Source organism: Kitasatospora sp. NPDC058184 (genome assembly GCF_042883725.1).
Taxonomy (GTDB): domain Bacteria; phylum Actinomycetota; class Actinomycetes; order Streptomycetales; family Streptomycetaceae; genus Kitasatospora.
Map to the genome: position 1 here is coordinate 1 of NZ_JBHVVE010000001.1, position 115,343 is coordinate 115,343.

Annotated in this window: 90 protein-coding genes and 1 tRNA gene (1 of these 91 running past the window's edge); 46 read left to right on the top strand and 45 right to left on the bottom strand. The window is 73.8% G+C overall.

Translation table 11 applies throughout. The features are described 5' to 3' along the window. Positions 1-155: 155 nt before the first annotated feature. The 6 genes from mshC to ACFVXH_RS00030 form a co-directional block, all read right to left on the bottom strand. Positions 156-1,385, bottom strand: a complete 1,230-nt coding sequence (gene mshC, locus ACFVXH_RS00005; protein ID WP_387819194.1) for a cysteine--1-D-myo-inosityl 2-amino-2-deoxy-alpha-D-glucopyranoside ligase — start codon at positions 1,383-1,385, stop codon at positions 156-158. Between the two features lie 229 nt (positions 1,386-1,614). Continuing rightward, the gene (locus ACFVXH_RS00010) at positions 1,615-2,451 is read right to left on the bottom strand and encodes a carbohydrate-binding protein (protein ID WP_049650986.1); all 837 of its coding nucleotides are present in this window, start codon (positions 2,449-2,451) and stop codon (positions 1,615-1,617) included. Between the two features lie 124 nt (positions 2,452-2,575). Further along, positions 2,576-3,454 carry an AraC family transcriptional regulator gene (locus ACFVXH_RS00015; protein WP_049650987.1) on the bottom strand — a complete coding sequence of 293 codons (879 nt, stop codon included), beginning with the start codon at positions 3,452-3,454 and terminating at the stop codon, positions 2,576-2,578. Between the two features lie 178 nt (positions 3,455-3,632). Beyond that, the gene (locus tag ACFVXH_RS00020; RefSeq protein WP_074002602.1) at positions 3,633-4,430 is read right to left on the bottom strand and encodes an SCO1664 family protein; all 798 of its coding nucleotides are present in this window, start codon (positions 4,428-4,430) and stop codon (positions 3,633-3,635) included. 44 nt (positions 4,431-4,474) lie between these two features. Then, positions 4,475-5,044, bottom strand: coding sequence for a DUF3090 family protein (locus tag ACFVXH_RS00025; RefSeq protein ID WP_049650988.1), 570 nt, complete (start codon positions 5,042-5,044; stop codon positions 4,475-4,477). A 197-nt stretch (positions 5,045-5,241) separates the two neighbouring features. Then, a complete protein-coding gene (locus ACFVXH_RS00030) occupies positions 5,242-5,934 on the bottom strand; it encodes a histidine phosphatase family protein (RefSeq protein WP_387819197.1) in 693 nt (230 codons plus the stop codon). Between the two features lie 161 nt (positions 5,935-6,095). Here ACFVXH_RS00030 and ACFVXH_RS00035 point away from each other — a divergent pair, with 161 nt between their 5' ends. Further along, a complete protein-coding gene (locus ACFVXH_RS00035) occupies positions 6,096-7,076 on the top strand; it encodes a magnesium and cobalt transport protein CorA (RefSeq protein WP_049650995.1) in 981 nt (326 codons plus the stop codon). Between the two features lie 51 nt (positions 7,077-7,127). Here ACFVXH_RS00035 and ACFVXH_RS00040 read toward each other — a convergent pair whose 3' ends face one another. Beyond that, entirely contained in the window at positions 7,128-8,174 is a 1,047-nt protein-coding gene (locus ACFVXH_RS00040) for an LLM class F420-dependent oxidoreductase (protein WP_117487218.1), read from the bottom strand. A 240-nt stretch (positions 8,175-8,414) separates the two neighbouring features. Between ACFVXH_RS00040 and ACFVXH_RS00045 the strand changes: the two genes are divergently transcribed. Together ACFVXH_RS00045 and ACFVXH_RS00050 are read left to right on the top strand one after the other, a co-directional pair. Beyond that, positions 8,415-9,395: an aldo/keto reductase gene (locus ACFVXH_RS00045; RefSeq protein WP_074002315.1), complete on the top strand. Its 981-nt coding sequence runs from the start codon at positions 8,415-8,417 to the stop codon at positions 9,393-9,395. A 59-nt stretch (positions 9,396-9,454) separates the two neighbouring features. Next, on the top strand, positions 9,455-11,647 hold the full coding sequence (locus ACFVXH_RS00050) for a helix-hairpin-helix domain-containing protein (protein ID WP_387819200.1): 2,193 nt from the start codon (positions 9,455-9,457) through the stop codon (positions 11,645-11,647). A gap of 101 nt (positions 11,648-11,748) precedes the next feature. Here the strand turns inward: ACFVXH_RS00050 and ACFVXH_RS00055 are convergent, their stop codons facing one another. Beyond that, positions 11,749-12,354 (bottom strand): hypothetical protein, encoded by a 606-nt coding sequence (locus ACFVXH_RS00055; protein ID WP_049660402.1) that lies wholly within the window; start codon positions 12,352-12,354, stop codon positions 11,749-11,751. A 363-nt stretch (positions 12,355-12,717) separates the two neighbouring features. Here ACFVXH_RS00055 and ACFVXH_RS00060 point away from each other — a divergent pair, with 363 nt between their 5' ends. Next, positions 12,718-12,927 carry a DUF5703 family protein gene (locus tag ACFVXH_RS00060; protein WP_037901221.1) on the top strand — a complete coding sequence of 70 codons (210 nt, stop codon included), beginning with the start codon at positions 12,718-12,720 and terminating at the stop codon, positions 12,925-12,927. A gap of 157 nt (positions 12,928-13,084) precedes the next feature. Here the strand turns inward: ACFVXH_RS00060 and ACFVXH_RS00065 are convergent, their stop codons facing one another. The 3 genes from ACFVXH_RS00065 to ACFVXH_RS00075 form a co-directional block, all read right to left on the bottom strand. Continuing rightward, positions 13,085-13,966: a chaplin gene (locus ACFVXH_RS00065; RefSeq protein WP_387819202.1), complete on the bottom strand. Its 882-nt coding sequence runs from the start codon at positions 13,964-13,966 to the stop codon at positions 13,085-13,087. A 327-nt stretch (positions 13,967-14,293) separates the two neighbouring features. Continuing rightward, a complete protein-coding gene (locus ACFVXH_RS00070) occupies positions 14,294-14,536 on the bottom strand; it encodes a chaplin (RefSeq protein ID WP_049659730.1) in 243 nt (80 codons plus the stop codon). Between the two features lie 279 nt (positions 14,537-14,815). Continuing rightward, positions 14,816-16,147 (bottom strand): M20/M25/M40 family metallo-hydrolase, encoded by a 1,332-nt coding sequence (locus ACFVXH_RS00075; protein WP_049659731.1) that lies wholly within the window; start codon positions 16,145-16,147, stop codon positions 14,816-14,818. 304 nt (positions 16,148-16,451) lie between these two features. Between ACFVXH_RS00075 and ACFVXH_RS00080 the strand changes: the two genes are divergently transcribed. Further along, positions 16,452-16,536, top strand: a tRNA-Leu gene (locus ACFVXH_RS00080). A gap of 188 nt (positions 16,537-16,724) precedes the next feature. Here the strand turns inward: ACFVXH_RS00080 and ACFVXH_RS00085 are convergent. Beyond that, positions 16,725-17,147: a hypothetical protein gene (locus tag ACFVXH_RS00085; RefSeq protein ID WP_387819205.1), complete on the bottom strand. Its 423-nt coding sequence runs from the start codon at positions 17,145-17,147 to the stop codon at positions 16,725-16,727. A gap of 456 nt (positions 17,148-17,603) precedes the next feature. Here ACFVXH_RS00085 and ACFVXH_RS00090 point away from each other — a divergent pair, with 456 nt between their 5' ends. Further along, the gene (locus ACFVXH_RS00090; RefSeq protein ID WP_387819207.1) at positions 17,604-18,227 is read left to right on the top strand and encodes a MarR family winged helix-turn-helix transcriptional regulator; all 624 of its coding nucleotides are present in this window, start codon (positions 17,604-17,606) and stop codon (positions 18,225-18,227) included. On the opposite strand, the gene ACFVXH_RS00095 is transcribed toward ACFVXH_RS00090, so the two are convergent. From ACFVXH_RS00095 to ACFVXH_RS00105, 3 genes are all read right to left on the bottom strand, one after another. Next, positions 18,220-19,581: a chloride channel protein gene (locus ACFVXH_RS00095; RefSeq protein ID WP_387819209.1), complete on the bottom strand. Its 1,362-nt coding sequence runs from the start codon at positions 19,579-19,581 to the stop codon at positions 18,220-18,222. The two genes, ACFVXH_RS00090 and ACFVXH_RS00095, sit on opposite strands and share 8 nt — an antisense overlap. Before the next feature lie 200 nt (positions 19,582-19,781). After that, positions 19,782-20,516: a TetR family transcriptional regulator gene (locus tag ACFVXH_RS00100; protein ID WP_234348735.1), complete on the bottom strand. Its 735-nt coding sequence runs from the start codon at positions 20,514-20,516 to the stop codon at positions 19,782-19,784. A gap of 86 nt (positions 20,517-20,602) precedes the next feature. Then, positions 20,603-21,754 (bottom strand): acyl-CoA dehydrogenase family protein, encoded by a 1,152-nt coding sequence (locus ACFVXH_RS00105; protein WP_117487221.1) that lies wholly within the window; start codon positions 21,752-21,754, stop codon positions 20,603-20,605. A gap of 195 nt (positions 21,755-21,949) precedes the next feature. Between ACFVXH_RS00105 and ACFVXH_RS00110 the strand changes: the two genes are divergently transcribed. Further along, positions 21,950-22,387, top strand: coding sequence for a hypothetical protein (locus ACFVXH_RS00110; RefSeq protein WP_074002309.1), 438 nt, complete (start codon positions 21,950-21,952; stop codon positions 22,385-22,387). A gap of 140 nt (positions 22,388-22,527) precedes the next feature. Here the strand turns inward: ACFVXH_RS00110 and ACFVXH_RS00115 are convergent, their stop codons facing one another. Then, complete coding sequence (locus ACFVXH_RS00115; protein ID WP_387819212.1) at positions 22,528-23,490, bottom strand: electron transfer flavoprotein subunit alpha/FixB family protein; 963 nt, start codon at positions 23,488-23,490, stop codon at positions 22,528-22,530. 46 nt (positions 23,491-23,536) lie between these two features. Continuing rightward, on the bottom strand, positions 23,537-24,322 hold the full coding sequence (locus ACFVXH_RS00120) for an electron transfer flavoprotein subunit beta/FixA family protein (RefSeq protein WP_117487224.1): 786 nt from the start codon (positions 24,320-24,322) through the stop codon (positions 23,537-23,539). Between the two features lie 369 nt (positions 24,323-24,691). Between ACFVXH_RS00120 and ACFVXH_RS00125 the strand changes: the two genes are divergently transcribed. Next, positions 24,692-25,960 carry a hypothetical protein gene (locus tag ACFVXH_RS00125; RefSeq protein ID WP_241852862.1) on the top strand — a complete coding sequence of 423 codons (1,269 nt, stop codon included), beginning with the start codon at positions 24,692-24,694 and terminating at the stop codon, positions 25,958-25,960. A 110-nt stretch (positions 25,961-26,070) separates the two neighbouring features. Then, positions 26,071-26,595, top strand: coding sequence for a hypothetical protein (locus tag ACFVXH_RS00130; protein WP_387819215.1), 525 nt, complete (start codon positions 26,071-26,073; stop codon positions 26,593-26,595). Here the strand turns inward: ACFVXH_RS00130 and ACFVXH_RS00135 are convergent. Continuing rightward, the gene (locus ACFVXH_RS00135) at positions 26,561-28,735 is read right to left on the bottom strand and encodes an ATP-binding protein (RefSeq protein WP_387819217.1); all 2,175 of its coding nucleotides are present in this window, start codon (positions 28,733-28,735) and stop codon (positions 26,561-26,563) included. The genes ACFVXH_RS00130 and ACFVXH_RS00135 overlap by 35 nt on opposite strands. A gap of 213 nt (positions 28,736-28,948) precedes the next feature. On the opposite strand from ACFVXH_RS00135, the gene ACFVXH_RS00140 reads away from it, so the two are divergent. Beyond that, a complete protein-coding gene (locus tag ACFVXH_RS00140) occupies positions 28,949-32,014 on the top strand; it encodes a BTAD domain-containing putative transcriptional regulator (RefSeq protein WP_387819219.1) in 3,066 nt (1,021 codons plus the stop codon). A gap of 176 nt (positions 32,015-32,190) precedes the next feature. On the opposite strand, the gene ACFVXH_RS00145 is transcribed toward ACFVXH_RS00140, so the two are convergent. The 6 genes from ACFVXH_RS00145 to ACFVXH_RS00170 all read right to left on the bottom strand — a co-directional run bounded on the left by ACFVXH_RS00145 (position 32,191) and on the right by ACFVXH_RS00170 (position 39,475). After that, complete coding sequence (locus tag ACFVXH_RS00145; protein ID WP_387819221.1) at positions 32,191-32,988, bottom strand: family 1 encapsulin nanocompartment shell protein; 798 nt, start codon at positions 32,986-32,988, stop codon at positions 32,191-32,193. 14 nt (positions 32,989-33,002) lie between these two features. After that, positions 33,003-34,013, bottom strand: a complete 1,011-nt coding sequence (locus ACFVXH_RS00150; protein WP_387819223.1) for a Dyp-type peroxidase — start codon at positions 34,011-34,013, stop codon at positions 33,003-33,005. 32 nt (positions 34,014-34,045) lie between these two features. Then, positions 34,046-35,701: a bifunctional aspartate transaminase/aspartate 4-decarboxylase gene (locus ACFVXH_RS00155; RefSeq protein WP_387819225.1), complete on the bottom strand. Its 1,656-nt coding sequence runs from the start codon at positions 35,699-35,701 to the stop codon at positions 34,046-34,048. Between the two features lie 132 nt (positions 35,702-35,833). Further along, positions 35,834-37,507 (bottom strand): aspartate-alanine antiporter, encoded by a 1,674-nt coding sequence (gene aspT, locus ACFVXH_RS00160; protein ID WP_387819227.1) that lies wholly within the window; start codon positions 37,505-37,507, stop codon positions 35,834-35,836. A gap of 241 nt (positions 37,508-37,748) precedes the next feature. Beyond that, on the bottom strand, positions 37,749-38,372 hold the full coding sequence (locus ACFVXH_RS00165) for an FMN reductase (RefSeq protein WP_074002300.1): 624 nt from the start codon (positions 38,370-38,372) through the stop codon (positions 37,749-37,751). Next, positions 38,369-39,475: an LLM class flavin-dependent oxidoreductase gene (locus tag ACFVXH_RS00170; RefSeq protein WP_074002597.1), complete on the bottom strand. Its 1,107-nt coding sequence runs from the start codon at positions 39,473-39,475 to the stop codon at positions 38,369-38,371. The genes ACFVXH_RS00165 and ACFVXH_RS00170 overlap by 4 nt, the downstream gene beginning before the upstream one ends. A 166-nt stretch (positions 39,476-39,641) precedes the next feature. Here ACFVXH_RS00170 and ACFVXH_RS00175 point away from each other — a divergent pair, with 166 nt between their 5' ends. After that, positions 39,642-40,403 carry a PP2C family protein-serine/threonine phosphatase gene (locus ACFVXH_RS00175; protein WP_380739782.1) on the top strand — a complete coding sequence of 254 codons (762 nt, stop codon included), beginning with the start codon at positions 39,642-39,644 and terminating at the stop codon, positions 40,401-40,403. An 86-nt stretch (positions 40,404-40,489) separates the two neighbouring features. Here ACFVXH_RS00175 and ACFVXH_RS00180 read toward each other — a convergent pair whose 3' ends face one another. The 3 genes from ACFVXH_RS00180 to ACFVXH_RS00190 all read right to left on the bottom strand — a co-directional run bounded on the left by ACFVXH_RS00180 (position 40,490) and on the right by ACFVXH_RS00190 (position 46,272). Then, a complete protein-coding gene (locus ACFVXH_RS00180) occupies positions 40,490-42,796 on the bottom strand; it encodes a collagenase (RefSeq protein WP_387819230.1) in 2,307 nt (768 codons plus the stop codon). A gap of 291 nt (positions 42,797-43,087) precedes the next feature. Continuing rightward, positions 43,088-45,406 carry a M9 family metallopeptidase gene (locus ACFVXH_RS00185; RefSeq protein WP_387819232.1) on the bottom strand — a complete coding sequence of 773 codons (2,319 nt, stop codon included), beginning with the start codon at positions 45,404-45,406 and terminating at the stop codon, positions 43,088-43,090. Between the two features lie 296 nt (positions 45,407-45,702). Further along, on the bottom strand, positions 45,703-46,272 hold the full coding sequence (locus ACFVXH_RS00190) for a DoxX family protein (protein ID WP_049651490.1): 570 nt from the start codon (positions 46,270-46,272) through the stop codon (positions 45,703-45,705). A 211-nt stretch (positions 46,273-46,483) separates the two neighbouring features. Between ACFVXH_RS00190 and ACFVXH_RS00195 the strand changes: the two genes are divergently transcribed. After that, a complete protein-coding gene (locus tag ACFVXH_RS00195; protein WP_387819235.1) occupies positions 46,484-47,080 on the top strand; it encodes a TIGR03086 family metal-binding protein in 597 nt (198 codons plus the stop codon). 125 nt (positions 47,081-47,205) lie between these two features. Further along, positions 47,206-47,664, top strand: a complete 459-nt coding sequence (locus ACFVXH_RS00200; protein ID WP_074002297.1) for a hemerythrin domain-containing protein — start codon at positions 47,206-47,208, stop codon at positions 47,662-47,664. Positions 47,665-47,735: 71 nt separating this feature from the next. Here the strand turns inward: ACFVXH_RS00200 and ACFVXH_RS00205 are convergent, their stop codons facing one another. Together ACFVXH_RS00205 and ACFVXH_RS00210 are read right to left on the bottom strand one after the other, a co-directional pair. Further along, complete coding sequence (locus ACFVXH_RS00205) at positions 47,736-48,524, bottom strand: VOC family protein (RefSeq protein ID WP_387819237.1); 789 nt, start codon at positions 48,522-48,524, stop codon at positions 47,736-47,738. A gap of 122 nt (positions 48,525-48,646) precedes the next feature. Continuing rightward, positions 48,647-49,228 carry a Uma2 family endonuclease gene (locus ACFVXH_RS00210; protein ID WP_380739792.1) on the bottom strand — a complete coding sequence of 194 codons (582 nt, stop codon included), beginning with the start codon at positions 49,226-49,228 and terminating at the stop codon, positions 48,647-48,649. Positions 49,229-49,447: 219 nt separating this feature from the next. Between ACFVXH_RS00210 and ACFVXH_RS00215 the strand changes: the two genes are divergently transcribed. From ACFVXH_RS00215 to ACFVXH_RS00245, 7 genes are all read left to right on the top strand, one after another. Continuing rightward, positions 49,448-50,125, top strand: coding sequence for a TetR/AcrR family transcriptional regulator (locus ACFVXH_RS00215; protein ID WP_049651485.1), 678 nt, complete (start codon positions 49,448-49,450; stop codon positions 50,123-50,125). Positions 50,126-50,307: 182 nt separating this feature from the next. Continuing rightward, complete coding sequence (locus ACFVXH_RS00220) at positions 50,308-51,840, top strand: MFS transporter (RefSeq protein ID WP_049651484.1); 1,533 nt, start codon at positions 50,308-50,310, stop codon at positions 51,838-51,840. Positions 51,841-52,439: 599 nt separating this feature from the next. Further along, positions 52,440-53,354: a LysR family transcriptional regulator gene (locus ACFVXH_RS00225; RefSeq protein WP_387819240.1), complete on the top strand. Its 915-nt coding sequence runs from the start codon at positions 52,440-52,442 to the stop codon at positions 53,352-53,354. A 74-nt stretch (positions 53,355-53,428) separates the two neighbouring features. After that, positions 53,429-54,265, top strand: coding sequence for an ACP S-malonyltransferase (locus ACFVXH_RS00230; RefSeq protein ID WP_387819861.1), 837 nt, complete (start codon positions 53,429-53,431; stop codon positions 54,263-54,265). 3 nt (positions 54,266-54,268) lie between these two features. Further along, positions 54,269-54,520: an acyl carrier protein gene (locus ACFVXH_RS00235; protein ID WP_049651481.1), complete on the top strand. Its 252-nt coding sequence runs from the start codon at positions 54,269-54,271 to the stop codon at positions 54,518-54,520. A 10-nt stretch (positions 54,521-54,530) separates the two neighbouring features. Further along, entirely contained in the window at positions 54,531-56,525 is a 1,995-nt protein-coding gene (asnB, locus tag ACFVXH_RS00240; RefSeq protein WP_387819243.1) for an asparagine synthase (glutamine-hydrolyzing), read from the top strand. Next, positions 56,522-75,949 carry an SDR family NAD(P)-dependent oxidoreductase gene (locus ACFVXH_RS00245; protein ID WP_387819245.1) on the top strand — a complete coding sequence of 6,476 codons (19,428 nt, stop codon included), beginning with the start codon at positions 56,522-56,524 and terminating at the stop codon, positions 75,947-75,949. Before asnB ends, ACFVXH_RS00245 begins: the two co-directional genes overlap by 4 nt. Positions 75,950-76,055: 106 nt before the next feature. Here ACFVXH_RS00245 and ACFVXH_RS00250 read toward each other — a convergent pair whose 3' ends face one another. Beyond that, on the bottom strand, positions 76,056-77,144 hold the full coding sequence (locus ACFVXH_RS00250) for an NADH:flavin oxidoreductase (RefSeq protein WP_387819247.1): 1,089 nt from the start codon (positions 77,142-77,144) through the stop codon (positions 76,056-76,058). Positions 77,145-77,526: 382 nt separating this feature from the next. Here ACFVXH_RS00250 and ACFVXH_RS00255 point away from each other — a divergent pair, with 382 nt between their 5' ends. From ACFVXH_RS00255 to ACFVXH_RS00285, 7 genes are all read left to right on the top strand, one after another. After that, positions 77,527-78,279 (top strand): oxidoreductase, encoded by a 753-nt coding sequence (locus ACFVXH_RS00255; RefSeq protein WP_074002290.1) that lies wholly within the window; start codon positions 77,527-77,529, stop codon positions 78,277-78,279. Positions 78,280-78,308: 29 nt separating this feature from the next. Then, entirely contained in the window at positions 78,309-79,505 is a 1,197-nt protein-coding gene (locus tag ACFVXH_RS00260; protein WP_049658615.1) for a cytochrome P450, read from the top strand. After that, on the top strand, positions 79,502-82,987 hold the full coding sequence (car, locus tag ACFVXH_RS00265) for a carboxylic acid reductase (RefSeq protein ID WP_387819250.1): 3,486 nt from the start codon (positions 79,502-79,504) through the stop codon (positions 82,985-82,987). Before ACFVXH_RS00260 ends, car begins: the two co-directional genes overlap by 4 nt. A 12-nt stretch (positions 82,988-82,999) precedes the next feature. Next, positions 83,000-83,347 carry a nuclear transport factor 2 family protein gene (locus ACFVXH_RS00270; protein WP_049658964.1) on the top strand — a complete coding sequence of 116 codons (348 nt, stop codon included), beginning with the start codon at positions 83,000-83,002 and terminating at the stop codon, positions 83,345-83,347. Between the two features lie 104 nt (positions 83,348-83,451). After that, entirely contained in the window at positions 83,452-84,495 is a 1,044-nt protein-coding gene (locus ACFVXH_RS00275) for a glycosyltransferase (RefSeq protein ID WP_074002289.1), read from the top strand. 123 nt (positions 84,496-84,618) lie between these two features. Further along, a complete protein-coding gene (locus ACFVXH_RS00280; protein WP_387819252.1) occupies positions 84,619-86,229 on the top strand; it encodes a cytochrome bc complex cytochrome b subunit in 1,611 nt (536 codons plus the stop codon). A gap of 31 nt (positions 86,230-86,260) precedes the next feature. Beyond that, complete coding sequence (locus ACFVXH_RS00285; protein WP_387819254.1) at positions 86,261-86,737, top strand: PPOX class F420-dependent oxidoreductase; 477 nt, start codon at positions 86,261-86,263, stop codon at positions 86,735-86,737. Positions 86,738-86,896: 159 nt separating this feature from the next. On the opposite strand, the gene ACFVXH_RS00290 is transcribed toward ACFVXH_RS00285, so the two are convergent. Continuing rightward, positions 86,897-87,166 (bottom strand): DUF1876 domain-containing protein, encoded by a 270-nt coding sequence (locus ACFVXH_RS00290; protein ID WP_049655118.1) that lies wholly within the window; start codon positions 87,164-87,166, stop codon positions 86,897-86,899. Positions 87,167-87,343: 177 nt separating this feature from the next. On the opposite strand from ACFVXH_RS00290, the gene ACFVXH_RS00295 reads away from it, so the two are divergent. From ACFVXH_RS00295 to ACFVXH_RS00310, 4 genes are all read left to right on the top strand, one after another. After that, positions 87,344-88,264 carry a YndJ family protein gene (locus ACFVXH_RS00295; protein ID WP_387819256.1) on the top strand — a complete coding sequence of 307 codons (921 nt, stop codon included), beginning with the start codon at positions 87,344-87,346 and terminating at the stop codon, positions 88,262-88,264. Then, complete coding sequence (locus ACFVXH_RS00300; protein WP_387819258.1) at positions 88,261-88,773, top strand: DUF1990 family protein; 513 nt, start codon at positions 88,261-88,263, stop codon at positions 88,771-88,773. The genes ACFVXH_RS00295 and ACFVXH_RS00300 overlap by 4 nt, the downstream gene beginning before the upstream one ends. A 241-nt stretch (positions 88,774-89,014) precedes the next feature. Continuing rightward, on the top strand, positions 89,015-89,668 hold the full coding sequence (locus ACFVXH_RS00305) for a hypothetical protein (protein ID WP_387819260.1): 654 nt from the start codon (positions 89,015-89,017) through the stop codon (positions 89,666-89,668). Continuing rightward, the gene (locus tag ACFVXH_RS00310; protein ID WP_387819262.1) at positions 89,665-90,426 is read left to right on the top strand and encodes a hypothetical protein; all 762 of its coding nucleotides are present in this window, start codon (positions 89,665-89,667) and stop codon (positions 90,424-90,426) included. The genes ACFVXH_RS00305 and ACFVXH_RS00310 overlap by 4 nt, the downstream gene beginning before the upstream one ends. Here the strand turns inward: ACFVXH_RS00310 and ACFVXH_RS00315 are convergent. From ACFVXH_RS00315 to ACFVXH_RS00325, 3 genes are read right to left on the bottom strand one after another with little or no spacing between them, the layout of a single operon-like run. Next, on the bottom strand, positions 90,394-91,155 hold the full coding sequence (locus ACFVXH_RS00315; protein ID WP_387819264.1) for a zf-HC2 domain-containing protein: 762 nt from the start codon (positions 91,153-91,155) through the stop codon (positions 90,394-90,396). The two genes, ACFVXH_RS00310 and ACFVXH_RS00315, sit on opposite strands and share 33 nt — an antisense overlap. Beyond that, the gene (locus ACFVXH_RS00320) at positions 91,152-91,724 is read right to left on the bottom strand and encodes a sigma-70 family RNA polymerase sigma factor (protein ID WP_375875208.1); all 573 of its coding nucleotides are present in this window, start codon (positions 91,722-91,724) and stop codon (positions 91,152-91,154) included. Before ACFVXH_RS00320 ends, ACFVXH_RS00315 begins: the two co-directional genes overlap by 4 nt. A gap of 59 nt (positions 91,725-91,783) precedes the next feature. Further along, positions 91,784-92,362 carry a hypothetical protein gene (locus tag ACFVXH_RS00325; protein ID WP_387819266.1) on the bottom strand — a complete coding sequence of 193 codons (579 nt, stop codon included), beginning with the start codon at positions 92,360-92,362 and terminating at the stop codon, positions 91,784-91,786. A gap of 188 nt (positions 92,363-92,550) precedes the next feature. On the opposite strand from ACFVXH_RS00325, the gene ACFVXH_RS00330 reads away from it, so the two are divergent. Beyond that, complete coding sequence (locus tag ACFVXH_RS00330; protein WP_049655132.1) at positions 92,551-92,940, top strand: co-chaperone YbbN; 390 nt, start codon at positions 92,551-92,553, stop codon at positions 92,938-92,940. A 106-nt stretch (positions 92,941-93,046) separates the two neighbouring features. Here the strand turns inward: ACFVXH_RS00330 and ACFVXH_RS00335 are convergent, their stop codons facing one another. After that, the gene (locus tag ACFVXH_RS00335) at positions 93,047-94,009 is read right to left on the bottom strand and encodes a YafY family protein (protein WP_049655133.1); all 963 of its coding nucleotides are present in this window, start codon (positions 94,007-94,009) and stop codon (positions 93,047-93,049) included. 174 nt (positions 94,010-94,183) lie between these two features. On the opposite strand from ACFVXH_RS00335, the gene ACFVXH_RS00340 reads away from it, so the two are divergent. The 5 genes from ACFVXH_RS00340 (at position 94,184) to ACFVXH_RS00360 (ending at position 99,016) form a co-directional block, all read left to right on the top strand. Next, positions 94,184-94,918 (top strand): alpha/beta fold hydrolase, encoded by a 735-nt coding sequence (locus ACFVXH_RS00340; RefSeq protein ID WP_387819269.1) that lies wholly within the window; start codon positions 94,184-94,186, stop codon positions 94,916-94,918. Between the two features lie 156 nt (positions 94,919-95,074). Next, the gene (locus ACFVXH_RS00345) at positions 95,075-95,413 is read left to right on the top strand and encodes a hypothetical protein (protein ID WP_375875212.1); all 339 of its coding nucleotides are present in this window, start codon (positions 95,075-95,077) and stop codon (positions 95,411-95,413) included. Further along, positions 95,410-96,918 carry a dihydrolipoyl dehydrogenase family protein gene (locus ACFVXH_RS00350; RefSeq protein WP_387819271.1) on the top strand — a complete coding sequence of 503 codons (1,509 nt, stop codon included), beginning with the start codon at positions 95,410-95,412 and terminating at the stop codon, positions 96,916-96,918. The genes ACFVXH_RS00345 and ACFVXH_RS00350 overlap by 4 nt, the downstream gene beginning before the upstream one ends. 129 nt (positions 96,919-97,047) lie before the next feature. After that, positions 97,048-98,142 (top strand): glycosyl hydrolase, encoded by a 1,095-nt coding sequence (locus tag ACFVXH_RS00355; protein WP_074002277.1) that lies wholly within the window; start codon positions 97,048-97,050, stop codon positions 98,140-98,142. A 124-nt stretch (positions 98,143-98,266) separates the two neighbouring features. Then, a complete protein-coding gene (locus tag ACFVXH_RS00360) occupies positions 98,267-99,016 on the top strand; it encodes a GNAT family N-acetyltransferase (protein ID WP_387819273.1) in 750 nt (249 codons plus the stop codon). 60 nt (positions 99,017-99,076) lie between these two features. Here the strand turns inward: ACFVXH_RS00360 and ACFVXH_RS00365 are convergent, their stop codons facing one another. Further along, a complete protein-coding gene (locus tag ACFVXH_RS00365; protein ID WP_387819275.1) occupies positions 99,077-100,039 on the bottom strand; it encodes a DUF4436 family protein in 963 nt (320 codons plus the stop codon). Positions 100,040-100,195: 156 nt separating this feature from the next. Between ACFVXH_RS00365 and ACFVXH_RS00370 the strand changes: the two genes are divergently transcribed. Then, a complete protein-coding gene (locus ACFVXH_RS00370) occupies positions 100,196-101,224 on the top strand; it encodes a LacI family DNA-binding transcriptional regulator (RefSeq protein WP_375875215.1) in 1,029 nt (342 codons plus the stop codon). Positions 101,225-101,292: 68 nt separating this feature from the next. On the opposite strand, the gene ACFVXH_RS00375 is transcribed toward ACFVXH_RS00370, so the two are convergent. The 3 genes from ACFVXH_RS00375 to ACFVXH_RS00385 form a co-directional block, all read right to left on the bottom strand. Continuing rightward, a complete protein-coding gene (locus ACFVXH_RS00375) occupies positions 101,293-101,811 on the bottom strand; it encodes a GNAT family N-acetyltransferase (protein WP_049654760.1) in 519 nt (172 codons plus the stop codon). 119 nt (positions 101,812-101,930) lie between these two features. Then, positions 101,931-102,392 carry a molybdopterin-dependent oxidoreductase gene (locus ACFVXH_RS00380; RefSeq protein WP_387819278.1) on the bottom strand — a complete coding sequence of 154 codons (462 nt, stop codon included), beginning with the start codon at positions 102,390-102,392 and terminating at the stop codon, positions 101,931-101,933. Between the two features lie 153 nt (positions 102,393-102,545). Further along, positions 102,546-103,013, bottom strand: a complete 468-nt coding sequence (locus ACFVXH_RS00385) for a MarR family winged helix-turn-helix transcriptional regulator (protein ID WP_074002590.1) — start codon at positions 103,011-103,013, stop codon at positions 102,546-102,548. Between the two features lie 130 nt (positions 103,014-103,143). Here ACFVXH_RS00385 and ACFVXH_RS00390 point away from each other — a divergent pair, with 130 nt between their 5' ends. Next, a complete protein-coding gene (locus ACFVXH_RS00390; protein ID WP_387819280.1) occupies positions 103,144-103,926 on the top strand; it encodes a dioxygenase in 783 nt (260 codons plus the stop codon). A 45-nt stretch (positions 103,927-103,971) separates the two neighbouring features. Here ACFVXH_RS00390 and ACFVXH_RS00395 read toward each other — a convergent pair whose 3' ends face one another. Beyond that, entirely contained in the window at positions 103,972-104,619 is a 648-nt protein-coding gene (locus tag ACFVXH_RS00395) for an NAD(P)-dependent oxidoreductase (RefSeq protein WP_387819282.1), read from the bottom strand. A gap of 186 nt (positions 104,620-104,805) precedes the next feature. Here ACFVXH_RS00395 and ACFVXH_RS00400 point away from each other — a divergent pair, with 186 nt between their 5' ends. Beyond that, positions 104,806-105,423, top strand: coding sequence for a maleylpyruvate isomerase N-terminal domain-containing protein (locus ACFVXH_RS00400; protein ID WP_387819284.1), 618 nt, complete (start codon positions 104,806-104,808; stop codon positions 105,421-105,423). A gap of 9 nt (positions 105,424-105,432) precedes the next feature. On the opposite strand, the gene ACFVXH_RS00405 is transcribed toward ACFVXH_RS00400, so the two are convergent. The 3 genes from ACFVXH_RS00405 to ACFVXH_RS00415 are packed head-to-tail and all read right to left on the bottom strand — an operon-like array spanning position 105,433 to position 106,824. Beyond that, positions 105,433-105,819, bottom strand: coding sequence for a VOC family protein (locus tag ACFVXH_RS00405; RefSeq protein ID WP_049654752.1), 387 nt, complete (start codon positions 105,817-105,819; stop codon positions 105,433-105,435). A gap of 4 nt (positions 105,820-105,823) precedes the next feature. Then, entirely contained in the window at positions 105,824-106,369 is a 546-nt protein-coding gene (locus ACFVXH_RS00410) for a GNAT family N-acetyltransferase (RefSeq protein WP_387819286.1), read from the bottom strand. Beyond that, complete coding sequence (locus ACFVXH_RS00415; RefSeq protein WP_387819288.1) at positions 106,366-106,824, bottom strand: group II truncated hemoglobin; 459 nt, start codon at positions 106,822-106,824, stop codon at positions 106,366-106,368. Before ACFVXH_RS00415 ends, ACFVXH_RS00410 begins: the two co-directional genes overlap by 4 nt. A 242-nt stretch (positions 106,825-107,066) precedes the next feature. Between ACFVXH_RS00415 and ACFVXH_RS00420 the strand changes: the two genes are divergently transcribed. From ACFVXH_RS00420 to ACFVXH_RS00430, 3 genes are read left to right on the top strand one after another with little or no spacing between them, the layout of a single operon-like run. Continuing rightward, a complete protein-coding gene (locus ACFVXH_RS00420; protein ID WP_387819289.1) occupies positions 107,067-107,831 on the top strand; it encodes an SDR family NAD(P)-dependent oxidoreductase in 765 nt (254 codons plus the stop codon). A gap of 20 nt (positions 107,832-107,851) precedes the next feature. Next, the gene (locus ACFVXH_RS00425; protein WP_387819863.1) at positions 107,852-108,289 is read left to right on the top strand and encodes a MerR family transcriptional regulator; all 438 of its coding nucleotides are present in this window, start codon (positions 107,852-107,854) and stop codon (positions 108,287-108,289) included. A gap of 51 nt (positions 108,290-108,340) precedes the next feature. Then, positions 108,341-109,876 (top strand): AMP-binding protein, encoded by a 1,536-nt coding sequence (locus ACFVXH_RS00430; protein ID WP_074002268.1) that lies wholly within the window; start codon positions 108,341-108,343, stop codon positions 109,874-109,876. A gap of 18 nt (positions 109,877-109,894) precedes the next feature. Here ACFVXH_RS00430 and ACFVXH_RS00435 read toward each other — a convergent pair whose 3' ends face one another. Beyond that, positions 109,895-110,731 carry a LuxR C-terminal-related transcriptional regulator gene (locus ACFVXH_RS00435; RefSeq protein ID WP_375875219.1) on the bottom strand — a complete coding sequence of 279 codons (837 nt, stop codon included), beginning with the start codon at positions 110,729-110,731 and terminating at the stop codon, positions 109,895-109,897. Between the two features lie 147 nt (positions 110,732-110,878). Here ACFVXH_RS00435 and ACFVXH_RS00440 point away from each other — a divergent pair, with 147 nt between their 5' ends. The 3 genes from ACFVXH_RS00440 (at position 110,879) to ACFVXH_RS00450 (ending at position 112,950) form a co-directional block, all read left to right on the top strand. Beyond that, positions 110,879-111,697: a TIGR03084 family metal-binding protein gene (locus ACFVXH_RS00440; protein WP_387819292.1), complete on the top strand. Its 819-nt coding sequence runs from the start codon at positions 110,879-110,881 to the stop codon at positions 111,695-111,697. A gap of 70 nt (positions 111,698-111,767) precedes the next feature. Next, complete coding sequence (locus tag ACFVXH_RS00445) at positions 111,768-112,382, top strand: hypothetical protein (protein ID WP_387819294.1); 615 nt, start codon at positions 111,768-111,770, stop codon at positions 112,380-112,382. Between the two features lie 85 nt (positions 112,383-112,467). Further along, positions 112,468-112,950, top strand: a complete 483-nt coding sequence (locus tag ACFVXH_RS00450; RefSeq protein ID WP_387819296.1) for a hypothetical protein — start codon at positions 112,468-112,470, stop codon at positions 112,948-112,950. Positions 112,951-113,007: 57 nt separating this feature from the next. Here ACFVXH_RS00450 and ACFVXH_RS00455 read toward each other — a convergent pair whose 3' ends face one another. Further along, on the bottom strand, positions 113,008-115,343 hold the 3' portion of the coding sequence (locus ACFVXH_RS00455) for an error-prone DNA polymerase (protein ID WP_387819298.1). It continues 931 nt past the right edge of the window; 2,336 of the gene's 3,267 nt are visible here — the last part of the coding sequence; its start codon lies off the right edge, out of view — the gene reads right to left on this strand; its stop codon occupies positions 113,008-113,010.

Genomic DNA, 115,343 nt, shown 5'->3' on the forward strand with positions numbered 1-115,343 from the left:
CTCGGGCCCTGAGGCGTCCGGTCCTCACGGATCTCGAAGTCCAATGCATCCCCTGAACTGGGGTGTTGCAACGACTCCTAGAACCCAAGGCGTGGTCCCGACGCCCCTTCGGCGTGTGGTGCGGTGGCCCCGGCGCCGGGGCTACCGCACCCGGGTCACAGCGCGACGCCGAGCAGGGCGTCCACGGTGCGGGTCACCAGGCCGGGAGCGCCGATGTCGGTGCCGCCCCCGGTCTCCTGCCGGTCCGCCCAGCGGTCGACCGCGGCCAGCGCGGCGGGCGCGTCCAGGTCGTTCGCTAGCGCCTCGCGCACCTCGGCGAGCAGCTGCTCGGCCGAGGGGCCGTCCGGGCGGGAGACCGCGGCGCGCCAGCGGGCGAGGCGCTCGACGGCCTCGTCCAGGGTGCTCTTGGTCCACTCCCAGTCGGCCCGGTAGTGGTGCGAGAGCAGCGCCAGGCGGATCGCCGCCGGGTCGACGCCCTCGCGGCGCAGCGCCGAGACGAAGACCAGGTTGCCACGGGACTTGGACATCTTGTGGCCGTCCAGGGCGACCATGCCGGCGTGCACGTACGCCTGGGCGTACGGGTGGGCGCCGGTGGCGACCTGGGCGTGCGCGGCGCCCATCTCATGGTGCGGGAAGGAGAGGTCGCTGCCGCCGCCCTGGATGTCGAAGGACATCCCGAGGTACCGGAGGGCGATGGCGACGCACTCGATGTGCCAGCCGGGGCGGCCGTGGCCGAGCTCGGTGTCCCAGGCGGGCTCGCCCGGGCGGGCGGCCAGCCAGAGCAGGGCGTCCAGCGGGTTGCGCTTGCCGGGGCGGTCCGGGTCGCCGCCGCGCTCGGCGAAGACCGGGCGCATGGCCTCGCGGGTGAGGCCGGAGACCTCGCCGAAGCGCGGGTCGGCGTCGACCGAGAAGTAGATGTCGCCGTCGACGTGGTAGGCGGCGCCGGAGGCCAGCAGCTTCTGCACGATCGGGACGATCCACGGGATCGACTCGACGGCGCCGATGTAGTGGGCCGGCGGGAGCATCCGCAGCGCGGTCATGTCCTCGCGGAACAGGGCCGTCTCGCGCTCGGCGAGGGCGGTCCAGTCCTGGCCGGTCTCGACCGCGCGGGCGAGCAGCGGGTCGTCGACGTCGGTGACGTTCTGGATGTACAGGACGTCGTGACCGGCGTCCCGCCAGACGCGCTGCACCAGGTCGAACGCGTTGTAGGTGGCGGCGTGGCCCATGTGGGTCGCGTCGTAGGGCGTGATGCCGCAGACGTAGATCCGGGCGGTGCCGTCCTGCGGCACGACCTCCCGGACTGTGCCCGCTGCGGTGTCGTGGATACGGAGGGGGAGCCCCTGACCAGGCAGGGCGGGAACCTCGGAGGCGGGCCAGGCATGCATGGAAACAACTTTAACCTTGCGAACATTTGAAAGCCTAACCAGTACGAAAGATCGACTGGATTCGTTTCCTACCGTTGCCCGACAGTTTCCCGACTGGTATTGCACGGATCCGGCGCTGTCGGAACGCGTGGTGTACGCCCCCCGCACCCGGCTCCGGGCATGGGTGAGCGCCCGGTCGGCCCTGCCGCCGACCGGGCGCCCGGCTCCTCGGGTGGAGCGGCCGGAGCCGCTACGACCGCTGCCAGAGGGCCGGCACGTTCGGCGGCTCCCAGCCGGCCATGGCGGTGTGCGCCTGGAGGCAGGTGTAGGAGACGCCGGAGTAGGTCACGCGGTCGCCCGCGTTGTACGAGGTGCCCGCGGCCCAGCTGCCGCCGGGCGGCGTGGTCGGGCCACCGGTGGAGGTGGAGGTCGGGGTGGGCGTGGGGCTCGGCGTGCCCGGGGTCTGCGCCACGTTCAGCACGAAGTCGTAGCTGCCCTCGCGGGTCGACCCGTTCTGCCGGACGTTCATCAGCAGCCGGGCGTCGTAGATGGTGTCCGTGTTGTTGCGCGGCTCGCCCGGGAAGTACAGCTGGGTGGTGACGATCGAGCGGCCGGGGGCCTGGAGCTTGACGTGGATGTGCCGGGTGCGGCCCGGGTAGAGGCCGGGCACGATGGTGTCCAGCTTGTAGGCGCCGTTGGCGTCGGTGAACTGGTGGCCGCGGAAGGTGTATCCGCTGTTGTCGTAGTTGCCGCCGTCATCGGCCTGCCAGAAGTCCAGCAGCACACCGGAGATGGGCCGGCACGCGCGGCCGAAGACGTAGCCGCTGACGACCAGGCGGGTGCCGGGGCCGTCGTTGACCATCGAGCTGCGCAGCGGGGAGTTGGGCTTGAAGTACGGGCCCTCGGTCTGCTCGATGGTGGGGGCGTCGCCGTCGTGGCACTCGGGGGTGAGGGCGAGCGGCTCGCCGGTGCCGATCTGGTCCCGGGCCAGTGCGACCCCGCCGCCGACGAGCAGCGGGGCGGCCCCGAGCGCGGCGGCGGCCTTGAGGACGGTCTTGCGGCTGATCATGCCGTCGGGCGTGGGCATGCGCCGTCTCCTTATCGTGAGGCGGGGGGTGGGGGCGGCCCTTGCCATGGTGGGGGCATGACAAGGGCCGGACCGGCCGCCCGTCCGTGCGCGCCGGACCGGCCACCGGTGGCCACCAGCAAAGTTACGGGCCGTCCGGTGCGACCGCGATGGACATGATCCGGGGATCGTGGTGATTTCCGTCGACCCTGGACCGGAACTCCCCCGGGGTCATCCCGGTCTCCCGGCGGAAGAACCGGCAGAAGTACGCCGGGTCGACGAAGCCCGCCTCCTTGGCGACCTGACGGATCGTCAAATCCGTGCAGGCGAGCAGCCGTTTGGCCTCCAAGGTCTGCTGGCGGCGGATCAGACCGCCGGGCGTCCGGCCGGTGGCCTGCTTCACCAGGGTCTGCAAGTGCCCCGGGGAGACGCCGAGTTCCTGCGCGGTGGAGGCCACCGAGTGCCGCACCCCGCCCGGCCGGGCGATCAACCGGGTGAAGGCGGCGGCCACTTCGGCCGGGCGGCCGGGCACCGACGGGCGGTCGGCCGGGGCGCAGGCGCGCAGCGCCCGGACGATCAGGATGTGCAGGCTGGCCCGCAGCACGCCCTGGTAGCCGGGCCCCCTGGTCCGGTACTCGTACTCCATGTCGGCGAGCAGCGCGGCGACCGCGTCGGCCTGGTCGCCGAGCGCGAGGGCCGGGCGGGTGGCCAGCGCCCGCAGGGCGGCGAGGTCCTGGGGGTGGCCGAGCAGGAAGTCCTCGTTGAACAGGACGACCCGGCCGACCAGCTCCTCGGCGTCGGCCCAGTAGTGCACCTGGCCGGGCGTGATCACGCACAACTGCGGTGGCGCCAGCGGCCGGTGGACGAGGTCCAGGACGTGGGCGCCGTGGCCGCCGGTGACGTGGACGATCTCGTAGAACGAGTGCCGGTGGGGGAAGCCGGCCCGGGAGAGCGGGCCGATCGCGTCGAAACTGCCGATGGCGAAGGGGAGCAGCTGGGGCAGCGGGACCTGTAACCGGTGCAACGGCAGGTCCGGCGTGGTTCGGGGGGTGGGGGTCGTCCGTCGCACATCCATCGGAGCAGTGTGCGACCTGTTCCGGGGACAGGTCCAGACCATCTGCCGCCGTTTTCGACGAGCGGTCCGGACCACCGGCGCTCCGGGGCACCGGTTCGGGCACCGGTTCGGACCCGTCGGACCCGGCCTAGACCGGCGGCCAGGGGATCGCGGGCCAGTCCTCGGGCGGCAGCGGGTGCCGGCCGGAGCCGCGCAGCGCGGCCACCCGGGCCCGGGTGGCGTCCAGTTCGGCCGCCGTCAGGTGCGGGGCGAGGCGCTCGGCGAGCTCGCCGTCCAGCTGTTCGGCCAGCCGGGCCAGCACCTCCAGCGCCTCGGCGGGCAGCGGGTCGCCGGCCCAGCCCCAGAGCAGGGTGCGCAGCTTGTCCTCGGTGTTGAAGGTGACGCCGTGGTCGATGCCGTACACCCGGCCGTCGGCGGCCGGGATCAGGTGGCCGCCCTTGCGGTCGGCGTTGTTGAGCACCGCGTCCAGGACGGCGAGCCGGCGCAACCGCCGGTCGTCGTGGTGCACCAGCAGGGCCGTCCGCCCGCCCTCGACCTCGGCCCGGACGATCGGCAGCCAGCCCGCCTCCGGGCCGCGCGGGTCCTGGAGCGCGAGCAGCGGCTCGGCCGTCGGGTCCGGCTCGACCCACAGCTGCAGCATGCCGGGCCCGTGCGGGCCGTCGCGCAGCACGGTCGGCGGGATCAGCGCCCAGCCGGTCGCGGCGGACAGCTCGTACGCGGCGACCTCGCGGCCGGCCAGCGTGCCGTCCGGGAAGTCCCACAGCGGGCGCTCCCCGGCGACCGGCTTGTAGACGGCCTGCGCGCTCAGCGAGCCGTGCGCCACCGTGCAGTACAGCGCGGCGTTGGAGGCGTCGGTGAGCCGCCCGTGCACCGTCAGCCCGCCCTGGCGCAGCAGCGCGAGGGCGGTGGGCACGTCGGCGGCCAGCGCGGCGGCGGCCGTCGGGTCGGCCTGTGGCGGGGTGTCGGTGTTCAGCGCCGGTAGCCGTTCGCGCGCGGGCACAGGTGGCCCTCCGGGTCGAGCGGCAGGTTGCAGAACGGGCAGGGCTTGCGGCCGGCCGCGACCAGGTCCAGCGCGCGCTTGGCGAAGACCCGGGCCATCGCGCCGGACAGCCGCACCCGCAGCATGTCCGGGCCGTTCTCGTCGTCGGTGAAGGCCGCCTCGGCGGCGTCCTCCTCCTCTTCCTCCTCGACCAGCGCCTGCGCCTCGACCACCAGGCAGGCGTCCACGCTGTCCCAGGCCAGGGCCATGGTGCCGACCCGGAACTCCTGCTCCAGCGGGAGGTCCAGCGGCGCGGTGTCGAGCAGGTCGTTCGGGGCGGCGGCCGGGATGGACGTGTCGCCGCCGCTGCGCCGCAGCGCCTCGTCCAGGACCTCCTCGATGCGCTCGGCGAGCGCCGCGACCTGGGTCTTCTCCAGCAGCACGCTGGTGATCCGGCCCCGGGCGCTGGCCTGAAGGTAGAACGCCCGGGCGCCGGGCTGGCCGACGGTGCCGGCCACGAACCGTTCGGGCTGGTCGTAGAAGAAGACCTGACGGGGCACGCTCTCGCTCCGGATCGTGTCGGTCGGCGCGGTTCCGCCGGGGGCGGGCCGCGGCCGGATGGACTCGCTAGTCACCCTACGACCTTCGGGCTCCGGCCGGGGAGCCGAGCCGACGGCCGCGGGCGGGGTGGCACCCGGGGAAGCGAACGGTGCCGCCGCGGACGGCGCCTCCCCGGACGGCCCGTCGGCGGCGCGGCCTAGACGGTGCCGCCGATCACCGCGTCGCCGGCCGGGGTGGCCGCCGCCGGGCCGGGCCTGGGGGCGAGCGAGGCGAGGTCGCCGGTGTCGCCCATCCGCAAGACGAAGGGCCGCTGCGGGGTGTAGCGGATCGCGGTGACCGAACAGGGCTCGACGCTGATCCGCTGGAAGTGGTCCAGGTGCAGCCCGAGCGCGTCGGCCACCACGGCCTTGATCACGTCCCCGTGCGAGCAGGCGATCCAGACCGCGTCCTCGCCGTGCTCGTCCGCGATCCTCCGGTTCCACTCGCGCACCGCGTCCACCGTGCGGTGGCTCAGCTCGCGCAGCGACTCCCCGCCGGGGAAGGCGGCCCCGGCGGCGTGGTCCTGCACGGTGCGCCAGAGCGGCTCCTTGGCCAGCTCGGCCAGCGGACGGCCGGTCCACTCGCCGTAGTGGCACTCCCCCAGCCGCTCGTCCTCGGCCGGCGGCCCGAGCTCGGGCCGGACCGCCAGCAGCGGCTCCAGCGTCTGCCGGCAGCGCTCCAGCGGGCTGCTGACCGCCCGCACCAGCGGGATGCCGGCCAGTCGGCCGGCCAGCGCGGCGGCCTGGTCCCGGCCGGTGTCGTCGAGGTCCACGCCGGGGGTCCAACCGGCCAGGATTCCGGCGGTGTTCGCGGTGGAGCGGCCGTGACGGACGAGCAGCAGGGTGGGCATGGGGTCAGCCTACGGCCTCCGGGCCCGGCCGTGGAGACCGGATTTCCCGCCCGTCCGGCCCGCGGCGGCCGGGTCCGCCACCGCCCCGGCCGCCGGGGGCCGGTGGACCGGAATCCCCCGGATCCGTGCCGGACGGCCCCGCTCGGGTGACAATGGCCCGCATGATCGTCCACTGCGCCGCCTACCACGACGGCCGCCGCATCGAGGCCCCCGAGGACCTGGCCGGCGCGCTCGCCGCCGCCCGCGCGGCCGGTCCGGACGGCTTCGTCTGGATAGGCCTGTTCGAGCCCACCGCCGAGGAACTCGACCGCGTCGGCCAGGAGTTCGCGCTGCACCCGCTGGCCGTCGAGGACGCCGTCAGCGCCCACCAGCGCCCCAAGGTGGAGGCGTACAAGGGCTCGCTGTTCGTCGCGCTGAAGACCCTCGGCTACCACCCCGGCGGGCACGTCGTCACGGTCGGCGAGGTGATGGTCTTCCTCGGCCCGGACTTCGTGATGACCGTCCGGCACGGCGAGGACAGCCCGCTCGGCGGACTGCGGGCCGCCCTGGAGCAGGACCCCGAACAGCTGCGGTACGGGCCCAGCTCGGTGCTGCACTCGGTCTGCGACACGATCGTCGACGGCTACATGGACGTGGCCGCCGGGCTCCAGACCGACCTGGACGAACTGGAGGCGGACATCTTCTCCCCCTCCCGGGTCGACCGCGACACCGCCGGACGGATCTACGGCTACAAGCGCCAGGTGATGTCCGTGCGCCGGGCCACCGGCCCGCTGCTGGAGCCGATGCTGGCCCTGGAGCGCGGCGCCCGCTTCGTCCGTCCCGAGGCCGCGCCCTACCTGCGGGACGTCGCCGACCACGTGGCCCGGGTGAACGACCAGGTGGACGGCATGGACCGGCTGCTGTCCGACATCCTGAACGCCAACCTGGCGCAGGTCAGCGTCCAGCAGAACAACGACATGCGGAAGATCTCGGCCTGGGCGGCGCTGGCCGCCGTACCGACCATGATCGCGGGCATCTACGGGATGAACTTCGAGCACATGCCGGAGCTGCACCAGATCTGGGGGTACCCGGCGGTGCTGGTGCTGATGACGGTGGTCTGCCTGGTGCTGCACCGGGTGTTCAAGCGGCACGACTGGCTGTAGCTCCGCCGGTCGGACCACAGGCGGTCGGGCCGCTCGGACACCCGGCCCCGGTCAGGCCAGTCCGGCGCGCTCCAGCGCCTCGACACCGGTGCGCAGCGCCAGGATCCGCTCGTCCAGGGTGAACCCGGCCGGGGCCAGGGTGAGCGTGGTGACGCCCGCCTCGGCGTAGGCCTGCATCCGGTCGGCGATCCGGGCGGTGTCGCCGATCAGCGAGGTGGCGTCGATCAGGTCGTGCGGGACGGCGGCCGCGGCGCCCGCGTGGTCCCGGGCGAGGTACTTCTCCTGGACCTCGTCGGCGGCCTGCTCGTAGCCCATCCGCCGGGCGAGCTGGTTGTAGAAGTTCTTCTCCTTGCTGCCCATGCCGCCGATGTAGAGCGCGGCGTACGAGCGCAGGGCGTCGACCCCGGCCTTGATGTCCTCGCCGACCGCGAGGTTCACGGTCGGGCAGAGGTCGAAGCCCTCCAGCGTCCTCCCGGCCTTGGCCCGGCCGGCCGTCAGCGGGTCGAGGGAGAGCGCGGCGTGCTCGGGCGAGAAGAAGATGCCGAGCCAGCCGTCGGCGATCTCGCCGGTCAGCTCCAGGTTCCTGGGCCCGATCGCGGCGATGTACAGCGGGATGTGCTCGCGCACCGGGTGCACGGTGAGCTTGATCGGCTTGCCGGGGCCGCCGGGCAGCGGGAGCGTCCAGTGCTCGCCCTCGTGCACCAGGCGCTCGCGGGACATCGCCTTGCGGATGATCTCCACGTACTCGCGGGTGCGGGCGAGCGGCTTGTCGAACTTCACCCCGTACCAGCCCTCGGACACCTGCGGGCCGGAGACGCCGAGGCCGAGCCGGAACCGGCCGCCGGACAGGGTGTCCAGGGTCGCGGCGGTCATCGCGGTCATCGCCGGGGTGCGCGCCGGGATCTGGAAGATGGCCGAGCCGACGTCGATCCGCTCGGTCTTCGCGGCGACGAAGCTGAGCACCGTCGCGGCGTCCGAGCCGTACGCCTCCGCCGCCCAGCAGACGGAGTAGCCGAGGCGGTCCGCCTCCTGGGCCACGGCGATGTTGTCGGCGTCCATGCCGAGTCCCCAGTAGCCGAGGTTGATCCCGAGTCGCATCTGCCGCACCTTCCAGTGGGTTGGGGTTGGTCGCGAGGGTAACCGTGCCCGCACCGAACACGCTACTGACGGGTAGGGGTGGATCCGGTCACACCGGTGCTGTTGATCGTTCTGCGGGTCTGCACCTCTCTCCGCGCACCGGCCGCTACGCTCAGCCGACGTGGGGAGCGCTCTCCCCACCTGCGCGTTCACAGGGCCGCCGGGGCTCCCGGGGCCACCGGCCAGTGGAAGGCCCGTCCGATGGAAAAGCGTCACCTCGGCCGTACCGGCCTCCAGGTCTCCCGACTCGGCCTCGGCACCATGACCTGGGGCCGCGACACCGACGAGCAGGAGGCCGCCGAGCAGCTCAAGGAGTTCGTCGACGCCGGCGGCAACCTGGTCGACACCGCCGACGTGTACGCGGACGGCGGCGCCGAGTACCTGATCTCCCGGCTCACCGACAGCCTGGTCCCCCGCTCCGAACTCGTCATCGCCACCAAGGCCGGCAGCGTCCCCGAGTCCGCCCGCCGCTTCGACGGCTCCCGCGGCCACCTGCTCGCCGCCCTGGACGCCTCGCTGCGCCGGCTCGGCACCGACTACGTCGACCTGTGGCAGGTGCACTCCTTCGATCCGGTGACCCCGGTCGAGGAGACGCTCAGCGCCCTCGACATCGCCGTCTCCTCCGGGCGCGCCCGCTACGTCGGGGTCTGCGACTTCAGCGGCTGGCAGCTCGCCAAGTCCGCCGCCTGGCAGCACGCCCACCACGGGCGGGTGCCGCTGGCCGGGGCGCAGCTGGAGTACTCGCTGCTCCAGCGCGGCATCGAGCGGGAGGCGCTGCCCGCCGCACTGGACGCCGGGGTCGGGGTGCTGGCCGGCTCGCCGCTCGGGCGCGGGGTGCTCACCGGCAAGTACCGGCACGGCGTCCCGCAGGACTCGCGCGGCGCCTCGCCGTACCTGTCCGGATTCGTCCAGCCGTACCTCGGGGAGCGCTCGCGACGGATCGTGGACGCCCTCGCCACCGCCGCCGACGGGCTCGCCAGCACCCCGCTGGCCGTCGCGCTGGCCTGGGTCCGGGACCGGCCCGGGGTGGCGAGCGCCCTGGTCGGAGCCCGGACGGTGGCCCAGCTGCAGTCGGCACTGTCGGTGGAGGCGCTTACGCTTCCGGATGAGATCCGTGGTGCGCTGGACGACATCTCGTCGCCGGTGCACCACTACCCGGACCAGGGGTGGACGGAGCTGTGACCACCGGCCCGGGTCGTCGAGCAGAACCTGCAGTGGAGTGACCTTTGGAGCGGACGACGATGACTGACACGGGGAACGGCGCTCCGGAGGTGACCGCCGGGGCCAAGCTGACCCCGGAGGCGAAGGCCGCGAAGTTCGCGGAGCTGGCCCAGCGGATCCGCGGCATGCAGCCGGAGGACGCCGCGGACCGTGCCGCACGGGCGGGTGCCGCCCGTGCGGAGGCCTCGATGGCGGAAGCCCCGGCCGAGGAGGATCCGACGGAGGAGGCCCCGGAGCCCGGCGGGTCGGAGCCCGGGGAGCCGGAGCCGGCCGCCGCGGCCCCGGCCCCGGCCGCCCCCGTTCCGGCCACCCCGGTCGCGGCCGCCCCCGCTCCGGCCCGGGTCCCCGCCCCGGCCGCCCCCGCCCCGGTGGTGTCCGACCGGCAGCGCGAAGAGGTGCTCCGCGCCACCGTCGAGGTGCTGACCGCCGGCGGCGCCCCGGCCGACCTGGCGGCCGCCGCCGTGGCCGCGCTCGGCGAGGAGGCGCCCGCACGGCTGCGCGAGGACCCGTGGGCGGTGCTGGGCCTGCCCGGCGTCCGGCCCGAGCACGCGGACGGCTTCGCCCGGGAGCTGCTCGGCGCCGGTGCCGGCCCGGGCGACGAGCGCCGCGCCCGGGCGCTGGTGCCGTGGCTGCTGGAGCAGGCGGCGCTGCGCGGGCACTCCGCCCTGGAGCTGGCCGAGGTGGCGGTCGGGCTCGACCGGCTCCGGATGCCCGAGCCGGCCACCGCGATCCAGGCCGCCGTCGAGGACGGGCGGGTGCTCTCCTTCCAGGAGGAGCTGGCCGGCCCCGAGGCGCACGCGGCGGGGGGCGACGAGGAGGACGAGGCGCCGACCCGGACGCTGCTCGCCCTGGCCGGGCTGGCGATGGCCGAGGACAGCCTCGCCGAGAAGCTGCTCCAGCTGATGGCCACCTTCGTGCCGGGCGAGGACGCCGAGCAGCCCGGGGAGGCCGCCGATTCCGAGGACGCGGAGGCCGGGGCGGAGGCCGCCGAGGGCTCCGCCCAGCAGCCCCCCGCCGCCCCCGGCCCGGCCGCCTGGGCGGCCGCCGCCGAGGCCGCGTCGTCCTCCTCCGCGACCGCCCTGATCAAGGCCGTCGCCGAGCACGCCCTGGTGCTGCACACCGGCGGCGAGGCGGCCCGCGCCGAGCCGGCCGCGCTGGTCGCCGCCGCCCGCGGGCTCGGGCTGCGGGCCTGGGCCGCCACCTGGACGGACCAGGGGCGGGACTCCCTCGCCGCGCTCGCCGAGGCGGGCGCCGGGGCCCCCGTGGTCACCCTCGCCGAGCTGTTCTCCGGCGCCGCCGGCCCCGGCCGCGCCCCGGACGGCACGCTCGCCCTGGACCTGCTGGTCGTGCTGGACGCCCCGCTGCTGGACGTCGACCTGGCCGCCGTCGTCCTGGAGTCGCTGGCCGACGGCACCCGGCTGGTGCTCAGCGGGGACCCGGGGCAGCTCTGGTCGGCCGGCCCCGGGCGGGTCTTCGCCGACCTGCTGGCCGCCAAGGCCTGCCCGGCGGTCGCCTCCCGCACCCCGGACTTCGGCCCGATCGGCGAGCTGGTCTCCGGTGTCGGCATCGGCGAGCTCCAGCCCGTCGAGGCGCCGGACAAGGAGGTGGTCATCCTGACCGCCAAGGACGCCGGCGAGGCCGTCCACCGCGCCGTCCAGCTGCTCACCGACTCCATCCCGCGCGCGCTGGGCATCCCGGCCGAGCAGGTGGTGCTGCTCACCCCGGGCCACGGCGGCCCGGCCGGCACCCGCGCGCTGAACGCCGCCGCCAAGGCCCGGCTCAACCCCGGCCCCGGCCGGTTCGGCGGCTTCGACCCGGGCGACCGGGTGGTCGACTCCCCCACCCCCGGCGTCACCCGCCCGGCCCGGGTGCTGGACGGCGACGCCACCGGTCTGCACCTGGAGTACGCGGACGGCTCGCACCGGACCGTCCCGCCGGCCGAGGCCGCCCGGCTGCGGCACGGCTGGGCGCTGACCGTCCACCAGGCGGTCGGCCGGCGCTGGCCGGGCGCGGTCGTGGTCGTCCCGGAGGACGCCGCCCAGGCGCTCACCCGGCAGTGGGTCTACACCGCCTTCGGCCGCGGCGAGCGGCACCTGTCCGTGGTGCACGCGGCGGGCCCGGCGCTCGTCCAGGCCGTCGCCGAGCGCCAGGCGCAGTCGCGCACCACCCGGCTGCGGGCGGTCCTCGCCGAGAACGCCGCCTCGGCGTACTGACCGGCGTTCCGGCCGGCCCCGCTCCGGCGGGCCGCCGGCCGGAACGCACGACGGGCGGGCCCCGGTGTTCCCGGGCCCGCCCGTCGGTCGTCCTGTCCGCGTCAGTCGTCCGGGTCCTCGTCGTCGTAGACCTCGCTCACGTCGAACCGGCAGATCAGCAGCTGCGGGTCGGCGTGCTCGAAGGGCTCGGGCAGCCACTCGCCCGGCTCGGTCGGCTCGGTGGCCGCGACCCAGAGCGTCGAGTCGGCCTCCTCCAGGCCGAACTCCTCGCTGCGGGCGGCGATCTCGTCGGGCTCGTACTCGCCGAACAGCACGCCGATCGCGGCGTTCACCCCGCCCGCGCCGGCGCCGCCCGGGGTCAGCGACTCGTCCAGCCGCTCGGCCTGGGCACGCAGCCGCTCGGGGTCGACGACGTGGTAGTCACGGCGGATCAACACGCTGATCGCCTCGGGCTGTTCGGGGCCGTGGTACCCGCCGGGGCCCTCGTCCCCGGGGATCTCGAAGGGCGTGACCTCGTCGTAGGCCTCGTACAGGAGCTGGTCGTAGGCGATGGCCGCCGTCGCGAGCTGCTCGTAGGCGGCGGTGACGGCGGGATCATCGGCTGCGTTGGGGCTTGACACCGCTTCCAGATGACGGTCGATGGCGGCCTTGACCGCCTCAGCGGCGGCGCGTACCTCGGCAATGGTGGGCTGCGCGGCATCAGACATGGTGCAGACGCTATCTCCCCGCGGTGTCGCCACGCACAGCGGTTGTCACCTACACCCGCGATTTCACCGCAACTTCCCCCCTGATGTCCGATCCGTCCCGCTTCGTCCCCACGCGCCACCGGCGCGAAGCGGGCGCGGAGGGCGCACGCCGGGCCCGCCGAGGCCGTCCGGCTGCCGCTTCGCGCGCCGGGATCGGGGTATCCCCTCCACAGTGGCAACAGGACTGATGCACTGTCAGTCGGCGGCCGGGGCCGCACCCGTTCCGACCGTCGCCCGCGCACGGGAGGACGGCCGGAAATACCCGGGCCGACTGTCCGGGGCAGGCCGTAGGCTTGCCTGAAGGTGATCCCCAGGAGGAGCGTTTTGACCCCACGGAAGCCGGTCCGGCAGCCGGAGTACGAGTACCAGTCCCTGCGCATGCCGCGCGGCACCACGCGCAACGCGGCGCGCCAACTGCTCACCGAGCACGCCGAGTACGGGCACTGGGAGCTCGACCGGCTGCGGTTGTTCCCCGACGGCAGCCGGACGGTCCGGCTGAAGCGGCGGATCATCCGGCAGGTCCGGAACTGGTGACGGGCGGGGCACCGCGGCCCCGGGCGGCAGCGAGCCCTCACGCGTCCGCGGCCGCCCGTTCGCTCGGCGGCCGCGGATGCGTCGTTCCTCAGGTACGCCCGGGGGCGGGCGCGCACCGGTCCCGTTCAGCGCGCGCCCTGGTTCCCCTCCCGCCGTGTCAGCGGGCGCCGGCCCGGGCCCGGCGGTAGAGCACGCCGCCGCCGAGCAGCATCGCGAGGCCGGCGGCCCCGAGCAGCTCGACGTTGCCGGCACCGGTGGTGGCCAGCTGGGCGGACGGCGCCGGCTTGGCGGCGGGCGCCACGGCCGCGGACGCGGAGGTGGCCGGAGCCACGCCGGTGCGCGCGACGCTCGTCACCTCCTCGGAGGAGGTCTGCGGCGGGGTCGGGCAGGTCTCCACGCAGCCCTCGGCCGGCGGCGTCGGGGTGACCTTCTCGACCTTCTCCACATTGGCGCAGTCGTTGCCGAAGGCCGGGTTGCCGACGCCGGCCACGTTCACCGAGTTGCCGCAGGCGTTGACCGGAACGTCCACCGGCGCCTGGACGCTGTTGCCCGAGAGCACGCCCGCCGAGTTGGCGGCGACACCGGAGGCGCCGGCACCCGGGACGTCGACACCCGTGCCATCGGCACCCGGAACCTTGGTGGCCGGACCCGCGGCGTCCGGGACGGCACTCGCCGGGAGGGTACTGGCCGGCAGAGTGCTGGCCGGGAGGGTACTGGCCGGAGCCGTGGCACCCTGGCTCCCGCTGGCACTGGAGCTGTCGGTACGGTCGGCGCCGGTGGCGCCGGACTGGCCGCCATGGGCGGGCTTGGACGCCTGATGGCCGCCGCCGTTGACGTTGGCACAGCGGTTGCCGAAGGACGGGTTCAGCAAGCCGATCACATCGATCGTGTTGCCGCAGGCATTGATCGGCACCTCGATCGGCACCTGAACCGAGTTGCCCGAGACGACACCGGGTGAACCGGTGGCCACCCCCTGCGCGTCGGCGCCCCCCGCGTAGGCGTAGCCGGCGGTCGAGGCCAGCACACTGCCGGTGGCCACGGCCGTGAGGATCCCCTTCTTGGCTACTTTCCTCATGTTTTCCCCTGACATTTCGAGACGACGTGTCGACCTTGGCATGAACCTTGCAAAAAAGTCGGAATTTCCGTATATCCGTAAATCACGCAAGGGCTTCGGCTGCACACGGGTTAACGAGAGGCCAACGGGGAGGTTGAGCAACGAAACCCCGCTTCACTCGATCGAGTGATCGTGTCGGATCCCGTGTATCCGGTATCCCAGCGGGGACGCGAACGCCCCCGGCGCGGCGCGTCCGCCGCCCGGGGGCTCGCGTGAGTCGGCTCAACAGGCCCCGACGGCCCGGAGGTCGACTCAGAAGTTGGCGCAGTGGTTGGCGAACGCCGGGTTCAGCACGCCCACGACGCTCACGGTGTTGCCGCAGAAGTTGACCGGGATGTGCACCGGAACCTGGATCTGGTTGCCCGAGACGACACCCGGGGAACCGGCGGCCACACCCTCGGCGGCGGCGCCGCCCTGAGCGGACGCGACACCGGCGGCGGCGAGCACCAGGCCACCGGTGGCGGCGGCGACAGCGGCGATCTTCTTGACCTTCATCATTCCTCCTGTATGGACAACGCAACCCGTTCGGCGGGCTGCACAGGGATGAACGACGCTGCGGCAAACGGGGTACGGAGTGGATCTCCCATTCACCCGCAACGGTGAGATCTCGCACACATGATCGGCCTGGAATTCCGAGCAGAATCGCTTCTGTCGATCTCTTTCTTCCTGTCCCACAATCATCAGCTCGGACAATGCGGTCGGCCCGCCCCCGGAACCCCGGGAGCGGGCCGACCCAGTCACCTGATCAGCGCGGGCACCGCCGCGCGGAACGGCTCAGCAGGCGTCGATGAAGCGGTCCAGCACCCGGGCGCCGAACTTCAGCCCGTCCACCGGCACCCGCTCGTCCACGCCGTGGAACATCCCGGCGAAGTCCAGCTCCGGCGGCAGCTGGAGCGGCGCGAAGCCGAAGCAGCGGATGCCCAGGTCCTGGAAGGACTTGGCGTCCGTCCCGCCCGACAGGCAGTACGGCACCGCGCGGGCGATCGGGTCCTCGGCCCGCAGCGCGGTCTGCATCGCCTCGACCAGGGCCCCGTCGAAGCCGGTCTCGATCGCCTTGTCCGAGTGCAGGCTCTCGCGCTTCACGCGCGGGCCGAGCACGCTGTCCAGCTCGGCCAGGAACTCCTCCTCGTAGCCGGGCAGGAAGCGGCCGTCCACGTGCGCGGTGGCCTGACCGGGGATCACGTTGACCTTGTAGCCGGCGCCGAGCATCGTCGGCTGGGCGGTGTTCCGCAGCGTGGTGCCGATCATCTTGGCGATGCCGCCGAGCACGCGCAGCGTCTCGTCCATGTTCTCCGGGTCCAGCTCGACCCCGAGCGCGTCCGACAGCTCGTCCAGGAAGGCCCGGACGGTCTTGGTGATCCGCAGCGGGAACTGGTGCCGGCCGAGCCGGGCGACCGCCTCGCACAGCTCGGTGATCGCGTTGTCGTCGTTCTCCATCGAGCCGTGGCCGGCCCGGCCCTCGACCGTCAGGCGCATCCAGTGCATGCCCTTCTCGGCCGTCTCCACCAGGTAGAGGCGGACCTGGTCGTTGACCGTGAAGGAGAAGCCGCCGACCTCGCCGATCGCCTCGGTCACGCCCTCGAACAGCCCCGGGTGCTTGTCCACCAGGAAGCGCGCCCCGTAGGTGCCGCCGGCCTCCTCGTCGGCGAGGAAGGCCAGCACGATGTCGCGCGGGGGCTTGCGCCCGGTGCGCAGCCGGTCGCGGATGACCGCCAGGGTCATCGCGTCCATGTCCTTCATGTCCACCGCACCGCGCCCCCAGACGCAGCCGTCCGCGATCTCACCGCCGAACGGGTCGTGGGTCCAGTCCGCCGCGTTGGCCGGCACCACGTCGGTGTGGCCGTGGATCAGCAGGCCCGGACGGGAACGGTCCTCGCCCTCGATCCGGACCACGGTCGAGGCCCGCCCCTTGGCCGACTCGAAGATCTTCGGCTCCAGCCCGAACTCGGCGAGCTGCTCGGCCACGTACTCGGCCGCCTTCCGCTCCCCCGGGCCGGATCCGTCCCCGTAGTTGCTGGTGTCGATCCGGATCAGATCGCGACAGATCTCGGCGACCTCCGACTCAGCCGTCACCTTCGGCGCCGCCGACTCGCTCCGCTCGCTCACGGTCACTCCTCGCGTCTTGGGCCCGCACCGACGCACCAGCGCGCCACCCCCAGGACCTGCACCCGGGCCGTACGAGCACGTCCGCCCATCCTCCCCCAGCCCCCGATCCCGATCCAGCCCCCGCACGTTCCCGAAACCCGCTGGTCACGCCCCCGCCACACGCCGCCCCTTGCCCCCGCCACCCGTCGGACCCGCCCGCCGGGAGCCCGCCGGAAACCGTTTTGGGACCCCAAGCCGATCTTTGCTACAGTTACATCTGTCAGCGCGACGGACGAGAGATCGGAAGCCGCGAGGACGACACCTAGTCCGGGTGGCGGAATGGCAGACGCGCTAGCTTGAGGTGCTAGTGCCCTTTATCGGGCGTGGGGGTTCAAGTCCCCCCTCGGACACCGAAAGAAAGGCCCCAGTTGATCTGGGGCCTTTCTGCTTTTCCGGTGCGGATCGCCCCTGTGGCGCGGGTCACCGCTGTGGTGCGACCGCCACGGGCGGATGCCCGGCCGGTGGGAACCGGCCGGGCATCCGGGTGGGCCTGGCCCGACGGGACGGTGCGGGTCACGCCCGAGGTGGCAGGGCTCGGTCAGCCCTCGTTGGCAGCGGCCGGAGCGGCGGCCTCGGCCGGGGCCGCAGCGGGGGCGGCAGCCTCGACCGGAGCGGCGGCAGGAGCCGCAGCCGGGGCGGCGGCGGCGGGCGCGGCGACCGCGGCGGCCGGGGCGTCGGCGGGGGCCGCGGCCGGGTCGACGAAGGTGGCACCCGAACCCGTGAAGGAACCGGTGACGCCGCTGTCGTCCGCCCAGATCCAGAAGTCCTCGTGCGAGACGCCATCGGGGCCGACGTGGGATTCGAGGGCCGCGAGACCGGCGCCGTTCTCGTTGGCGGTGAAGTAGCCCTTGCCGTAGTTCGCGTCGATGCCTCCAGTGCCGGCCGAGGCGAGGCCGGCGCAGCCGAGGACCAGCGGAACGGTGAGGGCGCCGACAGCCACGACTCGCTTGAGAGCACGCATGAAAATCTCCTCCACGGAGTTTCTGGATCGAGTGGCGGCGCCGGTCGGCCCCGCCGCGATTCAGACAGCCACGGCCCGCACCCCGCCGCAACCGGCGCCGCGACCCGTCCGGCCTCACGCCCCGTCAGAATCGCCGATCCCACCAGCGGAAATACAGTTCGTATGCCTATCTCGCAGGATCAGTCGGCTGGAGCACTCCCCCGTCACCCCTCGTCCCGATCGGCCCCCCGCCACGGACCGCCGCCGCACCGCCCGTCCCGCCCCGTCCCTCGGCAGCGTCATTCGAACGGGCCGATACGCGGCTCCGGCGTACGGGAACGGTTGGCTGGCGGCTCGGGCGCCCGACGCACTCTCGCGGATCGCACGTCCGGCTCCCATCGAAGTCCCGCCCTCGGCGGGCGGGTTGACGGACCACCCCCTTGACAGGCGCGCCGCACAATGCAGAATGACTTCATTATGAAGCAGGTACATACATCGGAGGAAGCGGCGGCCGGCCCGTTGGGGCGGGATGCCGAGGGCCGGCTGTACGACAGCAGGGTGCGGACGGCCATGGGCGTGTTCACCAAGGGCGGGGACACCCTGGCGCTGGAGGCGGCGGCCGCCGCACGCTCGGCGTTCCACGCGGTGGAGAAGCTGCGGGCGCACGGATCACGAGGACGGGGGCTGAGCGCGGGGGCGCTGGACGTGCTGGTGCGGCTCGGTGCCGCGAGCAGGGCGGGTGGAGCGGACGGTGGGGGTGAACCGGGCCTGACGGTGGGCGAGTTGGCCCGGGCCGGCGGGGTGAGCCCGCGCAATGCGACCGGCCTGGTGGACACCCTGGAGCGGGAGGGTCTGGCCCGCCGCTCCCCCGACCCGAACGACCGCCGGGCGGTGCTGGTCACCGCGACGGACGAGGGGCTGGCCTGGCTGGAGGAGTTCCGGGCGCCCACCGAGCGCGCGATGGCCGCCGTCTTCCGCGGCTTCAGCCCCGAGGAGCTGGCCCAACTGCGGCACCTGTGCCTGCGGTTGGTGGAGAACCAGCAGCAGATCGAGCAGTACCTGACCGCGGTCCCGGACGGCCCGGGTGCGGAGGTCAGCTGACCCCGGATTCCTCCGTGCGGCCGGCCGGGGCGGCCTCCCGCTTCGGCCGGCCGCGCAGCGCCTCCGCGGTGATGAAGGCCGCCACCGTGGACACGATCAGCAGCGGCATCGAGTTCGCCGCCTCGCCGCCGAGCAGGGCCGCCGCGAGGACGGTACTGGTGACGGGCAGGCCGGTGACGGCGGCACCGGAGGCCGCGAGGCCGACGGCCAGGGCGGGCGCGGCACCGAAGCCCGGCAGCGGCGCGCAGGCCGTACCGAGCGCCGCGCCGAGCAGGATCGCCGGGAAGATCGGGCCGCCGCGCAGGCTGCCGAGGGCGATCGACCAGCCCAGCCCCTTGCAGAGCACCAGGGCGAGCAGCGCGCCGACCGGCCAGGCGGCCGGGTCGGCGGCGAGCGTGCCCAGGGTGGCCTGCCCGGAGAGCGCGGCCTCCTCCGGGGAGCGGCCGGTGAGCAGGGCGTACGCGGCGAGGCAGCCCCCGACGGCGACCGCGCACAGCACGGTGCGCAGGGCCGTCTGCCGGGCGGTGCCGGTCGTGGTGAGGGTTTTCACCCGGCGGCCGACGGTCTGCCCGGCCACGCAGACCACGGCGATCGCGACGGCCAGCGGGACGCCCCAGAGGAAGTCACCCGCGTCCGGGACCCCGCTCTTCGGCACCTGCGGCAGCGAGAGCGCGCCGATCGCCAGGCCGGTCCAGTGGCCGAAGCCGGTGAAGACCAGCGCGCCGACCCCGCCGGCCAGCAGGCTGGGCAGGATCAGCGCGATCAGCTGCGGGCCGCCCAGCCCGGCCGCCTCGATCAGCATCACGGCGGCCACCAGCGGGCTGCCGAAGATGGTGGAGATCGCGGCCGCCGCCCCCGCCGTCCCCAACACCGCCACCAGCTGCGGCTGTTCGGCCCGCCGGGCGGACCGGACGGCGAGCAGGGCGAGGCCGCCGCCGAGCGCCATCAGCGGTGCCTCCGGGCCGAGCACCACGCCCAGCGGCAGACCGGCGAGCGCGGCCAGCACCACGCCGGGGACGGCGACCGGCGGCGTGGGCGGGCCGCCGAGCCCGTCCACCGGGACGTGGCCGCCGCGCCCGGGCAGCCGGGTCACGACCGGGGCGAGCAGCAGGCCGGCCAGCAGCAGCGCGGGCAGCGGCCACCACCAGGGGGCGCGCCCGTAGCCGGCCGCGGCCGGCAGGCTCTCCCAGACCCAGTGCTGGAGTTCGTGCTCCAGGCCGACGAAGCCGAAGGCCGCCAGCGAGACCGGGATGCCGACCAGTGCCGAGATCAGCAGCAGGCGCGGGTAGCCCTTGTGCAGCAGCACCTCGTGCAGGGTCGGGCCGCTGCCCGGCTGCCGGGACGTCGTCGGCATCGCCGCTCCCTCGCGCTCCCGGGCCGCCCGCCGCCCGGGAGGCCCCGTCCTGCGACCGAGTCTCGCCCGGCGCCGGGAGCCGTGCACGGCGCACGGGCCGTCAACCGGGGCCGCGGCGGGCGCGGCTGCGCCGTCCGGGTGACGGTCGGGGGCGGCGCGTACCGGGGCGGGGGCTCCTTGCCGGGCCCGTACGACGGGCCTCAGCGGGCGTCGGTGCCCAGCGCGCTCTCGATGCTCTGGACCATCCGCCACAGCGGCGCCCGGCGGCTGGCGACCAGCACCACGACGTCGTCGGACTCGCCCTCGGCGGCGGCCTCGGCCGGGCGGTCGCCCCAGGTGCCGGTGACGAAGGCCATCGCCGCGTCCACCTCGGCCACCCAGTCGCTCTTCCCGCCCGAGCGCAGCCAGGTGCGCAGGGCGTGGTTGTGCGCGGAGACGACGGCGGCGGCGATCACGTCCGCGCGCAGGGGGCCGTCCGGGCGGTCGGCGAAGCGGCCGCGCAGGTAGGCGGCGAGGGTGTGCTCGTAGCGCCAGACCACGGACAGCTCGTACGCCCGCAGGCCGGGCACCTTGCGGGTCAGCCGGTAGCGCTGGACGGAGAAGGAGGGCTGCTCGGCGTACATCCGCAGGACCAGGCGGGCGGCGTCGCAGGCGTGCTTGACCGGGTCCTCCTCGCCGGTGCCGGACTCCAGGAACTCCGTCATCTCCGCGAGGCTGCGCTCGTGGTCGGGGAAGACCACGTCCTCCTTGGCCGGGAAGTAGCGGAAGAAGGAGCGCCGGCCGACGCCGGCCAGCGAGACGATGTCGTCGACGGTGGTCTGTTCGAAGCCGCGCTCCAGGAAGAGCTCGAAGGCCGCGGCCACCAGCGCCTCGCGCATCGCCGGCTTCGAGGGCCCGTCATTCATGGGCTGGTCCTGCTCTTCCTTCTCGCTCATCCACCGGAACCTAACATCCGTGCGCGGGGTCGGCGCCGACGGCCGGGCCGCTCCCGGGACCGGCCGTCGGTGCCTGTGCGTGCGCGTTACGGGAGGTTGCGGGCCATCACGATCCGCTGGACCTGGTTGGTCCCCTCGTAGATCTGCGTGATCTTCGCGTCCCGCATCATCCGCTCCACCGGGTAGTCCCGCGTGTACCCGTACCCGCCCAGCAACTGCACCGCGTCCGTCGTGATCTCCATCGCCGCGTCCGACGCGAAGCACTTCGCCGCCGCACCGAAGAACGTCAGATCCGCGTCCCCCCGCTGCGACTTCGCCGCCGCCGCGTACGTCAACTGCCGCGCCGCCTCCAGCTTCATCGCCATGTCCGCCAGCATGAACTGCACACCCTGGAACTCCGCGATCGCCTTCCCGAACTGCCGGCGCTCCCGCACATACCCGTTCGCGTAGTCCAGCGCACCCTGCGCGATCCCGATCGCCTGCGCCGCGATCGTCACCCGGGTGTGGTCCAGGGTCCTCATCGCCGTCGCGAAACCCGTCCCCTCCGCACCGATCATCCGGTCCGCCGGGATCCGCACGTTGTCGAAGTACACCTCACGCGTCGGCGACCCCTTGATGCCCAGCTTCTTCTCCGGCGCACCGAAGGACACCCCCTCGTCGCCCTTCTCCACCACGAACGCCGAGATGCCCTTCGACCGCTTCTCCGGATCCGTCACCGCCATCACCGTGTAGAACTCGGACACCCCCGCGTTGGTGATCCAGCGCTTCACACCGTTCAGCACCCAGAAGTCCCCGTCCCGCACCGCCCGGGTCTTCATCCCCGCCGCGTCCGAACCCGCCTCCGGCTCCGACAGGCAGTACGAGAACATCCCCTCGCCCCGCGCCAGCGCCCCCAGGTACCTCGCCTTCAACTCCTCCGAACCCGACAGCTGCACCGGCAGCGACCCCAGCTTGTTCACCGCCGGGATCAACGAGGACGACGCGCACACCCGCGCCACCTCCTCGATCACGATCACCGTCGCCAGCGCGTCCGCCCCCGCACCGCCGTACTCCTCCGGCACGTGCACCGCGTGCAGGTCGTTCCCCCGCAACGCGTCCAACGCCTCCTGCGGGAACCGCCCCTGCTCGTCCACCTCCGCCGCGAACGGAGCGATCTTCGCCTCGGCCAGCGAACGCACCGCCTCACGGAGCATCCCGTGCTCCTCGGAGATCCGGAAGAGATCGAAGTCCTGGCTCATGATCGCCACTCCTGTTTCACGACGGTACTCAGTACCCTTCATTATGCATGCGCGCGGCAAAAAGGGAACTCAGTGCCTTCCCTTGACGGCACTGAGTTCCCTATCCTTTTCGTGCCGAACTTCTGGCGTACACCCGCCGCGGTTCCGCCACGGTTCCACCGCACGAAGCCGGTCCGAGCGCAGGGAGATGACAGCGTGGTCCACTCAGCCATCGATGCCGACACCCGCAGCACGACGCTGTACTTCCAGCGCTGCGCGTGGTGCAACAACCCCACCTTCCAACGGCTGCTCTGCCCCACCTGCGGCTCCACCGAGCTGCGGCTGGAGCCCAGCGAGGGCACCGGCGTGGTGCGGCGCTGCGCGGTCGAACAGGCCCGGACGCCGCTGGTCCGTCAGAAGTCGCTGATCCGCATGGCGGAGGGCTTCGACGTCTGGTGCATCGTGGACGGGATGCGCAGCACCGTCCCGGTCGGCACCCGGGTGCGGCTGCTCTCCTCCCCCGACTCCGACCAGCCGGAGCTGCGGCTGCTGCCGGTCGAGGAGCCGCCGCCGGTGCAGGACACCGAGCCGCGCCCGCTGCCGCCCACCCAGGGCGGCTTCACCCAGCACCTCGCGGCCTTCGTCGCGGAGTGACCGGCGACGCGGAGAAGATCACGGCCCGGACGGAGGCGTGACCGGGACGGGCGGCGCGCGAAGGCGCCGCCGGGAGACGACGGAGGGCGTGGCACCGAGTGGTACTCGGTGCCACGCCCTCACTGTCAGGCGGACCGGGCTCAGGCCTTGCGGGCCTTCACCTCGGCGGTGAGCTGCGGCAGCACCTCGAAGAGGTCGCCGACCACGCCGTAGTCGGCGAGCTCGAAGATCGGGGCCTCGGGGTCCTTGTTGACGGCCACGATGGTCTTCGAGGTCTGCATGCCGGCCCGGTGCTGGATGGCGCCCGAGATGCCGTTGGCCACGTACAGCTGCGGGGAGACCTGCTTGCCGGTCTGGCCGACCTGGCTGCTGTGCGGGTACCAGCCGGCGTCCACGGCGGCACGCGAGGCGCCGACGGCCGCGCCCAGCGCGTCCGCGAGCTCCTCGACCACGCCGAAGCCCTCGGCGGCACCGACGCCACGGCCACCGGAGACCACGATCGCGGCCTCGGTCAGCTCGGGGCGGCCGGAGGACACCCGCGGGGTGCGCGAGACGACCTTGGCGGCGTTGCCGGTGAACGCCACGGCGACGTCCTCGACCGCGCCGGCCGCCGGGGCGGCCTCCGGGGCGACGGCGTTCGGCTTGACGGTGATGACCGGCGCGCCGTTGCTCACCCGGGAGTCGACGGTGTACGAGGCCGCGAACACCGACTGGGTGGCGATCGGGCCCTCGTCGCCGGCGCGCAGGTCGACGGCGTCGGTGATGATGCCGGAGCCGATCCGCAGCGCGACGCGCGCGGCCACCTCCTTGCCCTCGCCGGAGGACGTCACCAGCACCGCGGCGACGTCGTTCGCCTTGGCGATCTGGGCCAGCGCGTCCACCTTCGGGACGACCAGCTGGTCGGCGAACTCCGCGCCGTCGGCGACGTACACCTTCGCCGCGCCGTACTCGCCGGCCTTCGCCGCGATGCCGGCCGCGGCCGCACCGGCGCCCAGGACGACGGCGGACGGCTCACCGATACGGCGGGCCAGGGTCAGCAGCTCCAGGGCCGGCTTGCGCACCGCGCCGTCGGCGTGGTCCACCAGGACGAGAATCTCAGCCATTGCTCAATGTCTCCGTGTATTCGCTGGGTCGGGGGGTGGGGGCGGCTCAGATGAACTTCTGGTCGGCGAGGAAGGTCGCGAGCGACTTGCCGCCCTCGCCCTCGTCCTTGACGACCGTGCCCGCGGTCCGCGCCGGACGCGCCGCCACCGACTCCACCGCCGTCCACGAACCCGCCAGACCGACCTCGTCCGCCTCGATGCCCAGGTCGTCCAGGTCCCACGACTGCACCGGCTTCTTCTTCGCCGCCATGATCCCCTTGAACGACGGGTACCGGGCCTCACCCGACTGGTCCGTCACCGAGACCACCGCCGGCAGCGCCGCCTCCACCAGCTCCGTCGCCGCGTCACCGTCCCGACGGCCCTTCACCACGCCGCCCTCGACCGACACCTCCGACAGCAGCGTCACCTGCGGCACACCCAGCCGCTCCGCCAGCAGCGCCGGCAGCACACCCATCGAACCGTCCGTCGACGCCATGCCACCGATCACCAGGTCGAACCCGGCCTTCTCCAGCGCCTTCGCCAGCACCGCCGACGTCCCGACCACATCCGTACCGTGGATGTCCTCGTCGTTCACGTGCACGGCCTTGTCCGCACCCATCGACAGCGCCTTGCGCAGCGCGTCCTTCGCGTCGTCCGGCCCCACCGTCAGCACCGTCACCTCGGCGCCCTCGTTCGCCTCCGCGATCCGCAGCGCCTGCTCCACGCCGTACTCGTCCAGCTCCGACAGGAGGCCGTCCACACCCTCCCGGTCGGTGGTGTGGTCGTCCGCGAAACGACGGTCACCCGTCGCGTCCGGGACGTGCTTCACACAGACGACGATCCTCAAGCTCATGAGCGGTTCTCCTGTCACGGGTGCACGGGTGCACTGATCCATGGCCTCAGGCATGCCGAGGGTACTGAGTGCCAAGTCCGGCCCGGGCACGACCCGCGCACCGCAAGCGCCACCTGGACCGGCAGACCGTGTCGACTCCCGTCGACTGGCGTCAGAGGCTCCACGGAGAGAATACGGCACTCAGTACCCCTCGTAAAGGAACTCAGTACCCTTCCCGCTCCCGGGGCCGGACGAACGGGCGCGGAAAGCGGACACAAGGTTTCCGCAAGCACCCGCCAGATCCCCTCATGGATTCCGCCAGGGCGTCCGGGGACCATCGGCCACGAGGCCCGTCGAGGGCCGGACCTGGGATCAAGGAGGGGGAGAAGGATGACCTTGGTACACGGGGAACAGGACACCACGCCACCCCGCGGGAAGCGCGGCAGCACGGCCTGGAGCAACAACGGGCCGTGGGAGACGCTGCAGGACCGCAAGGAGGTGCTGGTGGTCGCCCAGACCATGGTGTACGCGAAACGGCTCCACGACTTCTACTCGCTGCTCGCCTCGGACCTGCGGGTCCACGTGCAGTTCACGGTGGCACCGCACGTGTTCAACAGGGGCGCCACGGAGGTCCTCCGGGCACTGGGCGGCACGGTCCTGCCGTGGGAGCAGGCCGTCCGGCAGGAGTTCGACCTGATCCTGGCCGCCGGCTCCCAGGGGATGGAGCAGTTGCACGGCCCGGTCGTCCGGCTGCCTCACGGCGCCGGCAACATCAAACTGTCCCGGCGCAGCACGCCGGACGGCGAGCGGGCGGCCATCGGCCTCGGCCCGGACTACCTGTGCTGGGAGGGGCGGCTCGTCCCCGCCTCCTTCGCGCTCGCCCACGAGGAGGAACTGCTCGAACTCCGGCGCACCTGCCCGGAGGCCGTCCCGATCGCCGAAGTGGTGGGCGACCCCTGCTACGACCGGATCGCCGCCGCGGTGCCGCACCGGGAGCGCTACCGGGCGGCGCTGGGACTGCGGCCGGAGGAGAAGCTGGTGCTGGTCTCCTCCACGTGGGGCAACGGCTCGCTCTTCACCCGGCTCGACGCCGTGCTGCCCCGGCTGACCTCCGAGTTGCCCCAGCACGGCTACCGGACCGTCCTGCTGACGCACCCCAACATCGCCGCCGCGCACGGCTCCTACGCCGTGCACTCCTGGGCGAGGGCCACCGCACGCGGGGCCGTCACGGTCATCCCGCCCGAGACGGACTGGCGGCCGCTGCTCGTCGCCGCCGACTTCATCATCGGGGACCACGGCTCGGTCACCCTGTACGGAGCGATGACCGGCGCTCCCGTCCTGCTCGCCGAGTACCCCCACCGCCACGTCAACCCGCGGTCGCCGGCCGCCCAGCTGGCCGCCACCGCTCCGGCACTCGCCCCCGGACACCCCCTCGTCGACCAGCTCGGCTACGCCGCCGAGCAGTACCGCCCGGAGGAGTACGCCGCCATCGCCGCCCGGATCAGTTCCGAGCCCGGCCGCTTCGACCGCAACGCCCGTCGGTTGCTGTACCGCGTCCTCAGGCTGGGCCAGCCCGCCCACGTCCCGGGCCCGGAGCCGCTGCACCTGCCCGACCCGCTGGACGCGATCGCGGCGGCCGGGTCGCGGCGGGACGGATGAGCGCGGCGGTGCACAGGGTGCGGCTGGCGTCGGTCGCGGGGGCGACCGGGCCCACCGGGGTGGAACGGCCCGCTCGGGCGGAGACCGGGGCCGCTCCGGAGGCCGGGCCGATGGACGTCCGACGGACCGCGGTGCTGTTCGAGGCACAGGTGAGTTCGGCCGTCGGCACCGTGCACGGGCTGCTGGCGGCGGAGCTGCCCGCCGGAGCCGGGCCCGCAGCGGCCGGTCCCGGATACGTGGACGAGCACCTCGCGCTCGACCTCACCCGGACTTCGGCGGCACGCTGGCGCCACCAGGCGGACGTGCTGCACGCCGGACGGCTGACGACAGACGGCGTCCTCGCCCGGCTCAGGGCGGTCCTGGCCACCTACCCGGGCTGTGCGCTGGCCACCGCCGAGCACCGCGCCGGAGCACTGCTGCTCCTGGCCCGGGACGGGGCGCCGCTGGTCCTGCAGCCGGCCCGGGCGGCCGGCGAACCTGTCCCGCCGCTGGCCGTCGGCTCGATGGCCCACGCCTGGCTCACGCTCGGCCGCCGGCTGGCCGAACTGGCCCGGGTCGACGTGCTCGGGTGGCATTCCCCCGTGTTCCCGCGGTCCTGTTTCAGGGCCGTGGACCGGCCGGGCGGCCGGGTGTAGCCGGGGGGCCGGAGTCCGTGTCGTAGGCGGCGAGGCGGTCGGCCAGTCTGGCCGCCTCCGCCGTCGCGGCGAGTTCCCGGTAGCGGGCCAGCGACTCCTCGAACCGGGCGCGCGCGGCGGCGGGGCTGCCGCGCCGCTCCTCCAGTTCTCCGGCGAACTCCAGCGTCCGGGCCTCCCAATGCCCCGACAGTCGGGCCCGGAAGCCGGCCAGCGCCTCCTGGAGGCAGCGGTCGGCACGGTCGTACCCGCCCAGCGTCGTATGGGCCACCCCGAGGAAGGCGATCGCCCGGGCCGCCTCGTAGTCGTCCCCGATCGAGGCCAACTCGCGGTGCGCCCGCTCGATGGAGGTGACGGCCTCCGCCGCCCGGTCCGCGAGCAACAGCACCTCCCCGTGCGCCAGCCGGGCCAGGGCCGAGCCCCGCAGGTAGTCCTGGGCCTCCCGGATCCGGACCACCTCGCGCAGACAGTCGGCGGCCTCGTCCAGACGCCCGGTCATCCGGTGAGTCTGGCTGAGCCCGTACAGCGCGTCGGCCTGTGCCAGCGGCTGCGCCAACTCCCCTGCGAGGTCGAGTGCTTCATTGAACCAACGAGCCGCCTCGGCCGCCTCGCCGGCGTTCCGCAGACCGTTCCCGCCGGAGGTGAGCATGCGCAGCTCGCCACGGCGGTCGCCGTCCGCCCGGGCCGCACGCAGGCCGATCCGGTGGGCCTCGACCCAGAGCCGGGCCGGACGCAGCCGGAGGAACAACGGCCACATGGCGTCGGCGAGTTGCCAGGTGGCGGCGTTCCGGCCGCAGCCGGGCGCCCAGCGCAGCAGGTCGGCGAGACGGTCGCGCTCCTCGTCGAGCCAGCCGAGCGCCTGCGTGTCGTCGGCGAACTCCCGGGCCGGGTGCACCGGCAGGGTCCGGTACTCGCGCGGCAGCGTGCGGTGGCTCGGGGAGACGACCGCCTCGGCGGCGGTCGTCGAGGCGAGGTACCAGTCGACGATCCTGTCGGTGGCGGCGCGGCCGACCTGGGCGTCTCGAAGTCCGGCTCCGTGCCCTTGGGCGTGCAGCCGGACCAGGTCGTGGAAGCGGAACCGGCCGGGCAGCACCTCCTCCAGCAGGTGGACGTCCATCAGTTCGTCCACCAGCCGGTCCGCCGCCACCCGGTCCACGTCCGCCACCACGGCGGCCGCCTCCACGGTGAACTCGGCGAACGGCAGCAGTCCGAGCAGTCCGTACAACCGGGCCGCGTCCGGCTGCAGCACGTCGTAGGAGGCGTCCAGCAGGTCCCGCACCGCCTCGCCGTCCGCGTGCAACGCCCCGAGGCGGTCGGCGCCGCGCCCCAGGATCTCGGCCGTCGCGGCGAGCGACTGCACCGGGCGGGCCGCGATCCGCGCGGCCGCCAGGCAGATCGCCAACGGCAGCCCGCCACAGGCGTCCACCACCTCGGCGGCGGCATCGCTCTCGTCCACCACCCGGCTCCTGCCCACCCGCTCGGCAAGGATCTCGGCGGAGGCCTCCGTGGCGAGCGGGCCCAGGGACCGGAACACCGCGCCGTCGATACCGAGCCCGGTGAGCCGGCGGCGGCTGGTCACCACGACCACCGTGTGGTCCGAACCGGGCAGCAGCGGCCGCACCTGGGCGGCCGTCGAGGCGTTGTCCAACAGCACCGCGATCCGGCGCCCCGCCGCCAGCGAGCGCCAGAGCGCGGCACCCTCCGCCATGCTCCCGGGCACCGGGGAGACCCCGAAGGCCCGCAGGAAGCCGCCCAAGGCCTCGGCGGGGTCGGCGGGGCCTCCGGGTGCGTAACCGCGCAGGTCCGCGTAGAGCTGGCCGTCCGGGAAACGGCCGGCCAGGCCGCGAAGCCACTGCGCGGCCAGCGCCGTCTTCCCGACCCCGGCCGGACCGGTCACCACCACGGTGACGTCGGCCGACGCCGCCTCGGCGGCCAAGGAATCGTCCAGCGCCTCCAGATCGGCTTCCCGCCCCACCAACCTGCGAGGGCAGGGCGGGAGTTGCCGCGGCGTCGGCAACGCCGACGACCCGTGCAGGTGCAACCCGCCGTGGATCGCGCCGGCCTGCACCACCGGGCCGGAGACCGTCGCGGCACCGGCCAGCGAGTTCCGTACCACTCCGTACGGCAGGTTGACGTCGTTCACGGGCACCCGCCGAGCACGGTCGATCCTGTCACTGGCCCCCCAGCCTCGGACGAATTATCGGTGCGGCGCTATCACATGACGTATCGTCAAGTCGAGATTATTCCCAAAAGTACGGCCCCGGAACCCCACAGTGGTATAGCCGGTTGCCCCGGACGCATGCGATGCTCACCCGCGACACAGCAAGCTGGTAGCCAACCGGCGGGGGACGTCACGATGAAGGTTCATCTCCTCGGTTCAGTTGAACTGTCGGTGAACGGAGAGCCATTGGCGATTCCGTCCGACAAGCGACGGCAACTGCTGGCCGCCCTGGCCCTGGAGGTCGGAAGGCCGCTCTCCCACGACTCGCTCGCATACCGACTGTGGGGCGAGGAACCTCCGCCCAGCGCACTGACCAGCCTCTACAGCCACGTCTCCCACCTGCGCGCACTACTGCGGCGGGCGGCGCAGGCCTCGGGGGCGAATGCCACCGGGGACGTGCCCACGATCGACACCCAATCGCACACGTACATTCTGCGGGCGGACCCACTGCTGATTGACTGGCACCGATATCTGGACCTCTCCGACCAAGCCGGACTACTCGCCGAGAACGGACAGGACCACCAGGCCAGAACCGTGCTCAGCCGCGCCACCAACCTGTGGTGCGGCGAACCCCTGGCCGGCCTGCCCGGCACCTGGGCCCAGAACACCCGCGCCGCCATGGCCGACCAGCACTTCACCACCACGCTGCGCCGGATCGAGATCGACCTGCGCATCGGCCACTTCGCCGAACTGATCCCCGAACTCACCGCCCTGCGCGAGCACCGCCCCACCGACGAACGCCTCGCCGGCCACCTGATGACCGCGCTCTACGCCGTCGGCCGACAGACCGACGCGCTGGCCGTCTACCCCGCCGTCGCCCGTCTGCTCCGCGCCCACTTCGCCACCGAGCCCGGCGAACCGCTCACCCGCCTCCACCAGCTCATCCTGCACGGCGACCCGCTCCCCGGGCCGCCGGTACGGAACGAGACCGTACTGACCCCCGCCCCCCAGGCCGTACCGCCCGCCGACATCCCCGGGCGGCACCGGCTGATCGGCCGGGAGGACGACCTCCGCCGCGTCCTGCCCGGCCCTGACACCCGGCTCGCCCGCGGCGGCGTCGTCACCGTCTCGGCGATCCTCGGCATGCCCGGGGTCGGCAAGACCACCCTCGCCCTGCACGCCGCCGACCTGATGCGCGAGCACTTCCCGGACGGCTACGTCTACCTCAACCTGCGCGCCCACGTCGGCAACCAGCCGCCGCTCACCCCGGAGGCCGCAGGCGCCCTGCTGCTCAGACGCCTGGGAGTACCCGCCAGCACCATTCCGCTCGACGCCGACGAGGTCTTCGCGCTGTGCGCCGAGGCGCTGTCCTCGCGCCGCGCCGTCGTCATCCTCGACGACGCCTCGAACGCCGCTCAGGTCCGCCCGCTGCTGCCGCCCGCCCCGTCCGCCCTGGTACTCGTCACCAGTCGCCAGCGGCTGACGGAGCTCCCGGACGCTCGGCCGGTGTTCCTGGACGTGCTGACAGTGGACGACGCCGTGGCCCTGTTCACCAACGTGGTCGGCCCCGAGCGCTCGACGGACCCGCAGAGCATCATCGAGATCGTCGAGCGCTGCGGCCACCTGCCCCTCGCCATCGAGATCGCCGCCAGCCGCTTCAAGGGCCGCCCGTCCTGGACCCTCGCCCACTTCGCCCGGCGCCTCTCCCGGAAGAACGGCAGGCTCGCCGAGATCCGCAGCGGCACCTCCAGCATCGCCCGGGTCTTCGAGGTCTCCTACCAGTACCTTTCCGCCAGCCAGCGGTCGGCATTCCGGCTGCTCGGCCTCTACCCCGGACCGGATTTCGGCGTCCATGCGGCAGCGGCCCTGCTCGGGCGGAGTGTCGATGAGACTGATGAGGTTCTGGAGGCATTGTTGAACTGCCACCTGATCCAGGAGATCGCACCTGAGCGGTACCAACTCCATGATCTATTGCGGGAGTTCGCAATGGCGCTGGGCGTCGATCGGAAACAGCGCGAATCGGCCGACCGCCGCCTGCTCCGTTTCTCCCTGCACGCCGCCGACCGTGCGGACCATCTGCTCTACCCGCACAGATCGAGATCACACCTACCAGACGATCACCAACTCGGCCCTCTTTCAGATACATTGGGCGACATCGCCATGAACTCACCGGAATCGGCACGCACTTGGCTTGAGGTCGAGCACGCCGGCCTGATCACCCTGACGGCATACGCTCACGTCAGCGGCCTCGCGGAAGCCGGAGCCTGGCTCGCCCACGTCCTGGCCGGCCACCTGAACGCCGAGGCCTACTGGAGCGAGGCACAGGACATGCACCGAGCGGCCGCGACCCACTGGCGGTCGCAGACGAACGACCGACAGGAGGCGTGGGCGCTGATCGACCTGGGCGCGACCCTCGCCCACGCGTCCCACTACGAGCCCGCCGCCGAGGCCCTCGAACGCGGCCTCGCTCTCGCCCGCACGGAAGGCGACCTGGACGCGGCGGCGAACGCCCTCAATCTCCTCGGACAGCTGCGGTGGCATCAGAGCCGGCTTCACGAAGCCCTGGCCCTCCAAAAGGAGGTGCTCGCCATTCGACTGGAGCAGGACGACCAGTGGAATGCCGCCCGCTGCCTCGCCAACATCGGCATCCTGCATCGCTCGACCGGAGATTCGAAATCGGCATTCGCCGACTATGAAAGCGCCCTTCCATTCGCCAGAAAATTCAACGACAGAGTTCTTGAGTTTCGAATACTCAACAATCTCGGAGAACTCCACCTCGGAGCCGGGCGGAGTTCCATGGCACGCGAAACATTCGAACACATTCTGGAGATCGGGGACGGCCTCATGCCACAACTGGAGCTGTCCGTCGTACGCACAAACCTGGCGGCGACACTCACGATCCCCGATGAGCTCGAACATGCCCTTTCGCTTTACCGGTCGGCTTTGACAACCTTCCGCGAGGTCGGCAGCGTCCGTTACGAAGCCGACGGTCTCAACGGCCTCGGCAAGACCCTGTCGGCAGCGGGTCGGCACGACCAGGCACGCGACCAGCACGCGGCCGCCCTGCAGTTGGCCAGATCCATCGGCGCGGCCCGGGAGGAGGCCGGGGCTCTGCGCGGCCTGGGCCACTGCGAGGCCGCACTCGGGAATACGACCGCCGCCGCCGCACATCTGACCGTAGCCGTACGCCTGGCCGAGCAGGTGAATATCGCCGACGAAGCCGCGCTGGCCCGCTCGGCGCTCGCCAAGCTTGTCATATAATCACTACCGGAACTCTGTTCTCTTCCAGATCGCCAGCTCGACGTTCGGGACACTTTCTGTCTAGGATCTGCCCACATCGGTGATCATGCCGACCGCAACTGAGGCAGAAAGTCACTACGTTCCATGAACATGCTCATGCACATATTCCTGTTCGCTGCTTCCATGCCTCTCTGGTGCTAGCCGCGTAGGACGACGGCCGCCTCTCCCGTGTACACGCGGAACGTCAGCGTCTCCTGAAGGTAGAGCTGAATCGTTTCGGCATCGTGGGAGAGGTAGCCCACGGAGGCGTCCTGGCCGAGGTGGAGTTCGAAGTCGCCGCCTCGGGTGGAGAGCAGGTAGGCGCCTTCGATGGCCGGGGCCCAGATGATCTCGCCGTCCAGGAGGCGGGTGAGGTGGTTGTGGACCGGATAGCCGCTATCGCTGGTCTCGTTGACGGCGGTGAAGGCAGCGGCGCCGAGCAGGAGTGAGTAGGGGCCGCCGACGCCGGCCAGGCGGAGGGCGGTGAGGCCGCGGCTGACGGCCTCCGGGTATTCGCGGACGTCCTCGGGAAGTTGGACCGGCGGGTTGGTGGAGGCGGCGCGGATGCCGTCGATGGAGGCCGCGCGGTAGCCCTCGAAGACGGCGCGGTCCTCGGCCAGGGCGAGCTTGCGGCCCGCGTCCTTCACGGGTTGCCAGTCGGAGTCCCGGGAGCCGCGTTCGACGTCGTCCACGGCGTCGCGGCGGACGGTGAAGGGGACGCGTAGCTCGACCACCGGCTGGGCGGTGCGGGCGCGGGCCTGGATGCCGTCCGTCGGGGGGTCGATGGCGGTCAGGTGGCCGGTGCCGACGGCGGCGAGGGTGGCGCCCTCGGGGCCGTTGAGGTCGACGACGCGGCGGCCGGCGATGTGGAGCTTGAAGGTCTGGCGGGCCTCCTCCTCGATCTCCTCCCAGGCGGCGGCGGAGATCGGGGCGAGGTCGCGGTGGAGGTTGTCCATGGGCGGGGTCCTGTTCAGGGGGTCTGCTTGAGGCTGCCGATGCCGAGCGAGCCGTCCCCGGAGCGGGAGGCGGGGGCCGCCGAGGGCGCCGGGGACGGGGAGTCGAGGAAGTCGGCGGTCGGGACGAAGAACAGCCCGCCGGTGACGGCGGTGGAGAAGTCGAGCAGCCGGTCGGTGGTGCCGGGCGGGTTGCCGACGACCATGTTGCGCAGCATCTGCTCGGTCACCCCGGGGTCGGCCGCGTAGCCGATGAAGTAGGTGCCGGACTCGCCGCCGCGGTCCGCGGAGCCGAAGGTGCCGTACGGCATGTTGAAGCGGACGATCTTCCGCTCCTCGCCGTCCGGGCCGGTGATGACGGTGAGTGCCACGTGCGAGTCGGCGGGTTTGGCGTCGTCGGACAGTTCGATGTCGTCGAGTTTGGTGCGGCCGACCGCCCCCTCCTGTTGCTCGACGCTCAGCGCGTTCCACTTGTCCATGGCGTGCACGTACCGCTGGACGAGGACGTAGCTGCCGCCGGTGAACCCCGGGTCCTCGGCGCCGACCAGGGCCGCGCGTTCGGCGGCCCGGCCCTCCGGGTTCTCGGTGCCGTCGACGAAGCCGAGCAGGTCGCGGTCCTCGAAGTACTTGAAGCCCTGGACGGAGTCGACGACGGTGGCGGCCCCGGCGAGCCGGCCGGTGAGCTGCGCGGCCAGTTCGAAGCAGAGGTCCATCCGCTCCGCCCGCAGGTGCAGCAGCAGGTCGCCGGGGGTGGCCGGGGCGCGGTGGCGGGGGCCGGCGACCTCCTGGAAGGGGTGCAGGGAGGCCGGGCGGGGGCCGGTGAAGAGGCGGTCCCAGAGCTCGGAGCCGATGCCGGTGACGCAGGTGAGGCCGCCCTCGGGGGCCCGGAAGCCGACCGCGCGGCGCAGTCCGGCGAGTTCGGGCAGCAGGTCGCGGACGGCGGCCTCGCGGCCGGGTTCGACGGTGAGGACCAGGAAGACGGCCGCGCTGGTCAGCGGGGAGAGGACGGCTTGCGATTCGGCCTGCATGGTGGTGGATCTCCTCGTCGTCGTGGCTTTTCTCAGGACGCCCGGGAGGCGTCCCACTCGGCGCGGTAGTCCGCGAAGATCTGCTTGAGGTGGTGCCCGATCTTCAGGTAGTCGAGGTCGTCGAGGTTCGCCAGCGAGACCCGGACGGACCATTCGGGCCCGTCGAAGCCGCCGCCGTTGAGCAGCACCACGCCGGTCTGCTCGGCGAGCCGGAACAGCGGTTCGGTGGGCTCGTAGTTCTTCTCCAGGAAGGTCGCGAAGTCCTTGCCCGCGACCCGTTCGGCCTCGGCCAGCAGGTCGAGCTCGACGTAGTAGCCGGCCCGCCCGGGGTCGTCCGCGATCTTCATTCCGGAGCCCTCCATCAGCAGGTCGAGCCGCCGGCGGACGATGCCCTGCACCCGCGCCTTGTACGCCTTGCCCTCGGGCAGCAGCGCGAACAGCGAGAAGAGCACCATCTGGGCCTGCTGCGGCAGGCTGAGGCCGGCGGTGTGGTTGAGCGCGACCTGCCGGGAGTCGGCGACCAGCCGGTCGATGAAGCGGAGCTTCCCGGGTTCCAGGCTCAGCGTGCCGTACCGCCGCGCGAGGCGCTCCTTCCACTCCGCGGGGAGGGTGGCGATCAGGTCGTCGATCACGTTGTCCCGGTCCAGGCCGATCACCCCGAGGCGGTGGCCGGTGGCGCCGTAGTGCTTGGAGTACGAGTAGACGAGCAGGGTGTTGCGGGGCAGTTCGGCGGCCAGGGTACGGAAGCCGTCCACGAAGGTGCCGTACACGTCGTCGGTGACGATCATCAGGTCGGGGTTGGTGGTGGCCACGATCTGCTTGATCTGGTCGGTGACCTGCCGGGACAGCGCCAGGGAGGGCGGGTTGCTCGGGTTGACCAGGCAGACCAGCCTGATCCCGGGGTCGGCCAGCTTGGCGACCTCGTCCGCCGGGTAGCGCCACTCCCGCACCCCGGTCTCGACCAGCTTGTCGGCCTGGATCCGGACCACCTCGAAGCCGTAGGTGTCCAGTTCGGGGATCTCGATGTACGGGGTGAACACCGGCACCATCAGGGCGATCCGGTCGCCCTTGTGCAGCAGGCCGTTCTTCGTCAGCGAGTCGAAGACGTAGCACATCGCGGCGGTGCCGCCCTCGGTGGCGAACAGCTCGGGCTGCTGCGGCGACGGGGGCCGCCGGTCCATCAGCTCCTCCTGGAGGTAGCCGCGGACGATCCGCTCGGCGTGCACCAGCATCCGGTCGGGGACGGGGTAGTTGTCGCCGATGCTCGCGTCGGCGAGCTCGTGGAGGAAGGCCTCGCGCTCGAACCCGAAGCGGTCGACGGCGAGTTCGACGCTGCGCCGGAGCAGCTCGATGCCGGGAAGCCCGGGGTGGCCGCGGACGAAGGCGTCGAAGCGGCCGGCGATGCCGGACCGCTCCGGCATGCCGCCGAGGTCGTCGGCGGTCCAGACCCGGCGGCTCTCCGCCAGCGCGAAGTGGCCGAGCGCGAGGCAGGCCTCGCGGGGGCCGGTGCAGACCCAGTTCGGGTTGCCGCGACCGGCGTTGAGCATGTGGGCGGTGGACTTGCCCTTCTGCCCGGGCTCGTCGCGCTGGTAGGCCTCGGCGAGCCGGACGAACTCGGCCTTGAGCTCGAAGGGGCTGAGCCGGGCCAGTCGGCGGATCTCCTCGCGGCCGGTCGTGGGCTTCGTCATGGCGTTCTCGACTCTCCTCGGGAAGACGGGCGTTCGGCCCGGCAGGGCGACGGCGGCGGCGCCCCGGACGGCCCTCCTCGCCGCACGGCGGCGGCGCCGGTGCTCGACGCGATGATGTGACGGTCCGTCATGTCAGCTCCCCAGCATGCCGACCAGGATCGGTCCGGTGAGCGGGAGCAGGAAGTTGGAGATGGTGTAGGTGATCGTGTAGCCCAGCATCGGGATGCTGCTCTGCGCGACGTTGGTGACGGCGGTGATCGCCGGGGTGCTGCACTGCTGGCCGGCGATGGCGCCGACCAGGATCGGCGGCTCGATCCTCAGCAGCTTGCGGCCGACGAACAGCGAGAGCACGGCCGGGACGGTGACCATGAGGATGCCGGACAGCGGCAGCAGCACCGGGTGGTCCTTGAGCAGCGCCGCCGCGTCCGGGCCCGCGGCCAGGCCGGTGACCGCGATGAAGACGGAGAGCCCGAGGTCCTTGGCGGTCTGCGCGGCGACCGGCGGATAGGCCCCGAAGGTGGGCCGCTGGGCCCTGAGCCAGCCGAAGACCAGACCGGAGACCAGGCAGCCGCCGCCGGTGCCGAGCGAGAGCGCGGCGTTCCCGGCGTGCACGGTGACCAGGCCGATCAGCACGCCGACGCAGATGCCGAGGCTGATGTAGATGTAGTCGATGGCGTCCTTGCGGATGCCGACGCCGGCCTTGGCGGCGAACCGGTCGACGGCCGAACGGGCGCCGGTGACGGTCACGGTGTCGCCGCGGTGCAGCTCGGTGTCGGCGATCGCGGGCAGGTGCTGGTCGACCCGCTGGATGTCGGTCAGGTAGATCCCGGAGGTCGTGGACGGCTGCTCCTCGGCCAGCTCCCCCGCCGTCCGGCCGACGAAGTCCCGGTTGGTGAGGACGATGTCGCGGACCACCAGCGGGCTGTCCAGGCCGGGCACGCCGGAGGTCTCCGGGCCCAGTTCGTGGCCGGTGTCGATGACCGCCTCGCGGCGGCCGACCAGCAGCACGAGGTCGCCGCGGCGCAGCCGGAAGTCCCGGTCGGGGTGGAGGGTGCGGCCGTCCCGCCGGACGCCCTCGACGGTGACCAGGCCGGGCTGGACCTCCTCGACCCGGGCGATGGCCGAGCCCTCGCCCTGGGAGACCAGGTAGGTACGGCCGACCAGCGGGGGCAGTGCGGGCTGCTCGTCGGCGGCCGGCGCGCCCTTGCCGCCGCGCAGCCCCTCCCACAGTTCCCGGGAGGCTTCGGGCAGCTTGATCCGCATGACCAGCGGGAAGATCTGGCTGGTCAGCAGCACGATGGAGACCAGTCCGAAGAGGTAGCAGACCGAGTAGGCGGCGGCCACGTGGTTCTGCAGCTGGGCGGACTGGTCGGCGCTGATGCCGGAGAGGTTGGCGATCGCCTCCTGGGCGGTGCCGACCACGGCCGACTCGGTGGCCGCCCCGGCCAGGATGCCGGCCGCGGTGCCGACGTCCAGGTCGAAGGCCTTGCCGATGCCGTAGGCCATTCCGACGACCAGCACTGCCTCCATGATGCAGAGCACCGCGAAGCGCAGGCCCTTGGCGTTGAGGTTGGCGAAGAACTGGGGGCCCGCGATGTAGCCGAGCGAGAAGATGAACAGGGCGAAGGCGACGTTCTTGACATCGGCGTTGACGCTGACGTGCCGGCTGCCGATCAGCATGGCGACGATCAACGTGCCGCAGATTCCGCCGAGTTGGATCGGCCCGACGCGCAGTTTGCCGAGCAGGTAGCCGAGCGCCAGGCAGACGAACAGCGCGAGGACGGGGTTCTCCCGCAGCAGGCTCACGGCAGCCGCCCCCGCCGCGGTGCGGGGACGCCGAACGGGGGACGGACCAGCACTAATCTGATCATGGGAATGATTACACCGCAAAGCGGACAATCCGGCACGGCCGACGCGCATCCGAACGGCATCGGCGGACGACCCCGCCGGACGGGCTCACCGGACGGGCCCGCCGAGCGGACGCGCCGAGCGGACGCGCCGGGAGGCTGTCCCGACGGGGCCGTTCGGACCGGGGGCCGAGGCCGGCTCAGACCCGCAGGGCCGCCAGCTGCTCGGCGAACGGCACCACCTGGTCGGGCAGCGCCGGCGCCGCCGGGGCCCGCCCGGCCAGCAGGGCCGCCAGCTCGCCGGCCGCCCGGTCGATCCGGCGCGGCAGGCCGTCGGTGAGCCCGTCCCCCGCCGCACCCCAGTCGTCGGTGGCCGCGTAGACGGCCGTCGGCAGCACCACCGCGCGCAGGTAGCTGAACAGCGGGCGAACGGCGTGCTCCAGGGCGAGCGAGTGCCGGGGCGTGCCGCCGGTGGCGGCGATCAGCACCGGCTTGCCGGTGAGCGCGTCGTTGTCGACCACGTCGAAGAAGGACTTGAACAGGCCGCTGTACGAGGCCGTGAAGATCGGCGTCACCGCGATCAGGGCGTCCGCCTCCGTGACCGCCTCGATCGCCGCGCGCAGCCCGGCGCCGGGGAAGCCGGTGACGAGGTTGTTGGCGATCTCCACCGCCAGGTCCCGCAGTTCGACCACGGTGACCTCCGCCTCCCGCCCCTCCAGGGCGAGTCGGCGCACCGTCGAGTCGGCGAGCCGGTCGGCCAGCAGCCGGGTCGAGGACGGCTTGCTCAGCCCGGCACTCACCACCACCAGCTTGAACGCGGTCACTTGGCCACCTCCACGGTGTTCTCGTCCTTCTCGTCCTTGGCCGCGACCAGCGCGGCGTGGGTCGGCCCGTCCGGCACCCCAGCCGGGCGGCCCTTGGCGAACTCCTCGCGCAGCACCGGCACGACCTCCTCGCCGAGCAGGTCCAGCTGCTCCAGCACCGTCTTCAGCGGCAGGCCGGCGTGGTCCATCAGGAACAGCTGGCGCTGGTAGTCGCCGAAGGACTCGCGGAAGGTCAGGGTCTTCTCGATGACCTCCTGCGGGCTGCCCACGGTCAGCGGGGTCTGCTCGGTGAACTCCTCCAGCGAGGGCCCGTGCCCGTACACCGGCGCGTTGTCGAAGTACGGACGGAACTCGCGCACCGCGTCCTGGGAGTTCTTCCGCATGAACGCCTGTCCGCCGAGGCCGACGACCGCCTGCTCGGGCGTGCCGTGGCCGTAGTGGGCGAAGCGCTCGCGGTAGAGGTTGATCAGCTTCTTGAAGTGCTCCTTGGGCCAGAAGATGTTGTTCGCGAAGAAGCCGTCACCGTAGTAGGCGGCCTGCTCGGCGATCTCGGGGCTGCGGATCGAGCCGTGCCAGACGAACGGCGGGACGTCGTCCAGCGGGCGCGGGGTGGAGGTGAAGCCCTGGAGCGGGGTGCGGAAGCGGCCCTGCCAGTCGACGACCTCCTCGCGCCACAGCTGGTGCAGCAGCGCGTAGTTCTCGATCGCGAGCGGGATGCCCTGGCGGATGTCCTGGCCGAACCAGGGGTAGACCGGGCCGGTGTTGCCGCGGCCCATCATGACGTCCACCCGGCCCTCGGCCAGGTGCTGGAGCATCGCGAAGTCCTCGGCGATCTTCACCGGGTCGTTGGTGGTGATCAGCGTGGTCGAGGTGGAGAGGATGATGCGGTCGGTCTGCGCGGCGATGTAGCCGAGCATGGTCGTCGGCGAGGACGGGACGAACGGCGGGTTGTGGTGCTCGCCGGTCGCGAAGACGTCCAGGCCGACCTCCTCGGCCTTGCGGGCGATGGCGACCATCGCCTTGATCCGCTCGTGTTCGGTCGGGGTGCGGCCGGTGGTCGGGTCGGTCGTCACGTCGCCGACGGAGAAGATTCCGAACTGCATGCTGATCACCACATCCCAGGTAGTCCAACTTTCAACCACCTTAGCATCCGGATGGGGCCCGTTATTCCCCCTCGTCGCCTCCCGTTCCCTGCGACGACAATGGAAGGCGCGGGTGGGCAAGGGACGGCGCGGGCGGCCAGGAAAGGCTCCGGAAGGGCGGCGGACGATGGGCCCGTACATCGCGGTGAGCGCGCTGAGCCACGAGGGCCTGGTGCGGGAGCACAACGAGGACAGCCTCACGGTCGGGCCGTGGACGCTCTGCGCCACCGTGACCACCAACCCGCAGACCCTGCTCTTCCCGCTCGGCCCACCCTGCGTGATCGCGGTCGCCGACGGCCTGGGCGGCCACCCCGGCGGCGAGGTGGCCAGTGCCCTGGTCGCCCGCCGGCTCGCCGCCGACGGGGGCGCGCTGGACGGCGAGGAGGCCGTCCGCGAGGAGCTCCTGGCCTGCAACCGGGCCGTCTACGCGGCCGCCGCCGAGGAGCCGGAGCTCGCCGCGATGGGCACCACCGTCGCCGGGCTGGTGCTGCTGCCCGAGTGGGCGCTGGCCTTCAACGTCGGCGACAGCCGGGTCTACCGGATCACCGGGGACGGGCTGCGCCGGGTGAGCGTGGACGACAGCCCGCCGCTGCCGCCCGGACGGCGCACCACCTCGGTGGTCACCCAGACCCTGGGCGGCTCGCTCGGACTCACCTTCGTCGAGCCGCACGTCCGGGCCGTGCCGCTGGCCGCCGGGGACCGGTACCTGGTGTGCAGCGACGGCCTGACCGACCCGGTGCCCGAGGAGGAGCTGGCCGGGCTGCTGGAGCGGTCGTTCGAGGGGGCGGACCGCTCGGACGGCAGGGCGGCGTTCGAGCTGTGGAAGGCGGCGATCGAGGCCGGCGGGCCGGACAACATCACCCTGGCGCTGGTGCGGGTCGGCGCGTAGGGCGCCCGTACGGAACGGACCCGCCCCGGGCGGGGCGCCGTAGCGCTCCGCCCGGGGCGGTCACCTGTCCGTTCGCCGTACTCGGCTCACATTTCGCTCGTGACGCTCACCCCGCTGAAGCCCTGCTGGGCGTAGAGACTGAAGAAGATGTAGCCGCCGGCCGGCGGGTCCGTGACGGTCAGCGTCTCGGAGTTGTCCGGGCCGGTCGACCGCGCGGTGTTCGTGTCGGTGTAGGCCCAGCTCGTCGGGTTGTAGTAGAGGTCGCCGTTGCCGGTGCCGCCGCTGGTGGTGATCTTCACCTGCTTGGTGCCGGCCGGCACCAGGAGGTAGAAGTGCGCGTAGTTGCCCGTGGTGGCCGCGACGTTGCTGCGGGTGCAGTTGGCCGCCAGCAGCCGGGTGTCGGTGCCGGTGCACTCGGGCAGCGGGGTGCCCGGCGTGGTGGGCGGGTTGCCGCTGCCGTCGGTGGCGCAGCCGCCGGACGCGCACTTGGTCAGCCAGCTGTCGAAGTCGGCGTCATAGCGGGTGCCGATGGTGGTCTTCAGGATGGTGCGGGCACCGTCCCAGTCACCGGTGCGGTACTTGGCGAGGACCGCGTCCAGGTCGGAGCGGTGCTGCTCCAGCATGTAGCGCACGGCCAGGTAGCCCCAGCGGTAGACCCGGTCCTGGTCGCCGTAGCCGGTGTCGAAGAGGTCGCTCAGCTTGTAGGTGTGGCGGGCGGCCGCCGCGATGGCGCCGTCGTTGTTCACCTTGCGGTACGAGTAGGAGACGTACTCCGCGAAGCCCTCGACCCACCAGACGGTCGGGGTCTTCATGCCGGCCTCGAAGTCGCCGTACATGTCGAACCGGCCGTCGAGGTAGTGGGTGTACTCGTGGTTGAGGTTCCAGATCTCGAAGGACGGACGGGCCCACTCGGCCTCGTAGCAGAGGAAGCGCGGCTGGTTGTCGGCCTTGGTCGGGTCGCCCTCCAGGTACATGCCGCCGTTGTTGGTGTCGATGCCGTAGATCGCGGCGGCGAGCACCTGGTAGTCGAGCGAGGAGTGGAAGGCCACGACCTCGATCGTCTTGTTGTTGTCGTCCTTGACCGGGCCGCTGTCCTTGGCCACCGAGTGGAAGTACTCGTCCTGGCCGTTGAGGCTGGTGCAGGCGGTGTTCAGCTGGGTGGCGTCCAGCGCCTGGGCGAGCAGCGTGATGCTCGGGCTGCAGGTGTGCTTCACGGTCAGCACGCCGGCCTTGAGCTGGGCGGACTTGTCACAGGTGCCGTAGAAGGAGCAGTTGCCCTGGTCGTAGTAGTCGACCGCCTCCGCGACCGCGGCCCACTGGAAGACGGTGCGGCCCTTCGGCTCCGACTTCTCGACCAGCGTCTTGGCCAGCGGACGGACCTTGGCCTGGAGGGCGGTGTCCTTCAGGAAGCGGGTCAGCTCCTTGGTCGCGTTGTAGACCAGCACGCCGAAGCTGTCGCCGAGCAGGGCGTTGTTGCGGGTCGCGAAGTCGGACAGCGCGTCCAGCACGCTCGGGTCCGCCTCGACGGCCGCGTCGAAGCCGGGCACCTGGTGGCCGCGGAACAGCACGGTGAACACCGGGTTGACCGCCCAGGCCATGCCGGCCGGGTTCCAGGTGTCGGCCTTGTAGTCGCCGAGCAGCCGCTTGACCACCGGCAGGAAGCGGACGTTCTCCTGCGCGCTGTCGATCAGGGTGACGGCCTCGCCCAGGATGGGCGCGTTGCCCGAGGCGACGTCGCGCGAGTGGGCGCTGTTGAAGAAGGCGTCCAGCCCGGACTGGATCGCGGTCTTGAGGCCGGCGCCGTACTCGCCGACGTCCTCCTTGTGGTACCACTGCACGAAGTAGCCGGCGCGCAGGTAGAGCACCAGCTGCTCGACCGAAGTGCTGTTGTCACCGGGGTAGTTGGCCGAAGCGTCGCGCAGCGCGTAGGCCACCGTGTTCATCTGCTCCTCGCGGAACGCGCCGCGCGCGTCGCCGCCGGTGAGCTGGAACAGGCTGTTGATGCAGTTGATGTCCGCGCTCTTGATGTGCTGGACCAGGTCGCTGCCGGTCCGGCCGCTGAAGTCGCCGACGGTACAGGCCTGTTCGGCCGCCGCGCCGAGGCTGAGGGCCTTGGCGGTCGGCCGGACCTCGGCCGGCCGGGTGTCGACCGAGAGCGGGGCGCGCTGGTCGACCGAGGCCAACTGCTGCCCGCTGTCGGCTCGTTCGGCTGCGCCGGTGGCGGGCTGCGGGGCCGGCCCGGTGGGGACGGGCGCGGGCGAGCCGCCGGGGGTGGGGGTGGCGGGGGCGGCCTGGGACTGCGGGGCGAACAGGCCGACCGCCAGGAACAGGGACAGGACGAGCGTCAGCAATCGTGCCAGCTGCGGGAGTCGCAGCAGACGTGAAGGACTCACGTGGGGGCCTCCGGGCCGTCGTCGGCCGCGATTTGGGGCGCGGCCGGTGGGGGGTGTCGAGGACCGTTGGTGACGGCGCCGCGTGGGGAGCGGTTCCGTCGGGCACGGTGGGGGGTGTGACATGTACCATGGCACATCTCACATGGCCTTGGGAACCCGGGGCGTTGTGCGCAGTTTGCGGGGAATTCACGGAGGGATCGTGGTGGCGGTCCGTCAACAGACCCGCCCCGGACGGGGCGCCGTAGCGCTCCGCCCGGGGCGGTCACCTGTCTGGGGTCAGCCGGGGTCGGCTCACATCTCGCTCGTGACACTCACCCCGCTGAAGCCCTGCTGGGCGTAGAGGCTGAAGAAGACGTAGCCACCGACCGGCGGGTTGGTGACGGTCAGCGTCTCCGCGTTGTCCGGACCCGCCGAGCGCGTGACGTACGCGTTGGTGTAGGCCCAGCTCGTCGGGTTGTAGTAGAGGTCGCCGTTGCCGGTGCCGCCCTTGCTGGTGACCTTGATCTGCTTGGTGCCGGCCGGCACCAGGAGGTAGAAGTGCGCGTAGTTGCCGGTGGTCGCCGCGACGTTGCCGCGCACGCAGTTGGCCGCCAGCAGCCGGACGTCGTTGCCCGCGCACTCCGGCAGCTGCGGCTGGCCCGGCGTGTCGGTGGCGCAGGCGCCGGCGGCGCACTTGGTCAGCCAGCTGTCGAAGTCGGCGTCGTAGCGGGTGCCGATGGTGGTCTTCAGGATGGCGCGGGCGCCGTTCCAGTCACCGGCGCGGTACTTGGCGAGGACCGCGTCCAGGTCCGAGCGGTGCTGCTCCAGCATGTAGCGCACGGCGAGGTAGCCCCAGCGGTAGACCCGGTCCTGGCTGCTGGTGGCGTAGACGGTGTCGAACAGCTCGCTCAGCCGGTAGGCGTGCTGCGAAGCGACCGCGATGGCACCGTCGTTGACGACCTTGCGGTACGAGTAGGAGACGTACTCCGCGAAGCCCTCGACCCACCAGTCGATCGGCTGGACCTGGCCGGCGTCGTAGTCGCCGTACACGTTGAACCGGCCGTCGAGGTAGTGGGTGTACTCGTGGTTGAGGTTCCAGATCTCGAAGGACGGGCGGGCCCACTCGGCCTCGTAGCAGAGGAAGCGCGGCTGGTTGCCGACCGCCGCCGGGTCGCCCTCCAGGTACATGCCGCCGTTGTTGGTGTTGATGTCGTAGATGACCGCGGCGAGCACCTGGTAGTCGAGCGAGGAGTGGAAGGCCACGACCTCGATCGTCTTGTTGTTGTCGTCCTTCACCGGGCCGTTGTCCTTGGCCACCGCGTGGAAGAACGCGTCCTGGCCGTTCAGGCTGGTGCAGGCGGTGTTCAGCTGGGCGGCGTCCAGCGCCTGGGCCAGGATGACGATGCTCGGGCTGCAGCTGTGCTTCACCGTCAGGTTGGCGGCCTTGAACTTCGCCGGGTCGTCACAGGTGCCGTAGTACGAGCAGTTGCCCTTGTCCCACCAGTTCACCGCGAGCGTCACCGAGCCGCGCTGGTACATCGTGGGGCCGGTCGGGGCGGACTGCTGGGCCAGGGCCCGCGCGTAGGGGCGCAGCCGGGGCAGCAGGTCCGGGTACTGCATGAAGCGGGTCAGCTCGTTGGTCGCCTCGTAGACCGTCCGCCCGTAGGTGCCGCCGTGCAGGCCCTGGTTGCGGGAGATGAAGGTGAACAGGGCGTCCAGCACGCTCGGGTCGGCCTTGACGGCGGGGAGGAAGTCGGCCTCCCAGTGGCCGGCGAACAGCGCGGTGAGCGCCGGGGTCACCGCGTAGACCATGCCGTTCGGGTTCCAGGTGGCGCTGTCGTAGTCGGACAGCAGGCGCTTGACGACGGGCAGGTAGCGGGCGCTGTCCTTGATGCTGTCGATCAGCGTGGCCGCCCGGGCCAGCGGGCTCGCGTTGTCCGCGGTGACGTCCCGCGAACGGGGGTTGGCGAAGAACGCGTCCAGCGCGGCGCGGGAGGCGTCCTTCAGGCCGCTGCCGTAGGGGCCCACCACGTCGGGGTTGTAGAACTGCGTGAAGTAGCCGGCCTGCAGGTAGAGCATCAGCTCCGCGATCGAGCCGCTGTCGTTGCCCTGGTAGCCGTTGGCGGCGTCGCGCACCGCGTTCGCCACGGTGACCATCTGCGACTCGCGGAAGGCGTTGGCGGCGTCGCCGCGGCCGATCTTGAACAGCGAGTTGACGCACTGGAGGTCGACGGACTTGATCTGCTGGACCAGCGCGCTGCCGGTCCGGCTGGTGAAGTCGCCGACGTTGCAGGGCCGGGCGGCGGCCGCGTCCAGGCCGAAGGCCTTGGCCTGCGACTGCCCGGCCGTCGGCAGGCCGGTGAGCGGGGCCGTCGGCGACTGGGGCACCAGGTCCTCGGGGCTGAGGCGCTTGCGGCCGTCCGGCTTCGCCGGGGTGGTGTCGGCGCGGCTCTCGCCGATCGCGGGCGGCGGCGCCAGGTGGGCGGGCGCCGTGCCGGCGGGCGTACCGGCGGGGGTGCCGCCGGGGGTGGTTCCGCCGGGGGTGGGGCCGGCGGGGGCGGCCTGGCTGAGCGGGGCGAACAGGCCGACCGCCAGGAACAGGGACAGGACGAGCGTCAACAGTCGTGCCAACCGCGGGACTCGCAGTAAGCGTTGGCCATTCACGTGGGGGCCTCCGGGCCGTCATCGGCCGCGATTTGGGGCGCGGCCTACGGGGGAGCGAGGACCGTCCGCGACGGGACCCGTGGGGCGGGTCCGTCGTGGAAACAGTGGGGATGTGCCATGTAATATTGCACACATCACACATCATTGTGAAGGCCTTTACCCAAGCCCTACCCATCCGGAAAAGCGGAAGGGCATGGCGACGTCGTCGTCACCATGCCCTTCGGGCCCGCGGATCGGTGGAACCGACTACCGCCGGATTCCGGCTACTTGCGGAGCAGCAGGATCACGCCCGCCGTCACCAGGCCGACCACGACGGCGGCCGCGCCGTACGCCAGGCGGTGCGCCCGCAGCACCGGCAGGAAGCGGTCCACGGCATAGCGGCCGGGGCCGGTCAGGGCGAGCGCGGCGGCACCGGCGGTCAGCAGCAGCTCGTACTCGCTGCCCTTCGGGGCGAAGAAGCCGCCGCCCCAGGTGACGGCTATCGCGTTGACCATCGTGCCGACGATCGCGGCGCCCGCCAGCGGGGTCAGCAGGCCGACGGCGAGGGCGAGTCCGCCCAGCGTCTCGGTGAGGCCGGCCACCACGGCCATGGCGTTGCCGGCCGGGTAGCCGCTCATGGTGAAGAACTGACCGGTGCCGTCGATCCCGCCGCCGCCGAACCAGCCGAACAGCTTCTGGCTGCCGTGCGCGGCCATGGTCAGGCCGAGGGCCAGGCGCAGGAGCAGGAGTCCGGCGTCGTAGGCGTGCGGGGAGGTCGTCGCGGACCCGGCGGTGTCCCGGGTCGGGCTGACGGTGGTGGTGGCGGCGGTCGTGCTCGGGCTGCTGCTCGGCATGCGCGTCTCCATCGATCGGGGTTCGGTCGTCGTCCGGCGCGGCCGGACACGGTCAAGGGTTGTGGTGGTGCGGCAGGCAGGGATCGTCACCCGGCGCCATTGTTCAAATTTGAACCGCCGCTTCACCGACCGTACCCCGAAGTTCGAATTTGAACAACTGACGGGCCGTCGGCGACTCGCGGGCCCCGCCCCGGCCGGAGAGGGTGGAGACATGGCCCACCACAGGCAACACCGACGGGAGACCCGGACCGGCACCCCGTACCCCGAGGCGCTGGACGCCTTCGGCGAGCGCGTCCGACTGATCACTCCCAAACAGTGGGACTCCCCCACCCCGTGCAGCGACTGGTCCGTCCGCGACCTCGTCAACCACCTCACCGGCGAACAGCTCTGGGTGCCCGAACTGCTGATGGGCGCCACCGTCGGCGAGGTCGGCGAGCGCTTCGACGGCGACGTGCTCGGCGACGACCCCGTCACCGCCTGGACCGACGCCGCCGCGGCCGCCCGGGAGGCCTGGGCCGTCCCCGGCGCCACCGAGCTGACCGTCCACCTCTCCTTCGGGGACACCTCGGGGCAGTACTACCTGGACCAGCTCACCACCGACCTGGTGATCCACTCCTGGGACCTCGCCGAGGGCATCGGACGGCACACCCGGCTCCCCGACGGGCTCGTCGGGTTCGCGCTCGGCGAGTTCGCCGGGTACGGGGACCTCTCCGGCAGCGGGCTCTTCGACCCGCCGCTGCCGGTGCCCGAGGACGCCGACCCGCAGACCCGGCTGCTCGCCCTCACCGGGCGGCGGGACGGGGGGTGACCGGGACCCACGGAGGGTGAGCGGGCACTACGGGGGGTCGGCGGAGCGCGCCTCCGGGCGGGCGGCCCGGCGCCGGATACTGGAAGACAGCGGGGGAAGTCTTCCGTGCGAGAGGCGGGCGGGCCATGAGCCGCAGGCCTGACATCCTCGGCGAGTTCACCGCCGACCACCGGGCGGTCACCGAACTGCTCGACCGGATCGAGGCCGCACCGGCCGGCGACCCCGGACGCGGCGAGCTGGTGGCCCGGCTGACCGACCTCCTCTTCACCCACTGCGCCGCCGAGGAGGAACACCTCTTCCCGGTGGTCCAGCACGACGTGCCCGACGGCGGGGCCCTGGTCTTCCGCAGCATCCACGACCACCTGGCGATCGGGCAGTACCTCGCCGACCTCCAGGGGCTCGGACCGGCCGAACCGGCCTTCGACACCCTGCTCCGCGGCCTCGCCGAAACCCTGCGGCGGCACCTGCGGGGGGAAGAGGAGCAGCTGTTCCCGGCCGCCCGCAAGGCCCTGCCCGCGGCCGCCCGCACCGCGCTGGGCGACCGGCTGCGGGCGGAGCGGGCCGAACTGGACGCCCCGGACTGATCAGCCGAGCCGCCGGCCCGTCCCTCCGGGCCCGCTCATTCCTTCAGGCCGGATCATTCCTCCGGGCCGGATCAATGCTTCGGGCTGATCACCGCGAACCGGGCGCCCTCGCGGTCCCGCAGCCGGGCCACCCGCCCGTACGGGGAGTCGAAGGCCGGCCCGAGCGCCCCGCCGCCCAGCTCCGCGGCCCGGGCGACCGCCCGGTCCGTGTCCGGGACGGCGAAGGACACCTCCCAGTGCGGCGGCATCCCGGCCGGGCCGCCGGCCTGCTCCTTGGCCAGCGCCGCGACACTGTGGCCCTCGGCGCGCAGCACCACCCGGTCGTGCTCCCAGCGGACGTCGAAGCGCTCCGGGTCGCGGCCGTCCCAGCGGAACACCTCACCGTAGAACAACGCCGCCGCGAACGGGTCCGGGGTGCGCAGCTCGATCCAGACCGGCGCCCCGGGCAGGTCCAGCTTCCGGGCCCGGCCCAGCGGGCCCTCCCAGATGCCGAACACCGCGCCCGCCGGGTCCGCCGCGAAGGCCACCCGTCCGGCGTCGAAGGCCAGCGGGCCGACCGCCAGGGTCGCGCCGCGCTCCCGCACCGCGTCGGCGGCGGCGTCGGCGCTCTCCGTCCCGAAGTAACTGGTCCACGCGAGCGGAACCGCCCCGACACCGGCGACGCCCAGCCCGGCCACCGCCTCCCCGCCGGTCACCGCGTGCACGTACGGGCCGAGGCGGTCCGGCCCGGGCTCGAACTCCCAGCCGAGCAGCGGGCCGTAGAACGTCTTCGCGTCCTCCAGGTCCGGGGCCATCAGGCTCACCCAGCACGGCACGGCCGCCACACAGCGCACCCGGGCGACCGTCTCACCGCTGCCCATCGCGAACCTCCTCCGCCCACCCGGCCGCCGGGCCCCTCCCGACTCCCACGGCCCACCGGCCGCCCGGGACGCCCACAGCCTAGGGCGCCACCCTCACCGCCCCGGGGAAGCCATGCCCGGGATCAGCGCACCCAGTTCTTGAGGGGCTCGGTGTCCAGGGAGATGCCCACCGGGTCGGGGAGGCGGACGGCCTTGCCGAACGGCAGGGTGTGAACGGTCTCGTAGCGGACGCCGTCGGGCTGACTGTGGACGATGATCTCCGCGGAGTCCCGGTCGATCAGCAGGTAGACGGGGATGCCGGCCTCGGCGTAGGCGCGGGGCTTCTCGACCCGGTCGCGACGGTCGGTGTCGGAGTCGTAGGAAGTGACCTCCGCAACCATCAGGACCTCGCTGGTCGGCGCCCAGTCTCCGTACCCCACGAAGGCGTCGGCATCCGCGAGTGTGCCGTCGGGACGGGCGCGCCCGTCCCGGTAGCCCTCAAGCCTCAGCCCTTGGTCATGAAGGAAGAGCTCCGGCCGAGCCTGGATGCAGATCCGAAGGAGCCACTGGACGATGCGGCCGTGGTCGCCGTCTGGCACGGGCTTGATCCCCAACTTCCCGTTGATGAACTCCAGCCGGATGCCTTCGACGGTTCGGCCCAGATGCCGGGCGAACTCCTCGAACTGCTCGGGCAGCATCTGCGGGCGCTCGGAGATCGCAGTCACGGGCCTTCCTCCTTCGCCTGGACACCCTCCGGGTCAACGAGGTCCCCGGCGAGTGGTTACGGGCCGTCCTGGCTTGACGATAGCCGAGCCCGCCAACCCCCTGCTCATGTGACGCAGGTCACATGACCAGGGGAAATTCCGGGGACGGATTCCCCGTTTCCGAGTACGTTGGAAGAAGCGGGGAGATTTTCCCCGGTATCCTGATGAGGAGCAGTCGTCGTGACCACCACCGCCGAGTCGGTCCGTCCCGCGGGGAGCGCACGTACGCCGAAGTTGCGTGCGGACGCGAGCCGGAACCGGGAGCGGATCGTGCTGGCGGCCCGGGAGGCGTTCGTCGAGTACGGTGCGGACGCGCCGCTGGACGAGATCGCGAAGCGGGCGGGGGTCGGCAATGCCACGCTGTACCGGAACTTCCCGGACCGGGTGGCGCTGATCCGCGAGGTGGCGGTGCTCGTCAAGAACCGCATCCTGGCCCTCGCCGAGACGGCGACGGCGGAGGCGGACGCCCCTGACGGCAGTGGGCCGTTCGACGCCCTCCAGCGGTTCGCGCACGCGTCCGTCGGGGAGAAGGTCGGCGGTCTGTGCACCCTGTTCAGCAACCATGTCGACCTGTACGACCCGGAGTTGACCGAGATCCGGGAGCGCCTGCAGGCCGCCGTGGGCGGGCTGATGGAGCGCGCCCGGGCCGCGGGCGAGCTGCGGTCGGACGTCGACCACGGTGACCTGTTCATCGCGATGAGCCAGCTGACCCGGCCACTGCCGAACACCGCCTGCCGACTGCTCGACGACTTCGTCCACCGGCACCTGCAGATCTTCCTGGACGGCCTGCGCGCACCGGCTCCTTCGGTGCTGCCCGGCCGGGCCGCGACCTTCGAGGACTTCCAGCCCCAGAACTGACCGACCCACCAGTACCGACCCCCTGCCAGTAGGGGCCCGACCAGTACCAGCCGTCCGGGCGCGCGCCGCCGTGCCCCGGCGCGCCCTGCCACCGCACCCTCCCGGTGCGGCGACCCGCCGTGCCCGCCGCACGGCACCCGACCGTTCACGCACACCACACGCACCGTGAAGTGAGTACCCCCATGTCTCGAACCGACGCCGCCCGACCGGCGACGCTGCCCGATCCCCGGCGCTGGAAGGCGCTGATATTCATCGGCCTCGCCCAGCTGATGGTCGTCCTCGACGCGACCATCGTGAACATCGCCCTGCCGTCCGCACAGCGGGACCTGGGCATCTCCGACGGCAACCGCCAGTGGGTGATCACCGCCTACGCGCTGGCCTTCGGCGGGCTGCTGCTGTTCGGCGGCCGGATCGCGGACCTCTGGGGCCGCAAGCGGACCTTCATCGTCGGCCTGACCGGCTTCGCGCTGGCCTCCGCGCTCGGCGGCGCCGCGGCCAACACCGCGATGCTGCTGGGCGCCCGCGCACTCCAGGGCGTGTTCGGCGCGCTGCTCGCGCCGGCCGCGCTGTCGCTGCTCGCGGTGACCTTCACCGAGGCCAAGGAGCGCGCCAAGGCCTTCGGCATCTACGGTGCGATCGCCGGTGGCGGTGGCGCCATCGGTCTGATCCTCGGCGGCCTGCTCACCGAGTACATGAACTGGCGCTGGACCTTCTTCGTCAACATCCCGTTCGCCATCGTGGCCGCCGTCGGCGCCGTGATGGTGATCCGCGAGCCCGCCGAGGGCCGCAACCGCAACCGGCTGGACGTCCCCGGCGTTCTGCTGGTGACCACCGGCCTGGTCTCGCTGGTCTACGGCTTCACCCGCGCCGAGTCGGACGGCTGGTCGTCCGGCACCACCATCGGCCTGTTCGTCGCGGCCGCCGTGCTGCTGGCCGCCTTCGTGCTGGTGGAGCTCCGGGTCAAGGCCCCGCTGCTGCCCCTGCGCGTGGTGCTCGACCGCAACCGCGGCGGGGTGTACCTGTCGCTGGGCATGGCCGTGATCGGCATGTTCGGTCTGTTCCTCTTCCTGACCTACTACCTGCAGATCGTGCTCGGCTACAGCCCGGTGCTGACCGGCGTGGCCTTCCTGCCGATGGTGGCGGGCATGATCACCGGCTCGACCCAGATCGGCGCCCGGCTGATGACCCGGGTCCCGGCCCGCTACCTGATGGCGCCCGGCTTCCTGGTCGCCTCGGCCGGCATGTTCCTGCTGACCCACATCAGCCTGGACACCTCCTACCCGGCGCTGATCCTGCCGGGCCTGGTCCTGATGGGCCTCGGCATGGGCACCGCGTTCATGCCGGCCATGAGCCTCGCCACGCACGGCGTCCAGCCGCGCGACGCGGGTGTGGCCTCGGCGATGGTCAACACCTCGCAGCAGGTCGGCGGCGCCATCGGCACCGCGCTGCTGAACACCATCGCGGCCAGTGCGACCACCGGCTGGCTGGCCTCGCACGCCACCGCCGCGGCCGCCGCCTCGCCGGAGGCCGCCAAGGTGCTGCAGTTCCAGGGCATGGTGCACGGCTTCTCGACCGCGATCTGGGTGTCCTTCGGGATCCTGGTGGCGGCCGGCGTCGTCGCCTTCACCTTCATCAACGCCGGCCGGCCGGGTGCCTCGACGGGCTCGGACGCGGGCTCGGCGGCCGAGAACGACGTGCCGGTGCTGGTGCACTGACGCGCAGGGGTTGCTCGGGTGCGTACGCGGCCCGTCCGGTGTCCTCCACGACACCGGGCGGGCCGCACGCCGTTTCCGCCCGGGACACCCCGGGACGATCCGACCCCGGACGGTCCCGGACGGTCCGGCCTCGGACGTCCCCGTACGGTCCGGCCCGCGGAATCCGGCCCACCGGATACGCCCGCGAGTTCCTCACATCCCGGCCCCAGGGCGACCTTGTTCCACGGTCAACCTGTCGCCTAAGGTGAGCGAAGCGCTTCGTTCCGTGTGCACCCTTGAACCTTCCTGCACACTCCTGGCCACGACCCTCCGGCCTGCGCTTTTTACTTTCTTGACACGCGCATGACACACAGCGTTTCGCGATACCCGCTCGACAGTGTTCTCCTCGCTCCCGAAGCCAGAGAAGAGCCCCGCCATGTCGCCATCGCACACGTACGACCGGTACCGCCTGCCACGGTTCCACTGTCCCGGCGCCGGAACCGCGCCGCGTACGCCCAGACGATCGCCCCGGAACGCGCACCGGACCTGAAGCGGCCGGAACGCGCGCGAACGGCGCCCACACGATCCGACCGACCGAGAAATCACTCCGGACGTGAAGAATGACCGACCGCCTGGACTTCAGCCTCACGCAGTTGCGCTATTTCGTGGAATCGGCCGAACTCGGAAACATCTCGGAAGCGGCCGAGAAGCTCAGAGCCTCGCAATCGACCGTCTCCTCGGCCATCATGCGGCTGGAACGCCAACTCGGCGTGCAGCTGCTGCTGCGCCACCACGCCCGCGGGGTCACCCTCACCCCGAACGGGCGGGACCTGCTCCTCGGCGCCCGCGCGCTGCTGGGACAGGCCAGGAGCCTCCAGGAGCGGGGGGACGCGCTGGCCGGCGGCATCGAAGGCCGGCTCGGCGTCGGGTTCCTCACCCCGGTCGCCCCGTTCCTGCTCCCCCAGACCCACCGGATCACCGCGGAACGCCACGCGGGCCTGCGGCTGACCACCCGGGAGGAACCGGCCGACCGGCTGCTGGCCCTGCTCCGGGACGGGCAGTGCGAACTGGCCGTCACCTACGACTTCCTGAGCGGCGGCTCCCGGTTCGTCCCGCTGGCCGAGCTGCCCATGCGGGCGCTCGTCGCGGACGACGACCCGTGCGGCCGGGCCGACCCCGTCCGCCTGGCCGAGCTCGCCGAGCGGCCGTTCGTCGCCCTCGACGACCCGCCGCTGCTGCTCCACTTCGAGAAGTTCTTCGCCGACGTCGGCGTCCCGCTGCCACCGGTGGTCACCGCCACCGGGCCGGAGACCGTCCGCGGCCTGGTGGCCGCCGGGTGCGGGTTCGCCCTCGTCCACCAGCGCGCCCACCGGGCCACGACGCTGGACGGCGGCCGGATCCGCTCGGTCGAACTCGCCGGGGACGCGCCGACCGCGTCGCTCGGCGTGGCCGCCGCCCCCGGCCTCGCCCTCGACCGGCGCGGCCGCGCGGTCCTGAACGTGCTCAGGTCGGTCGTCCCGACCTGCCGTCTGTGAGACCGGGCGCGCGCCCCCTTCTCGCCACACCCCCTCATCCCCGCGACACCCGTCGGAGGAATGCCGTGTTCGCCATGCTCTTCGCCGGCCAGGGCAGCCAGCACAAGGGAATGGGCGCCGAGGTCCTCGAACGCTACCCAGGACTGGTCGGATTCGCCTCCGACCTGCTGGGGTACGACCTCGCCGCCCTGTGCACCAAGGACCCGGACGGCCTGCTCGGCCGGACCGAGTACACCCAGCCGGCGATCTTCGTCGTCAACGCCCTGCACGGTTTCGAGCGCACCCACCGGGAGGACCGCCCGGCGGACGTCTACCTGGGGCACAGCCTCGGCGAGTACAACGCCCTGCTGGCCGCCGGGGTGTTCGACTTCGAGACCGGGCTCCGGCTGGTCGCCAAGCGCGGCGAGCTCATGGCCGCGGCCTCCGACGGGGGCATGGCCGCCGTCCTGGACACCCCCGAGGAACGGCTGCTGGAGCTCCTCGCCGAGCACGGGATCGACGGCGTCGACATCGCCGGCCTGAACACCCCGTCACAACTCGTCATCGCGGCCACTCCCCCCGTGCTGGCCGCCGCGGTCGCATGCCTGGAGGAGAACGGGATCCGGGTCGCCCGCCTGAGGGTGAGCGCGCCCTTCCACTCCCGCTACATGGAGCCCGCCCGCGTGCGCTTCGCGGAATTCCTCACCGGCTTCGCATTCGCCGCACCCCGCACCCCGGTCGTCTCCAATGTCACCGCCCGGCCGCACCGGCCGGAGGAGACCGCCCGGCTGCTGGCCGAACAGCTCGTCGCCCCGGTGCGCTGGACCGACTGCGTACGAAGTCTCCTCGACCGGGACGACGACGTGGAGTTCACCGAGATCGGGGGCACCTCCCTCACCCGCATGGTCGACAAAATCACGTCTGGAGCCTGAACGATGGAATCGACGACGGACACGATCCGGACGTACCTGGAGGAGCGCTTCCTCTTCGAGTTCGACGATGAGACCACCCCGGACACCGACCTGTTCAAGGCCGGGGTCATCGACTCCTTCGGCTACGTCAGGATGATGCGCTTCCTGGAGTCCGAGTTCTCGCTGGCCCTCGACGGCGACGAGATCCTCATGAACGTCCTCGTATCGCTCAACGCGATCGATGAATTCGTCCAGAAGAAGCTCGCCGGGGAATAGGGGGACTGCCATGTGCGGAATCGCCGGGTTCCTCGCGGACCCACCACTGACCGGAGCACCGGACGAGGTCATCACCTCGATGCTCTCGACCATCCGCCACCGCGGACCGGACCAGGCCGGCTACTACCTGGACGACGGGCTCGCGATGGGCACCGTACGGCTGGCGATCGTCGATCCCGCCGACGGCGCCCAGCCGATGTCGGACCCGACGGAGCGCTACTGGATCTGCTTCAACGGCGAGATCTACAACCACGTCGAACTGCGCGCGGAACTGGAGGGCCTGGGCCGCCCGTTCCGCACCGACCACTCCGACACCGAAGTCGCCCTCCAGGCCTGGATCCAATGGGGCCCGGCCTGCTTCGCCCGCTTCAACGGCCCGTTCGCGCTCGCGATCAGGGACACCGCCACCGGCGGGCTCGTCCTGGCCCGCGACCGCTACGGCAAGCGCCCGCTGTACTACGCCGAGCACGGCGGCGCCCTCCTGTTCGCCTCCGAGGCGAAGGCCTTCGGCGCGTTCCCCGGCTTCCGCTTCGAGCTCTCCCCACCGGACCTCGCGTCGATCTACGCGGTGTGGACGCCGCTGCCCGACCGCACGCCGTTCGCCGGCGTCCGCCAACTGCCCATGGGCTGCTACCTGGAGGCCGGCGGCGACCGGCGCTCGCCGCGCGCGTACGAGGAACTCTCCTTCGACGTACCGGGCTTCGACGGCACCGAGCCGGAGGCGGTCGCGTTCGTCCGGGAGAGCCTGCGCACCGCGGTGGAGCTGCGCCTGCGCTCCGACGTGGAGGTCGGCGTCTACCTGAGCGGCGGCCTCGACTCCTCCGTGGTCACCAGCCTCGCCACGCAGCTGTCCCGGCACCAGGTCCGCACCTTCTCGGTGGCCTTCCGGGACAAGAACTTCGACGAGTCCGACAGCCAGCTGCTGGTCGCCGAGCACCTGGGCACCCTGCACTCCGCCCTCCCGGTCACCGGCGCGGACATCGCCGACAACCTCCCGTCGGCGGTGTACCACGCCGAGGTACCCGCCTTCCGGACCTCCTTCGTCCCGATGTTCCTGCTCTCCCGCCACGTCCGCGACGCGGGCATCAAGACCGTGCTCAGCGGCGAGGGCTCCGACGAGGCCTTCCTCGGCTACTCCCTGTTCCGCGAGACCATGCTGCGCGAACGCTGGCACGGGCTCACCGACGCCGAGCGGCGCGCCGGACTCGCCACCCTGCACCCGGAGCTGGCGCACTTCGGCCCGGCCCACCAGGGCCACCTGCTCGGCCTGTACCAGCAGTTCGCCACCGAGCGGCTGCCCGGCCTGTTCTCCCACGAACTGCGGTACCAGAACGGCAGGTTCGCGGCCCGGCTGCTCGCCTCCCGCAAGGACCCGTTCGCCGACCTGCTCGACCTGGTCGCCCGGGCGCCGGGCTACCAGGCCATGTCCGCGGTGCAGAAGGCCCAGTGGCTGGAGTACAAGACCCTGCTGCCCGGCTTCCTGCTCTCGACCCAGGGCGAGCGCGTCGCCCTGGCGCACAGCGTGGAGAACCGCTGCCCGTTCCTCGACCCGGCGGTGGTCCGGGCCGCCTCCGCGGTCAACCTCCGCTTCGACGACGGGTGGAACGAGAAGGCCGTCCTGAAGAAGGCGTTCCGCGCCGAGCTGCCGCAGTGGACCACGGACCGCCCCAAGCAGCCCTACCGCGCCCCGGGCAGTGAGGTGTTCAAGGAGCACCGCCCGGACTACCTGGAACTCCTCCTGTCCGACACCGAGTTGGGCAAGCTCGACTTCCTGGACCAGCGGTTCGCCCGCCGCCTGACGGACCGCGTCATGGCCTCGCCCGCCGAGGACGTGAGCACCAAGGAGGACCAGGCCTTCGTCTACCTGCTCACCACCGCCGTGCTCCACCGGCAGTTCGTGCTCGACGGCGCCGGCCGGAACGGCGGATCGGCCGCCCCGGCGCTCGACCTGAAAGTGACCGTGGACCGGCGCCACGCCGTCCGGACCGGAAAGGAGGCCCGGTGACCACCGACGGCATCGCCATCATCGGACTCGCCCTGCGCTTCCCCGGGGCCGACACCCTCGCCACGCTCTTCGACCACCTCGCCGCCGGACGCTCCCTGATCACCGAGGTCCCGGCCGAACGGTGGTCCAAGGAACGCTACTTCGGGGACCCGCGCAACGGCGGCGAACGGACCAACAGCATCTGGGCCGGGTTCATCGAGGACGCGGACCGCTTCGACGCCGCCTTCTTCGCCATCTCCCCGCGCGAGGCCGAGACGATGGACCCGCAGCAGCGGTTCGCCCTCGAACTCGCCTGGAAGGCCGTCGAGGACGCGGGCTACCGCGCGAGCGAGCTCGCGGGCAGCCGCACCGGGGTCTTCATGGGCGTCTGCCACGCCGACTACGCCGAACTCATCGAACGCGACGACGTGGCGACCGACGCCTACTTCCCGACCGGAACGGCGTACTCGATCGTCGCCAACCGGCTCTCCTACCACTTCGACCTCCACGGCCCGAGCATCACCAACGACACCGCCTGCTCCAGCTCCCTGGTGTCCGTCTACGAGGCCGTGACCGCGCTCAACAACGGGGACTGCGACCTGGCGCTGGCCGGCGGCGTCAACCTGTGCTGGTCCCCGAAGCACTTCGTGGCCTTCAGCAAGGCCGGCATGCTCTCGCCCACCGGCCGGGCGCAGGCCTTCGACGAGGGCGCCGACGGGTTCGTCCGGGGCGAGGGCGGGGCGGTCCTGCTGCTCAAACCGCTCGCCCGGGCGATCGCGGACGGCGACCCGGTCCACGGGGTGATCAAGGGCGTCGGCACCAACCACGGCGGCCGGACCAACTCGCTGACCGTGACCAGCCCGACCGCCCAGGCCGCGCTGATCGAGGACGTCTACACCCGGGCGGGCGTCGCGCCCGGCACCGTCGGCTACATCGAGGCGCACGGGCCGGGCACCCCGGTCGGGGACCCGATCGAGATCGTCGGCCTCAAGCGCGCCTTCCGCAACCTGCACGAGGCCGCCGGGACCGAACCCGACCCGGACACCACCGGCATCGGCTCGGTCAAGACCAACATCGGGCACCTGGAATCCGCCGCCGGGGTGGCGGGCATGGTGAAGGTCGTCGCCGCCATGACGGCCGGGGTGCTGCCCGCGACCGTCAACTTCCGGAGCCTGAACCCGCTGATCAACCTGGCCGGCAGCCCCTTCTACATCGTCGACGGGACCCGGCCCTGGCCGGCCGCGGACGGCGCGCCCCGCCGGGCCGGCGTCAGCTCCTTCGGCTTCGGCGGGACCAACGCCCACGTGCTGATGGAGGAACCGCACCGCCGCACCTCCTCGGCCGGCGCGCCGGGCCCGTACGTCGTCCCGCTGTCGGCGCGCAGCCCCGAGCGGCTGCGGGTGCTCGCCGGGCTGCTGCGCGAGCACCTGCTCGCGCCGGAGTCCGCGCTGCTGCCGCAGCAGTCGCCGGCCGACATCGCCCACACCCTGCGGGTGGGCCGCGAACCGCTGGCCGTCCGGGCCGCGCTCGTCGTCGCCGACCGGGACCAGCTCGTGGCCGCGCTGGGGACGCTGGTGTCCGGCGAGCTCCCGGCGGGCGAGGCCGCCAACCCCGCCGGCGCCGGCCCCGAGCTCATGACGGCGGTCGCCGACTGGCTGGCGGGCGGCGACGCGAGCTGGCCGCACCACCCCGGCGCCCACCGGGTGCGGCTGCCCACCTACCCGTTCGCGCGGGACCGGCACTGGTACCGCGTGCCGGAGCCCGTCGCCCCCGCCGCCACCGGGCAGCTGCACCCCCTCGTCCACCGCAACACCTCCGACCTGGCGCAGCAGCGCTACACCTCGACGTTCACCGGCGCCGAACCCTTCCTCGACGACCACCGGGTCGGCGGCCGCCGGGTGCTGCCCGCCGCCGCCTACGTCGAGATGGCCCGGGCCGCCGTGGCGCTCTCGGCCACCGGCACGGGGACCGTCCGGCTGCACGACCTGGCCTGGGTGCGGCCGATCACCGTCGACGAGGAACCCGTCGACGTCCAGGTCGAACTGACGCCCGGGGACCACGGCATCGCCGTCGCGTTCGTACGCGACGGCACGGAGCACGGCACCGGCCGCGCCGCACTCGTCCCGCCCGCGCCGCCGGCCCCGCTCGACCTGGCCGCGCTGCGCGCCTCCTGCCCCGACCCGGCCGAGCCCGACGCCGTCCACCGGCGGCTGCGCGCCCAGGGCCTGGAGTACGGCCCGGCCATGCGCGCGCTGCGGGAGCTGCGCACCGGCCCGGACGGGGCGCTCGCCCGCATCCGGCCGACCGAGCCCGAGGACGGCGGACACCTGCTGCCGCCGAGCCTGCTGGACGCGGCCTTCCAGGTCTCCGTCACGCTGATGCCGGACACCGCCGGGCCGACCCTGCCGCTGGCCCTGGACGAGGTCCTGGTCCACGGGCCGTGCCCGGCCGAGAGCTGGGCCTGGATCCGGCGCACCGGCGGTTCCGGGGGCTCCGGCGGCTCCGGCGCGGTGGCCACCTTCGACATCGACCTGTGCGACCACGAGGGCACCATCCACGCCACGGTCCGGGGGCTCGCCCAGCGCGCCACCGGCACCGGCCCGCGCGTCGTCACCGCCACCACCCGGTGGACGGACCGGCCTGCCGTCCCGGGCGGCCCGGCCCGCACCCCGCACACCCCGGAGCTGCCGGGCATCGCCCCCTCGGCCCCGGCCGACGGCGTCGAGGCCGTGACGGACACGGTGTTCGCCGCCGTCCGGGAGCTGCTGCTCACCCGGCCCACCACCGAGCACCGGTTCGTGGTGCTGGTCGACGGGCGGGTCCCCGCACACTTCCACCGGCCGCTGGCGGGCCTGTTCCGCACGGTGGCCCTGGAGAACCCGCTGGTCACCGGCCGGGTGGTGCGCGTCGACGGCCTGGAGGGCGCGGACCCGGCGACGATCGAGCGGATCGTCGCCGAGGAGTGCGCGGACGAGGGCGCCGACAGCGAGGTCCGCCGCCGGGCCGACGGGGTCCGGCAGGTGCTGGAACCCGTCGACGCCCCGCTCGCGGCCGGCCCGGCCGTACCGGAGCTGCGGACCGGCGGGGTGTACTGGATCACCGGCGGCCTGGGCGGCCTCGGTCCGCACCTGGCCCGCTACTTCGGCCGCGCCGGGGCCACGGTGGTGCTCAGCGGACGGTCCGCCACCGGCCCGCTCGCCGAGCTGCGCGCCGACGGCGTCGACGCCCACCACCTGCCGGTGGACGTGGCCGACGCCGAGGAGGTCCGGGCCGCGGTCGAGACGATCCTGCGCGACCACGGCTCGCTCGACGGCGTCGTCCACGCGGCCGGCGTCCTGCGCGACCAGTACCTGGTGCGCAAGGACCTGGCCGACGTCCGCACGGTGGGCGCGCCGAAGATCCGCGGCGCGCTCAACCTCGACGCCGCCACCCGCCACCTCGACCTGGACCACTTCGTGCTCTTCTCGTCGGTCGCCGGGGTGTACGGCAACCCCGGCCAGTCCGACTACGCCGCGGCCAACGCCTTCCTGGACGCGTTCGCCGCGCACCGGCAGTCCCTGGTCGACGCCGGCGAGCGCACCGGCCGTACCGTCGCGGTCAGTTGGCCGCTGTGGGCCGACGGCGGCATGACGATGGACGCGGCCGGCCGGGAGGCGATGCGCCGCGAGCGGGGCTGGGAGCCGCTGCCCACCGAGGACGGGCTGCGCGCGCTCGGCGGGGCGCTGCGCGCCGACGCCCCGGCGCACGTCGTGGTCGGCTACGGCGCGGGCGCCACGCTCGCGGCCCGGCCCGCCGTACCGGTCCGAACCGCCGTACCGGGCACACCGGTTCGGACCGCCGTACCCGCCGGCCCGGTACCCGGCGGCGACGGCGGGGACCTGACCGAGCGGACCGAGGAACTGCTGCGGCGGATCGTCGCCGAGGTCCTCCGGCACCGGCCGGAGGACCTCGACCCGGCCACCGACCTCGTCGCGTACGGCATCGACTCGCTGAGCATCATGGGCGTGACCGCCGAGCTGGAGAAGCTGTTCGGGCCGCTGTCCAAGACCATCTTCTTCGAGTACCTCAACATCGCCGACGTCGCCGCCCACTTCGTGGAGTCCCGGCGGGAGCAGTTGGAGGCCGTCCTCGGCGGGGCGGCGCCGCGGGCCGAACCCGAGCCGGAGCCCGTCGAGGTACCCGTCCGGACCCCTGCCGCCGTCAGCGCCGTCGATGTCGCCGAGGCCCGCGCGGAGCCGTCCGGCCCGCACCGGGACCGCGACGACCGGCACGACATCGCGATCATCGGGGTCTCCGGGCGCTACCCCGGCGCCGACACCCTCGACGAGCTGTGGGAGCTGCTGGAGAACGGCCGGCACAGCTTCACCGAGGTCCCCGCCGACCGCTGGGACCACCGCGTCGTCCACGACAGCGACCGGGCCGTGCCCGGCAAGAGCGTGATCCGGACCGGGACCTTCCTGCGCGACATCGACGCCTTCGACCCCCGGTACTTCCGGATCTCCAAGCGCGAGGCCGAGCAGATGTCCCCGGAGGTGCGGCTGTTCCTCCAGGCCGGCGTGCAGGCGCTGGAGGACTCGGGCTACTCCCGGGAGACCATCCGGCGCCGCTACCAGGGCGACGTCGGCGTGCTCGTCGGGACGATGAGCAACCACTACAACCTGTACGGCTTCCAGAACAGCCTCATCCGCGGCGCCCCGCAGAGCGGCAGCTACACCGGGACGATCCCGAACATGCTGTCCTACTTCTACGGCCTGACCGGGCCGTCGATCTTCGTGGACACCATGTGCTCGGCCTCCTCGACCTGCGTCCACCAGGCCGTGCAGATGCTGCGGGCCGGCGAGTGCCGGATGGTGGTCGCGGGCGGCATCAACCTGCTGCTGCACCCGTACAACCTGATCACCTCCTCGCAGGAGCACTTCACCACCGGCACCTCCGACGTGATCCGCAGCTTCGGCGTCGGCGTGGACGGCACCATCCTCGGCGAGGGCGTCGGCGCGGTGGTGCTCAAGCCGCTGGTCGACGCGGAGCGCGACGGCGACCACGTGTACGCCGTGATCAAGGGCACCGCCCTGTCCAACGCCGGTGTGCGCAACGGCTTCACCGTGCCGAGCCCCGGCATGCAGGCCCGCGCGATCGAGAAGGCCGTCGAGGACGCCGGGATCGACCCGAGGACGATCGGCTACGTCGAGGGCCACGGCTCGGGCACCGCCCTGGGCGACCCGATCGAGGTCCGCGCCCTCACCTCGGCGTTCCGGAAGTACACCGAGGACCGGCAGTTCTGCGCGCTCGGCTCGGTCAAGGCCACCATGGGCCACCTGCTCGCCGCCGCCGGGATGGTGGGCCTGGCGAAGGTGCTGCTCCAGCTGCGGCACGGCAAGCTGGTGCCGTCCCTGCACAGCACGGAGCTCAACCCGGACATCGACTTCGCGGACACCCCGTTCCGGGTCCAGCAGACCCTCGCCGACTGGCAGCCGGTCGTCACCACGGTCGACGGCCGGGAGGTCACCCACCCGCGCCGGGCCGGCCTCACCTCGATCGGCGCCGGCGGCATGAACTCCCACATCATCCTGGAGGAGTACCCGCCGCGGCCGGAGCGCCAGGAGCCCTTCGGCGAGCAGCTGTTCGTGTTCTCCGCCATGAACGAGGACGCCCTCGGACGCCACCTGGCCGTCTTCCGCGACCACCTCGCCGGGGCCCGCGAGGCCGACCTCCCCGACATCGCCTTCACCCTGCGGGTCGGCAGGAACGAACTGCCGCACCGCTGGGCCTTCGTGGCGGCCGACAAGGCGGCCGCCCTGGCCGCCCTGGACGGCTGGGCGGCGGGCCGCCGGGACCTCCCGGAGCACGAGATCGCCCGGACCTGGCTCGCGGGCCGGAGCGTCGACTGGGACCGGCTGCCCGCGGCCCGGCGGGTCCCGCTGCCCCCGTACCCCTTCGACCGGGTGCGCTGCTGGGTCGAGGTGGACGAGGACGCGCCGACCGTGCTCGCCCCGCTGGCCCACCGCGAGCGGCTGCACCCCTTCCTGGGGCGCAACGAGTCCGACGTCCACGGCCTGCGCTACACCGCGGACCTGCGGCTCGACGACCTCCAGGACTACACCTACCGCCAGGACGGGCTCCCCGTCGTGGTGTCCACCTTCGCCGTGGACCTCGCGCTCGCCACCGCCAAGGCCAGCGGGTACGCGGCCGAGCCGGCCGTCCACGACCTGCGGGTGCTGCGGCCGGTCGACTGGTCGGCCACCGACCGCCTCGTCACGGAGTTCGCCGACGGCCACGGCCTGGTGCGGGCCGGGGACGGGCCGCCGGTCGTCGAGTTCACCGTCCGGGCGGCCGACGCGCCCACCGGCCGGATCGACCTCACCGGCCTGCGGCAGGTGCTGGACCGGGCGGGCCTCCTGGCCGAACTGGCCGAGGGCGGCGTCGTCCCCCGGGCCGCCTCCTGCGCCGTCGACGCGGTGTCCGCCGCCCCGGACGGCAGCACCGTCCTGCACCTGTCCCGCCCCGGCGTCCAGCAGGACCACGTCCGGCGGAACGTGACCGTCGAACCGTCCGTCCTCGCGGCGATCGCCCTGGGCGTGCAGTGGACGGCCCGCCGGGCCGGGCACCCGGACTGGCAGCGGGTCGCGCCGCACCGGATCGACCGGATCGCCGTCCGGTCCGGCGGGCCGGTCGCCCACGTCCTCCTCGGCGCCGACCGGATCCTCCTGGCCGACGGTTCGGGCGAGGTCCTCGGCGCGCTGGAGGGCGTGCTGTGCGGCACCGGGGGGACGCCACCGGCGGCCCGCCGGGCCCCCCGGCCCGCCGTACTCCGCCCCGAGCCGGGTACTCCCGCGCCGGCGGAGGGCACGTCCGGACCGACGGGTGCGGACGGGGTCGTGGAGGTGCTGCGCGAGATCGCGGCGGGGCTGCTGAAGTTCGAGCCGGAGGAGCTCGACCCCCGGACCGGCATGGACGAGTTCGGCTTCGACTCGATCTCGCTGGTCTACTTCGCCAAGCAGATCGAGGAGCGCTTCGGCGCCAAGGTCAGCCCGGCCGTGTTCTTCGACCTCAGCACCCTGGAGGCGCTGGGCGCCCACCTGGTCGCGGAGCACGGGGCCTCGGCCGCGCCGCGCCGCCCGGCGGCCCGCCCCGCGACCGTCCCGGCAGCCGTCCCCGTGACCGCCGCCGTGACGACCCCCGTGACAACCTCCGTGACGGCCCCCGCCACCGGGCGCCGGCCCCTCCCGGACCGGCCCGGGAGGGCCCCGGACACGCCGATCGCCGTGATCGGCGCGGCCGGACGCTTCCCCGGTGCCCGCGACCTCGGCGAGTTCTGGGCGAACCTGCTGGCCGGGCGGGACTCCGTCACCGCCTTCCCGCTGGACCGCTACGACGAGGAGCAGCGCCGGGCCATCACCGCCCTGGACTTCCCCCGGCGGATGGGTGCCCTCGACGAGGTCGACGCCTTCGACGCGGCGTTCTTCCGGATCCTGCCGCGCGAGGCCGAACTGATGGACCCGCAGCACCGGCTGGTGCTGGAGACGGTGTGGCAGGCGCTGGAGGACAGCGCCCACCGCCCGAGCGAACTCCCCTCCAACACCGGGGTGTTCATCGGCGTCACCAACAACGACTACGCGACCCTGCTCAGCACCCGCGGGGTGCGGCCGGACGCCTTCACCGCGACCGGCACCAACCACTCGATCCTGGCCAACCGCATCTCCTACCTGCTCGACGTGCGCGGCCCGAGCGAGCCCATCGACACCGCCTGCTCCAGCTCGCTGGTGGCGGTGCACCGCGCCATGGAGGCCATCCGGTCCGGCGCCTGCGACCTGGCGATCGCGGGCGGGGTGAACGTCCTGCTCGACGCCGGCACCTTCGTCAGCGCCCACCGCGCGGGGATGCTCAGCCCGGACGGCCTGTGCCGCACCTTCGACGCCGACGCGAACGGCTACGTGCGCGGCGAGGGCGTCGGGGCCGTCGTCCTCAAGCCGCTGGCGGCGGCCGAGCGGGACGGCGACGCGATCCTCGGCGTGCTCCGGGGCAGCGCCTACAACCACGGCGGACGGGCCAACTCGCTCACCGCGCCGAACGCCGACGCCCAGGCCGAGCTGGTCACCGCGGCCGTCGGCGACCTCGACCCGGACACCATCGGCTACATCGAGACCCACGGCACCGGCACGGCCCTCGGCGACCCGGTCGAGGTCCGCGCGCTGCGCACGGCCTTCCGCCGGCTCGGCCGGAGCGACGACGGCGCCTGCGGCCTGGGCTCGGTCAAGACCAACATCGGGCACCTGGAGTCCGCCGCCGGCATCGCCGGGCTGCTGAAGGTGCTGCTCTCGCTCCGGCACGGGGTGCTGCCCGCGAACCGGCACCTGCGGCGGGTCAACCCGTTCGTCGAACTCGACGACGGGCCCTTCCACCTGGTCCGGGAGAACGAGCCCTGGCCGCGTCCGCGCGACCGCGACGGCCGGGACGGGCCGAGGCGCGCCGGGGTCAGCAGCTTCGGCTTCGGCGGCGTCAACGCCCATGTCGTGGTCGAGGAGTACGTCCCGGTCCGGGCCGGCCGGGAGGAGCCCGCCGGGGACGTCCTGGTGCCGCTCTCGGCGCGCACCCCGGGGCAGTTGACCGACCGGGCCCGGGACCTGCTGGCCTTCCTGGAGCGGTCGGAGGGGGTGTCCCTGCGCTCGGTCGCCTGGACCCTCCTGGCCGGCCGGGAGGAGATGGCCGAGCGGATCGCCTGGACGGTTTCCAGCGTGGCCCAACTCGCCGACCGTCTACGGGCGTTCGTCGCCACCGGCGACCGGGGCGAGGCCGCCGGTCCGGCGGCGCGCTGGCTCGCGGGCGAGGCCCTCGACCGGTCTGCCTGGACCGGCGGAGCGACGCCCGGCCGGGTGCACCTGCCCGGGTACCCCTTCGCCCGGGACCGGTTCTGGCACCCGGAGGCCGAGCCCGCCCCGGCGCCCGCCCAGGCGCCTGTCGCGGCACCGGACACCGAAGCGGCCGCCGTCCCGGAGGCCGTCACGGTCCTGTCCGTCCCGGCCTGGGCTCCGGCCCCCGCCGCGCCGGGCCGCCGCCACGACCGCCGCGCGGTCGTGCTGTGCGGGGTCGACGGCGACGTCCCCGGGGCGATCCGGCTGGAGACCGCCAAACAGCGGCCGGAGAGCCGGTTCCGCGACCTGTCCTGGCAGCTGCTGGAGACCGTCCGGGGCCTGGCGGCCGAGGAGGGCACGGTGCTGGTCCAGGTGGTCACGGACACCGCGGCCCTGGCCGGCCTGCTGCGCTCGGTGGCCAAGGAGGACCCCGGGGTCCTCGGCCAGGTGATCGTCCTGGACGGCGCCGCGGGCGTCGACCCGGCCACCGCGGTCACGGAGAACGCCGACGGCGCGGACGACCTCGTCCGCTACCGCCACGGCGTCCGGCAGACCCTCGGCTGGACCCCCGTCGCTCCCCCGGCCACCGGCTCCGCCCCGCCGTGGCGGGACGGCGGCGTCTACCTCGTCACCGGCGGCGCCGGCGGCATCGGCGCCGCGACGGCCCGCCGGATCGCCGCCGACGTCCGCCGGTCCACCCTCGTCCTCGCGGGCCGGTCGCCGGCCGACGAGCGGGTGGAGGCGCTGCTGGCCGACCTGCGGCAGGCCGGCGCGGTCGCGCGCTACGTGCGGGCCGACCTCTCGCGCTGGGAGGAGGTCCGCCACCTCGTCGCCGAGGCGGGCGAGGTCACCGGGGTGGTGCACGCCGCCGGAGTGGTCCGCGACGCCCTGCTCGCGGAGAAGACCGCGGCGCAGTGGGAGGAGGTGCTCGGCGCCAAGGCGGACGGCCTCGTCCACCTCGACCGGGCCACCGCGCACTGCCCGCTGGAGTTCGTCCTGGCCTACTCCTCCGGCGCCGCCGTCACCGGCAACCCCGGGCAGAGCGACTACGCGGCCGCCAACGCCTTCCTCGACGAGTTCGCCGCCTCCCGCAACGCGGCCGTCGCCCGGGGGGAACGGCGGGGCCGGACGCTCTCCGTGGCCTGGCCGCTGTGGCAGGACGGCGGCATGACCGTCGACGACCGCACCCTGGCCTACCTGTGGGAGGACCGGGGGCTGGTACCGATGCCGACGCCGACGGGCCTCGCCGCCCTGGTCGACGCCTGGCACACCGGGGCGGACCGGGTGTGGGTGCACCACGGCTCGCCCGCCCCGGCCGCTGCTCCTGCCGCTGCCGCTCCGCCCGCGCCCGCACCGTCCGGGGGCCGCACCGCGGACCGCGCCGTGCTGGACCACCTGCGGGAGGTCTTCGCGGAGGTCAGCAAGCTGCCCCCGCAGGCGGTGGACCCGGACCGGCCGTTCGTCGACATCGGTCTCGACTCGGTGATGGTGATCCAGCTCAACCGTGCGCTGGCCCCGTTCTACCCCGAGGCCTCCTCGACCCTGTTCTACGAGCAGCCGACCCTGCGGGCGGTGGCCGCCCGACTCGGCGGCGCACGCCGCCCGGAGCCCGTACCGCAACCCGTACCGGAGCGGGCGACCGGGCCCGCCCCGGCGGCCCCCTCGGGACGGGCCGTCCCCGCCGGGGAACCCGCCGTCGGGCGTACCGCCGGGCGCGCCGCCGGCCCCGACGAGCCGATCGCCGTCATCGGGCTGAGCGGCCGCTACCCGGGCGCCACCGACCTGGGCGAGTTCTGGGAGAACCTCAGGGCCGGCCGCGACAGCGTCCGCGAGATCGACCGGTGGCCGCTGGACGGCTTCTTCGAACCCGACCGCACCACCGCCGCGACCACCGGGCGCAGCTACAGCAAGTGGGGCGGGTTCCTGGACGGCTTCGCCGACTTCGACCCGAGGTTCTTCGGCATCGCCCCGCGCGACGCCTACGCGATGGACCCGCAGGAGCGGCTGTTCGTCCAGGCCGCCTGGGAGGTGCTGGAGGACGCCGGGTACACCCGCACCCGCCTCGCCGAGCAGCACGACCACCGGGTCGGGGTGTTCGCCGGCGTCACCAAGGTCGGGCACGCCCGGCACCCTGCGGGCCGGCTGCCCTCGGGTGAACTCGTCGTCCCCGGGCTGTCGTTCGCCTCGCTGAGCGCCCGGGTCTCCTACCTGCTCGACCTGCGCGGGCCGAGCCTGACCGTGGACACCATGTGCTCGGCCTCGCTGACCGCGATCCACGAGGCCTGCGAGCAACTCCGCAGCGGCGCCTGCGAGGTCGCCCTGGCCGGCGGCGCGAACGTCTACACCCACCCGCTGGACTACGTCGAGCTGTGCCGCTCCGGCATGCTCTCGCCCGACCGGTACTGCCGCAGCTTCGGCGCCGGCGGCCACGGGTTCGTCCCGGGCGAGGGCGTCGGCTGCGTGCTGCTCAAGCCGCTGTCCCGGGCCCTGGCCGACGGGGACCGGGTGCTGGGCCTGATCCGCGCCACCGGCGTCAACCACGGCGGGCGCAGCACCGGTTACACCGTGCCGAGCCCGACCGCCCAGGCCGCGCTGATCCGTCAGGTGCTCGACCGGGCCGGCGTCTCGGCGCGGCAGGTCGGGTACGTCGAGGCGCACGGCACCGGCACCGAGCTGGGCGACCCGATCGAGGTCGCCGGCCTGGCCGCGGCGTTCCGGCAGGACACCGAGGACCGGCAGTACTGCGCGCTCGGTTCGGTGAAGTCCGGCATCGGGCACCTGGAGGCCGCCGCCGGCGTGGCGGGCCTCACCAAGGTGCTGCTGCAACTCGGGCACCGGGAACTGGTCCCCACCCTGAACGCCGAACAGCCCAACCCGAACATCGACTTCGGGTCGTCCCCCTTCCGGCTCCAGCGCGAAGCGGCGCCCTGGCACAGCGAGGGCCCGCGGATCGCGGCGGTGTCCTCCTTCGGTGCCGGCGGCTCCAACGCGCACGTGATCGTCGAGGAGTACCCCGTGCAACCCGCAGACGGCACCGAGGACGGCGCCGAACACGTCGTCGTCCTCTCCGCCCGGACCCCCGACCGACTCGCCGCCTCCGTCGACCGGTTGGCCGCGTTCCTCGACCGGGCCCCGGACACCCCGCTGGCCGACCTCGCGTACACCCTCCAGGTGGGACGGGAGGCGATGGCCGAGCGGTACGCGGTCGTGGTCTCCTCCACCGGGGAGCTGCGGGACGCGCTGCGCGAGGGCCGGGGGCTCCGGGGCAGCGCGGGGACGGCGCCCGACGGGCTGCTCGCGGAACTCACCGCGGACGGCGAGCTCCAGGAGCTGCTCGTCCGGCGCTGGAGCGCCGCCGGGGAGCTGTCCAAGGTCGCGGCCCTGTGGGCGTCCGGCGTCGCGATCGACTGGCGGAGCACGCACCGGGAGGCGCGGCGGACCATCGCCCTGCCCACCTATCCGTTCGCCGCGGAACGGTTCTGGATCGGCGACCTGGCCCGGTCCGGGGACGTTCCCCCCGCAGCACCCGTTCCCCCCGCGGCCGCCGAACCGGTCGACCTGGACGACCTGGCCGGTCTTGACGAACCGGCCGAACCCGCCGACCTGGACGGGCTGGTGCCCGCGCTGGTGCGGGAGAAGGTCGCCGCCGCCCTCGCGATGGACACCGGCGAGGTCCTCGACGGGTCGGCGTTCGCCGATCTGGGCCTGGACTCCATCCTCGCCGTCCGGCTGGTCCACGAGCTCAACACCGCGCTCTCACTGGACCTTTCGACCACCGTGGTCTTCGACCACAGCACCGTCGACCGGCTGGCCGCGCACCTGCTCGCCGAGCACCGGGACGCCATGGTGCCCGCCCGGACCGGCGGCGGGGCCCGGCCCTCGGCCGCGCTCGACGCCACACCGGGCGCCGCGCCTGACGCCGGAGCCGCCGACGGCGGCGCCCCGGTCACCGACCGCCGTCCCGCCACCGGACAGCCGGTGGCCGCCCCCGGCCCGGTGGACCGCGGCCCGATCGCGGTCGTCGGCATGAGCGGCCGGTTCGCGGGCACCGGCTCGCTGGACGAGCTGTGGACGCGGCTGGAGAACGGGGACGACCTGGTCACCGACGCCACCCGCTTCCGCCTCGACGGCCTGAGCGCGTGCACCCGGGGCGGGTTCCTCGACCGGATCGACGAGTTCGACGCGCTGTTCTTCAACATCTCCGGCACCGAGGCCGCCGCGATGGACCCCCAGCAGCGGCTGCTGCTGGAGGAGTCGTGGAAGGCCCTGGAGGACGCCGGGTACGCCGGCCGGATGGACCGGCGACCGTGCGGCGTGTACGTCGGCGCCTGGGCCGGGGACTACCTGGAGCTGCTCGACCGGGACGCGCCGGCCCAGGCCCTGTGGGGCAACATGGCCTCGGTGATCCCGAGCCGGGTCAGTTACGCCCTGGACCTCAAGGGCCCGGCGATCGCCGTCGACACCTCCTGCTCCAGCTCGCTGGTGGCGCTCGACCTGGCCTGCAAGGACCTCTGGTCCGGCGAGACCTCGATGGCCCTGGCCGGCGGGGTGTTCGTCCAGTCCACGCCTCGGCTGTACGGGCTCGCGGGCCGCGCGGGGATGCTCTCCCCGAGCGGGCGCTGCCACAGTTTCGACCACCGGGCGGACGGCTTCGTCCCCGGTGAGGGCGTCGGGGTGGTGGTGCTCAAGCGGCTCGCCGACGCGCTGGCGGACGGGGACCACGTCCACGGCGTGATCACCGCCGTCGGGGTCAACCAGGACGGCGCCACCAACGGCATCACCGCCCCGAGTTCGGTCTCCCAGGAGAGCCTGATCAGCGGGCTGTACGAGCGGGCCGGCGTCGACGTGGAGCGGATCGGCCTGGTCGAGGCGCACGGCACCGGCACGCCGCTGGGCGACCCGATCGAGTTCCGGGCCCTGGACCGGGTCTTCCGCGCCCGGACCGACCGCGCCGAGTACTGCGCGCTGGGCTCGGTGAAGACCACGATCGGACACGCCCAGTTCGCCGCCGGCATCGCGGGCGTGCTGAAGGTCCTGCTGGCGCTCAGGCACCGGCGGATCCCCGCCGCGCTGAACTTCGAGACCGCCAACGAGGCGGTCCCGCTGGCCGGCAGCCCGTTCTACGTCAACACCCGGACCCGTGACTGGGCGGCCCCCGCCGGCGGCCCGCGCTGCGGCGTGGTGAGCTCCTTCGGGGCCAGCGGCACCAACGCCCACGTCGTCATCGAGGAGGCGCCGTCGGCCGAGCGGCCCCCGGCGCCGAGGGCGGACCACCCCGTGGTCCTGTCCGCCCGGACGGAGCAGCAGCTCGCCGAGCAGCGGCGCCGGCTCGCGGCGCACCTGCGCGCCCACCCCTCGGTGGAGCTGCGCGACCTCGCCCACACGCTGTGGGTCGGCCGGAAGCGGTTCGAGCACCGCTTCGAGTGCCTGGCGGGCGACACCGCCGAACTGGTCGCGGTGCTCGACGGCATCGCGCCCGCCCGTCCGGTCGGGGACGCGCCGGCCCCGGCCGGGGGACGCCTCGTCCCGCTGCCGACCTACCCGTTCGCCCCGGACCGGCACGGGCCGGCGGCGGGCCGCGACCGCGACCGCGTCACGCTGTCCCGTACGGACGGGCTGCTGCGGGACCACGTCGTGCAGGGCCGGCACATCCTGCCCGCCGTCGCCCATCTGGAACTGGCCCGTCGGGCCCTGGGCGGCACCCGCGTCCGGATGACCAACGTGACGTGGGTCCGGCCGCTGGAGGTCGGGCCGGAACCCGTCGAGGTGCTGGTCGACCTGCGCACCGACGCCCGCGGCGGCCGGCGGTTCACGCTGTCGACCGGCGGGACGGTCCGCAGTGAGGGCACCCTGGCCCCCTCCGACGCCCCGCGCCCGGCCCGGGTGGACCTCGCCGCGCTGCGCGCGCGGTGCCCGGAGACGGTGCCCGGCGAACGGATCCACCAGGCCCTGCGGTCGATGGGCATCGAGCACGGCCCGAGCCTGCGGGCCGTCCGGCAGGCGCACGTGGGACCCGACACGGTGCTCGCCGACCTGGTCCTGCCCGACGCGGCCGAGCCGGGCGCGCTCACCCCGGCCCTGCTGGACTCGGCGATCCAGGCCACCGTCGCGGCGCACCTGACCGAACTGCGGGACACCGCCGTGCCGTTCGCGCTGGAGCGGCTCGAGCTGTTCGCCCCCTGCACCCCGGCCATGACGGCCGTGGTGCGGGGCCTGGCGGCCGGGCCGCTCGGCCGGCTCGACATCGACCTGGTGGACGAGGACGGCGAGGTCCGGGTACGGCTGGTCGGCTACAGCTCCCGCCGGACCGGGAGCCGCACCGAACCCCGCCCGGAGGCCCCTACCGGAACGGCCGGCGCGGACCGGCCCGAGCCCGCCGTCGAAGGCGCCGTCGAGGCCGCCGTCGAAACCGCCGTCGAACCGGCCCTCTACGCCCCGGTCTGGGACCCGATCCCCGCGGACGGCGCCCCGGTGCCCTCCGGCGCGGACCGCGTCCTGGTCGTCGGCGGCCCGGCCCCGCTCGACGGCGCGCTGCACTGGCCGCTGCCGGCCTCGGCGAGCGTCGAGGAGGCCACCGCCGCGCTGCGCGGACTCGGACCGGTCGACCACCTGGTGTGGGCCGCCCCCGAGGCCGACCTCGCGCCCACCGACGCCGCCGGCTACACCGCCGCGCAGGAGGACGGGGTGGTCGCCGCGTTCCGCCTGGTGAAGGCGCTGGTCGCGGCGGGCTACGACGCCAGGCCGCTCGGGATCACCCTGGTGACGACCCGTGCGCTCGCCACCCACGCGGACGACGAGGTCCAGCCCGCGCACGCCGGGCTGCACGGCCTGTTCGGCTCGCTGGGCCGGGAGTACGGCAACTGGACCGTCCGCCGCGTCGACCTGGACGGCTCCGGCTGGCCCGCGGACCTCACCGCCCTGCCCGCCCAGTCCCCCGACGACGCCTGGGTCCGGCGGACCGGCCAGTGGCTGGCCCGCCGCTGGGCCCCGTGCGAGGCCCCGGAACGGCCGGTGTACCGGGAGGGCGGCGTGTACGTCGTCATCGGCGGCGCCGGCGGGCTGGGCTCCGCGTGGACCCGGCACGTCGTGCGGGACCACGGCGCCCACGTCACCTGGATCGGCCGCCGGGCGCACGACGCCACCGTGGCGGACCGGATCCGCTCCGCCGGAGGACCGGAGCACGTCCGCTACCTCCAGGCCGACGCCGGCGACCCGGCCGCGCTGCGCCGGGCCCTGGCCGAGGTCAGGCGCCGCCACCCGCGGGTGCACGGCGTCGTCCAGGCGGCGCTGGTGCTGCGGGACAGCACCGTCGCGCGGATGGACGAGGCCGACCTGCGCGCCGCGCTGGCCGCCAAGGTCGACGTGACGACCGCCATGGCCGAGGCCTTCGACGGCGAGCCGCTCGACTTCGCGGTCCTGCTGTCCTCCATGCAGTCCTTCACGACCGCCGCCGGCCAGGGCAACTACGCGGCCGGCTGCACCTTCAGCGACGCCTACGCGCACGCCCTCGGGCAGCACTGGGACACCCCGGTCCGGGTCATGAACTGGGGCTGGTGGGGCGGGCTCGGGAGCGTCACCTCCGAGTTCTACCGGGAGCGGATGACCCGGGTCGGGCTGGTGTCGATCGAACCGCCGGAGGGGCTCGCCGCCCTGGCCGCCCTGCTCGGCGGCCCGCAGCGGCAGCTCGCCTACGTCCGCACCGACCGGCGCAACACCCTGCCCAACTTCGACCGCGCCACCCGGGTCTCCGCGCACGGCCCGGCCGTCCTGCCGCGCCCCGGCACGCTGCCGGCCGGCGTCGACGAGACGGACGCCGCCCTGGACGAGGTCGTCCGGTGGCGGCGGGCCGAGCGGGACCCGTGGCTCGCCAAGGTCCTCGCCGCCCAGCTGGCCGACGTCGACCGCGCGGCGGTCCTGCCGCAGTACGCCCAGTGGTGGGAGCACGCCCAGCGGCTCCTGGTGCCGGCGGAGCCCGCGGACCAGGTGCTGGCCCGGTGGGAGCGGCAGTGCGCCCGGTGGTCCGCGGACCCCGACCGGGCGGCGGAGCTGCGCCTGGCCGCGGCCATGCTCGGGGCCCTGCCCGGGATCCTGACCGGCCGTGTCCGGCCCACCGACGTGATGTTCCCGCGCGGCTCCATGGAGCTGGTGGAGGGCTGCTACCGCGACAACCGCGCCGCCGACCTGTTCAACCGCGCCATGGCCGCCACCGCCGCCGGCCTGGTCGCCGACCGGCTGCGCCGGGACCCGGGCGCCCGGCTGCGGATCCTGGAGGTCGGCGCGGGCACCGGCGGCACCAGCGTGGGGATGTTCGCCGCCCTCCAGCCGTACCGGGACAGCATCGAGCGCTACGTCTACACGGACGTCTCCAAGGCCTTCCTGAACCACGCCCGGGCCTCGTACGGGCCGGAGGTCCCGTACCTGGACTGCCGACTGCTCGACATCGAACGGCCGCTGGCCGGGCAGGAGGTCGCCGAGGGCGCCTTCGACCTGGTCATCGCCGCGAACGTGCTGCACGCGACCAAGGACACCCGCAACACCCTGCGCAACGCCAAGGCCGCGCTGCGGCCCGGCGGTTGGCTGCTGCTGAACGAGCTCTCGGCGTTCGACCTGTTCAGCCACGTGACCTTCGGCCTGCTGGAGGGCTGGTGGCTGTTCGACGACCGGTCGCTGCGGATCCCCGGCTCGCCTGCGCTGTCGCCCGGGAACTGGCGGGACGTGCTGGCCGGTGAGGGCTTCCGCACCGTCGTGTTCCCGGTGTCCCGGGCGCTCCCGTTGGGGCAGCAGGTGATCGCGGCGGAGAGCGACGGGGTGGCCCGGCAGCGGGTGCCGGCGGCACCGGCGGGAGGCGGACGGGAGACGTCCGCGGCGCCCGACCGGCGCCCGCCGGCCCGGGCCGTCGACACCCCGCCGGCCCGGCCGCAGGCACCCTCCGTCGACCCCCGGCCCGCCCGGCCCGTCGATGCTCCGCCCGCCCGGCCCGTCGACAGCCGGCCCGTCGACGCCCGGCCCGCCCGGCCGGTGGAGACCCTGCCGGTGGACACCCTGCCGGTGGACACCCTGCCCGCCCGGCCGCCGGCCGATCCGGCGGCGCTGGTCCTGGCCAAGGCGGCGACCGTGCTCGGCATCCCGGCCGAGCGGATCGACTCCTCGGCCCCGCTCACCGACTACGGCCTGGACTCGATCCTGGTCCTCCAGCTCACCAACGCCCTGCGCGAGGACTTCGGCGAGGACGTCTCCCCCACCCTGCTGTTCGAGGCCGAGAGCGTCGACGCCCTCTGCGCCCGCCTGGCCGGCGCCCCCGACACCACCGACAGCACCGACAGCACCGGTGAACCCGGCCGGCGCTGGGCGCTGTCCCGCGGCCAACTGACCATGTACCGGGACCAGGTGCGCTGCCCGGACTCCGTCGCCTACCACCTCCCGCTCCTGTTCGAGGTCCACGGCGACCCGGACGAGGCCGCGCTGGAACGCGCGGTCCGGGAGCAGGCCCGGATCCACCCGCTGCTGGGCGCGGTGGTCGCCGAGCGGGACGGCGTCCCGTACCTGGACGTCGATCCGGCCCGGGGGCCCTCCTTCGAACGGGTCGACCTCACGCCCACCACGCGGGACGGCCGGCTGGCCGCGCTGCGCGAACTGGTCGGCGCCCCCTTCGACCTGGCCGCCGGCCCGCTGGTCCGGGCGCACCTGGCCGCCCTGCCCGACGGCCGCCGGCTGCTGCTGGTCACCGCGCACCACATCCTGCTGGACGGGACCTCGACGGCCCTGCTGGTCCGCACCCTCAAGGACGCCTACCGGGGCCGGGGTCGGCTGCGGAGCGCCGAGTTCGGCGACTACACCGCCTGGGAGGAGGAGCTGCTGGCCGGCCCGCGCGGGCAGCGGCACCGGGACCACTGGCTGGCCGAACTGGCCGGCGCGGACGGGCGGTTGGACCTTCCGTACGACCGCCCGCCGGTCCCGGGGCGGCTGCCGCGCGCGGACGTGGTCGTGACCCGGCTGCCGCGGGAGCTGGCCGACGCGGTCGCCACGACGGCCAGGAGCCACCGGGTCAGCGCCTCGACCGTGCTGCTCGCCGGCTACACCCGCTTCCTCCACCGGGTGACCGGCCAGGACGACCTGATCGCGGGGGTCACCACGGCCGCCCGCTACGAGGAGCGGTTCCAGGACGTCGTCGGCCAGTTCGCGAACTGCCTGCCGATCCGGTCCACCGCCACGGAGGACGTCGCCGGGCTGCTCCGCTCCCTCCACCGCCGGGTGCTGGCCGGGATCGAGCACGGCGCCTACCCGCTGGCCGAGATCGTCCGGGCCCGGGGCGACGGGGACGGACCGCTGGTGCGGACCAACTTCCTGTTCCAGAACTTCGACGGCGCGGAGCTGCTGACCAACGGGGCGCCCACCGCTCCCGGCGACCTGGACCTCCGGGCCTTCGACGACCTGCCCTACCCGGGGGAGTATCCCCTCGCCCTGGAGGTCTACCGGGACGAGGACGGCTACAAGGCCTTCCTGAAGTACGACACCCGGCTGTTCGAGGCGGCCACCGCCCGGTGGCTGGCGGACGACTGGCTGGCGGCCCTGCGGGAGGTCGTGGCCGGCCGGTAGCGGGGCCGGTGTCCCCGCCGCCGGGCGGGGACACCGGAGGGCCGGGCCCGCGGCACACGCCGCGGGCCCGGCCCTCCTTTTGCCAGCCGGTCAGCCGGTCCGGTGGTCAGACCAGGGTCGCGAGCACCGACGGGTCGTACGGGACCGCCCCGGCCAGCCCGCCGCCGAGCGCCCGCTCCGCCCAGTCGGGGTTGGCCAGCAGCGGCCGGCCGACCGCGACCAGGTCGAACTCGTCGCGTTCCAGCCGCTCGACCAGCTCCTCGATGCCGGTGAGCCCGGCCGGCCGGGTGAAGCCGTCGGTGAACACGCCCTCGCCGTACTGGCGGTCCAGGCCGACCGAACCGACCGTCACGGCGGCCCTGCCGGTGAGCTTGCGCGCCCAGCCCGCCAGGTTGAGGTCGCTGCCCTCGAACTCGGGCAGCCAGTAGCGGCGGGTGGACGCGTGGAAGGCGTCGACCCCCGCCTCGGCCAGCGGGGTCAGCAGCTGCTCCAGCTCCTCCGGGCTCTCCGCGATCCGGGCGTCGTAGCGGCCGACCTTCCACTGGGAGAGCCGGAAGAGGACCGGGAACCCGGGGCTCACCGCCGCCCGGACGGCCTGCACCACCTCGGCCGCGAACCGGGCCCGGGAGGCCGGGTCGCCGCCGTAGCGGTCGGTGCGGCGGTTGGTGCCGTGCCACAGGAAGTCGTCGATCAGGTAGCCGTGCGCGCCGTGCAGTTCGACCCCGTCGAACCCGAGCCGCTCGGCGTCCGCGGCGCCGCGCGCGAAGGCGGCCACCGCGTCGTCGATGTCCTGCTGGCTCATGGCCCGCCCGGCCGGGCCGCCGTCCAGGCCGATCCCCGAGGGCCCCTCGGCGGGCGGTTCGGTGCCCGGGCGCTGCACCCCGGTGTGCCACAGCTGGGGGACGATCCGGCCGCCCGCCGCGTGGACCAGCGACACCACCCGGGACCAGCCCGCCAGCGCCTCCTCGCCGTGGAAGTGGGGGACCCCGTCGTAGGCCGCGGCGGCGGGGCGGCCGATGTAGGTGCCCTCCGTGACGATCAGCCCCACCCGGTGGGCCGCACGGCGGGCGTAGTACTCCGCGACGTCCGGGCCCGGCACCCCTCCGGGGGACTTCATCCTGGTCATCGGCGCCATCACGATCCGGTTCGGGACCGTCAGGTCGCCCACGGTGAACGGCTCTCCCAAGCCCGCCATTGTTCCTCCCGAGTTCGTCTGAATTCCGGGCCGGACGCCCCGGGCGATATCCCGCCGCGCCGCGGCGGTGTTTCCGTCCGTCTCATACCGGAGGTCCGTGCGTCGGCAATTCGACGATTATCGGGGCTATCGTTCCCGGCGTCCAGCGGCATCGGCCCGCCCGGCGGCCGACCGCCTTTCTGCACCGCGCCAGGCGATGCACTGCATCGACACAATCTTCTTGACCTTGCCGAAGCGGGTCGCGGATAGTGGTCCGCGGTGGTTCCGCGCCGCCCTTCCGCACCGGCACCGGGCCGTACCCGCCCGTACGCCGAAAAGCGTCTCTTCTGCCGAAAGGCGTCGCGGACAGGTTTTCCGACCAGGGAGAGGCGGCGGAACCGGAATGGAACGGGAATTGGCGGGAAAGCGGGCGGTGGTGACCGGCGGAAGCCGCGGCATCGGCGCCGGCATCGCACGGAAGCTGCTGGAGAGCGGCGCCACCGTCGTCACCACCGCGCGCAAACCGACCGGGGACACCCCGGCCGAATCCGCCTTCGTCCCGTCCGACCTCAGCACGGCGGCCGGTGTCCGGGAATTCGCCGACACCGCGCTGGAAATCCTCGGCGGCGTGGACATCGTGGTCAACAACGCCGGCGGCTGTCGGACCTTCCAGAGCGCGCTGGACATCGAGAAGGACTGGCAGTACACCGTCGACATCAATTTCCTCTCCGCCGTCCGGCTCAATTCCGCACTCGTCCCCGCGATGCGTTCGGGAGGCGGCGGCGTCATCGTCCACATGTCCTCGATCGCCACCGTCTCGTCCTATCCGGTGATCCTGCACTACGCCGCCGCGAAAGCCGCCCTGGAGGTCTACCACAAAGGGCTGGCGACCGAACTGGCGCCGGACGGCATCCGGGTCGTCGCGCTTTCCCCCGGGAACGTCATGACGCCGGGCGCGGACGAGGCCCGGGACGGGATCGCCGACTACCTCGGGCTCGGGACGGACACGGCGGACTGGGCCGAGGGGATCCCGCTCGGCCGGATCGGGCGCACCGAGGACATCGCCGAGGCGGTCGGGTTCCTGGTGTCCCCGCGCGCCTCCTGGATCACCGGCAGCAACCTCGTCATCGACGGCGGGCGGATCGCGGCACTGTGACCGCCCCCGGGACCGGAAGGACTGACAACATGACCGCGACGGACGACGGGCCCCGCGCCTATCCGTTCGGCCCGACGCACCGGCTCGACATCGACCCGGAGCTGGCCGCGGTCTGCGGCGAGCAGCCCGTGCTGAGGGTCCGTCTGCCGTTCGGCGGGGACGCCTGGCTGGTCAGCCGCTACGCCGACGTCCGCGCCGTGCTGGCCGACCCCCGGTTCAGCCGCGCCGAGGCGGTCGGCGACCACGTGCCCCGCACGGTCTCGGCCGGCCTCCCCCGCACCTCGATGCTGAGCATGGACCCGCCCGAGCACACCCGGCTCCGGCGCCGGGTGGCCAACCCGTTCACCCTCCGCCGGGTCGAGGCGCTGCGGCCGCGCGCCCAGGAGATCGTGGACGAGCTGCTGGACGCGATGATCGCGTCGGGCTCGCCGGCCGACCTGACCAAGGCCCTGACCTGGCCGCTGCCGGTCACCATGATCTGCGAACTGCTCGGGGTGCCGCTCGCCGACCGCGACCGGTTCAACTCCTGGGTCGACGGCCTGCTGACGCTCTCCGACCCCGAGCTGTCCGCCCGCGACCGCGGGCACCTGAACGACTACCTGGCGGGCCTGGTCGCCGAACGCCGGGTCCACCCCACCGCCGACCTGCTCGGCGAACTGGCCTCCGTCGAGGGCGAGGAGAACGCGCTCACCGAGGAGGAACTGGTCGGCCTCGGGGTCAGCCTGCTCTCCGCCGGCCAGGAGGCCACCGCCAACCAGATCGGCAACTTCGTCTACACCCTGCTGACCCGCCCCGAGCTGTGGCGGGAGCTTGTCGCCGACCCCGGTCTGATCCCCGGCGCGGTGGAGGAGCTCTCCCGGGTCGTCCCGATCAGCGCCACCGCCGGGTTCACCCGGATCGCCGTCGAGGACCTGGAGCTCAGCGGGCAGAAGATCCGCGCCGGCGACGCGGTGGTCGCCGAACTCGGGCTGGCCAACCGGGACCCGGAGGTCTTCGAGCAGCCCGACCGCATCGACTTCCACCGCAGCGCGTCCCCGCACGTCACCTTCGGGCACGGCGTGCACCACTGCCTCGGCGCGCAGCTCGCCCGGATGGAACTGCGCACCGTGCTCGGCTCCCTGGTCCGCCGTCTGCCGGGGCTGCACCTCGCCGTCCCGCCCGAGCGGATCAGCTGGCGCACCGAACGCCTCATCCGCGGGGCCGACGCCCTGCCGGTCGCCTGGTGAGCTCCGCCACGGCCGGGGCCGGCCACCGTCCGGGCGCGACGGGGCAGTCGGAAGGGCCGGGCGCGACGGGGCAGTCGGAGGCCGTACGGGCGGCACTCGCCGATCCGGCCACCAGCCCGGCCGAGATCATGGCGACCGTCATGGCGGCCTACCGGGACCGGCCGGCCCTCGGCGAACGCGCCCGCGACCACGCGACGGGGCGGCTGCTCCCGAGGTACGACACCGTCAGCTACGGGGAGTTGTGGGCGCGCGTCCGGGCGCTCGCCGGGGCCTGGGCGCACGAGCCCGGGTACCGGCTGGCCCCGGGCGACCGGATCTGCGTCCTCGGCTTCAGCAGCACCGACCACGCCACCGTCGACCTGGCCGGCGTCCACCTGGGCCTGGTCTCCGTGCCGCTGCACGCCAGCGCGCCGCTCTCCCAGCTGGCGCCGATCGTCGCGGAGACCGGGCCGCGGCTCCTCGCCACCAGCGTCGAACGGCTGGACACCGCAGTCGCCGCGGTGCTCGGGCAGCCGTCGGTCCGCCGCCTCCTGGTGTTCGACCACCACCCCGGGGTCCCCGCCGAGCGCGCCGCCGTCGAGGCCGCCGCCCGGCGGCTGGCCGAGGCCGGCGGCACCGCCGTGCTCGACACGCTCACCGCCGCGGTCGGGCGCGGCGCCCTGCTGCCCGACCCCCCGCTGCACGTCCCCGCCCCGGGCGAGGACCCGCTGGCCCTGCTCCTCTACACCTCCGGCAGCACCGGCGCCCCGAAGGGGGCGATGTACCCGCAGCGCCTCGCCCGCAACGCGTGGTGGGGATTCGTCTACGGGCCCGCCGACGTGCCGTCCGTCGTCGTCCACTACATGCCGCAGAGCCACCAGGCGGGCCGGATGTCGGTGCTGGGCACGCTCGCCCGGGGCGGCCTGGGCTGCTTCACCGCCAGGAGCGACCTGTCCTCCCTGTTCGAGGACATCGCGCTGGTCCGGCCCACCGAGCTGACCATGGTCCCCCGGATCTGCGACATGCTCTTCCAGCGGTACCGCGGCGAACTCGACCGGCGGGCCGGCGAGCCCGGCGACGTCGACGCGGCCGTCAAGGCCCACCTGCGGGAGACCGTCCTGGGCGGGCGGGTGGCGAAGGCCTTCTGCGGGACGGCGCCGCTGTCCGCCGAGGTCGCGGAGTTCGTCGAGTCCTGCCTGGGACTGCACCTGTACACCGGGTACGGCTCGACCGAGGCCGGCGGGGTGCTGCTGGACACCGTGGTGCAGCGCCCGCCCGTCCTCGACTACAAGCTGGTCGACGTCCCGGAGCTGGGCTGCTTCCGCACCGACCGGCCGCACCCGCGCGGCGAGCTGCTGCTCAGGACGAGCGCCGCCATCCCCGGGTACTACCGCCGGCCCGAGCTCACCGCCGCCGTCTTCGACGAGGACGGCTACTACCGCACCGGCGACATCATGGCCGAGGTCGGACCGGACCGGCTGGTCTACGTCGGCCGCACCAAGGACGTGCTCAAGCTGTCCCAGGGCGAGTTCGTCACCGTCTCCCGGCTGGAGGGCGTCTTCCTCGGCAGCCCGCTGGTCCGGCAGGTCTTCGTGTACGGCAACAGCGAACGCTCCCACCTGCTCGCCGTGGTGGTGCCCACCCCGGAGGCGACCGCCCGCGCCGACGGCGACCCGGCGGCGCTCAAGCTGCTGATCGACCGGGAACTGCGGCGCACCGCCCGGGAGAACGGGCTCAACCCGTACGAGGTGCCCCGGGACTTCCTGGTCGAGACCGAGCCCTTCAGCCCGGCCAACGGCCTGCTCTCCGACAGCCACAAGCTGCTGCGCCCCCGGCTCCATGAACGCTACGGCGCGGCCCTGGAGCGCCGCTACGCCGAACTCGCCGACGAACAGGGCCGGCAGCTGCGGGAACTGCGCCGGACCGGTGCCGACCGGCCGGTCCAGGAGACCGTGAACCGGGCCGTGCGCGCCGTCCTGGGCCGGGCCGACGCCGGCGCGGACACCGGCGCGCGGTTCACCGAGCTCGGCGGCGACTCGCTCTCCGCGCTGTCCTTCACCACCCTCCTGAAGGAGGTCCTGGACGTCGAGGTGCCGGTCGGCGTCGTCCTCGGCCCGGCCACCGACCTGGCCGGGGTGGCGGCGTACGTCGAGGCCCGGCGCACCGCCCCGGGGAGCAGGCCCACGGCCGCCTCCGTGCACGGCGGCGGCGCGACCGAGGTCCGGGCCCGCGACCTCACCCCGGACCGGTTCATCGACGCCCCGACCCTGGCCGCCGCGCCGGGCCTGCCCGGCCCCGCGGAGTCCCCCCGGACCGTCCTGCTGACCGGCGCCAACGGGTTCCTCGGCCGCTTCCTCTGCCTGGAGTGGCTCCGCCGGCTGGCCCCGTCCGGCGGCCGGCTGGTCTGCCTCGTCCGCGGCCGCACGCCCGCCGACGCGGCCGAACGGCTCGCCCGGGCCTTCGGCGCCGGGGGCGAGGCGGCCCGGCTGTACCGAGAGCTGGCCGCCGGCACGCTGACGGTCCTCGCCGGGGACCTCGCCGAACCGCGCCTGGGCCTGGACCGGGCGGTGTGGAACGGGCTGGCCGAGTCGGTGGACCTGGTCGTCCACCCGGCCGCACTGGTCAACCACCTGCTGCCCTACGCCGAGCTGTTCGGCCCCAACGTCGCGGGCACCGCCGAACTGGTCCGGCTGGCGCTCACCGAACGGCTCAAGCCCGTCACCTACCTGTCCACCGTGGCCGTGCGCGGCGGAGCCGGGCCGTCCGCGCTCGACGAGGACGCCGACGTCCGGGAGGCGATCCCGCACCGCCGCCTCGGCCGCGGCTACGCCGACGGGTACGCCGCGGGCAAGTGGGCGGGCGAGGTGCTGCTGCGGGAGGCCCACGAACGGTACGGCCTGCCGGTCACCACGTTCCGGTCGGGCATGATCCTCGCGCACAGCAGCTACCCGGGACAGCTGAACGTGCCCGACGTGTTCACCCGGCTGGTCCTCAGCCTGGTGGCCACCGGGATCGCGCCGCGGTCGTTCCACCGCGGCGGCGCGCCCGCGCGGTACGACGGCCTCCCGGTCGACTTCCTCGCCGAGGCGGTCACCGCGCTGGGCACCCCGGGCCCGGACGGCTACCGCACCTACAACGCCTGGAACCCGCACGACGACGGCGCCTCGCTGGACACCCTCGTGGACTGGCTGGTCGAGGACGGCCACCCGATCCGGCGCATCGACGACTACGACGACTGGTTCGCCCGCTTCACGACCGCGGTCCGGGCCCTGCCGGAACGGCAGCGCACCCACTCGGTGCTGCCCCTGCTGCACGCCTTCGAGCAACCGGGCGAGGACCGGCCCGCCCCGGCCCCGCGGTTCCGGGAGGCCGTCCGGGCGGCCGGGATCGGGCCCGACCGGGACGTGCCGCGGCTGTCCCCCGCCCTCGTCGCCAAGTACGTCACCGACCTGCGCGGCCTCGGCCTGCTCGACCGGCACCCCTCCCCTTCCCGCCCGCACTGAACGGAGAAGCCCATGGACCAGGACCTCGACGCGACGGTGGACGCCGGACTGCGGCTGCTGGAGGCACGCGACCTCGCCGGCTTCCGGGCCCTGTGCACCCCCGGCGCCACGGTGTGGCAGAACGACGGCGACGGCACCCGTCCGATCGACGCCCGGCTGGAGCGGATCGCCGCGTTCTTCGCCACCGTCGACTCCCTGCGGTACGAGGTCGTGCGCCGCTTCCACAAGCCCGACGAGGTGCTCCAGCAGCACGTCCTGGTGCTGGAGGCGCCGGACGGCACCCGCAGCCGGGTCCACGCCACCACCTACTTCCGCTTCGAGGACGGGCTGATCGCCGAGATCGAGGAGCACCTGCAGTAGCCCCGGCTCCCTGGTTCCCTGGATCCGTGGGTCCGTGGGTCCGTGGGTCCCTGGATCCGTGAGGCCCTGTTCCGCTCAAGTCGCTGGTTCGTCAGGGAGGTTCGGTGACCGGCCGAGTCGTCTACGCGTCGTTCGAGTTCCAGTTCCCGCTGGGCGGCATCCGCGTCCTGAACCAACAGGTCGCGCTGCTGCGGGCCGCCGGCGTCGAGGCGTACCGCTGGACGCCCACACCGGGATTCCGCTACACGTGGTTCGACGACGACGTGCCGACGCTGTCCGGGATGACCCTGGACCTCGGCCCCGAGGACGTCCTCGTGCTGCCCGAGGTCAGCGTGCTCCCGGGCCGCGACCCGGCTCCCGGCGGCCGCAAGGTCGTCTACTCGCAGGGGCACTACATCCACTTCCTGACCTGCCCCGCCCCCGGCCCGTACCCGGGCTGGTCGGCCCGGCCGGCCCTGTGGACGGTCTCGAAGGCGGGCGCCGACATGCTCCGCCGCGCCCTGCCCGGGTTCGAACCGCACCTGGTGCCGAACACCGTCGACACCGGGCTGTTCCGGCCGGCGTCGACCGGGCGGGTCCGGCGCATCGCGTGGATGTCCCGCAAGCGCCCCGTCGAGAGCACGCTGCTCCACCGTCTGCTCCACGCCGACCCGCGGTCCAGGGGCGTCGAGCTGTACGACATCCACGCGGTTCCGCACGAGGAGGTCGCCCGCGTACTGTCGGACACCTCGGTGTTCATCGCGCTGGGAGCGCCCGAGGGCGAGGGCTTCGGCCTGCCGCCGGCCGAGGCGATGGCCAGCGGCTGCCTGGTGACCGGTTACGCCGGCGGCGGCGGAGCGGAACTGTTCGACTCGCCGTCCGCGTGGCGGATCCCGGAGCTCGAAACGGACCGGCTGGCGGACCGGGCCCTGGAACTGCTCGACCTGCCCGGCCAGGACGAGGTGCGGCGGGCGGGCCGCCGCTGGGTCTCCGAGCGGTACACCACCGAGGCCGCGGTGGAGGCGCTGCTCGACGGCATCCGCAAGGCGCGCGCCCTGCCCGGCGGCGCGGCTCCGGCCACCCATCCGACCGCCTGGATGGAGGAGTTGCTGAGGCGCTTCCCGATCCCGCCGGAGGCGTACGCCCGGATGGAACCACCGACCGCCTAGGACCCGCCGCCCTTCGGCGCACCGACCACCCCGAATGGAAATGGGGATTACCCCCCGGTTATCGTGGGCACCAGTGCGAATCGGGGACTCCTCCCCGCTTCCTTCGGATCGAGGTGCGTGCACATGACCCGGAATCAGAGCCCTGGGCGGGGGCAGCGGGCCGCCGACTGGGCGGACGGCCGGCTGGGGATCTACTCCCTGGCCAGGGCGAACCTGCGGAAGATCTTCCCGGACCACTGGTCCTTCATGCTGGGCGAGATCTGCCTCTACACCTTCGTCATCATCATCCTGACCGGTGTCTGGCTGACGCTGTTCTTCAAGCCCAGCATGGGCGAGGTGGTCTACGCCGGCTCGTACGTGCCGCTCAAGGGCGTCCCGATGTCGGAGGCCTACGCCTCCACCGTGGACATCAGCTTCGAGGTGCGCGGCGGCCTGCTGATCCGGCAGATCCACCACTGGGCGGCGATCGTCTTCGTCGCCGCCATGTTCGTCCACATGATGCGGGTGTTCTTCACCGGCGCCTTCCGCAAGCCGCGCGAGATCAACTGGGTGTTCGGCTTCCTGCTGCTCTTCCTCGGCATGCTGGACGGCTTCTTCGGCTACTCCCTGCCCGACGACCTGCTCTCCGGCACCGGCATCCGGTTCATCGAGGGCTCGATCCTCGCCGTGCCGCTGGTCGGCACGTACATCCAGATGTTCCTGTTCGGCGGGGAGTTCCCCGGCCACGACATCGTGCCGCGGTTCTTCACCATCCACGTGCTGCTGATCCCGGGCATCATGCTCGGCCTGCTGGTGGCCCACCTGATCCTGGTTTTCTACCACAAGCACACCCAGTGGGCGGGCCCCGGAAGGACCGAGAAGAACGTCGTCGGCATGCCGCTGATGCCGGTCTACCTGGCCAAGGCCGGCGGGTTCTTCTTCCTCGTCTTCGGCATCGTCGCGCTGGTCGCCGCGATCGCGACCGTCAACCCGATCTGGGCGTACGGCCCGTACCGTCCCGACCAGGTCTCCACCGACGCCCAGCCCGACTGGTACATGGGCTTCGCCGAGGGCCTGATCCGGATCATGCCCGGCTGGGAGATCGGACTGTGGGGGCACACCCTCAACCTCGGGGTGCTCATCCCGTTCGCGCTGTTCCCGCTCGTCCTGGGCGCCATCGCCGTCTACCCGTTCATCGAGAACTGGGTGACCGACGACAAGCGGGAGCACCACCTGCTCGACCGGCCGCGCAACGCGCCCGTCCGCACCGCGCTCGGCGCCGCCTGGATCAGCCTCTACCTGGTGGCCCTGGCGGCCGGCGGCAACGACCTGATCGCCACCCACCTGCACCTGTCGCTCAACTCCATCACGTACGCCGCCCGCGTCGGCTTCTTCGCCGTCCCGGTCGCCGTCTTCGTCATCACCAAGCGCTGGTGCCTCGGCCTCCAGCGCCGCGACAGGGAGAAGGTGCTGCACGGCCGCGAGACGGGTGTCATCAAGCGCCTGCCGCACGGCGAGTTCACCGAGGCGCACGCCCGGCTCACGCCGCGGGAACTGCACCGGCTCACGGCGCACGAACAGCCCCGCCCCCTCGAACTGCCCGCCCCGGTGGACGAGAATGGAGTGGCCCGCCCGGCGGGGGTGCTCACCCGCACCCGGACCCGGCTCTCCCGCGGGTTCCACGGCGAGGGCGGCCGGATCCCCAAGCCCACCGCCGAGGAGTTCCACGAGATCACCGAGGGCCACGGGCACTGACCCGCACCCCCCGATGACACAGGGAGGACAGGTGCACGACCGAACCGACCGAAGCGACCGGACCGACCAGGCCGACCCGACCGACCGGATCGCCGACAGCAGGTACCTCCTGCTCACCACCTTCGGCGAGGACGGCAGCCGGCTGGAGTCACAGCTCTGGGTGGTGCAGGACGGCACGGCCCTCGGGGTCTGGACCCCGGCCCACTCCGGCGAGGCCGAACGGATCCGCCGCCACCCCCGGGTGCTGATCGGCCCCTGCGACGCCCACGGGCGCCCCACCGGCCGCCGGATCCCGGCCCGGGCCCGGCTCTGCGACGCCGACGACACCGCCCGCTACCGCACCTCGCTGATCAACAAGTACGGCCTGACGGCACTGATCGCGCTCGCCCGCAGCCGGTTCCGGGTGGGGCTGGCCGGGACGGTCGGCATCCGGATCACGCTGAACGAACTGGAACGGCGGCTGGTCGGGCCGGAGTGGCTACCGCCGGCCACCTACTGCGTCAACTGACGGGCCGTCGCGTCCGGTCGTCGCGTCCCGTCCGATCGTCTCGCCTGATCGTCAACCTCCGTCGAGTGCCGGGGCCTTGAGAAGGTCTGCTCCGGCACTCGACGCTTTCCGGCGCCGTCCCGACGCGCTTCGACGCGACTGCTGGCAGCGGGCCGGAGGTCACGACAGCGGGTGGGTCGGGACCGGACTGACCTCCTGGATCTCGGCGTGGGCCTTGGTGAGCAGCTGCGAGGCGAGCTCGTTGAGCGCGCGGGCCCCCGCGATCTCCTCGCCGACCCTCAGCTGTTCCGGGTCGGAGGGGTGGCGGCTGCTGTAGCCGTGGGCGCGCAGTTCGCTCCCGTCGCGCAGCCGCAGCAGTGCGGCGGCGCTGGTCCGTGCCCCCTCTTCGCGGAACTCCATCTCGATGTGCCAACCGACCAGAGTCTGCATGGCGGATCACCTCCATCGGTTACCCCTCCAGAGTGCGCCGCACCCACCGTGAACACCAGGCCAGCCGGTCCGGGCGGCATCGGGGGCGACATCGGCGCTGAGTTGAACACGTTCAACTCAGCCGCGTAGAGTCGGCGGCGCAAGCTATTTGAACGCGTTCAAGGGGGTGTGTCCACGATGGCTTCGCTCACGACGGCCGTGTCCGCGATGGGCCCGGGCACCACGGAACTGGTCGACCTGCTGGTCCTGCTCGGCATGGGAGCCGTCGTCCCGCTCGGCCTCGCCCTGGTCGACGAGCCCGGCCTCGCCCGGATCCGCCGGCTCTGGCCGCTCGCCGCCGTCCCCGGCGCGCTCTCGCTCTGGCTGCCCCGCGGCGGCGACCTCGCCACCGGCTGCGCCTTGCTCTACGCGCTCGGCACCCTGGCCGTCGCCCTGCACGCCCCCCTGCGGCTGGCCCGCACCCGCTCGCTCGCACCCGCCGAGGTCGCGGTGCTCACCGCGCTCGCCGCACCCTCGGTCGCCGGGGTCGCCGGGGTCGCCGAACGCTCCGGCTACCCGCTGTTCGGCTTCGAACCGCACATCCTGGCGCTCACCGTCCCCCACTTCCACTACGCCGGATTCACCGCCGCCCTGGTCGCCGGACTGGTCTGCCGCGCCGCCCGCCCGGGCTCCGCCCCGGCCCGCTGCGCGGCCCTCAGCGTCCCGGCGGGCACCCTGCTGGTACTGGCCGGCTACTTCCTCGGCAACTGGTGGCAGTTCGCCGGAGCCGCCGTCCTGACCACCGGAATGTGGCTGGTCGGCCTGGTCACCTGGCGCGACCTGCGCCCCCGCACCGGCGACCGGACCACCGCCCGCCTGCTCGCCGCCTCCTCGGCCGTCCTCGCGCTCACCATGCTGCTCGCCCTGTGGTGGGCACTCGGCCGGGCCGCCGGACTCCCCCACCCCACCCTGACCTGGATGGCCGCCACCCACGGCGTCGGCAACGCGCTCGGCTTCGCCCTCTGCGCGCTGCTCGCCTGGCGCCGGATCACCGCGGACCGGACCGACGCCACCCGGACCGACGCCACCCGGACCGACACGACGGAGACCCCCCGATGAACGACTACAGCTACCCCGAACAGGGCGCCAGCCGCACCGGCCACCTCCCCGCCGGCTACAACCACCTGCGGCACAGCGCCCTCATCGGCCACGGCCGCCCCGCCCTGGAAGCCGCCGGCGCCGCCCTGCTCGACTGGCGGATGCACCGGCTCGCGGGCGTCCGCATCGACGCGACGGCCGACCGCGCCGCCCCCGGCGTCGCCGTGCACTGCGCCATCGGCCTCGGCCCCCTGCGGGCCGGCGCCCCCAACCGGGTCCTGGCCACGGTCGACGGCCCGGACCGGTACGGCTTCACCTACGGCACCAGGACCGGCCACCTGGCCCAGGGCGAGGAAACCTTCCTGGTCGCACTCACCCCCGACGGCGAAGTCCGCTTCTCCGTCACCGCCTTCAGCCGCCCCGTCGCCTGGTACGCCCGCCTCGCCGGCCCACTCCTCCCCCTCTCCCAACGCGCCTTCGCCCACCACTGCGGACGCGTCCTCACCCGCATCGCCACCCAGGCCACCTGACCAGCGCCCCAGCACCATCAACCCCCCGATCCCCCCGGCACACCCCCGCTCGCCACCACCGTCATCGCGCAGACCGCCCAGGCGATGGCGGAGGCCGGTCAGAGGGCGGGCCGGCTGGACGGCAGCCGCGAGGTGGGCGGCCGAGGCCGAGCAGGTGGTGGCGGAGGCCGGCTGGGTCCAGGGCGGGGGCGGGGCGTAAAACGGCTGGTCGGGGCGGGGGTGTGTTCGGGATGATCGGCGGATGATGTCGATGCGACCGGTCCTGGAGATCTTCGCCTCCGACGGCTTCACGCTCTGGCCGACGGCCGAGCTCGGGCCGTACGGGGATCTCGCGCTGGACGGGCGGTTGACGTCGGACGAGGTGGGCACGGCGGTGTGGCGGCTGGCGGACTGCAACGACGTCGAGCCCGACCCCGGGCAGGCCGAGGGGCGCGGTCCCCGGTCGGCGGACCCGTTGGGCGCGTTCCTGCACGCGCTGTTGACCGAGCCGCACCCGTACGCCCCCGGCGGGCTGGTGGTGACCGACTCCGCCACCGGCGCCGTCTTCAGGCCGGGCTGCTGCAACGGGCTGGAGGACTGGCGCGAGTGGCTGAACGTCACGGACGGGTCCGGCACCGCCTGGTTCGGCCACGACCCCGACGCCCGGGCCGAGTGCGTCGGCCGGGTGGTCCGGCTGACCCAGGACGCCGAGGGCGACGAGGGCCCGGTGGTCGAGTTGCCGGTGGACGAGCTGCGCCGGCTGCTCGCCGGAGCCGAGCGGGACCTGCGCGACTTCCTCGCGCTCGCGGCGGGCTGGGCCGAGCGGCAGCTGCCCGGGCACGCCGCCGCCGTCACCGCCGCGCTCGCCCGAGCCCTGGACCCGGACCCGGACCCGGACCTGAAGCCGCCGTCATGACCAGCTTCCACACCCACCGGGCCCGGGTGCACGACGCCTCGCTCCCGCCGTACCGGCGGCACAGCGCGCTGCGCACCTGCCTGACCCGCTTCGCCCCGTACGGCCTGCGGGCGACGTACCACCACCTCACCGTCAGCGCCCGGATTCCGCGCTTCCTGGAGGCCGACCCGGATGCCCTGGTCCGCGCGGTGGACGAGTTGCACGAGGCGCGTGAGCTGTGGCGGGCCAGGGCCGAGGAGTACGCGGAGCGGCGCCGGGCGCAGAAGCGGGCCGGGCGGCGGCTGCCTCCGGAGACGGCCTGGTGGCACGTGCGCTGGTGGGGGTCGCCGAACGCGGCCTGGGAGCACGACCCGTTCCTGCACCCGCCGTTGCGGCTGCCCGACTACGTCCGGCGGCAGAACGCGCTGCTGGACGGTGCCGTGCTGCCCGGGTGCTCGGCCTGCGGGGAGCAGGGCCCGCCGGTGCCGCTCCCGACCGGCCCCGGCGACGACCGCGGCGACGGTCACGGCCACGGCCGGGCCGAGCTGTGCCGCTGCTGCGCGCGGGTGCTGACGCCCTGCGGTTGCGGGCGGTGGCACAGCTTCGAGCCGGCGCTGCGGACCGGCTGGAGCCGGATCTGGGGTCGGGAGCACATGACCGGCGGCGGCGAGCCGAGCCCGTACTGGCCGGGTGTCCGGGGCGCGGCCCGGGTGGAGCGGTTGGAGTCGTGCACGATCCACTGGGGGTCAGGGGTGGTGTACGGGGATCGCGACCAGTAGCGCGCCGCCGTCCTGGACGCGGACCTCGAAGTGGTCGATGTCCGCCAGTCGGAAGGCCGCGCCGCCGGTGGTGCGCACGGTGCCGTCGCCTCCCCCGCCGCCGTTCCCGTAGCCGCCCGCCGGGACGGACCAGGTGGTGACCGTCTGCTGCTCGCCGGTGTGCGAGACGGCGACCAGGCTGCAGGTCAACGGGCCCTGGACGCCGGAGAGTTGCAGGCTGACTCGGGTGCCCCAGGTGGTGCCGTCCAGGCCGACGGTCGCGTGCGCGCCGGTGCCCGGGTCGGTGGCGCTGAACTGCTCGGCCACCGCGACCACGGCGGGGGTGTTGTCGGCGGTGAGCACCGCGGCGGTGACGGCGGGGCCGGCCGCCACCATCGCGGTGGCGGCCAGGGCCAGCACCAGCCGCCGCACCCGGCCCCGCCGCCGGGTGGCACCGACCTCGGCCACCAGCCGGTCCAGCAGTCGGGGGTCGGGCTGCGGGGCGGGACCGGCCGGGTCCGTTCCGGCCGCCCGCGCGGTGGCCGCGTACTCGGCCAACAGCGGCTCCACCGAGCCGAGTTGGGTCACCTGCTCGGCGCACTGCGGGCAGTCGGCGAGGTGTTGCTCGAAGGCGGCGCGCTCGACGGGTTCCAGCAGGCCGAGGACGTACGCGCCCGCGTCGACGTGCACCGGGCCACCGGGCGCCCGGTCGGGGTCAGGGGTGGGGTCGCGGTCGGGGTGCCTGGTCACGATGTCACTCCCCGTTCCTCCAGCGCGAGCCTGAGCGAGCGCAGCGCGTAGAACACCCGCGAGCGCACCGTCCCGGCCGGGATGCCGAGTTCGGCGGCCGCCTCGTTGGCCGTACGGCCCTTCAGGTAGGTCTCGACGATGATCTCCCGGTGCACGGGCGAGAGGTCGCCGAGCGCGTCCGCGACGGTCATCATCCGCAGCGCCCGGTCGATCTCGTCCTCGGCGGGCAGCTGCTCCAGTGCCGAGGCGTCCACCTCGCGCGGCCGGGCCATGGCGCTACGGTGGCCGTCGATCACGATCCGCCGCGCGACGGTGACCAGCCAGGGCCGCAGCGAGCCGGCCTCCGGGTCGAGCCGGTGGATGTTGCGCCAGGCGCGGAGCAGGGTCTCCTGCACGACGTCCTCGGCCCGCTGCCGGTCCCCGGCGACCAGGTGGAGCACGAACCCGAACAGCGGACCGGCGTGCTCCCGGTACAGGGCGCGCATCAGGTCCTCGTCCGGCGCCCCCGTGTCGTGGCCGCCGGTGCGGCCGACGGGGTGCTCCTCGGTCACCACTTCATCGTTGCGCACCCGGGCCTCCTGGGCGAGGGCGGTCGGAGCCGGTCATCGGGACCGGTCATCGGAACCGGTCAGTAGCCCGGGGTGCTGGGCGTCGGGTTGCCGGGTGCCGGGGTGCCGGGCGTCGGGTTCATCGGGCCGGAGTTCGCGGCGCCCGCCCTGCCGCCGGTCGGGGTCAGCGCGAACCAGGTGCCGGCCACGCCCTGGCCCTTGGTGTCGCCGGGCTTGGTGTCCGGCGAGTAGCGGTAGGCCGGCCAGCCGTTCAGGGTGACCTGCTTGGTGCCGTCGTCGCGGGTGACGGTGCCGACCAGCTTGCTGTCGATGCCCTTCACCGTGACGTTGCCGTTGCCGTCGGCGTGCTCGGGCGGCCAGATGACGGCGCAGCTGCCGTTGCAGTAGGACTCCGGTGGGCTGTTCCGGTCCTGGTCGAAGCGGTAGAGCGTGAAGCCCGCGCTGTCGGTGACGATCGTGCCCAGCTTCGGGTCCTGGGTGGTCTGCAGGGTGACGGCCGCCGGGGTGCCCGGACCGCTCGGGCTGCTCGACGGACCGGAGGAGCCGCCGGACGATCCGCAGCCGGCGATCAGGGCGGCCGCCGCGATGCCGGACGCGGTCAGCGCGAGCGTCCGCCGGGTGCGGAGTGTGCTGCGCATGGGGTGCCTCCCTCGGGGGGAAGGGGTCGGAACGGACCGGACACCCTTCCGTACGGGCGGCGGCCGCCGGCTGCTCACTCCCTGGCTCCGGCAACCGCCGGAACGCCGCCGGAATACCCCGCCGACCGGGACGGTTGTGGCGGGCACATGGCCTGAACCGCCACGTCCGGAAGGGAAGGAATCACGAGATGAGCAACACGGTCGAGCTGACCAAGGAGAACTTCGACGAGATCGTCCCGGGCCCGGAGGGCAAGGACTTCGTCTTCATCGACTTCTGGGCCGGGTGGTGCGGGCCGTGCCGCCAGTTCGCCCCGGTGTACGAGAAGGCCGCCGAGCGCCACTCGGACCTGGTCTTCGCCAAGGTGGACACCGAGGCGCAGCAGGAGCTGGCGGCCGCGTTCGACATCCAGTCGATCCCGACGCTGGCGATCATCCGTGAGGGCGTGCTGGTCTTCTCGCAGCCCGGTGCGCTGCCGGAGGCGGTGTTCGAGGACCTGATCGGCCAGGCCCGCGAGCTGGACATGACCGAGGTGAAGCGCAAGGTCGCCGAGGAGCGGGCGGCCGGCGGCCAGGCCTGATCCGGACGTCCGAAGACAGGCCCCAAGGCCCGGGGAGCTGAAGCTCCCCGGGCCCTCGGCATGCCCGCTCCCCGCTCTCCGGGGCCGTCCGCCGCCGCACCCGCCGTCACGACGGCTCGGCGCCCCAGGCGGCGAGCCGGTCCGCGAGCGCCCGCACCTCGGCGCGCAGTGCGGCGGGTTCCCGGACGGTGAACGGCCACCCGAGGCCGGCCAGCAGCACCGCGACGCCGTCCAGGTTCTGCGCCCGGGCCCGCAGCAGCACCCGGTCCTCGGCGAGTTCGGTGAGCGTGCCGACGGCGGGCGGCAGCCGGCGGCGGGCCTCGGCGAGGGTGGTCCGCAGCTCGACCTCCACCCGGTGCCGCCAGGGCGCGCCGGCCAGCGACTCCACCACCCGCTGGACCGGGTCGTAGTCCTCCGGCGGCTCGAAGCCGGCCTCGCCCTGTTCGACCCGGGTGATCCGGTCCAGCCGGAAGGTGCGCGGCTCGCCGCTGCGGTGGTCGAGCCCGGTGGTGTACCAGCGCCCGGAGTGGAAGACCAGCCCGTACGGGTCGAAGTCGCGTTCGCTGGGCCGGTCCTCCCGGTCCCGGTAGGCGAGCCGCACCCGGCGACGGCGGCGGGCCGCCTCGGCCAGGGTGAACAGCGCGGCGGCGGCCGGGCCGGGGCCGGTGGCGGGTGTGGCGGTCAGTCCGAGGGTCTGTTCGACGGCCGCCACGCGCTCGCGCAGCGGCTGCGGCAGCACCCGCTGGATCTTGGCGAGGGCCGTCCCGGTGGCCTCCTCCCCCACCGACAGGCCGGAGCTGCGGCCGGCCAGCAGGCCGAGCACGACGGAGGCGGCCTCGTCCGGGGTGAGCATCAGCGGCGGCAGCCGGTAGCCGGGCCGCAGGCGGTAGCCCCCGTAGCGGCCGCGGTCGGCCTCGACGGGGATGCCGAGTTCGGTCAGCCGGGCGACGTAGCGGCGGACGGTGCGCTCGTCCACGTCGAGCCGGGCGGCCAGGTCGGCGCCGGTCAGGCCGGGGCGGTCCTGGAGCAGTTCCAGCAGGGCGAGGACGCGGCTGACCGGGTGTTCCATCGCGCGCACTCCTTTCCTCGGCGGAAATCCGGGCGACTTCTGTCCGGATCCGATCCTAGAGTCGGCGGTGGAGGAGGCCCCGCCTCGATGGAGCCCCTCGCGGGCCGCCCGTCGAGACGTCCACGGCTCGTCGCGGCCTCCCCGGACTTCCCACCGACGAAGGAGCGATCCGCCATGAGCACGTTCGTACTGGTCCCCGGATTCTGGATCGGCGCCTGGGCCTGGGACGAGGTGGCCGCGCCGCTGCGCGCGGCCGGGCACCGGGTGTACGCCGTCAGCCTGCCCGGAGTGGGCGAACGCGCGGGCGAGGAGGGCGAGTTCGGGCTGGAGGACCACATCGCCGACCTCGCCGGACTGCTGGTCCGGGAGGACCTGTCGGATGTCGTCGTGGTCGCCCACAGCGGCGCCTGCGCCCCGGTGGGCGGGCTCGCGGACCGGATGCCGGAGCGGATCCGCCGGGTGGTCTACCTGGACAGCGGCCCGCTGATCGACGGCTCGTCGGTGTACGACCTCTGGCAGCCCGACTACCAGAAGACGGCCGATGCCTCGGTGGTCGACGGCCGCCTCCCGCTGCCGTCCTGGGAGTACCTGGGCGAGCAGGGCACGAGCACGGCGGGGCTGGACGAGGCCGCCCTCGCGTCCATCCGCTCCCGCTCCACCCCGCACCCGGCCGGGGCGTTCCGGGACCGGCTGCGGCTGACCGGCGCCGGGGCGGCGCTGCCCCAGGCGCTGGTCTCCTGCTCCTTCCCGCTCTCCCAGGTGCGCGAGCTGATCGCCGCCGGGCACCCGTACTTCGCCGGGATGTCCGGGCCGAACTGGGAGCTGCGCGAACTGCCCACCGGGCACTGGCCGATGTTCTCCCGCCCGGCCGACACGGCGGCGTTGCTGGCGGAGCTCGCCGCGCTCTGAACCCGCCTGTCCGGCCGCCGGTCCGTCTCCTCGCCCTGTCCTGTCCGTGCCCGGTGGTGCGCCCCACGGCGCCCTCGGCGTGTCCGTCCGTCGCGCAACCGCGCCCGGACCGGCAGGATGGGGCCCACGCCGTACCCGAGCGAGGAGCGAGCACCCGTGCGCGAGCAGCCCAGCCGGACCGAACCGCCGGACGCCGTGCCGGAGTTCCGGCCGGACGGCGGTCCGGGGCCGGCCGGCCCGCGGCGTGCCCGGCTCGGCTCCCGCGCCCGGCTCACCCCGCGCTCCCTTCTCGCCCCACGCGTCCCGCGCTCGCGCGACCGGCGCGAGAAGTGGCCGCGGTGGGCGGTCCGGGTCACGCTCGGGTACGGAACCGCAGGCGGCAGCGGCGGGCCCGGGGTCGGGCGCGACCGGCCGCTCGACACCCGTGGGCGCACGCCCGCCGCCCCCGCCCGGCGGGCCGGGGCGGCCATCGAGACGACGGAGGACAGGGCATGACCAGCACCGCCGAGGAGTACGACGTCATCGTCCTGGGGGCCGGTCCGACCGGCGAGAACGTGGCCGACCGGACGGTCGCCGCCGGGCTGCGCACCGTGATCGTGGAGGCCGAGCTGGTCGGCGGCGAGTGCTCGTACTGGGCCTGCATGCCGAGCAAGGCGCTGCTGCGGCCGGTGGCCGCGCTGGCCGACGCCCGCGCGGTGGCCGGCTCCCGGGAGGCGGTCGGCGACCGGCGGCTGGACCCGGCCGCGGTGCTGGCCCGGCGGAACTCCTTCACCTCCGACTGGAAGGACGACGGCCAGGTGGAGTGGCTGCGGGACACCGGCATCGAGCTGGTGCGCGGCCACGGCCGGCTGGCCGGGGTGCGGACGGTGACGGTGGAGGCCGAGGACGGCAGCGAGCGGGTGCTCACCGCCCGGCACGCCGTCGCGGTGTGCACCGGCAGCCGCCCGGTGCTGCCCGCGCACGTGCCGGGGCTCGCCGAGGCCCACCCGTGGACCAACCGGGAGGCGACCGGGTCGCAGACCGTCCCCGGGCGGCTGGCGGTGGTCGGCGGCGGGGTGGTCGGGGTGGAGATGGCCGCCGCCTGGCGGGCGCTCGGCTCCGAGGTGGTGCTGCTGGTCCGCGGTGACGGGCTGCTGCCGCGGATGGAGCCGTTCGCGGGCGAGCTGGTCGCGGAGGGCCTGCGGGCGGCCGGGGTGGACCTCCGCTTCGGCACCGAGGTCACCGCGCTGGAGCGGGCGGACGGCTCCGGGCCGGTGACCCTCACCCTCGCCGCCCGGGACGGCCGGAACGGGGACGGAAAGGGCGGGGACGGCCAGGGCGGGACCGGGACGCTGACCGTCGACGAGGTGCTGTACGCGACCGGCCGGGCCCCGCGCACCGCCGACATCGGGCTGGAGCAGGTCGGCCTGAAGCCGGGCGGCTGGCTGGAGGTGGACGACAGCTGCACGGTGCTCGGCGTGGACGGCGCGGAGGGTGTGGACGGCGCGTGGCTCTACGCCGTCGGGGACGTCAACCGCCGGGCGCTGCTCACCCACCAGGGCAAGTACCAGGCGCGGATCACCGGCGCGGCGATCGCCGCCCGCGCCGAGGGGCGCCCGCTGGACACCTCGCGCTGGGGCGCGCACTCCGCGTCCGCCGACCTGGCGGGCGCGCCCCAGGTGGTGTTCACCCAGCCCGAGGTCGCCGCCGTCGGCCTGACCCGGGCCGCCGCCGAGGCCGCCGGACTGCGGGTGCGGACCGTCGACCACGAGATCGGCTCCGTCGCCGGGGCCTCGCTGTACGCCGACGGCTACCGCGGCCGGGCCCGGGTGGTCTTCGACCTGGACCGGCAGGTGATCGTCGGCGCCTGCCTGGTCGGCCCCGGGGTCGCCGAGCTGCTGCACTCGGCGACCGTCGCGGTGGTCGGCGAGGTGCCGATCGACCGGCTCTGGCACGCGGTGCCCTCGTACCCGACGATCAGCGAGGTCTGGCTGCGGCTGCTGGAGGACTGCCGGGGGTAGCGGCGCCCCCGGCACGGACGGCCCCCCGGGCGGTCGGCGCGGCGAGATGTGACCACCGGTGGACGGCGGGACACTGGCACTCGGGGGCCGTCCCGGGGGGCCGTTGCTCGTGACCAGGTGGTGTGAGACATGACCGAGGTGCTGTTGGCCGTCGGAACCGAGAAGGGCCTCTTTCTCGGCCGCAGCCGCGACCGGCTGACGTGGGAGTTCAGCGGGCCGCACTTCCCGATGAACGCGATCTACTCCGTCTCCGTCGACCGCCGCGACGGCCGGACCAGAGTGCTGGCCGGCGCCGACAGCAGCCACTGGGGGCCGTCGATCTGGCGCTCCGACGACCTCGGCGCGAGCTGGTACGAGCCCCCGCGGCCGGCCATCCGCTTCCCGGAGTCCACCGGCGCCTCGCTCACCCGGGTCTGGCAGCTCCAGCCCGCCGGGGCGGAGGCCCCCGGCGTCGTCTACGCGGGCACCGAGCCCGCCGCGCTGTTCCGCTCCACCGACGGCGGCGAGACCTTCGCCCTGGTCGAGGCGCTCTGGAACCACCCGCAGCGGCCGCAGTGGGGCGCCGGCTACGGCGGCCAGGGCCTGCACACGATCCTGACCGACCCGCGCGACCCGCAGCGGCTGCTGGTCGCCGTCTCCAGCGGCGGCGTCTACCGCAGCAAGGACGGCGGCGACAGCTGGCAGCCCTCCAACACCGGCCTGCGCGCCGAGTTCCTCCCGGAGGAGAGCCAGTACCCGGAGTTCGGCCAGTGCGTGCACAAGATCGCCCCGGACCCGGTCCACCCGGACCGGCTCTACCTCCAGAACCACGGCGGCGTCTACCGCAGCGACGACTGGGGCGCGAGCTGGCGCTCGATCGTGGACGGCCTGCCCGCCGAGTTCGGCTTCGCCGTGGCCGCCCACCCCCGCCGGGCCGACACCGCCTACGTCTTCCCGCTCGGCGGCTCGGACGACCGCATCCCGCCCGGCCGCCGCTGCCGGGTCTTCCGCACCACCGACGCCGGCACCAGCTGGCAGCAGCTCGCCCACGGCCTGCCCGGCGAGGACCACTACGGCATCGTGCTGCGCGACGCCCTGCGCACCGACGACGCCGACCCGGCCGGGATCTACTTCGGCAACCGGACCGGCGACGTGTACGGCAGCCGGGACGAGGGCGAGAGCTGGTCCCTGCTGGTCTCCCACCTGCCGGACGTGCTCTGCGTCCGGGCCGCGGTGGTGGCCTGACCCGGTGGCTGCCTGATGCGGTGCCGGCCCGACGCGGTGGTGGCCGGAAATAACCGGTTGCCGGACGGCGGGGCCTCGGTGAACATGGCCGCCGACGAACGATCACGCGATTGTGGGGTGGGCCATGGCCGAGGACTGGGTGGTCAGGCGGGGTACCGACGGCGAGCCGGTGCTGCGCTACCTGCTGGACGAACGGGAGGGCCGGCCCTGGGCCGACCTGCTGGAGGTCCTGGACGAGTCGGTGGACGCCGCCGCGTTCGTCCGGGCCGAGCTGCCCGGCTGGGTGGTCTCCGGCCCGCCCGGGCTCGGGCAGGAGCTGGTGGCGCACGGCGCGCGGGTGCTGCGGCACGCCCACACTTTCCGCCGCGACCTGCGCGCCGACCCCCCGCCCGCCGACTGGGCCGGGACGCCGCTGCGCGAGGGCCTGCGCGCGGTGCCCTGCGACCGCGCGCCCGAGGAGCTGTACGAAGCCTGGCGGGCCGCCTTCGCCCCCGACCACGTCGACTTCTACCCGGGCGAGGACGCCCGGGTGGTGGCCGAGCGGATCACCCCACTGCTGGAGGGCGAGGTCATCGGCCCGGTGCTGCCGTCCAGCCTGCTCGCCGTGGACGCCGAGGACCGCGTGGTCGCCGGGCTGATCCTCACCGACCGCGACGGCCTGCCCTGGATCGGCGACGTCTTCCGCCACCCGGAGCGCGGCTACCGCGGCCTCGGCGCCGACCTGCTGCGCCGCGCCGTCGGGGACGCCGCCGAGCGCGGGCTCGCCGACGTGACGCTGGTGGTGTCCGAGGGCAACCCGGCCCGCCGGGTCTACGAGTCGCTGGGCTTCCTGCTCCAGGAGACGTCACTGACGGTGGTCGTGCCCGACGCCTGAACCCCTGGGCCTCCGAACCCCTGAGCCGGGTGGCCGGGCCGCCGGACACGTGCGCCCGGGCTACTTCCTGTGCCCGCCCTCGATCCGGGCGCCGCGCACCACGACCATGGTCAGGCCGACCGCGACCAGCAGCTCCGCCCAGAAGAACGCCGCGTAGTCCAGCAGCGAACCGATCGGCGGGCTGCCGGGCGCGGCGTTGCGCATGCCGACCAGGGCGAACAGCGTGGCCGCCATCCAGCCGAGGGCGGGCCAGACGATGCCGCGCCGCTGGCGGACGATCAGCCAGGCCGCCACCAGCACGGACAGCGCCAGCGCCCACATCGCGGCCATCATGAACCAGGCCAGGATGAAGGTGCTGCGCGAGCGGCTGATCCGCTCGGTCACCACGACGGCGCCGCCCTCGCTCTGCTGCTCGGCCTGCTTGAAGACGAAGAAGGGGTCGGCCTCCTCCACGCCGATCACCACCGGGACGGGCTGCCCGCCGGCGGTGGCCTGGAAGCCGATCAGCGCGTGGTAGTGGTCGAAGGGGTAGTCGGTGACCCGGCCGTCGAGGAGGCTGAACGCCACCGCGCCGGAGGCGACCTGCTGCCCGGCCGGGTACCTGAGCACGGTCTGCTCCAGCGAGGTGGTCTCCAGCACCACGTCCCGGGCCGGGACCAGCAGGCTGTCCGGCTGCTCCAGGGCGCCGTGCGGGTGGACCAGGACCTTCGCGGTGAGCGTCTGCGCCGCCGCGTCCACCCGCTGGAGCGTCACGTCGACCTCCAGGAAGTCCGGGCCGGGCACCGTCCCGACCACCTGGACGCGGCCGCGGCTGGAGCGTTCGTCGAGGTAGAGCAGCAGCCCGGCGACGACGGACAGCACGATCGCCGCCACCACGGCGTACGCGCGCCAGGGCCTGACCTTCGGCCGGGGAGCGGTGCCCGCGCCGCGCGCCCGGGCGTGGACGCGGACCCGCGGCCGGGCCGCCGGGCGCGTGCGCCGGACGGCCCGCCGGTGCGGCGGCGCGCCCATCGGCCTGCTCATCGGCCTGCTCCACGGTCGGCGGTGGCGGCTGCGGGTGCCGCCTGTCCCGCCACCCTCCGGGCGGCCGCGGCCGGGGCGCAACCGCAGAGGGCCGATCGGGCGGGCCCGAGACTCGGCAAAGACGCTGGTCGGAGGGGCTGTGTAGGCTCAACGGTCATGGCGAGGGTGACACGGGACGATGTGGCGCGGGTGGCGGGGACGTCCACGGCGGTCGTGAGTTATGTGATCAACGACGGGCCGCGGCCGGTGGCGGCGGCGACCCGGGCGCGGGTGCTCGCGGCGGTCGAGGAGCTCGGCTACCGGCCGAACCGGGTCGCCCAGGCGATGGCCCGGCGGCGGACCGACCTGCTCGGGATGGTCGTCCCGGACGCCCGCCAGCCCTTCTTCGCCGGGCTCGCGCACGCCGTCGAGCAGGCCGCCGCCGAGCACGGCCGACTGCTGCTGATCGGCAACTCCGACTACGCCGACGAGCGCGAGGCGCACTACATCCGCGCCTTCCTCGGGATGCAGGTGGACGGTCTGGTCCTGGTCACCCAGGACCCGGCCACCCCCGGGCTGACCGGCTTCGACGTGGCCGACGGCACCCCGGTGGTGCTGCTGCACCACCGGGCGGAGAGCACCGGCGGCGTCGCCGTGGTCGCGGACGACCAGGGCGGCGCCCGCGAGGTGGTCCGCCACCTGCTCGGGCACGGGCACGCCGAGGTGCACTGCTTCGGCGGCACCCTCGCGCTCAGCCCGCACGACCCGGTCACCGGGCGGACGGCCGGCTGGCTCGCCGCGCTGGAGGAGGCCGGGCTGCCCACCGAGGGACGGCTCACCCCGGCGCCGTTCGACCGGGTCCGGGCGCACGCCGAGGCGCTCGCCCTGCTCGCCCGTCCCGACCGGCCGTCCGCCGTGTTCTGCACGACGGACGACCAGGCGATCGGCCTGCTGCGGGCCGCCGACGACCTCGGCATCCGGGTGCCGGAGGACCTCGCGGTGGCCGGCTTCGACGACATCGCCGAGGCGGTGATCGCCGGGCCCGCGCTGACCACCGTCACCACGGCGCAGGACGAGATGGCCCGCGCGGCGGTGGAACTGGTCCTCGGCGGGCCGGAGCGCCGCGCCCAGGGCGCCCGCACCTTCCCGGCCCAGCTGGTGGTCCGGCGCTCCTGCGGCTGCCCGCCGGGGACAGCGCGGGGCTGAGGCCGGGGGGCGACCCCGGACCGGCCGGGCAGCGGCGCGGGGCTGGCGTCGGGGACGGCGCGGGCGCCTCAGCCTTCGAGCAGTTCGTCCGCGAGCAGGTCCATCAGCAGGTTGTCGTGCCAGGTGCCGTCCGGCCCGCGCTCGTACTGGCGCATGGTGCCGACGGTGCGGAAGCCGACCTTGGTGTAGCAGCGGATCGCGGCGAGGTTGTCCGCGGCCGGGTCGATCACCAGCCGGTGGTAGTGGTGGTCGTGCACCAGGTACCGGGCCATCGTGCGCACGGCGTCGGTGCCCAGGCCCAGGCCGTGCACCGTCGGGTCGAGGTAGAGGTCCATCCCGGCGTGCCGGTACTCGTCGTCGTTGTTGGCGTACCACTGGATGGCGCCGACCACCTTGCCGCCGAGGTCGATCGCGAAGGTCTCGGTGCCGGGCGACTCCAGGTCGTTGGCGACCTCGTCGGCCAGGTCGTCACCGCCACGCCAGCGTTCGAACACCTCGGGCGTGCCGCGGATGGCCGCCAGCGCCGGGATGTCGTCGCCGGTGGCCGGGCGGAGCGTGACCAAGGTGCCGTGCAGAATCGTCCCCATATGGGGCATGTTGGCACGGAAACCCGGCTCCGGCGAGTGTTTTCGACCCGCCGTCCGGCCCCTTCCGGCGTGCGGCCTCGGGGCCGGGGCCGCACGCGCGCGAGGCGGGCGCCCGGGCGTCAGGCGGTGGGGCGCGCCGGGTCGCCGAGGGGGCCGAGCCAGACGGCCGTGACGGCGCTGACGTAGCGGGCGCCGCAGTGGTCGCCGGGGACGACGAGCTGCGGACCGGCGGCGTCCAGCGGGGCGCCGTCCATGCTGGTGGCGAGCAGGATCTCCTGGCCGCCGAAGTCCGGGTCGATCTCGGCCCAGGAGACCACCGCCCGGTGGCCGTCGGCGCCGGCCACCGAGAGCAGGAAGCGCAGCCGCTGCTTGCGGCCGGAGAAGTCGATCCGGGGCCGGGCCGCGCGCAGCACGTCCAGCAGCGCCGGGCCCTCGTAGCCGTGGCGCTGCTCGCCCGCGGTCCGGCAGTCGAAGCTGACCTCGACCCGGCGGGCGGGGAGGGCACGCAGCTGCGCCACCGTCAGCTCGGCGGGGCGGTCGAGGTGTCCGTGCAGTCGGACGGTGGGTCTCGCCGGGGTCATGGGTGCTCCCTCCTCCCGGGCCACGGCTCCGCGGCCCGGGTGGAGGAGTACCCGAGCAGTGGCCGGAGCATTCGCAGATGCGATGGATCGGGCGGACTTCCACTCGCAGGTGCGGGCCCTGGGCCCGGGTGGCGGCTGTCGGCGGGGCCGGTCCTACGGGGTCTCGTCCTGGCGCAGCCGGGCACTGACCGCGCCGAGCCCCTCGGCGAGCACCGCGAGCTGCTCGCGGCTGAGCACGTCGATCAGCAGCTCGCGCACCAGGGCGACGTGCCCGGGCGCGGCCTGGCGCAGCGCCTCGCGGCCCTGGTCGGTGAGTTCGGCGATGACGCCGCGCACGTCGCTGGGGCAGGAGCGGCGGGCGACCAGGCCGGCCCGCTCCAGCTGGGTGACCTGGTAGGTGAGGCCGCTCTTGGAGGTGACCAGCCTGTCGGCGAGCTCGGTCATCCGCAGCGAGTCGCCGGGGGCGGCGGACAGGTGCACCAGGATCTCGTACTGCTGGTGGGAGAGTCCGGAGTCGTCCTTGAGCTGGCGTTCCAGCCGCCGGTTCAGCAGGTTGCTCGCGACGACGAAGCCCCGCCAGGCGGCCGCCTCGTCCGGGTCCAGCCAGCGGGGTTCGTTCAGTGTGGACATGGGGTGAAGCCTACTCCTGTTGTTCAAATTCGAACGAAGGTGTACCGTCGGTTCCGTAAAGGTTCAAATTTGAACTACCTGTCGGACTACCTGCCGGTCGAACGGCCCCGAGGAGGACGCCATGAGCACCGCGGCCCCTGAGCGCATGCCCGCCCTGTACCTGTCGCACGGCGCGCCGCCGCTGGCCGACGACCCGGTCTGGCCGGGCGAGCTGGCCGCCTGGTCCGCCGACCTGCCCCGGCCCAAGGCCGTCCTGATGGTCTCCGCCCACTGGGAGGAGGCCCCGCTCGCCCTCGGCGCCGTCACCACCGTCCCGCTGGTCTACGACTTCTGGGGCTTCCCCGAGCACTACTACCGGGTCCGGTACGCCGCCCCCGGCGCGCCGGACCTCGCCGAGCGCGTGCGCAAGCTGCTGCGCGCCCCCGGCACGCCCGTCCAGGACATCCCCGACCGCGGGCTCGACCACGGCGCGTACGTCCCGCTGGTGGAGATGTACCCGGACGCCGACATCCCGGTGCTCCAGGTCTCGCTGCCCACCCTCGACCCGCAGCGGCTGATGGAGATCGGCCGCAGGCTCGCCCCGCTGCGCGACGAGGGCGTGCTGATCGTCGGCAGCGGCTTCTTCACCCACAACCTGCGGGCGCTCAGCAACGACGGCCGGATCACCTCGGTGATGGCCGAGTTCGACGACTGGGGCCGGCGCGCCCTGGAGGCCCACGACCTCGACGCGCTGCTCGACTTCGAGCACAAGGCCCCGGCCGGACGCCTGGCCCACCCGCGCACCGAGCACTTCGCCCCGCTGTTCGTCACCCTCGGCGCCGGCGAGGCCGACCTGGACAGCCAGCGCAGCGTCATCGACGGGTTCTGGATGGGCCTGGCCAAGCGCTCGATCCAGCTGGGGTGAACCCCTCCCCTTTGAGCACCCCGCCCACCGGACGCCTCACAGCCCTCACAGGGAGCAGCAGGTGAACCGCTCGCCGATGTGCTCGGGCTGCTCGATCTCGTCCACCAGAGCGACCGCGTAGTCCGCCACCGAGATCCGGCTCTGCCCCTCGGCATCGGTGAGCAGCTGGTCCAGGCCGGTGCGGTAGCGGCCGGTCCGCTCCCCCGGGCCGATCTCGGCGGCCGGGCTGAGCACCGTCCAGCGCAGGTCGGAGACCGTCCGGTAGTAGTCCAGCGCCGCGCCGTGGGCGTGCATGATCTGGAGGAGCGGCTCCGGCAGGCCCGGGGCGTCCCAGACCCGCACGCCCGGCGCGGTCTCCAGGTTGCCCGCCCCGCCGACCGCGATCAGCCTGGGCGCCGCGCCGCCCAGCGTGCGCAGGCCTTCGACCAGGGAGCGGGCGGCGGGCTCGACCAGCGCCTGGTGGCCCGGGCCGTCGCCGCCGCCGACGGCGCTCACCAGGACGTCCCGGCCGGCCGCGACCCGGGCCACGTCCGCCGGGTCCAGCACGTCGGCGCGCTCCACGGCGGCGGCCGCGCCCCGGTAGCGGTCCGGGTCCCGGACCACCACGGTGACCTCGTGCCCGCGCGCCGCCGCCTCCCTGACGACCGCGCTGCCGATGGTGCCGCCGGCGCCGATCACGGCGATTCTGGCCATGGGTACCTGCCTGGGTGCTCGCGGGTGGGGCGGCGTCGGACCGCGGGACGCTGGATCGCAGGGCGCCGGACGCGCCGGACGCGCCGGACAGGACCGATTATCGGACGAACTCCCGGCGCGAGCCGGGGCACTGGGCCTATCGTGTGACGCCCCGGACACCCCGGACGCCCCGTCGAAGGAGTGGTCATGCGCAACGGCGACGCCGTACGAACCGCCAACGGCGACGCCGTACGGACCGCCCTGGACGCCGCCCTGGCCGTCCTCGCCCCGCACACCGGGAACCGCGACTGGGACGCCCCCGCCGGACTCCTGGAGTGGAGCTGCCGCGACACCGCCGCCCACATCGCCCACGACCTGCTCGCCTACGCCGGCCAGCTCGCCGCCCGCCCCCGCGACCGCTACCTGCCGCTGGACCTCACCGTCCGGCCCGAGGCCGACCCGGCCCAGGTGCTCACCGTGGTCACCGCCGCCGGACACCTCCTCGCCACCGCCCTGGACGCCGCCCCGCCCGAGCTGCGCGCCTACCACCACGGCCCCTGCGACCCGCTCGGCTTCGCCGCGATGGGCGTCGCCGAGACCCTGCTGCACACCCACGACATCACCCGCGGCCTCGGCCTGCCCTGGCAGCCGCCCGCCGAACCGTGCCGCTTCGCGCTCGACCGGCTCTTCCCGCACGCACCGCGGGAGCCGGATGCCCACCCGGCGGAGGTCCTGCTCTGGTGCACCGGGCGCGGGGAACTGAACGGCCGCCCGCGCAAGTCCTCGTGGACCTGGCGGGCGGCCATGGGCGAGTGGCCGGACTGATCCGACCGGTCAGGCGCTCCCGGTGGCGATCCGCTCGGCCTGGCTGCGCTCGATGCAGAACTCGTTGCCCTCCGGGTCCCCGAGGGTGACCCAGCCCTTGCCGTCCGGGAGGCGGTGGTCCGCCAGCACGGTCGCCCCGAGGGCGACCAGGCGCTCCACCTCCTCGTCCCGGCTGCGGTCCTGCGGCTGGAGGTCGAGGTGGACCCGGTTCTTCGCCGCCTTGCCCTCGGGCACCCGGATGAAGAGCAGCGAGGCGCCGGCGGAGTTCACCACCGCCTCCTCGTCGCACGGGTTGTCGTCCTCGCCCAGGGTGCCGTCCAGCGCCTGCGCCCAGAAGGAGGCCAGGGCGTGCGCGTCGCCGCAATCGATCGTCACATGTCGTACCAGAGATGCCATCCGCCTACTCTGACCTGCGCGGTTCGGGTTCGTCCAGCCATTTGCGGGAGTGCCGGTGGCCGTCCAGCGGAAAGGGCGGGAAGGGCGGGAGCAGTTCCACGAACGGGTAGCCGGCCTTCTCCGCGACCCGGCAGGAGGCGGGGTTGTCCACCTGGTGCAGCAGGTCGATCCGGCGCAGGCCGCCCTCGGCGAAGGTGGCGAAGGCCCAGGCGGTGAGGGCCTCCACCGCGCGCGGGGCCACCCCCCGGCCACGGGCCGGGGCTGCCGTCCAGTACCCCACCTCGGCCGTCTCCCCGCCGGGTACGGGGTACTTGAGGGCGACGTTGGCGACGAGCTCGGCGCCGTCCAGGACGGCGAAGCTGTACCGGGTGCCCGCCGCACGGCCCTCCTCCTGGAGGCGCAGCCAGTGCGCGGCCTCCTCGGCGTCGCCGACCGGGGTCCGGGTGAAGCGGCGCAGGGTCGCGTCCCGGTAGGCCTCGATCAGGGCCGGCGCGTCGGCGTCCTCGAAGGGGCGCAGCAGCAGGCCGTCGGCCCTCAGGGCGGCGGTCACTTGAGGCCCTCCCAGCCCCAGCGCGGGGTCGGGCCGGGATCGCCGAGGTCGGTGCCGGCCGGGGAGCCGGAGACGTCCTCGGCGATCCTGGTGCCCCAGTCGAAGTACTCCAGCACCCGGCGGCGCAGCAGTTCGTCCTCGGGCAGCTCCGCGCGGACGGCCTCGGCCATCAGCTCCATCCAGCGCAGCCGCTGCTCCTCGGTGACGGCCAGGCCCAGGTGGGCGCGGAGCAGCGCCTGGTGGCCGCCCAGTCGGTCGGTGTAGCCGGTCGGGCCGCCGAACACCTCGGCCAGCCAGACCGCGACGTGCTCGATGTGGGTGGGGGTGAAGTCGGCGAAGACCGGCGCGAGCAGGGGGTCGGCGAGGGCGCCCCGGTAGAAGGTCCGGCTGAGCCGGCGCAGGACGTCGATGCCGCCGACGGCCTCGTAGAGCGTGCCGGGCCGTTGGTCGTTCATGGCTGTGCTCCCCGTGGGTGAACCGTATGTTGCGACCTTCCTAGCAGCCGGAGGGCCCGGTCGGCGCGGCCCCGGGCCCGCTGTTCGTGCCGGGCTCGGCGGGCGGAGGCCCGGGCTCCCCCGCCCGGGCCCGGGTGGCGGGCGGGGTGGGCCCGGGTGCGCGGCGTCCTGGCGGACCGACCCGACGGCTCCGCCGTTCCCGCTTGACCCTGACGCTGGCGGCAGGGTCGGAGGGTGGGCCCATGGACGACGAGAGCGGGACGCGGAACCGGGTCGTGGTGGTCACGGGGGCCGGGACGGGGATCGGGCGGGAGACGGCGCTGGCCTTCGCCGCCGAGGGGGCGCGGGTGCTGGCGGTGGGGCGGCGACCGGAGCCACTGGCCGCGACGGCCGCCGCGTACCCGGCACTGATCGAGCCGCTGGCCGCGGACGTGACCGGGCCCGGGGCACCGGAGGAGATCGTCCGGGCGGCACTAGAGCGGTTCGGGCGGCTGGACGTGCTGGTCAACAACGCGGCGATCGTACGGAGCGGGCAGGGGATCGGCGGCTTCGACCGCGCGGGCGTCGAGGCGCTGCTGGCGACCAACCTGGTCGCCCCGGTGCTGCTCGGCCAGGCCGCGGTGCCGGCGCTGAGCGGGAGCCGGGGTGTGGTGGTCAACGTCAGCACCTCCGTCGGGCAGCGCGGCTGGCCGAGCAACTCGGTGTACGCGGCGACCAAAGCGGCGCTGGAGACGGTCACCCGCAGCTGGGCGGTGGAGCTGGCGCCGCGCGGGATCCGGGTGGTGGCGGTGGCGCCCGGGGCGATCGACACCCCGATCGGCGACCACTCCGGGTACGGCCCCGAGCAGCGGGCGGCGATCCGGAAGTGGCAGATCGAGCACACCCCGCTGGGCCGGATCGGCCGCCCCGAGGAGGTGGCCTGGGCGATCACCCGACTCGCCTCGCCGCAGGCCTCGTTCGTGACCGGCGTAGTGTTGCCCGTGGACGGCGGCGCGCTGGTGGGCTGACCGGGAGGGGACGGGTGGCGGTGCGGATCGGCGAGCTGGCGGCCCGGACCGGCAGTACCGCGCGCGCTCTGCGGCACTACGAGCAGGCCGGGTTGATCGACTCCGAGCGCGCGCCGAACGGCTACCGCGAGTACGGCGAGCCGGCGGTCGTCCGGGTGCGCAACATCCGTGCGCTGGTGGCCGCCGGGCTCACCCTGGAGGACCTCCGCCCCCTGCTGGGCTGCCTGGACGGGGACGTGCTGGCGGTCCGGCCGTCCGAGCAGGTGCTGGGGATCGCCCGGCGGCGGCTGGCGGTGCTGGAGCGCCGGATCGCCGCCCAGACGGAGGCCCGGGACCGGCTGGCGGCGGCGCTGGCGGCGGCCGGGGTGAGCGCGGACGGGGCCGACGCGGACGGAGCCGAGACGGACGGGGCGGTGGCGGGCGGGGTGAGCACGGACGGGGTGGGCGCGGACGGGTGACACCCCCGATCGGGGGTGTGCAGGGGGCGGGTGGGGGAGGACAGTGGCCCCATGCAGATTCCACTCTCCGTGATGGACTTCCTCGACCGGGCCGAGCTGGTCTACGGCGACCGGGTCGGCATCGTCGACGAGCCCGTGCAGCCGGCCGAATCCTGGGGCGAGCTGAGCTACCGCAGGGTCGCCGAACTGGCCCGGGCCCAGGCCGCCGGGCTGGACCGGCTCGGTGTCGGGCCGGGCGAGCGGGTCGCGATCGTCTCGCACAACTCGGCCCGGCTGCTGACCTCCTTCTTCGGGGTGAGCGGGTACGGCCGGGTGCTGGTGCCGGTGAACTTCCGGCTGAAGGCCGAGGAGGTGTCGTACATCGTCGAGCAGAGCGGCGCCTCCGTTCTGCTGGTCGACCCCGAGGTCGCCGACGCCCTGGACGGGGTGGTGGCCAAGCACAAGTTCGTGCTGGGCGCGGCCAGCGACGCCGTGCTGTACGACACCGACGCCACCCCGCGGCGGTACGCGGTGGACGAGAACGACACCGCCACCATCAACTACACCAGCGGAACCACCGCCCGCCCCAAGGGCGTTCAGCTCACCCACCGCAACGTCTGGCTGAACGCGACGCTGATGGCCCTGCACTACGGGGCCGGCGACCGGGACGTCTACCTGCACACCCTGCCGATGTTCCACGCCAACGGCTGGGGCCTGCCGTTCTCGCTCACCGGCCTGGGCGCCCGGCACATCGTGCTGCGCAAGGTGGACGGCGCGGAGATCCTGCGCCGGGTCGAGCGGCACGGGGTGACCTTCCTGTCCGGCGCGCCCGCCGTGGTCCAGATGGTGCTGGACGCGGCCGCCGACTGGGACGGCCCGGTGCCCGGCCGGGACCGGGTGCGGCTGGTGGTGGCCGGCGCCCCGCCGCCGACCTCGGTGATCCAGCAGGTCGAGGAGCAGCTGGGCTGGGAGTTCATGCAGCTCTACGGTCTGACCGAGACCTCCCCGGTGGTCACGGTCAACCGCTCGCGGGCCGAGTGGGACGCGCTGCCGGCCGCCGAGCGGGCCGAGAAGCTGGTGCAGGCCGGCTCCCCCGCGCTCGGCACCCGGCTGCGGGTGGACGCGTCCGGCGAGGTGCTGGTGCGCTCCAACACCGTGCTGGACGGCTACTGGCAGCAGCCGGAGGCCTCGGCCGAGGCGCTGCGGGACGGCTGGTTCCACACCGGCGACGGCGGCACCCTCACGGACGGCCTGCTGACCATCTCCGACCGCAAGAAGGACGTCATCATCAGCGGCGGGGAGAACGTCTCCTCGATCGAGGTGGAGGACTGCCTGTACGACCACCCGGCGGTCGCCGAGACGGCGGTGATCGGGGTGCCGCACGAGAAGTGGGGCGAGACGGTGAAGGCGCTGGTGGTGCTCCGGGAGGGCCACGAGGCCGTCACCGAGGCCGAGTTGATCGCGCACTGCAAGCAGCGGCTGGCCGGCTACAAGTCGCCCACCACGGTGGAGTTCCGGGATGCCCTGCCGCGCACCGCCACCGGGAAGCTGCAGAAGTTCCGGCTGCGCGAGCCGTACTGGACCGGGCGGGAGCGCCGGGTCAACTGAGGCCGCGCCGGGGGTCCGTCAACCGACGAGCCCCGACTCCCGCGCCGCGAGGGCGAGTTCGGTCCGGTTGCGGACCCCGAGCTTGTGCATCGCGGACTTGAGGTAGCCCGTCACCGTGTTGCAGGTCAGGCCCAGTCGGGCGGCGATCTCCGGGTTGGTCCGGCCGGTCGCCGCCCAGCGCAGCACCTCGTGCTCGCGCGGGGTCAACGGCGGTACGGGGGCGGCCGTCCGGGGCTTGTCGAAGGGCTTGTCGAAGGGCTTTCCACAGGACTGCTCGCAGGGCTTTCCGCCGGGCCGTTCGCGGCTCCAGGCGGCGGCCCCGGCCAGTGCCCGGGTCGCCGCCTTCGCCAGCGTGCCGACCGCGGAGATCCGCACGTCCCCGAACGGGACGACGGCGCGCAGCGAGGCGTACACCACGCCGTGCACGGTGTCGCCGTCCATCAGCGGGACGGTGAGCATCGCGTACAGGTCCTCGGCGGCCACGGCCGCGTCGTAGTGGTGCGAAATGGTCGTCGCCGCACGGTAGTCGGGCACCCAGCTGGGCGCGCGTTCGGCGAGCGCCCGGCCGCCGAGGCCGAGTCCGGCCGGGACGGGCACGTCGTGCAGCAGGTCGGCCCGGGTGCCGGCCCAGTGCCGCAGTACCATGCCCTCGCTGCCGGGACGGCTGCCGGGCAGCGGCTCGGGCACGCCGACCAGGCCGACGTCGGCGCCGCACTCGGCCACCACCCGGCGGGCGAGGTCGCCGAGCACGGCGTCCCGCACCAGCTCGGCGGCGCGCGCGGCGAGTTCGGGGTCCTCGGGTCGCGCGGCGTCGGCGACGGGGTGCGCAGGATGGGGGTCCGCAGCCCTGGTCATCGCGGAATTGTCACACGCGGTGCGGCCGGTGGCGAGAGTCCTGACGTGCGTGTTTCGTGGAGTGGCGGACGCCGCCGCCGGGCCGGGCGTAGTGTGCGGCCGTAGGCTACCGGCGGGTAGCAACTGCCGTGACCGGAAAGGGAGCCGATGACCGAGCCGAACGCGCCGGGCGACGTGCTGGGCGGCCTGCTGGCGGACCTGCGGGCCGAGAGCGCGGTGCTGGACGACCTGGTCGCCGGGCTGCCGGCCGAGGAGTGGGCCCGCCCGACCCCCGCCGAGGGCTGGACGGTGGCGCACCAGATCGCCCACCTGGCCTGGACCGACGACTGGACGGCCCTGGCCGCGCGCGACCCGGAGGGCTTCGGCGCTTCGCTCGGCGGGCACTTCACCGAGCTGCTGGCGGCCGGCGCCGACCCGGTCGAGGACGGCGCCCGCGCCGGACTGTCCGCCGGGCCCGCGGCGCTGCTCGCCCGCTGGCGGACCGGACGGGCGGAGGTGCTGGCCGCGCTCGACGCCGCCCCGGCCGACGTCCGGCTGCCCTGGTTCGGCCCGCCGATGAAGCCCGCCTCGATGGCGACCGCCCGGCTGATGGAGACCTGGGCGCACGGCCAGGACGTCGCGGACGCGCTCGGCGCCACCCGCGAGCCCACCGACCGGCTGCGGCACATCGCCCACCTGGGGCTGCGCACCCTGGGCTTCGCCTTCACCCTGCACGGACTGGCCGTGCCCGAGCGCCCGGTCCGGCTCGACCTGACCGCGCCCGACGGCGGGTCCTGGTCCATCGGCCCGGCCGGGGCGCGGGACGTGGTGGCCGGCCCCGCCCTGGACTTCTGCCTGCTGGTGACCCAGCGCCGGCACCGGGACGACCTCGCCCTCACCGCCACCGGGCCCGTCGCCACCGCCTGGCTCCCGATCGCCCAGGTCTTCGCCGGGGCGCCGGGCAAGGGGCGGCCGCCCGGGGCGTAGGGCGGCGCACCAGGCAAGGCGCGGCGGCCCGGGGCGCGGGCGGGGCGCCGGGGTTGGTTGAATGGCGCCCATGGACGACCTGCTCAACCGACTGCCCGCCATCCCCGACCTGCGCGACCGCTGCCGCGCCCTCGCCACGCTCGACGCGATCCTCAGCCCCGACGACTGGGAGGCGCGGTACCACTCCTTCGACGCCTCCTGGGACGAGGGCGAGGAGTTGGCCTCGATGCGCGACGGCGAGGGCGACGACTGGTGCCTGGTCTTCTCCCCCGTCGGCGCCTACGGGCGCGGCTTCGACCACGAGGCGCCCAACGCCCCGGAGCTGCTCGCGGCCGTGCCCGAGGAGTTCCGCCGCTTCGCCGAGGAGCCCGCCTTCGGGGACGAGGACGGGCCGACGGTCACCCGCTGCTTCTGGCGCGCCCACGAGGACGGCGCCTGGCGGGGCGCGGACGCCGAGCGGGGGGCGGAGGGCCTCTTCGACCTGCTGCTGGACGGCTCGGCCGCCGGGTACCGGGCCTGGGCCACGGAGTACTTCGAGCCGGAGCACGAGCTGGACCTCGCCGCGATCGAGCACGTCCTGGCGCTGCGCCCGCTCACCCCGGCCGTGCTGGCGGCGCTCAACCCGGACATCGACGAGGAGGAGCTCGCCGTCGACCTCGCGGAGATCGGCTACCCCGCCGCCTGACGTATCGTCACATCTGTTGGGCAGTACGGGTACACCACTCCTTCCGGCGATGGGCCGGAGCCTTCCGGGGTGGTGGAATGCCCGCATGATCCGTACACGTGCCATGCGCACCGCACTGTCCTTCACCGCCGCCCTGCTCGCCGTCGGCGGCCTGGCCGCCACCCCCGCCCAGGCCGCCGTCGCGGCGCCCGCCCCCGTGGTCGCCGGGGCCCAGGTCCGGGCGGCCACCCCGGCCGCCCAGCAGGTGCTCACCTTCCTGGCGGCGTACCGCGACGCCGTGGAGGGCGGGGGCGGCACCGAGAGCCCGCGGCAGGTCCGCGAGCAGTACCTCTCCCCGTACCTGAACTACCGGCTGGACCAGTGGGCGATGCAGAACGACGCCGATCCGGTGTTCCGCGCGCAGAACGTCCCGGCGAGCTGGTCGGCCCAGCAGGTCAAGGAGGAGGAGGGCTACGCCTCCGTCCGGCTGACCGAGTTCTGGAGCGGCGGGGGCAGCCAGGACGTCTGGTACACCGTCCGCCTCACCGACCTGCGGATCTTCGACCTCGGCGACCGGCCCGCCTTCTAGCCGCACCCCGACGCGGCGACGCGCGCCGCTTCACAGGCACACGCCGGCCCGCCCCGTTCAGAGGCCGATCCGGAGCGGGGTGAGCCGGGTGGCGACCAGGTTGGTCGCACCCCGGTCGCGCTCGACGCGGCCGTGCACCAGCAGTCCGGCCCGGTCCAGGGCGGTGCGGCGCTGGGACTCCCAGACCGGGCGGTTGCAGATCACGTTGATCAGCCCGGTCTCGTCCTCCAGACTGAGGAAGAGCACCCCGCCGGCCGTCGGCGGCCGCTGCCGGTGGGTGACCAGGCCGCCGACCACCACCTCCGTTCCCGGTGGCACATCCGGGAGTTGGGCGGCGCTGAGCGCGCCGCCGCGGTCCAGGTGGGCGCGCAGGTGCTGGAGCGGGTGGCTGGTGGCCGAGGTGCCGGTGGCCCACAGGTCGGCGATGGTCTCCTCGACCGGGCTCATGCCGGGCAGCTCCGGCGCCTCGGTCCCGGGGGTGGTGCCGGGGATCAGGCCGTCCGAGATCCCGGCGAACGCCCCTGCCGCCCACAGCGCCTGACGCCTCGTCAGTTCGAAGCAGTCGAAGGCCCCCGCCGTCGCCAGCGCCTCCAGGGCGGGACCGGGCAGGCCGGTGCGGCGGGCGAAGTCCTCCAGGTCGGCGTACGGCTGCCCGGCCACGATCGCCTCGGCCTGCGGGGTGCCGATGCCGCGCACCGTCTCCAGACCGAGCCGGATCGCCGGCTGCGGGCGTCCGGCGGTCAGCGGCGGTTTCGGGGTCGGCCCCCGGTACGGCTCCAGGGTGGGCCGCGCCCCACTGGCGTTGACGTCCACCCCGCGCACCCGCACGCCGTGCCGCCGGACGTCCGCGACCAGGCTGAGCGGCGAGTAGAAGCCCATCGGCTGGTTGGCCAGCAGGGCGCAGGTGAAGGCCGCCGGGAAGTGGTGCTTCAACCAGGCGCTGGCGTACACCAGGTAGGCGAAGCTGATCGCGTGGCTCTCCGGGAAGCCGTAGTTGGAGAAGGCCTCGATCTTGCCGTAGACGTCCTCCGCCACCTCGGCCGGGATGCCGCGCTCGGCCATCCCGGTGAGCAGCCGCTCGCGCAGCCGGGCGACCCGCTCGTGCGAACGCTTGGCGCCCATCGCCTGGCGCAGCCGGTCGGCCTCCTCCGGGGTGAACCCGGCGCAGTCGATGGCGAGTTGCATCATCTGCTCCTGGAACAGCGGCACCCCGAGGGTCTTGCCGAGGGCGTTCTCCATCAGCGGGTGCGGGCAGCCGGGCGGCTCCGCCCCGGCGCGGCGGCGCAGGTACGGGTGGACGGAGCCGCCCTGGATCGGGCCGGGGCGGATCAGCGCCACCTCGACCACCAGGTCGTAGAAGTGGTCCGGCTTGAGCCGGGGCAGGGTCGCCATCTGGGCCCGGGACTCGACCTGGAACACCCCGACGGTGTCCGCCCGGCGCAGCATCGCGTACACGCCCTTGTCGTCGTCCGGGATGGTGGCCAGGTCGTAGCGCAGGCCGTGGTGCTCCGCGACCAGGTCGCAGGCGTCGTGCAGGGCGGCGAGCATGCCCAGGCCGAGCAGGTCGATCTTCACCAGCCCGGCCCCGGCGATGGACTCCTTGTCCCACTGGAGCACGGAGCGCCCGGGCATCCGGGCCCACTCGGTGGGGCAGATCTCGCCGATCGGCTCCTTGGTGAGCACCATGCCGCCCGAGTGGATGCCCAGATGGCGGGGCAGGCCGTGGAGCTGGGCGGCGAGTCGGAGCACGTCGGCGGGGATGACCGCGTCCGCGCCGGGGGCGGAGCGGAAGTCGGTCTGCCGGCTGAACGCGTCCACCTGCCCCTGCGGGTAGCCGAGCACCCGGGCGGCGTCGCGGATCGCCAGCCGGGGCCGGTAGGTGATCACGTTGGCGACCTGGGCGGCGTGCTCGCGCCCGTAGCGGCGGTAGACGTACTGGATGACCTCCTCGCGGCGGCGGTTCTCGATGTCCAGGTCGATGTCGGGCGGCCCGTCCCGGGCGGTGGAGAGGAAGCGTTCGAACAGCAGCTTGTAGTGGACCGGGTCGACGGCGGTGATCCCGAGGGCGTAGCAGACCGCCGAGTTGGCGGCCGAGCCGCGGCCCTGGCACCAGATGTCCCGGCTCCGGCAGAAGTCCACGATGTCGTGCACGATCAGGAAGTAGCCGGCCAGGTCGAGGTCCTCGATCACGTCCAGCTCCTTGGCGAGCTGACGGCGGGCGGCCGCGTTGCCGGAGCCGAAGCGGGCCGGGCCGCCGGCCGCGACCAGGGCGCGCAGGTGGCCGATCTCGGTCCCGCCCGCGGGGACGGGGAAGCCGGGCAGCTCCGGGTCCAGCCGGGCGAAGTCGAAGGCGCAGGCCCGGCCGAGTTCGGCGGTGGCCCGCTGCACCCCGG

Excerpts from the sequence above, each read along its gene's own strand:
- mshC (WP_387819194.1), bottom strand. The coding sequence starts at position 1,385 with ATGCATGCCTGGCCCGCCTCCGAGGTTCCCGCCCTGCCTGGTCAGGGG.
- ACFVXH_RS00010 (WP_049650986.1), bottom strand. The coding sequence starts at position 2,451 with ATGCCCACGCCCGACGGCATGATCAGCCGCAAGACCGTCCTCAAGGCC.
- ACFVXH_RS00030 (WP_387819197.1), bottom strand. The coding sequence starts at position 5,934 with ATGCCCACCCTGCTGCTCGTCCGTCACGGCCGCTCCACCGCGAACACC.
- ACFVXH_RS00035 (WP_049650995.1), top strand. The coding sequence starts at position 6,096 with ATGATCGTCCACTGCGCCGCCTACCACGACGGCCGCCGCATCGAGGCC.
- ACFVXH_RS00040 (WP_117487218.1), bottom strand. The coding sequence starts at position 8,174 with ATGCGACTCGGGATCAACCTCGGCTACTGGGGACTCGGCATGGACGCC.
- ACFVXH_RS00045 (WP_074002315.1), top strand. The coding sequence starts at position 8,415 with ATGGAAAAGCGTCACCTCGGCCGTACCGGCCTCCAGGTCTCCCGACTC.
- ACFVXH_RS00050 (WP_387819200.1), top strand. The coding sequence starts at position 9,455 with ATGACTGACACGGGGAACGGCGCTCCGGAGGTGACCGCCGGGGCCAAG.
- ACFVXH_RS00055 (WP_049660402.1), bottom strand. The coding sequence starts at position 12,354 with ATGTCTGATGCCGCGCAGCCCACCATTGCCGAGGTACGCGCCGCCGCT.
- ACFVXH_RS00070 (WP_049659730.1), bottom strand. The coding sequence starts at position 14,536 with ATGAAGGTCAAGAAGATCGCCGCTGTCGCCGCCGCCACCGGTGGCCTG.
- ACFVXH_RS00085 (WP_387819205.1), bottom strand. The coding sequence starts at position 17,147 with ATGCGTGCTCTCAAGCGAGTCGTGGCTGTCGGCGCCCTCACCGTTCCG.
- ACFVXH_RS00090 (WP_387819207.1), top strand. The coding sequence starts at position 17,604 with ATGAAGCAGGTACATACATCGGAGGAAGCGGCGGCCGGCCCGTTGGGG.
- ACFVXH_RS00095 (WP_387819209.1), bottom strand. The coding sequence starts at position 19,581 with ATGCCGACGACGTCCCGGCAGCCGGGCAGCGGCCCGACCCTGCACGAG.
- ACFVXH_RS00100 (WP_234348735.1), bottom strand. The coding sequence starts at position 20,516 with ATGAGCGAGAAGGAAGAGCAGGACCAGCCCATGAATGACGGGCCCTCG.
- ACFVXH_RS00105 (WP_117487221.1), bottom strand. The coding sequence starts at position 21,754 with ATGAGCCAGGACTTCGATCTCTTCCGGATCTCCGAGGAGCACGGGATG.
- ACFVXH_RS00115 (WP_387819212.1), bottom strand. The coding sequence starts at position 23,490 with ATGGCTGAGATTCTCGTCCTGGTGGACCACGCCGACGGCGCGGTGCGC.
- ACFVXH_RS00120 (WP_117487224.1), bottom strand. The coding sequence starts at position 24,322 with ATGAGCTTGAGGATCGTCGTCTGTGTGAAGCACGTCCCGGACGCGACG.
- ACFVXH_RS00125 (WP_241852862.1), top strand. The coding sequence starts at position 24,692 with ATGACCTTGGTACACGGGGAACAGGACACCACGCCACCCCGCGGGAAG.
- ACFVXH_RS00130 (WP_387819215.1), top strand. The coding sequence starts at position 26,071 with ATGGACGTCCGACGGACCGCGGTGCTGTTCGAGGCACAGGTGAGTTCG.
- ACFVXH_RS00140 (WP_387819219.1), top strand. The coding sequence starts at position 28,949 with ATGAAGGTTCATCTCCTCGGTTCAGTTGAACTGTCGGTGAACGGAGAG.
- ACFVXH_RS00145 (WP_387819221.1), bottom strand. The coding sequence starts at position 32,988 with ATGGACAACCTCCACCGCGACCTCGCCCCGATCTCCGCCGCCGCCTGG.
- ACFVXH_RS00150 (WP_387819223.1), bottom strand. The coding sequence starts at position 34,013 with ATGCAGGCCGAATCGCAAGCCGTCCTCTCCCCGCTGACCAGCGCGGCC.
- ACFVXH_RS00155 (WP_387819225.1), bottom strand. The coding sequence starts at position 35,701 with ATGACGAAGCCCACGACCGGCCGCGAGGAGATCCGCCGACTGGCCCGG.
- ACFVXH_RS00170 (WP_074002597.1), bottom strand. The coding sequence starts at position 39,475 with ATGCAGTTCGGAATCTTCTCCGTCGGCGACGTGACGACCGACCCGACC.
- ACFVXH_RS00175 (WP_380739782.1), top strand. The coding sequence starts at position 39,642 with ATGGGCCCGTACATCGCGGTGAGCGCGCTGAGCCACGAGGGCCTGGTG.
- ACFVXH_RS00190 (WP_049651490.1), bottom strand. The coding sequence starts at position 46,272 with ATGCCGAGCAGCAGCCCGAGCACGACCGCCGCCACCACCACCGTCAGC.
- ACFVXH_RS00195 (WP_387819235.1), top strand. The coding sequence starts at position 46,484 with ATGGCCCACCACAGGCAACACCGACGGGAGACCCGGACCGGCACCCCG.
- ACFVXH_RS00200 (WP_074002297.1), top strand. The coding sequence starts at position 47,206 with ATGAGCCGCAGGCCTGACATCCTCGGCGAGTTCACCGCCGACCACCGG.
- ACFVXH_RS00205 (WP_387819237.1), bottom strand. The coding sequence starts at position 48,524 with ATGGGCAGCGGTGAGACGGTCGCCCGGGTGCGCTGTGTGGCGGCCGTG.
- ACFVXH_RS00220 (WP_049651484.1), top strand. The coding sequence starts at position 50,308 with ATGTCTCGAACCGACGCCGCCCGACCGGCGACGCTGCCCGATCCCCGG.
- ACFVXH_RS00225 (WP_387819240.1), top strand. The coding sequence starts at position 52,440 with ATGACCGACCGCCTGGACTTCAGCCTCACGCAGTTGCGCTATTTCGTG.
- ACFVXH_RS00230 (WP_387819861.1), top strand. The coding sequence starts at position 53,429 with ATGCTCTTCGCCGGCCAGGGCAGCCAGCACAAGGGAATGGGCGCCGAG.
- ACFVXH_RS00235 (WP_049651481.1), top strand. The coding sequence starts at position 54,269 with ATGGAATCGACGACGGACACGATCCGGACGTACCTGGAGGAGCGCTTC.
- asnB (WP_387819243.1), top strand. The coding sequence starts at position 54,531 with ATGTGCGGAATCGCCGGGTTCCTCGCGGACCCACCACTGACCGGAGCA.
- ACFVXH_RS00250 (WP_387819247.1), bottom strand. The coding sequence starts at position 77,144 with ATGGCGGGCTTGGGAGAGCCGTTCACCGTGGGCGACCTGACGGTCCCG.
- ACFVXH_RS00255 (WP_074002290.1), top strand. The coding sequence starts at position 77,527 with ATGGAACGGGAATTGGCGGGAAAGCGGGCGGTGGTGACCGGCGGAAGC.
- ACFVXH_RS00260 (WP_049658615.1), top strand. The coding sequence starts at position 78,309 with ATGACCGCGACGGACGACGGGCCCCGCGCCTATCCGTTCGGCCCGACG.
- ACFVXH_RS00270 (WP_049658964.1), top strand. The coding sequence starts at position 83,000 with ATGGACCAGGACCTCGACGCGACGGTGGACGCCGGACTGCGGCTGCTG.
- ACFVXH_RS00280 (WP_387819252.1), top strand. The coding sequence starts at position 84,619 with ATGACCCGGAATCAGAGCCCTGGGCGGGGGCAGCGGGCCGCCGACTGG.
- ACFVXH_RS00290 (WP_049655118.1), bottom strand. The coding sequence starts at position 87,166 with ATGCAGACTCTGGTCGGTTGGCACATCGAGATGGAGTTCCGCGAAGAG.
- ACFVXH_RS00295 (WP_387819256.1), top strand. The coding sequence starts at position 87,344 with ATGGCTTCGCTCACGACGGCCGTGTCCGCGATGGGCCCGGGCACCACG.
- ACFVXH_RS00300 (WP_387819258.1), top strand. The coding sequence starts at position 88,261 with ATGAACGACTACAGCTACCCCGAACAGGGCGCCAGCCGCACCGGCCAC.
- ACFVXH_RS00305 (WP_387819260.1), top strand. The coding sequence starts at position 89,015 with ATGATGTCGATGCGACCGGTCCTGGAGATCTTCGCCTCCGACGGCTTC.
- ACFVXH_RS00310 (WP_387819262.1), top strand. The coding sequence starts at position 89,665 with ATGACCAGCTTCCACACCCACCGGGCCCGGGTGCACGACGCCTCGCTC.
- ACFVXH_RS00325 (WP_387819266.1), bottom strand. The coding sequence starts at position 92,362 with ATGCGCAGCACACTCCGCACCCGGCGGACGCTCGCGCTGACCGCGTCC.
- ACFVXH_RS00330 (WP_049655132.1), top strand. The coding sequence starts at position 92,551 with ATGAGCAACACGGTCGAGCTGACCAAGGAGAACTTCGACGAGATCGTC.
- ACFVXH_RS00335 (WP_049655133.1), bottom strand. The coding sequence starts at position 94,009 with ATGGAACACCCGGTCAGCCGCGTCCTCGCCCTGCTGGAACTGCTCCAG.
- ACFVXH_RS00340 (WP_387819269.1), top strand. The coding sequence starts at position 94,184 with ATGAGCACGTTCGTACTGGTCCCCGGATTCTGGATCGGCGCCTGGGCC.
- ACFVXH_RS00350 (WP_387819271.1), top strand. The coding sequence starts at position 95,410 with ATGACCAGCACCGCCGAGGAGTACGACGTCATCGTCCTGGGGGCCGGT.
- ACFVXH_RS00355 (WP_074002277.1), top strand. The coding sequence starts at position 97,048 with ATGACCGAGGTGCTGTTGGCCGTCGGAACCGAGAAGGGCCTCTTTCTC.
- ACFVXH_RS00360 (WP_387819273.1), top strand. The coding sequence starts at position 98,267 with ATGGCCGAGGACTGGGTGGTCAGGCGGGGTACCGACGGCGAGCCGGTG.
- ACFVXH_RS00365 (WP_387819275.1), bottom strand. The coding sequence starts at position 100,039 with ATGAGCAGGCCGATGGGCGCGCCGCCGCACCGGCGGGCCGTCCGGCGC.
- ACFVXH_RS00370 (WP_375875215.1), top strand. The coding sequence starts at position 100,196 with ATGGCGAGGGTGACACGGGACGATGTGGCGCGGGTGGCGGGGACGTCC.
- ACFVXH_RS00375 (WP_049654760.1), bottom strand. The coding sequence starts at position 101,811 with ATGGGGACGATTCTGCACGGCACCTTGGTCACGCTCCGCCCGGCCACC.
- ACFVXH_RS00380 (WP_387819278.1), bottom strand. The coding sequence starts at position 102,392 with ATGACCCCGGCGAGACCCACCGTCCGACTGCACGGACACCTCGACCGC.
- ACFVXH_RS00390 (WP_387819280.1), top strand. The coding sequence starts at position 103,144 with ATGAGCACCGCGGCCCCTGAGCGCATGCCCGCCCTGTACCTGTCGCAC.
- ACFVXH_RS00395 (WP_387819282.1), bottom strand. The coding sequence starts at position 104,619 with ATGGCCAGAATCGCCGTGATCGGCGCCGGCGGCACCATCGGCAGCGCG.
- ACFVXH_RS00400 (WP_387819284.1), top strand. The coding sequence starts at position 104,806 with ATGCGCAACGGCGACGCCGTACGAACCGCCAACGGCGACGCCGTACGG.
- ACFVXH_RS00405 (WP_049654752.1), bottom strand. The coding sequence starts at position 105,819 with ATGGCATCTCTGGTACGACATGTGACGATCGATTGCGGCGACGCGCAC.
- ACFVXH_RS00415 (WP_387819288.1), bottom strand. The coding sequence starts at position 106,824 with ATGAACGACCAACGGCCCGGCACGCTCTACGAGGCCGTCGGCGGCATC.
- ACFVXH_RS00420 (WP_387819289.1), top strand. The coding sequence starts at position 107,067 with ATGGACGACGAGAGCGGGACGCGGAACCGGGTCGTGGTGGTCACGGGG.
- ACFVXH_RS00430 (WP_074002268.1), top strand. The coding sequence starts at position 108,341 with ATGCAGATTCCACTCTCCGTGATGGACTTCCTCGACCGGGCCGAGCTG.
- ACFVXH_RS00435 (WP_375875219.1), bottom strand. The coding sequence starts at position 110,731 with ATGACCAGGGCTGCGGACCCCCATCCTGCGCACCCCGTCGCCGACGCC.
- ACFVXH_RS00440 (WP_387819292.1), top strand. The coding sequence starts at position 110,879 with ATGACCGAGCCGAACGCGCCGGGCGACGTGCTGGGCGGCCTGCTGGCG.
- ACFVXH_RS00445 (WP_387819294.1), top strand. The coding sequence starts at position 111,768 with ATGGACGACCTGCTCAACCGACTGCCCGCCATCCCCGACCTGCGCGAC.
- ACFVXH_RS00450 (WP_387819296.1), top strand. The coding sequence starts at position 112,468 with ATGATCCGTACACGTGCCATGCGCACCGCACTGTCCTTCACCGCCGCC.